The 112,041-nt window shown below is 58.1% G+C and carries 113 protein-coding genes and 3 pseudogenes (2 of these 116 only partly in view); 59 read left to right on the top strand and 57 right to left on the bottom strand.

Annotation, left to right across the window (positions count from 1 at the left end; translation table 11 throughout):
* On the bottom strand, positions 1-955 hold the beginning of the coding sequence (locus ACIGEK_RS01935) for an ATP-binding cassette domain-containing protein (RefSeq protein WP_397491700.1). 956 nt of this gene lie to the left of the window's left edge; only the first 955 of its 1,911 coding nucleotides appear in the window; the start codon lies at positions 953-955; its stop codon lies off the left edge, out of view.
* 50 nt (positions 956-1,005) lie between these two features.
* Here ACIGEK_RS01935 and ACIGEK_RS01940 point away from each other — a divergent pair, with 50 nt between their 5' ends.
* On the top strand, positions 1,006-1,470 hold the full coding sequence (locus tag ACIGEK_RS01940; protein ID WP_397491701.1) for a TIGR02444 family protein: 465 nt from the start codon (positions 1,006-1,008) through the stop codon (positions 1,468-1,470).
* Here the strand turns inward: ACIGEK_RS01940 and ACIGEK_RS01945 are convergent.
* Positions 1,467-2,405, bottom strand: a complete 939-nt coding sequence (locus tag ACIGEK_RS01945; RefSeq protein ID WP_397491702.1) for an AlgP family protein — start codon at positions 2,403-2,405, stop codon at positions 1,467-1,469. The two genes, ACIGEK_RS01940 and ACIGEK_RS01945, sit on opposite strands and share 4 nt — an antisense overlap.
* A gap of 113 nt (positions 2,406-2,518) precedes the next feature.
* Here ACIGEK_RS01945 and ACIGEK_RS01950 point away from each other — a divergent pair, with 113 nt between their 5' ends.
* The gene (locus ACIGEK_RS01950; RefSeq protein ID WP_397491703.1) at positions 2,519-3,163 is read left to right on the top strand and encodes an FKBP-type peptidyl-prolyl cis-trans isomerase; all 645 of its coding nucleotides are present in this window, start codon (positions 2,519-2,521) and stop codon (positions 3,161-3,163) included.
* Between the two features lie 12 nt (positions 3,164-3,175).
* Here ACIGEK_RS01950 and rsd read toward each other — a convergent pair whose 3' ends face one another.
* The 8 genes and pseudogenes from rsd to ACIGEK_RS01990 form a co-directional block, all read right to left on the bottom strand.
* Positions 3,176-3,649, bottom strand: coding sequence for a sigma D regulator (gene rsd / locus ACIGEK_RS01955; protein ID WP_397491704.1), 474 nt, complete (start codon positions 3,647-3,649; stop codon positions 3,176-3,178).
* Positions 3,650-3,845: 196 nt separating this feature from the next.
* Positions 3,846-4,388, bottom strand: a complete 543-nt coding sequence (locus tag ACIGEK_RS01960) for a DUF3833 domain-containing protein (protein ID WP_397491705.1) — start codon at positions 4,386-4,388, stop codon at positions 3,846-3,848.
* A gap of 23 nt (positions 4,389-4,411) precedes the next feature.
* Positions 4,412-5,662, bottom strand: coding sequence for a heme biosynthesis HemY N-terminal domain-containing protein (locus ACIGEK_RS01965; protein WP_397491706.1), 1,251 nt, complete (start codon positions 5,660-5,662; stop codon positions 4,412-4,414).
* The gene (locus ACIGEK_RS01970; protein WP_397493064.1) at positions 5,659-6,864 is read right to left on the bottom strand and encodes a uroporphyrinogen-III C-methyltransferase; all 1,206 of its coding nucleotides are present in this window, start codon (positions 6,862-6,864) and stop codon (positions 5,659-5,661) included. Before ACIGEK_RS01970 ends, ACIGEK_RS01965 begins: the two co-directional genes overlap by 4 nt.
* A gap of 33 nt (positions 6,865-6,897) precedes the next feature.
* Positions 6,898-7,650 (bottom strand): annotated as a pseudogene (locus ACIGEK_RS01975) (uroporphyrinogen-III synthase); the annotation flags it as partial.
* On the bottom strand, positions 7,650-8,588 hold the full coding sequence (hemC, locus tag ACIGEK_RS01980; RefSeq protein WP_397491707.1) for a hydroxymethylbilane synthase: 939 nt from the start codon (positions 8,586-8,588) through the stop codon (positions 7,650-7,652). The gene hemC and the pseudogene ACIGEK_RS01975, both read right to left, overlap by 1 nt.
* A gap of 90 nt (positions 8,589-8,678) precedes the next feature.
* The gene (locus tag ACIGEK_RS01985) at positions 8,679-9,425 is read right to left on the bottom strand and encodes a LytTR family DNA-binding domain-containing protein (RefSeq protein ID WP_339411541.1); all 747 of its coding nucleotides are present in this window, start codon (positions 9,423-9,425) and stop codon (positions 8,679-8,681) included.
* On the bottom strand, positions 9,422-10,504 hold the full coding sequence (locus ACIGEK_RS01990; RefSeq protein ID WP_397491708.1) for a sensor histidine kinase: 1,083 nt from the start codon (positions 10,502-10,504) through the stop codon (positions 9,422-9,424). The genes ACIGEK_RS01985 and ACIGEK_RS01990 overlap by 4 nt, the downstream gene beginning before the upstream one ends.
* A 253-nt stretch (positions 10,505-10,757) precedes the next feature.
* Between ACIGEK_RS01990 and argH the strand changes: the two genes are divergently transcribed.
* From argH to ACIGEK_RS02020, 6 genes are all read left to right on the top strand, one after another.
* The gene (gene argH / locus ACIGEK_RS01995) at positions 10,758-12,152 is read left to right on the top strand and encodes an argininosuccinate lyase (protein ID WP_397491709.1); all 1,395 of its coding nucleotides are present in this window, start codon (positions 10,758-10,760) and stop codon (positions 12,150-12,152) included.
* A 31-nt stretch (positions 12,153-12,183) separates the two neighbouring features.
* Positions 12,184-12,426 (top strand): hypothetical protein, encoded by a 243-nt coding sequence (locus ACIGEK_RS02000; RefSeq protein ID WP_397491710.1) that lies wholly within the window; start codon positions 12,184-12,186, stop codon positions 12,424-12,426.
* A gap of 6 nt (positions 12,427-12,432) precedes the next feature.
* Positions 12,433-12,912 (top strand): GNAT family N-acetyltransferase, encoded by a 480-nt coding sequence (locus ACIGEK_RS02005; protein ID WP_397491711.1) that lies wholly within the window; start codon positions 12,433-12,435, stop codon positions 12,910-12,912.
* An 81-nt stretch (positions 12,913-12,993) separates the two neighbouring features.
* Positions 12,994-13,263 (top strand): hypothetical protein, encoded by a 270-nt coding sequence (locus tag ACIGEK_RS02010; protein WP_339525256.1) that lies wholly within the window; start codon positions 12,994-12,996, stop codon positions 13,261-13,263.
* A gap of 177 nt (positions 13,264-13,440) precedes the next feature.
* Positions 13,441-13,686 (top strand): TIGR02647 family protein, encoded by a 246-nt coding sequence (locus ACIGEK_RS02015; RefSeq protein ID WP_090254617.1) that lies wholly within the window; start codon positions 13,441-13,443, stop codon positions 13,684-13,686.
* Positions 13,687-13,864: 178 nt separating this feature from the next.
* Positions 13,865-16,720, top strand: a complete 2,856-nt coding sequence (locus ACIGEK_RS02020) for a class I adenylate cyclase (protein WP_397491712.1) — start codon at positions 13,865-13,867, stop codon at positions 16,718-16,720.
* Between the two features lie 11 nt (positions 16,721-16,731).
* Here ACIGEK_RS02020 and ACIGEK_RS02025 read toward each other — a convergent pair whose 3' ends face one another.
* The 5 genes from ACIGEK_RS02025 to ACIGEK_RS02045 form a co-directional block, all read right to left on the bottom strand.
* Positions 16,732-17,532 carry a lipase family protein gene (locus ACIGEK_RS02025; RefSeq protein ID WP_397491713.1) on the bottom strand — a complete coding sequence of 267 codons (801 nt, stop codon included), beginning with the start codon at positions 17,530-17,532 and terminating at the stop codon, positions 16,732-16,734.
* Between the two features lie 57 nt (positions 17,533-17,589).
* Positions 17,590-18,003 (bottom strand): nucleoside diphosphate kinase regulator, encoded by a 414-nt coding sequence (gene rnk / locus ACIGEK_RS02030; protein WP_397491714.1) that lies wholly within the window; start codon positions 18,001-18,003, stop codon positions 17,590-17,592.
* Positions 18,004-18,121: 118 nt separating this feature from the next.
* Positions 18,122-18,328: a DUF1289 domain-containing protein gene (locus tag ACIGEK_RS02035; RefSeq protein ID WP_397491715.1), complete on the bottom strand. Its 207-nt coding sequence runs from the start codon at positions 18,326-18,328 to the stop codon at positions 18,122-18,124.
* Positions 18,309-18,641: an iron donor protein CyaY gene (gene cyaY / locus ACIGEK_RS02040; RefSeq protein WP_325503899.1), complete on the bottom strand. Its 333-nt coding sequence runs from the start codon at positions 18,639-18,641 to the stop codon at positions 18,309-18,311. The genes ACIGEK_RS02035 and cyaY overlap by 20 nt, the downstream gene beginning before the upstream one ends.
* 52 nt (positions 18,642-18,693) lie before the next feature.
* On the bottom strand, positions 18,694-19,734 hold the full coding sequence (locus ACIGEK_RS02045; RefSeq protein ID WP_397491716.1) for an AraC family transcriptional regulator: 1,041 nt from the start codon (positions 19,732-19,734) through the stop codon (positions 18,694-18,696).
* 147 nt (positions 19,735-19,881) lie between these two features.
* Between ACIGEK_RS02045 and ACIGEK_RS02050 the strand changes: the two genes are divergently transcribed.
* The 6 genes from ACIGEK_RS02050 to ACIGEK_RS02075 are packed head-to-tail and all read left to right on the top strand — an operon-like array spanning position 19,882 to position 24,450.
* The gene (locus tag ACIGEK_RS02050) at positions 19,882-20,034 is read left to right on the top strand and encodes a lipoprotein (protein ID WP_397491717.1); all 153 of its coding nucleotides are present in this window, start codon (positions 19,882-19,884) and stop codon (positions 20,032-20,034) included.
* 9 nt (positions 20,035-20,043) lie between these two features.
* A complete protein-coding gene (lysA, locus tag ACIGEK_RS02055; protein ID WP_397491718.1) occupies positions 20,044-21,291 on the top strand; it encodes a diaminopimelate decarboxylase in 1,248 nt (415 codons plus the stop codon).
* 5 nt (positions 21,292-21,296) lie between these two features.
* Entirely contained in the window at positions 21,297-22,127 is an 831-nt protein-coding gene (gene dapF / locus ACIGEK_RS02060; protein ID WP_397491719.1) for a diaminopimelate epimerase, read from the top strand.
* Positions 22,124-22,822, top strand: coding sequence for a DUF484 family protein (locus ACIGEK_RS02065; protein WP_397491720.1), 699 nt, complete (start codon positions 22,124-22,126; stop codon positions 22,820-22,822). The genes dapF and ACIGEK_RS02065 overlap by 4 nt, the downstream gene beginning before the upstream one ends.
* A 39-nt stretch (positions 22,823-22,861) precedes the next feature.
* A complete protein-coding gene (gene xerC, locus ACIGEK_RS02070; protein WP_397491721.1) occupies positions 22,862-23,758 on the top strand; it encodes a tyrosine recombinase XerC in 897 nt (298 codons plus the stop codon).
* The gene (locus tag ACIGEK_RS02075) at positions 23,755-24,450 is read left to right on the top strand and encodes an HAD family hydrolase (protein ID WP_397491722.1); all 696 of its coding nucleotides are present in this window, start codon (positions 23,755-23,757) and stop codon (positions 24,448-24,450) included. The genes xerC and ACIGEK_RS02075 overlap by 4 nt, the downstream gene beginning before the upstream one ends.
* Positions 24,451-24,600: 150 nt before the next feature.
* Here the strand turns inward: ACIGEK_RS02075 and sutA are convergent, their stop codons facing one another.
* The 4 genes from sutA to glnK form a co-directional block, all read right to left on the bottom strand.
* Positions 24,601-24,930, bottom strand: coding sequence for a transcriptional regulator SutA (gene sutA / locus ACIGEK_RS02080; protein WP_397491723.1), 330 nt, complete (start codon positions 24,928-24,930; stop codon positions 24,601-24,603).
* Between the two features lie 258 nt (positions 24,931-25,188).
* On the bottom strand, positions 25,189-26,439 hold the full coding sequence (locus ACIGEK_RS02085; protein WP_397491724.1) for an ammonium transporter: 1,251 nt from the start codon (positions 26,437-26,439) through the stop codon (positions 25,189-25,191).
* 79 nt (positions 26,440-26,518) lie between these two features.
* Complete coding sequence (locus tag ACIGEK_RS02090) at positions 26,519-27,832, bottom strand: ammonium transporter (protein WP_397491725.1); 1,314 nt, start codon at positions 27,830-27,832, stop codon at positions 26,519-26,521.
* 36 nt (positions 27,833-27,868) lie between these two features.
* Positions 27,869-28,207 (bottom strand): P-II family nitrogen regulator, encoded by a 339-nt coding sequence (gene glnK / locus ACIGEK_RS02095; RefSeq protein WP_021700071.1) that lies wholly within the window; start codon positions 28,205-28,207, stop codon positions 27,869-27,871.
* 427 nt (positions 28,208-28,634) lie between these two features.
* Between glnK and ACIGEK_RS02100 the strand changes: the two genes are divergently transcribed.
* The 5 genes and pseudogenes from ACIGEK_RS02100 to ACIGEK_RS02120 all read left to right on the top strand — a co-directional run bounded on the left by ACIGEK_RS02100 (position 28,635) and on the right by ACIGEK_RS02120 (position 34,319).
* A complete protein-coding gene (locus ACIGEK_RS02100; protein WP_397491726.1) occupies positions 28,635-28,904 on the top strand; it encodes an accessory factor UbiK family protein in 270 nt (89 codons plus the stop codon).
* Positions 28,905-28,943: 39 nt separating this feature from the next.
* Positions 28,944-29,906 (top strand): annotated as a pseudogene (locus tag ACIGEK_RS02105) (YifB family Mg chelatase-like AAA ATPase); the annotation flags it as partial.
* Positions 29,907-29,950: 44 nt separating this feature from the next.
* Positions 29,951-31,705 (top strand): recombinase family protein, encoded by a 1,755-nt coding sequence (locus tag ACIGEK_RS02110; protein WP_397491727.1) that lies wholly within the window; start codon positions 29,951-29,953, stop codon positions 31,703-31,705.
* A gap of 372 nt (positions 31,706-32,077) precedes the next feature.
* Positions 32,078-32,443 carry a plasmid mobilization protein gene (locus ACIGEK_RS02115; RefSeq protein WP_397491728.1) on the top strand — a complete coding sequence of 122 codons (366 nt, stop codon included), beginning with the start codon at positions 32,078-32,080 and terminating at the stop codon, positions 32,441-32,443.
* A gap of 7 nt (positions 32,444-32,450) precedes the next feature.
* Positions 32,451-34,319 carry a relaxase/mobilization nuclease domain-containing protein gene (locus ACIGEK_RS02120; protein ID WP_397491729.1) on the top strand — a complete coding sequence of 623 codons (1,869 nt, stop codon included), beginning with the start codon at positions 32,451-32,453 and terminating at the stop codon, positions 34,317-34,319.
* 35 nt (positions 34,320-34,354) lie between these two features.
* Here the strand turns inward: ACIGEK_RS02120 and ACIGEK_RS02125 are convergent, their stop codons facing one another.
* From ACIGEK_RS02125 to ACIGEK_RS02135, 3 genes are all read right to left on the bottom strand, one after another.
* Entirely contained in the window at positions 34,355-35,230 is an 876-nt protein-coding gene (locus ACIGEK_RS02125; RefSeq protein ID WP_397491730.1) for a replication initiation protein, read from the bottom strand.
* Positions 35,231-36,426: 1,196 nt separating this feature from the next.
* Positions 36,427-36,873, bottom strand: coding sequence for a hypothetical protein (locus ACIGEK_RS02130; protein ID WP_397491731.1), 447 nt, complete (start codon positions 36,871-36,873; stop codon positions 36,427-36,429).
* 297 nt (positions 36,874-37,170) lie between these two features.
* Entirely contained in the window at positions 37,171-37,653 is a 483-nt protein-coding gene (locus tag ACIGEK_RS02135; protein WP_397491732.1) for a hypothetical protein, read from the bottom strand.
* An 84-nt stretch (positions 37,654-37,737) separates the two neighbouring features.
* Between ACIGEK_RS02135 and ACIGEK_RS02140 the strand changes: the two are divergent.
* Positions 37,738-38,289: pseudogene (locus tag ACIGEK_RS02140) on the top strand (ATP-binding protein); the annotation flags it as partial.
* Between the two features lie 54 nt (positions 38,290-38,343).
* Here ACIGEK_RS02140 and ACIGEK_RS02145 read toward each other — a convergent pair.
* Together ACIGEK_RS02145 and ACIGEK_RS02150 are read right to left on the bottom strand one after the other, a co-directional pair.
* The gene (locus tag ACIGEK_RS02145; protein WP_397491733.1) at positions 38,344-39,132 is read right to left on the bottom strand and encodes a gamma-glutamyl-gamma-aminobutyrate hydrolase family protein; all 789 of its coding nucleotides are present in this window, start codon (positions 39,130-39,132) and stop codon (positions 38,344-38,346) included.
* 340 nt (positions 39,133-39,472) lie between these two features.
* The gene (locus tag ACIGEK_RS02150; RefSeq protein ID WP_397491734.1) at positions 39,473-40,402 is read right to left on the bottom strand and encodes a LysR substrate-binding domain-containing protein; all 930 of its coding nucleotides are present in this window, start codon (positions 40,400-40,402) and stop codon (positions 39,473-39,475) included.
* 138 nt (positions 40,403-40,540) lie between these two features.
* Between ACIGEK_RS02150 and ACIGEK_RS02155 the strand changes: the two genes are divergently transcribed.
* Positions 40,541-41,938: a NorM family multidrug efflux MATE transporter gene (locus ACIGEK_RS02155; RefSeq protein ID WP_397491735.1), complete on the top strand. Its 1,398-nt coding sequence runs from the start codon at positions 40,541-40,543 to the stop codon at positions 41,936-41,938.
* Here ACIGEK_RS02155 and ACIGEK_RS02160 read toward each other — a convergent pair.
* The 5 genes from ACIGEK_RS02160 to ACIGEK_RS02180 all read right to left on the bottom strand — a co-directional run bounded on the left by ACIGEK_RS02160 (position 41,919) and on the right by ACIGEK_RS02180 (position 46,638).
* Positions 41,919-42,839 (bottom strand): SdiA-regulated domain-containing protein, encoded by a 921-nt coding sequence (locus tag ACIGEK_RS02160; RefSeq protein WP_397491736.1) that lies wholly within the window; start codon positions 42,837-42,839, stop codon positions 41,919-41,921. The genes ACIGEK_RS02155 and ACIGEK_RS02160 overlap by 20 nt on opposite strands.
* 89 nt (positions 42,840-42,928) lie before the next feature.
* Positions 42,929-43,276, bottom strand: coding sequence for a YgiW/YdeI family stress tolerance OB fold protein (locus ACIGEK_RS02165; protein WP_397491737.1), 348 nt, complete (start codon positions 43,274-43,276; stop codon positions 42,929-42,931).
* Positions 43,277-43,359: 83 nt separating this feature from the next.
* A complete protein-coding gene (locus ACIGEK_RS02170; RefSeq protein ID WP_397491738.1) occupies positions 43,360-44,295 on the bottom strand; it encodes an SdiA-regulated domain-containing protein in 936 nt (311 codons plus the stop codon).
* 123 nt (positions 44,296-44,418) lie between these two features.
* Positions 44,419-45,084, bottom strand: coding sequence for a fumarylacetoacetate hydrolase family protein (locus ACIGEK_RS02175; protein ID WP_397491739.1), 666 nt, complete (start codon positions 45,082-45,084; stop codon positions 44,419-44,421).
* A 159-nt stretch (positions 45,085-45,243) separates the two neighbouring features.
* A complete protein-coding gene (locus ACIGEK_RS02180; RefSeq protein WP_397491740.1) occupies positions 45,244-46,638 on the bottom strand; it encodes an FAD-binding oxidoreductase in 1,395 nt (464 codons plus the stop codon).
* Between the two features lie 185 nt (positions 46,639-46,823).
* Here ACIGEK_RS02180 and serA point away from each other — a divergent pair, with 185 nt between their 5' ends.
* Positions 46,824-48,053 carry a phosphoglycerate dehydrogenase gene (serA, locus tag ACIGEK_RS02185; protein WP_397491741.1) on the top strand — a complete coding sequence of 410 codons (1,230 nt, stop codon included), beginning with the start codon at positions 46,824-46,826 and terminating at the stop codon, positions 48,051-48,053.
* Between the two features lie 62 nt (positions 48,054-48,115).
* Here serA and ACIGEK_RS02190 read toward each other — a convergent pair whose 3' ends face one another.
* Complete coding sequence (locus ACIGEK_RS02190; RefSeq protein WP_397491742.1) at positions 48,116-48,550, bottom strand: DUF4399 domain-containing protein; 435 nt, start codon at positions 48,548-48,550, stop codon at positions 48,116-48,118.
* Positions 48,551-48,586: 36 nt separating this feature from the next.
* Positions 48,587-49,102: a DUF523 domain-containing protein gene (locus ACIGEK_RS02195; RefSeq protein ID WP_397491743.1), complete on the bottom strand. Its 516-nt coding sequence runs from the start codon at positions 49,100-49,102 to the stop codon at positions 48,587-48,589.
* 222 nt (positions 49,103-49,324) lie between these two features.
* On the opposite strand from ACIGEK_RS02195, the gene ACIGEK_RS02200 reads away from it, so the two are divergent.
* Positions 49,325-49,882 (top strand): DUF6160 family protein, encoded by a 558-nt coding sequence (locus ACIGEK_RS02200; protein ID WP_397491744.1) that lies wholly within the window; start codon positions 49,325-49,327, stop codon positions 49,880-49,882.
* An 83-nt stretch (positions 49,883-49,965) separates the two neighbouring features.
* On the opposite strand, the gene ACIGEK_RS02205 is transcribed toward ACIGEK_RS02200, so the two are convergent.
* Positions 49,966-50,598 (bottom strand): 2OG-Fe(II) oxygenase, encoded by a 633-nt coding sequence (locus ACIGEK_RS02205; protein ID WP_397491745.1) that lies wholly within the window; start codon positions 50,596-50,598, stop codon positions 49,966-49,968.
* Between the two features lie 121 nt (positions 50,599-50,719).
* Between ACIGEK_RS02205 and ACIGEK_RS02210 the strand changes: the two genes are divergently transcribed.
* On the top strand, positions 50,720-51,487 hold the full coding sequence (locus ACIGEK_RS02210) for a hypothetical protein (RefSeq protein WP_397491746.1): 768 nt from the start codon (positions 50,720-50,722) through the stop codon (positions 51,485-51,487).
* Here ACIGEK_RS02210 and ACIGEK_RS02215 read toward each other — a convergent pair whose 3' ends face one another.
* Entirely contained in the window at positions 51,488-52,420 is a 933-nt protein-coding gene (locus ACIGEK_RS02215; RefSeq protein ID WP_397491747.1) for an alpha/beta hydrolase, read from the bottom strand. It lies immediately after the preceding gene.
* Positions 52,421-52,505: 85 nt separating this feature from the next.
* Between ACIGEK_RS02215 and ACIGEK_RS02220 the strand changes: the two genes are divergently transcribed.
* The 3 genes from ACIGEK_RS02220 (at position 52,506) to ACIGEK_RS02230 (ending at position 54,832) form a co-directional block, all read left to right on the top strand.
* Positions 52,506-53,114 (top strand): DUF6436 domain-containing protein, encoded by a 609-nt coding sequence (locus ACIGEK_RS02220; RefSeq protein WP_397491748.1) that lies wholly within the window; start codon positions 52,506-52,508, stop codon positions 53,112-53,114.
* Positions 53,115-53,333: 219 nt separating this feature from the next.
* Positions 53,334-54,104: a hypothetical protein gene (locus ACIGEK_RS02225; protein ID WP_397491749.1), complete on the top strand. Its 771-nt coding sequence runs from the start codon at positions 53,334-53,336 to the stop codon at positions 54,102-54,104.
* A 17-nt stretch (positions 54,105-54,121) separates the two neighbouring features.
* Complete coding sequence (locus ACIGEK_RS02230) at positions 54,122-54,832, top strand: methyl-accepting chemotaxis protein (protein ID WP_397493065.1); 711 nt, start codon at positions 54,122-54,124, stop codon at positions 54,830-54,832.
* Here the strand turns inward: ACIGEK_RS02230 and ACIGEK_RS02235 are convergent.
* Positions 54,822-55,850, bottom strand: coding sequence for an AraC family transcriptional regulator (locus ACIGEK_RS02235; RefSeq protein WP_397491750.1), 1,029 nt, complete (start codon positions 55,848-55,850; stop codon positions 54,822-54,824). The genes ACIGEK_RS02230 and ACIGEK_RS02235 overlap by 11 nt on opposite strands.
* Positions 55,851-55,965: 115 nt before the next feature.
* Between ACIGEK_RS02235 and ACIGEK_RS02240 the strand changes: the two genes are divergently transcribed.
* From ACIGEK_RS02240 to ACIGEK_RS02315, 16 genes are all read left to right on the top strand, one after another.
* Positions 55,966-58,341: a penicillin acylase family protein gene (locus tag ACIGEK_RS02240; protein WP_397491751.1), complete on the top strand. Its 2,376-nt coding sequence runs from the start codon at positions 55,966-55,968 to the stop codon at positions 58,339-58,341.
* A gap of 15 nt (positions 58,342-58,356) precedes the next feature.
* Positions 58,357-59,850, top strand: a complete 1,494-nt coding sequence (locus ACIGEK_RS02245; RefSeq protein WP_397491752.1) for a M20 family peptidase — start codon at positions 58,357-58,359, stop codon at positions 59,848-59,850.
* Between the two features lie 109 nt (positions 59,851-59,959).
* A complete protein-coding gene (locus ACIGEK_RS02250) occupies positions 59,960-60,310 on the top strand; it encodes a hypothetical protein (RefSeq protein WP_397491753.1) in 351 nt (116 codons plus the stop codon).
* A 122-nt stretch (positions 60,311-60,432) separates the two neighbouring features.
* Positions 60,433-60,960: a hypothetical protein gene (locus ACIGEK_RS02255; protein WP_397491754.1), complete on the top strand. Its 528-nt coding sequence runs from the start codon at positions 60,433-60,435 to the stop codon at positions 60,958-60,960.
* 98 nt (positions 60,961-61,058) lie between these two features.
* The gene (rpsU, locus tag ACIGEK_RS02260; protein WP_397491755.1) at positions 61,059-61,337 is read left to right on the top strand and encodes a 30S ribosomal protein S21; all 279 of its coding nucleotides are present in this window, start codon (positions 61,059-61,061) and stop codon (positions 61,335-61,337) included.
* Between the two features lie 94 nt (positions 61,338-61,431).
* Entirely contained in the window at positions 61,432-61,941 is a 510-nt protein-coding gene (locus ACIGEK_RS02265) for a hypothetical protein (protein WP_397491756.1), read from the top strand.
* Between the two features lie 92 nt (positions 61,942-62,033).
* Entirely contained in the window at positions 62,034-62,738 is a 705-nt protein-coding gene (locus ACIGEK_RS02270) for an HNH endonuclease (protein ID WP_397491757.1), read from the top strand.
* 85 nt (positions 62,739-62,823) lie between these two features.
* A complete protein-coding gene (locus ACIGEK_RS02275) occupies positions 62,824-63,480 on the top strand; it encodes a hypothetical protein (RefSeq protein ID WP_397491758.1) in 657 nt (218 codons plus the stop codon).
* 89 nt (positions 63,481-63,569) lie between these two features.
* On the top strand, positions 63,570-64,214 hold the full coding sequence (locus ACIGEK_RS02280; protein WP_397491759.1) for a DUF2971 domain-containing protein: 645 nt from the start codon (positions 63,570-63,572) through the stop codon (positions 64,212-64,214).
* Positions 64,215-64,299: 85 nt separating this feature from the next.
* Entirely contained in the window at positions 64,300-64,773 is a 474-nt protein-coding gene (locus ACIGEK_RS02285; RefSeq protein ID WP_397491760.1) for a hypothetical protein, read from the top strand.
* A gap of 81 nt (positions 64,774-64,854) precedes the next feature.
* Positions 64,855-65,325 carry an HAD family hydrolase gene (locus tag ACIGEK_RS02290; RefSeq protein ID WP_397491761.1) on the top strand — a complete coding sequence of 157 codons (471 nt, stop codon included), beginning with the start codon at positions 64,855-64,857 and terminating at the stop codon, positions 65,323-65,325.
* 138 nt (positions 65,326-65,463) lie between these two features.
* The gene (locus ACIGEK_RS02295; RefSeq protein WP_397491762.1) at positions 65,464-66,048 is read left to right on the top strand and encodes a DUF6151 family protein; all 585 of its coding nucleotides are present in this window, start codon (positions 65,464-65,466) and stop codon (positions 66,046-66,048) included.
* Between the two features lie 93 nt (positions 66,049-66,141).
* Positions 66,142-66,549, top strand: coding sequence for a DUF4345 domain-containing protein (locus tag ACIGEK_RS02300; RefSeq protein WP_397491763.1), 408 nt, complete (start codon positions 66,142-66,144; stop codon positions 66,547-66,549).
* Between the two features lie 98 nt (positions 66,550-66,647).
* The gene (locus ACIGEK_RS02305) at positions 66,648-66,956 is read left to right on the top strand and encodes a chorismate mutase (RefSeq protein ID WP_397491764.1); all 309 of its coding nucleotides are present in this window, start codon (positions 66,648-66,650) and stop codon (positions 66,954-66,956) included.
* Positions 66,957-67,139: 183 nt separating this feature from the next.
* A complete protein-coding gene (locus ACIGEK_RS02310) occupies positions 67,140-67,904 on the top strand; it encodes an SDR family oxidoreductase (protein WP_397491765.1) in 765 nt (254 codons plus the stop codon).
* 11 nt (positions 67,905-67,915) lie between these two features.
* Complete coding sequence (locus ACIGEK_RS02315) at positions 67,916-68,758, top strand: methylated-DNA--[protein]-cysteine S-methyltransferase (RefSeq protein ID WP_397491766.1); 843 nt, start codon at positions 67,916-67,918, stop codon at positions 68,756-68,758.
* 156 nt (positions 68,759-68,914) lie between these two features.
* Here ACIGEK_RS02315 and ACIGEK_RS02320 read toward each other — a convergent pair whose 3' ends face one another.
* A complete protein-coding gene (locus ACIGEK_RS02320) occupies positions 68,915-69,850 on the bottom strand; it encodes a hypothetical protein (protein ID WP_397491767.1) in 936 nt (311 codons plus the stop codon).
* A gap of 448 nt (positions 69,851-70,298) precedes the next feature.
* Between ACIGEK_RS02320 and ACIGEK_RS02325 the strand changes: the two genes are divergently transcribed.
* Both ACIGEK_RS02325 and ACIGEK_RS02330 read left to right on the top strand, forming a co-directional pair.
* Positions 70,299-72,500: an OsmC domain/YcaO domain-containing protein gene (locus tag ACIGEK_RS02325; RefSeq protein ID WP_397491768.1), complete on the top strand. Its 2,202-nt coding sequence runs from the start codon at positions 70,299-70,301 to the stop codon at positions 72,498-72,500.
* Between the two features lie 25 nt (positions 72,501-72,525).
* A complete protein-coding gene (locus ACIGEK_RS02330) occupies positions 72,526-72,777 on the top strand; it encodes a TIGR03643 family protein (RefSeq protein WP_397491769.1) in 252 nt (83 codons plus the stop codon).
* A gap of 16 nt (positions 72,778-72,793) precedes the next feature.
* Here the strand turns inward: ACIGEK_RS02330 and ACIGEK_RS02335 are convergent, their stop codons facing one another.
* From ACIGEK_RS02335 to ACIGEK_RS02375, 9 genes are all read right to left on the bottom strand, one after another.
* Positions 72,794-73,732, bottom strand: a complete 939-nt coding sequence (locus ACIGEK_RS02335; protein WP_397491770.1) for a sensor domain-containing diguanylate cyclase — start codon at positions 73,730-73,732, stop codon at positions 72,794-72,796.
* 172 nt (positions 73,733-73,904) lie between these two features.
* Complete coding sequence (locus ACIGEK_RS02340) at positions 73,905-74,798, bottom strand: ABC transporter permease subunit (protein WP_397491771.1); 894 nt, start codon at positions 74,796-74,798, stop codon at positions 73,905-73,907.
* Positions 74,795-75,676: an ABC transporter permease subunit gene (locus ACIGEK_RS02345; RefSeq protein WP_397493066.1), complete on the bottom strand. Its 882-nt coding sequence runs from the start codon at positions 75,674-75,676 to the stop codon at positions 74,795-74,797. The genes ACIGEK_RS02340 and ACIGEK_RS02345 overlap by 4 nt, the downstream gene beginning before the upstream one ends.
* 26 nt (positions 75,677-75,702) lie before the next feature.
* Positions 75,703-76,845, bottom strand: coding sequence for a polyamine ABC transporter ATP-binding protein (gene potA / locus ACIGEK_RS02350; protein WP_397491772.1), 1,143 nt, complete (start codon positions 76,843-76,845; stop codon positions 75,703-75,705).
* Between the two features lie 113 nt (positions 76,846-76,958).
* Positions 76,959-78,050, bottom strand: a complete 1,092-nt coding sequence (locus ACIGEK_RS02355; protein ID WP_397491773.1) for a polyamine ABC transporter substrate-binding protein — start codon at positions 78,048-78,050, stop codon at positions 76,959-76,961.
* Positions 78,051-78,118: 68 nt separating this feature from the next.
* Complete coding sequence (locus ACIGEK_RS02360) at positions 78,119-79,216, bottom strand: extracellular solute-binding protein (protein ID WP_397491774.1); 1,098 nt, start codon at positions 79,214-79,216, stop codon at positions 78,119-78,121.
* Positions 79,217-79,374: 158 nt separating this feature from the next.
* Positions 79,375-80,748, bottom strand: a complete 1,374-nt coding sequence (locus ACIGEK_RS02365; protein ID WP_397491775.1) for an aspartate aminotransferase family protein — start codon at positions 80,746-80,748, stop codon at positions 79,375-79,377.
* 92 nt (positions 80,749-80,840) lie between these two features.
* A complete protein-coding gene (locus ACIGEK_RS02370) occupies positions 80,841-82,199 on the bottom strand; it encodes a glutamine synthetase family protein (RefSeq protein ID WP_397491776.1) in 1,359 nt (452 codons plus the stop codon).
* A 43-nt stretch (positions 82,200-82,242) separates the two neighbouring features.
* On the bottom strand, positions 82,243-82,995 hold the full coding sequence (locus ACIGEK_RS02375; protein WP_397491777.1) for a gamma-glutamyl-gamma-aminobutyrate hydrolase family protein: 753 nt from the start codon (positions 82,993-82,995) through the stop codon (positions 82,243-82,245).
* Positions 82,996-83,271: 276 nt separating this feature from the next.
* Between ACIGEK_RS02375 and ACIGEK_RS02380 the strand changes: the two genes are divergently transcribed.
* Both ACIGEK_RS02380 and ACIGEK_RS02385 read left to right on the top strand, forming a co-directional pair.
* Positions 83,272-84,648, top strand: coding sequence for a glutamine synthetase family protein (locus ACIGEK_RS02380; RefSeq protein WP_397491778.1), 1,377 nt, complete (start codon positions 83,272-83,274; stop codon positions 84,646-84,648).
* A 146-nt stretch (positions 84,649-84,794) separates the two neighbouring features.
* Positions 84,795-85,853 carry an extracellular solute-binding protein gene (locus ACIGEK_RS02385; protein ID WP_397491779.1) on the top strand — a complete coding sequence of 353 codons (1,059 nt, stop codon included), beginning with the start codon at positions 84,795-84,797 and terminating at the stop codon, positions 85,851-85,853.
* Between the two features lie 74 nt (positions 85,854-85,927).
* On the opposite strand, the gene ACIGEK_RS02390 is transcribed toward ACIGEK_RS02385, so the two are convergent.
* Positions 85,928-87,292: an inorganic triphosphatase gene (locus ACIGEK_RS02390; protein ID WP_397491780.1), complete on the bottom strand. Its 1,365-nt coding sequence runs from the start codon at positions 87,290-87,292 to the stop codon at positions 85,928-85,930.
* Positions 87,293-87,404: 112 nt separating this feature from the next.
* On the opposite strand from ACIGEK_RS02390, the gene ACIGEK_RS02395 reads away from it, so the two are divergent.
* From ACIGEK_RS02395 to argA, 4 genes are all read left to right on the top strand, one after another.
* A complete protein-coding gene (locus ACIGEK_RS02395; protein ID WP_397491781.1) occupies positions 87,405-88,082 on the top strand; it encodes a TIGR00153 family protein in 678 nt (225 codons plus the stop codon).
* A gap of 39 nt (positions 88,083-88,121) precedes the next feature.
* Positions 88,122-89,384 (top strand): inorganic phosphate transporter, encoded by a 1,263-nt coding sequence (locus tag ACIGEK_RS02400; RefSeq protein WP_397491782.1) that lies wholly within the window; start codon positions 88,122-88,124, stop codon positions 89,382-89,384.
* 67 nt (positions 89,385-89,451) lie between these two features.
* Positions 89,452-90,642 (top strand): acetylornithine deacetylase, encoded by a 1,191-nt coding sequence (gene argE, locus ACIGEK_RS02405; RefSeq protein ID WP_397491783.1) that lies wholly within the window; start codon positions 89,452-89,454, stop codon positions 90,640-90,642.
* Positions 90,643-90,745: 103 nt separating this feature from the next.
* Positions 90,746-92,044, top strand: coding sequence for an amino-acid N-acetyltransferase (argA, locus tag ACIGEK_RS02410; protein ID WP_397491784.1), 1,299 nt, complete (start codon positions 90,746-90,748; stop codon positions 92,042-92,044).
* A 203-nt stretch (positions 92,045-92,247) separates the two neighbouring features.
* Here the strand turns inward: argA and ACIGEK_RS02415 are convergent, their stop codons facing one another.
* The 3 genes from ACIGEK_RS02415 to trpB all read right to left on the bottom strand — a co-directional run bounded on the left by ACIGEK_RS02415 (position 92,248) and on the right by trpB (position 95,004).
* Positions 92,248-92,880, bottom strand: coding sequence for a TetR/AcrR family transcriptional regulator (locus ACIGEK_RS02415; protein WP_397491785.1), 633 nt, complete (start codon positions 92,878-92,880; stop codon positions 92,248-92,250).
* Between the two features lie 100 nt (positions 92,881-92,980).
* Positions 92,981-93,790 (bottom strand): tryptophan synthase subunit alpha, encoded by an 810-nt coding sequence (gene trpA, locus ACIGEK_RS02420; protein WP_397491786.1) that lies wholly within the window; start codon positions 93,788-93,790, stop codon positions 92,981-92,983.
* Positions 93,790-95,004, bottom strand: a complete 1,215-nt coding sequence (gene trpB, locus ACIGEK_RS02425) for a tryptophan synthase subunit beta (protein ID WP_397491787.1) — start codon at positions 95,002-95,004, stop codon at positions 93,790-93,792. Before trpB ends, trpA begins: the two co-directional genes overlap by 1 nt.
* Before the next feature lie 135 nt (positions 95,005-95,139).
* Here trpB and ACIGEK_RS02430 point away from each other — a divergent pair, with 135 nt between their 5' ends.
* The 4 genes from ACIGEK_RS02430 to ACIGEK_RS02445 all read left to right on the top strand — a co-directional run bounded on the left by ACIGEK_RS02430 (position 95,140) and on the right by ACIGEK_RS02445 (position 97,956).
* Positions 95,140-96,033: a LysR family transcriptional regulator gene (locus tag ACIGEK_RS02430; RefSeq protein ID WP_397491788.1), complete on the top strand. Its 894-nt coding sequence runs from the start codon at positions 95,140-95,142 to the stop codon at positions 96,031-96,033.
* 66 nt (positions 96,034-96,099) lie between these two features.
* Positions 96,100-96,315, top strand: coding sequence for a dodecin (locus tag ACIGEK_RS02435; protein WP_397491789.1), 216 nt, complete (start codon positions 96,100-96,102; stop codon positions 96,313-96,315).
* Between the two features lie 149 nt (positions 96,316-96,464).
* Positions 96,465-97,460, top strand: a complete 996-nt coding sequence (locus ACIGEK_RS02440) for an LLM class flavin-dependent oxidoreductase (RefSeq protein ID WP_397491790.1) — start codon at positions 96,465-96,467, stop codon at positions 97,458-97,460.
* 70 nt (positions 97,461-97,530) lie between these two features.
* Complete coding sequence (locus ACIGEK_RS02445; RefSeq protein WP_397491791.1) at positions 97,531-97,956, top strand: OsmC family protein; 426 nt, start codon at positions 97,531-97,533, stop codon at positions 97,954-97,956.
* Between the two features lie 18 nt (positions 97,957-97,974).
* On the opposite strand, the gene ACIGEK_RS02450 is transcribed toward ACIGEK_RS02445, so the two are convergent.
* Entirely contained in the window at positions 97,975-98,394 is a 420-nt protein-coding gene (locus tag ACIGEK_RS02450) for a hypothetical protein (protein WP_397491792.1), read from the bottom strand.
* A 108-nt stretch (positions 98,395-98,502) separates the two neighbouring features.
* Here ACIGEK_RS02450 and ACIGEK_RS02455 point away from each other — a divergent pair, with 108 nt between their 5' ends.
* On the top strand, positions 98,503-99,555 hold the full coding sequence (locus ACIGEK_RS02455) for an aminopeptidase (protein WP_397491793.1): 1,053 nt from the start codon (positions 98,503-98,505) through the stop codon (positions 99,553-99,555).
* Between the two features lie 64 nt (positions 99,556-99,619).
* Positions 99,620-99,850: a DUF1161 domain-containing protein gene (locus ACIGEK_RS02460; RefSeq protein WP_397491794.1), complete on the top strand. Its 231-nt coding sequence runs from the start codon at positions 99,620-99,622 to the stop codon at positions 99,848-99,850.
* 41 nt (positions 99,851-99,891) lie between these two features.
* On the opposite strand, the gene ACIGEK_RS02465 is transcribed toward ACIGEK_RS02460, so the two are convergent.
* Positions 99,892-100,554: an HAD family hydrolase gene (locus ACIGEK_RS02465; protein ID WP_397491795.1), complete on the bottom strand. Its 663-nt coding sequence runs from the start codon at positions 100,552-100,554 to the stop codon at positions 99,892-99,894.
* A complete protein-coding gene (locus ACIGEK_RS02470) occupies positions 100,554-101,096 on the bottom strand; it encodes a gamma carbonic anhydrase family protein (RefSeq protein ID WP_397491796.1) in 543 nt (180 codons plus the stop codon). Before ACIGEK_RS02470 ends, ACIGEK_RS02465 begins: the two co-directional genes overlap by 1 nt.
* A gap of 172 nt (positions 101,097-101,268) precedes the next feature.
* On the opposite strand from ACIGEK_RS02470, the gene prlC reads away from it, so the two are divergent.
* Together prlC and ACIGEK_RS02480 are read left to right on the top strand one after the other, a co-directional pair.
* The gene (gene prlC, locus ACIGEK_RS02475; protein ID WP_397491797.1) at positions 101,269-103,317 is read left to right on the top strand and encodes an oligopeptidase A; all 2,049 of its coding nucleotides are present in this window, start codon (positions 101,269-101,271) and stop codon (positions 103,315-103,317) included.
* On the top strand, positions 103,314-103,601 hold the full coding sequence (locus tag ACIGEK_RS02480) for a YheV family putative zinc ribbon protein (RefSeq protein WP_397491798.1): 288 nt from the start codon (positions 103,314-103,316) through the stop codon (positions 103,599-103,601). Before prlC ends, ACIGEK_RS02480 begins: the two co-directional genes overlap by 4 nt.
* Positions 103,602-103,668: 67 nt before the next feature.
* On the opposite strand, the gene ACIGEK_RS02485 is transcribed toward ACIGEK_RS02480, so the two are convergent.
* The 6 genes from ACIGEK_RS02485 to recB form a co-directional block, all read right to left on the bottom strand.
* On the bottom strand, positions 103,669-104,439 hold the full coding sequence (locus ACIGEK_RS02485) for a substrate-binding periplasmic protein (RefSeq protein ID WP_397491799.1): 771 nt from the start codon (positions 104,437-104,439) through the stop codon (positions 103,669-103,671).
* Positions 104,440-104,648: 209 nt separating this feature from the next.
* Positions 104,649-105,263: a peptide chain release factor H gene (gene prfH / locus ACIGEK_RS02490; protein ID WP_397491800.1), complete on the bottom strand. Its 615-nt coding sequence runs from the start codon at positions 105,261-105,263 to the stop codon at positions 104,649-104,651.
* Positions 105,263-106,399, bottom strand: a complete 1,137-nt coding sequence (locus ACIGEK_RS02495; protein ID WP_397491801.1) for an RNA ligase RtcB family protein — start codon at positions 106,397-106,399, stop codon at positions 105,263-105,265. Before ACIGEK_RS02495 ends, prfH begins: the two co-directional genes overlap by 1 nt.
* A 209-nt stretch (positions 106,400-106,608) precedes the next feature.
* Entirely contained in the window at positions 106,609-107,793 is a 1,185-nt protein-coding gene (locus tag ACIGEK_RS02500) for a hypothetical protein (protein WP_397491802.1), read from the bottom strand.
* 13 nt (positions 107,794-107,806) lie between these two features.
* The gene (recD, locus tag ACIGEK_RS02505; protein WP_397493067.1) at positions 107,807-109,627 is read right to left on the bottom strand and encodes an exodeoxyribonuclease V subunit alpha; all 1,821 of its coding nucleotides are present in this window, start codon (positions 109,625-109,627) and stop codon (positions 107,807-107,809) included.
* On the bottom strand, positions 109,627-112,041 hold the 3' portion of the coding sequence (gene recB, locus ACIGEK_RS02510; RefSeq protein ID WP_397491803.1) for an exodeoxyribonuclease V subunit beta. 1,131 nt of this gene lie beyond the right edge of the window; 2,415 of the gene's 3,546 nt are visible here — the last part of the coding sequence; its start codon lies off the right edge, out of view; the stop codon is at positions 109,627-109,629. The genes recD and recB overlap by 1 nt, the downstream gene beginning before the upstream one ends.

Genomic DNA, 112,041 nt, shown 5'->3' on the forward strand with positions numbered 1-112,041 from the left:
GGCCTTCGCTCAGATCCAGCAGCGGGCTGGAAATCTTGTCGGCTTCGCGGAAGCTGAAGTCGAAGGGCGAGTCGACATGGGCGGCGGATAATTCCTCCATGCGCTCCAGCGCCTTGATCCGGCTCTGCGCCTGACGGGCTTTAGTGGCCTGTGCCTTGAAGCGCGCAATGTATTTTTCCATGTGCGCACGCTGCACTTGCTGCTTCTCGTACGCTTGTTGCTGCTGCGCCAGACGCTCGGCACGGGTGCGCTCGAAGGCCGAATAGCCGCCGCGATACAGGGTCAGCTTCTGCTGATCGAGGTGAGCCACATGGTCCACTACGGCATCCAGGAAATCGCGGTCATGGGAGATCAGCAGCAAGGTACCGGGGTAACTTTTCAGCCAGCCTTCCAGCCAGAGGATCGCGTCTAGGTCGAGGTGGTTGGTCGGTTCATCGAGCAGCAGCAGGTCGGACGGGCACATCAGTGCCTGCGCCAGGTTCAGGCGCATGCGCCAGCCACCGGAGAAGTCGCCCACCCGGCGATCCATCTGCGCACTGTCAAAACCCAGGCCGGCGAGCAGCTTGCGCGCCCGCGCATCGGCACTGTAACCGTCGAGGGTATCGAACTCGGTGTGCAAACGCGCCACGGCGGCGCCATCATGCGCCGCTTCGGCCACGGCCAGTTCGGCCTGCACCCGACGCAGCTTTACATCGCCATCGAGCACGTAATCCACCGCCTGGCGCTCGACCGCGTCGATCTCCTGGCGCATGTGCGCCACGCGCCAATCGGCGGGAATCAGGCAGTCGCCCGCGTCCGCACTCAGCTCACCGCGAAACAAGGCGAACAGGCTGGATTTGCCGGCACCGTTGGCGCCGATCAGGCCGGCTTTGTGGCCGGGGTGCAGGGTCATCTCGGCGTCTTCTAGCAGACGCTGAGGGCCACGCTGTAAAGTCAGGTTCAGGAGTCGGATCATAATGGCGGCGGAGTCTACCAGAGTCCCTTTAGAGAAACCCGGAAAGCACCATGCCTACTGACCTGTGGCGATTCGCCGAAGCACTGTATCAACGACCTGGTGTCGAGGCCGCCTGCCTGCTGCTGCAAACGCAGGGTGCGGATGTGTGCCTGCTGCTGTGCGCCGTTTGGCTGGAACGCCGGCAGGTTGCCTGCTGCGATGAGCGCGCCGAAGCGTTGCGCGCGCTCGCGCAACCCTGGCAACAACAAGTGGTGATGCCGCTGCGCCAATTGCGGCAGAACTGGCGTGAGCTGGCGCAGAGCGATAACGCCCTGGCAGCGTTGCGTGAACAGGTCAAGAAACTCGAACTGGCCGCTGAACGCGAACAGCTGGAACGCCTGGCGACGTCTACTCAAGACTGGTCGAACAGCGCGGCGAAAGCGCCACCGAACTGGCTGGAACGCCTAGCGCCCCAGCCCGGCAACCGCGATGCGCTGCAAACGCTGCGCATCGCGGCGGCACACCTCAGCGCTTAAACAGCGCTTGGCGGGGTACTGCCATTGCTGCCGGCAGGCGCAGCAGGCGCTTCCGCAACCGCAGCCTTGGCAACCACTGGCTTGGCCGCAGCCGGTTTAGCAGCGGGTTTGGCGGCAGCTTTCTTCACAACCGGCTTAGCTGCAGGTTTTGCAGCTGGCTTGGCCGCAGGTTTGCTGGCGGGTTTAGCCGCAGGCGCTTTCTTCACTGCAGGGTTAGCCGCTGCCTTGACAGGCTGTGCCACCGGCTTGCTCGCTGCAGGCTTGGCCGCGCTGGCCGCGGCTGGTTTCTTCGCCGCAGGTTTGGCGGGTGCCTTGGCTGCAGGTTTTGCTGCGACGGGAGCTTTGCTTGCGGCCTTGGCCGGGGCTTTGGCAGCCGGTTTGGCGGGGGCTTTAGCCGGAGCCTTGGCGGCTGGCGCAGCAGCTTTAGTGGTAGGTTTTGCCGCTGGCTTACTGGCAGCAGGCTTGGCCGGAGCTTTAGTCGCTGCAGGCTTGGCAGCAGGTTTAACTGCAGCAGCCTTAACCGAACGGCTATCCAACGCTTTGCTTACGGCTTCTTTAACCTTGCCCACGCCCTGGGCCAGTTTCAGGCTTTCCTGCGCGTCACGCTTGAGGCTGGCGATATAGGTGCGGGTTTCGCTCTGGCGGTCTTTCAGGGTATCGAGCAGCTGCTCCAGTTCGGCCACAGCTTCTTTAGCTTTGGCCTGGGCCTTGGCTTTGCCGGCTACTGCTGCATCCTGCATTTTGCTACGGGCTTTATGCAGTTTTTCCTGGGCTTTGCCGCGTTGCTTTTCCAGCTTGGCGAGCAGCTTCTCGGCATCAACCAAAGCGCGCGTGCAGGCATCTTCAAGATGCTCAAGCAGGCTGCTGGAAAGTTGCTGCAACAGGTGCAGCGGGGTACTCACTGATTTCTTCTTTGCATTCTTTGTAGCCGACATGACGCGCCTCCTGGCGGATGAAGATGGCGTCATACTAGTCCTCCTTTTGCCCGCCTTGCCACCTCGCCGCGCCTGGCTGGCATAATCGGCGCACCTTCGGCCGGAGAACACCCATGCCACGTTTCGCCTTGCTACTGCTTTGCCTGCTCGCGCCTTTGTCTCAAGCAGACGAGCACACCCATGACCTGGCCTACAGCCTGGGGGTAAAACTCGGTGAGCGGTTGCGCGACGAGGTGCCGGATCTGGAACTGCAAGCCCTACTCGACGGCCTGCGCCAGGCCTACCGCAACGAACCACTGGCACTCGATGCTAAGCGCATCGAAAGTCTGCTGGCCGAACATGAGGCGCATCTGGCCAACGCGCCGGAGCGCATCGAAAAAGCCAAAAAAGCAGAGCAGCGTTTTCTCGCCACGGAGAAAGCAAAAGCTGGCGTGCGTGTATTACAGGATGGCGTGCTGATGCAGGAACTGCGTGCCGGCAGCGGCCGCAAGCCTGGCCCGAAGGATCGCATTCAAGTGCGCTATATAGGCTTTCTGGCAGATGGCAGTCAGTTCGATGAAAGTCAGACCGCGCAGTGGTTTCGTCTAGACAGTGTGATTGCCGGATGGCGTAACGCCCTGCAGCAAATGCCGGTGGGCGCGCAGTGGCGCCTGGTGATTCCGTCAGCTCAAGCGTATGGCGAAGAAGGTGCGGGGGATTTGATTCCCCCCTACTCGCCCTTGGTATTCGAGCTGGAGTTGCTCGACACCAAGGAGTAGTGAGTCAGCGCATCAAAGGGCTGGCGCGGCCTGTTGCTGATGGGCGTTGTGCAGGACTTCGATCAGGCAGTCCTCCAGTTCGAAACGCTCGTGCAGCAATTGGCCCAGACGGCTCAGCTCATCGAGCAGTGATGCCGAATCGTGGCAGTCGCCTTTATCGCAGCGGTCATTGAAGGCCAGCGCCACCTCGGTGATCACTTCAATACGCGGGTAGATTTGCTTGGCCAGATCAAGGCCACGCTGATCACCAAATGCCTTGGCTTCATTGGTCAACTGTTCGTAGACCTCGAAATGGCCAGCGGAGACGTAATCGACAAGAATTTCGCAGAAGCGTTGTAAGCCTTCGGCATTAGCAGTCGGCGCTTGCGGCGAGCTGTTGATGGCGGCATAGGCATCCACCAGCTCCTTGCGCTCTTGCAGCCAGCGGTCGATCAGCAGGTGAACCCCACCCCAACGTTCCTGGGCGTTCTGACAACTCTCGAGCATGATGACCTCTACTTCCCTATTGCTATTAGTGTTGTTCGCCTGCATCGAGACAGTTTTTTGTCAGTCCGTGCAAGTTCTGGGAAGACAGCCGTGAAACGGCAACTTTCCGGCGGTATCTGTGAGCCAGATTATTCCCGCAGGCCTAGGCCTTCAAGGTAGCGCTGGAGAAAATTTCATACAAGCGTTTAACCGGCGGCTACTCGACGCTCTCAGGCTCAGCGGGCTTGTAAAAGCTCAGGGTGACCTGGCCAAGATCAATGCCCCACTTCGACATACGCGCTCGGTTGAGCATCACCTGGCCGTCCATCAGGAACATCCAGTCATCAAAATCAACCACATAGGTTGAGTCATCGACCTTCAACCGCAACTTGTAGCGCCAGCGCAAGGTATTGCCGGCAACCTGGCCAACAGCCTCACCAACGACATCATCAGCAGTACCGCGCCAACTGCCATCAGCCTGCTTTTTCAGGGTCCATACGCGGCGCTCAGTTGAGCCATCGCTGTAGGTAAACCGTTCGTCGAGCACGCCCACATCGCCGTCCCAGGTGCCGGTCATGGCCACATGGAAGCGCTTGATCACCTCACCGGAACGGTTCTGGAACATGCCCCAGGCCTGCAAGTCGCCGTTGAAGTAATCACTCAACTCCAAGCACGGCTGTTCGCTGGCGTAATCATTCACCTGCGGGCCAGCGCACCCTACCAGTAACGCCAGCAGACAACAGATCAACAGCGTTCGCATAGGCACCTCGATAAGCGGTTAAATCAGATCGCTGCAGGCAGAACCGGCGAACACAAACGCGCATCGAGTAGACGCAGGCCTTCCTGATACAAGCCGTTGCTACGTTCCAGCTCACCCAGTTGCGCCAGTAAGCGCGCTAGCTCGGCGCAGGTTTCCGGGTGACGCTCAAAGGCCAGGCTGCTCTCCAGGTAATCCTTGGCCTTGCCCCACAACTGACCGTGTAGGCACAGCCGCCCGAGCGTCAGCAACAGACCGGCATCCTGTGGATGCTGCTTCAACCAGCCCTCGGCGACCTGCAACTGCTTACCCGGATCACGCCCACGCAACAAGCCGTAGAGGCGCACCAAAGCGGTGTCGTAATGTTGCTTCAAGAAATGGCGCAGCAGTTCTTCCGCCTCCGCTTCGGCACCCAACTGGCGCAGTTGCTCGGCATACACCGCCAGCAACTCGGGTTCCTGATGCTGCGCCGTCGACATGGCCTGCCAGGCGTGCTGCAACGCCAACAGCGCCGCCTGGGTGTCGCCGTCAGCCGGCTGCCCAGCCTGTAACAAGCGTCCACGCCAGGCCTGACGCTCAAGTTCGCTTAGCTCGGCATTACCCAGGGCTTTCTCCTTACGCAGGTCAGACAGCAACCCGAGCAGGCCCGACCAATCGCCCGACTGCAGATAGAGCTGCTGCAGCTGACGTAACACCAGGTGATGGTGTGGATGACGCGAACGCATGGCTTGCAGGGTATCCAGCGCCGCATCAGCCTGTCCGCGCGCCAGTTGCAGCTCGGCATGTTGCAGGGCAATTGCCAGTTCCGCCTGCGGCTGGCGATTGAGCGCCTGTTCCAACAGATCGTCACTGTCGCTGTGATGACCCAGTTGATGCGCAGCGCGCGCGGCACCCAGGTAATAACTCAACGGCTGCGGTGAGCTGCTGGCCGCCTGCTTGAGATGACGCAGGGCACGCGCCCAGCGGCCTTCTGCCAGATCGAGAAAACCTTGCTCGGACGCCAGCCGCATGCGGCGACGGCTGTGCAGGCGTGACCAGGGATTGAGCAGGCCGCCCGATGTGACCAACAGCCGGACGCTCAAACGCACCAGATAAACCAGCAGCCAGAGCACCAGCACCAAAGCGACAAAGGCCCACAGGCTGGATTCATAACGAAAGCCCTGGAAAGCAATCAGTACATAGCCCTTGTGCTCGGCCAGCGGCAAACCGAACAGCACTAGGCTGGCGATGCCGGCAGCCAACGCCAGGATCAACAGCAACCAGTAGATGCGCTTCATTGCAGCGCCTCCCGCAGTTGCGCCTCGACATCATCAGCAGTCGCAGCAGCCGGTTCAGCCTCGATCGTCTGCTGGCTGCGCGCCGCCTGCTTGGCCTGGATATAGGCCTGCACGGCATTCAGCGTTGGGCTGAGGTCTGGCGGCGTCACCGCAATCGGGCGTCCGGCCAGTTCATCAATACGTGCACGCAGGGCGCGGCTGTTGGGGTTGTCCACATCAAAGTGGCCATCCAGCACTTCACGCGCCTGTTGCAAGGCTTGGCGATAGACTTCGCTCTGACCATGCAACGCGCCCCACTGCGCCTGCTCCAGCGCCAGGCTGAGGGCCAGTCGTACTTGAGTCAGGCTCTGGCCGGCGAGCACGGGGCGAATGTTGCGGTCGGCGTTGAAATCGATACGGAAGTATTCCGACAAGGTCTGCAGGGCACGCTGCCACCATTGCGGCTCCATAACGTCCTCGGCAGCCAGCTCGCTGAGTACGCCACCTTCGTTGTTGAAGCTCGGAGCCAGGGCATTGAGTTGCGCCACCTGCTCACGCAGGGCGCCGAGCTGCAGAAACAGCCCGGTACGGTCCGGGTTGGCGGTCGAACGCAGCGCTTGCAGGCTCTTGGCCAATTGCTCGCGAGCGGCGAAGGCGGCGGGATCATCCTGCTCATAGAGGATTTCATCGGCGGCCTGCACCAACGCGGTAGCGCTGTTGATGTCCTGCAACGCGGATAGGCGCAGGCTGGCCAGACGCAACAGGTGCTCGGCCTCGGCCAGGCGCCAATCCTGGCGACTGGCACCCAGCACGGTTTCCAGGCGCTGGTTGAGCAGTTGCTGATCGCCCTGTAGCTGAGTCAGCAGCCGGCGGCGGGTTTCCAGCTCCTCGACACTCGGCAGCTGATCGAGGCGCACCTCTAACTTCTTACTCGTCTGCGCCAGGCTTTGCGCTTCACTGCGCGCCTCCTGCAACTGGCCTTGCTGTTGTTGCTCGCGAGCGTCCAGTGCTTGCAACTGCCAAAGCCCCCAACCACCAGCACCAGCGCCAGCAGCTGCGACCAACAAGGCCAGCAGCGCCAGACCGTTACCACGCGAAGCCGGTTTGCTCGCGGTAGATGGCGGAACGGGCAACGCAGCGGCTGCGTCCAGCGACGTCTGCTCGGGCTGTTTCACGTCATGATCTTTCGGGCCTTGCTCTTTCGGAGTAGTTGCTTCGCTCACGTATCCATCCTTTGCGTCAGAGATCGGGGCAGGTTGCGTCTGCAACGCTGCCAGCAACGCCGTAGCACTCGCGCCACGACAGTCCACAACAAATTGCGCACCGGCCGCACGGGCCATTTCGGCAACGCGCGGGCTGGGTACAAATAAGGGTAGTCGAGCCAGTTCGCCCCAGGCCTCAGCGGCCAGCTCGCGCAAATGCACAAAGCCCTGCCCACTGCTGACCACCATAGCGTTCAGGCGTTCAGCCTGAACCCGCTCAACCAGTACACCCGGCGGGTAATCCGGTAGCACCCGGCGATACAGTGGCAGATAGTCCACCTGCACGCCTTGGCCGCGCAAGCGCTCGGCCAGTAACTCTCGGCCACCCTCACCACGCAGGATCAATACCTGCGGGTTGCTAGCGGCCGTCAGCGCCTGCTGTAACTGCGGCAGGGCCAGCAGCGCCTCGCTGTCATCGGCCTGTTCGGGGTAATACGCCTGCAGGCCATGTTCACGGAGAATCTGCGCCGTGGCCGCACCAACGCTGAACCAGGGTTGTTCGGCAGGCGCTGACGCCTGATAGCGATCCAGCAGATCAAGGCCCAGTCGCGCCGCCGGCTTGCTCACCACGATCACCGCGCAGTAGCGCGACAAATCAGCAAACGTGGCGCGCTGCTCGGCGCTTTCGCTCAGCGCCTCGATGGCCAACAACGGCAAGCTGCTGCTGTAGATACCCTGCTCGGCCAAGGTTGCCGCCAGCGCGACCGACTCCTGAGCCGGTCGTGTCAGTAGCAAACGCCATCCCATCACTCGGCAGCGGCCTCGCCATAAACGGCTTGCAGAATGGCTGCAGCGCCTTGGGCCAGCAGCGCTTCGGCCACCTGTACGCCCAGTTGCTCAGCCTGCGCTAACGGCGCACGGTTTTCCGCCCGCAGCAGCAAACCGCCATCCGGCTGACCGACCAGACCGCGCAACCATATCTGCTCGCCCTCCAGCACCGCGTAACAGGCGATTGGCACTTGGCAGCCGCCATTCAGGTGTTTGTTCAACGCGCGCTCGGCGGTTACCCGTAATGCGGTGTCACGATGATGCAGGGGCGCCAGCAGGGCATGGATCTCGCTGTCGGCAGTACGGCATTCGATGCCTACCGCGCCCTGACCGCCCGCTGGCAGGCTGTCTTCAGCGCTGATCGAGGAGCGAATACGCTCTGCAAAACCGAGGCGAATCAGCCCCGCAGCGGCGAGAATAATCGCGTCGTACTCGCCGGCATCCAGCTTGGCCAGACGTGTGTTGACGTTGCCACGCAGGAACTGGATTTTCAGATCTGGACGGCGCGCCAGCAGCTGGGCCTGACGGCGCAGACTGGAAGTGCCGACCACGCTACCGGCGGGCAATGCATCGAGGCTGGCATAGGTGTTGGAAACGAAGGCATCGCGCGGATCTTCACGCTCACAGATGCAGTACAGGCCCAGGCCTTCGGGGAAGTCCATCGGCACATCCTTCATCGAATGCACGGCGATGTCGGCCTGATTTTCCAGCATCGCGGTTTCTAGCTCTTTAACAAACAGGCCCTTGCCGCCGATTTTCGCCAGCGGCGCATCGAGCAGCTTGTCGCCACGGCTGACCATGGGCACCAGGCTGACCTTGAGGCCAGGGTGCGCCTGCTCCAAACGGGCTTTGACGTGTTCGGCCTGCCACAGGGCCAGGGCACTTTTACGGGTGGCGATGCGGATTTCGCGAGACATGGGCAATTCCAGAAAACGAACTGCCGGGGATAATAACAGGCTGGCCCGCATCAGGCCTGCGACCCGGAGTCATCCGGGCTGGCCGATACGTCAGAGGTTATGCATCAGCTTGCGCACCCCGGCTACATGCCGGCGGCTGACAATCAGCGCTTCCTCGTTCATGCCCTTGAGGAATAGCTGAAAATGCCCAAGAGGTGTGCGCTGCAGGCGCTCGATACGCTCACGGGCCACCAGAGCATTGCGGTGGATACGTACAAAGCGATCACCGAACTCGTCTTCCAATGCTTTCAGCGGCTCATCCAACAGCACTTCGCCGCCTGCATGACGCAGGGTTACGTATTTGTGGTCGGCGATAAAGTAGATCACCTGATCCAGCGGAATCAGCTCGATACCTTTGCGAGTGCGCGCACTGATATGGCTGCGCGGGCCGCCACCGCTATCTACGGCGGGGCGAGTCAGGGCGGCGAGTTGCACGCGGTTGGGCCGCTCGGCTTTCTTCAGCGCTTCGCTGAGGCTTTCCGCACGAACCGGCTTGACCAGATAGCCGACCGCACTGACCTGGAAGGCTTCCAGAGCAAATTCATCATGGGCGGTACAGAAAATCACTGCCGGCGGCGCTTCGCGCTCACACAGCTTGGCCGCTACCTGCAGCCCATCCAGGCCGGGCATACGGATATCCAGCAAGACCACATCCGGCTTCAGGCTGTCGATCAGGCTCAGGGCCTCCTCGCCGTTACTGGCTGCTGGTTCAAGCACGCGATAGCCATCGAGTTCGCCCACCATGCGGCTCAGGCGCTCACGGGCCAGGGGTTCATCATCGACAATCAGGACATTCATAATGCACGGGCTTCCTGCTTGGGTCTCGCACAAGGATAGCGTAGACAAGTGAAGTGGCGTCCGTCACGGCGCTCTACGCTGAGACTGGCCCGCGGCCCGAAAAGTGCCACCAGCCGTGCATCGATGTTGGTCAGCGCCTGATGCGTGCCGCGCGATGGCGGCTCCTCGCCTAGTTGTTCGTATGGATTGCTCACGCACAGCTGGAATACCCCCTCGTGATAACTCGCTTCGACCCGCACCAAACCGCCCTCGATACGCGGCGCAATGCCGTAGATCAAGGCGTTTTCCAGTAAGGGCTGCAGCGTTAACTGTGGAATCGGCAAATCGTCCGGCACATCGACAATCTCCCACTGCAACTGTAGACGCTCGCCGAGCCGATAGCGCTCAATCGACAAATATCGTTGTGCCAGCTCCAGCTCCTCACGCCAGGGCACCAGGCTGCCGGGCTTGGCCAGGCTGGCGCGGAACAGATCGGAGAGATCCAGAACCGCCTGTTCGGCCTTGTACGGGTCGACCACTACTAGGCTGGCAATGCTATTCAGGCTATTGAACAGAAAGTGCGGGCGGATACGCGCCTGCAGCGATTCGATCCGGGCGCGCAGCTCGGCCTGCTCCTGCTTGCGCCATTGGCTTTGCAGGTAGAAGTAGCGCAGCAACAGCGCTGACATGATCAAACTAATCAGACCATGACGCAGGTACAGATTGACCTCACCTGCACGCGGCAGCGGCCCGCCCAGCTCGTAATAGTCCGCAACCGAAGTACAGATCAGGCTCAGGGTAACCACAATCGCGCAGCACAAGGCGCCGGCCGTGGCCGCGGGCATACGCGCCATCAGTGGGCGCAGGCGGCACAGCACGGCGGCTGACAGCAGCACGATCCACTGCACGAACAGTGACGTCAGCGCCAGCCGCACCCAGTCAAAGCCCGGCAGCATGGGTTCCGACAACACCAGCACCAGCACCAGCAACTCGGCCAGCAGCACCATGCTCAGCAGCGCTTCTGGCTGGCAAAGCTCGGGCACGAAGAAGTCATCGACCAGTGGTGGTTGTTTTTCCGATAAAGCGCTTTTTATTTTCATCGCAGCAGTTTCCGCGTGACCCGCTCCAGCAGCAAGATAGACAGCTGCGACCGGGCAAAATAAAGCACCGAAATGCGCCCGCCACGCTGAAACTGTGAACGGCGCAACATTGCTTTACTGGAGCCTAGCTGGAGCCACCGACAACGCGACGCGGCGAATTTATCGGCCAGCCTGTTATTATCGGCGCACTTTTCCGTCTTGCCGGCCGCCATGCGCGGTCAGCCCGTTTTAGCGCACCAGCCGAGCGAAGCCCATGAGCACTGAAAAAACAAACCAATCCTGGGGCGGCCGCTTCAGCGAGCCAGTCGATGCCTTTGTTGCCCGCTTTACCGCCTCCGTCGAGTTCGACAAGCGTCTTTACCGCCACGACATCATGGGCTCCATCGCCCACGCCACCATGCTGGCCAAGGTCGGCGTTCTGACAGACGCTGAGCGCGATAGCATCATTGCCGGCCTGACGCAGATTCAGGGTGAGATCGAAGCTGGCCAGTTCGACTGGCGCGTCGACCTGGAAGATGTGCACATGAACATCGAAGCACGCCTGACCGACCGCATCGGCGTGACCGGCAAGAAGCTGCACACCGGCCGAAGCCGCAACGACCAGGTGGCAACTGATATTCGCCTGTGGCTGCGCGACGAAATCGACCTGATCCTCGGCGAAATCACCCGCCTGCAGCAGGGTCTGCTGGAACAGGCCGAGCGTGAGGCGGAAACCATCATGCCCGGTTTCACCCATCTGCAAACTGCGCAGCCAGTAACCTTCGGCCACCACCTGCTGGCCTGGTTTGAAATGCTCTCGCGTGACTACGAGCGCCTGGTCGACTGCCGCAAGCGCACCAACCGCATGCCCCTCGGCTCGGCCGCGCTGGCCGGTACCACCTACCCAATTCAACGCGAAGTTACCGCGCAGCTGCTGGGCTTCGACGCAGTCGGCGGCAACTCGCTGGATGGCGTATCGGATCGCGACTTCGCTATCGAATTCTGCGCTGCAGCCTCGATTGCCATGATGCACCTGTCGCGCTTCTCCGAAGAGCTGGTGCTGTGGACCAGCGCGCAGTTCCAGTTCATCGACCTGCCGGACCGTTTCTGCACCGGCAGCTCGATCATGCCGCAGAAGAAAAACCCCGACGTTCCTGAGTTGGTACGCGGCAAGACCGGTCGTGTTTTTGGCGCACTGATGGGCCTGCTGACCCTGATGAAAGGCCAACCGCTGGCCTACAACAAGGACAACCAGGAAGACAAAGAGCCGCTGTTCGACGCCGCCGACACCCTGCGCGACAGCCTGCGCGCCTTTGCCGACATGATCCCGGCGATCAAGCCCAAGCACGCCATCATGCGTGAAGCGGCGCTGCGCGGTTTCTCCACCGCCACCGACCTCGCCGACTACCTCGTGCGCCGCGGCCTGCCATTCCGTGACTGCCACGAGATCGTCGGCCACGCAGTGAAATACGGCGTGGACACTGGTAAGGACCTGGCCGAGATGAGCCTGGAAGAATTGCGCCAGTTCAGCGAGCAGATTGAGCAGGACGTATTCGCCGTACTGACCCTGGAAGGCTCGGTCAACGCCCGCGACCATATTGGCGGCACTGCACCGAATCAGGTCCGCGCTGCTGTCGTGCGTGGCCGCGAGCTGCTGGCGACGCGCTGACCGTCGACTGCCAAAGGGAAAGGGACGTCCCATGTTCGAACTGTTGCTGCGCGGCCTGTTTGTCCTGGTAGAGGTCGTACTGGAGCTGGTTTTCGGCTACCTCTTTTACGCCAGCGGCTGGCTGGTGTTGCGTCTGCTGACGCTGGGCAGTTATCCGCGCCTGCCACTAAACGTGTCTGACCCGATGGACTCGCGCAGCAGCTGGATCACCGCCTTCGGCGCTCTCTGTGTAGTCGGCATGCCGCTGACTGTTCTGCTTTTTCTCTACGGCTAAGTACCCATGCCCCTGAATATCCGCCCCGCAACAGCCGAAGACGCCGCCCTGATCCTGCGCTTTATCACCGACCTGGCGATCTACGAGAAAGCCGAGCATGAGGTGAAGACAGACGCAGCGGGGATCGAGGCGAGCCTATTCGGCCCCGACAGCAGCACCCACGCACTGATCTGCGAGCACGAAGGCCAGCCGATCGGCTATGCCGTGTACTTTTTCAATTACTCGACCTGGTTGGGCAAACACGGGCTGTACCTTGAAGACCTCTACGTCAGCCCGGAAAAGCGCGGCGTGGGTGCGGGCAAAGCCCTGCTGCGTCACCTCGCGCAGTTGGCCGTGGCCAAGGGCTGTGGCCGTTTCGAGTGGGCCGTGCTGGACTGGAACCAGCCAGCCATTGATTTCTACCAATCGTTCGGCGCACGCCCGCAGGACGAATGGACCACCTACCGCCTTACCGGCCAAGCCTTGCTGGATTTTGCCCAAGGCTAACAACCCGCTTACGATCTTCTGCGCGGCGGGCCTGCGGCGTTCAAAACAGACTCTGAGACCAGCAACCTTTTGGAGCAGCATATGAGCGAACAAGACGACGAAGATTTCGCCCAGGACACCCTGGTTCAGGCCATCGAAAACCAGCTGGAAGCCGGCGAGCCGGCCTTTGTCCAGGCGGTGCTGAACAAGCTGAGCCTGGTCGGTTATGAGCGCGAAGAGATTATCGAACTGATGGCCCTGGTGCTGGCCGATGAAATCGACGTCATGCTTCGCGACGACCGCCCCTTCGATCTCGCCCGCTACGAGCAGGGCCTGCGCGCCTTACCCGAGCTGCCCGAACAGGCACCGTAAACCACCCGGAAAAATTTAACCCACAACGCGCCAACTTCTGGCAGCATCAGGTCACAGCAGACTGCCGGGGGCTTCACTACACTGCCTTCGCAGGCTGCCTGTTGTTTCAGCCGATTTATCGCAGCGGGTGCTGCCGCCGCCGGCCGCAGCTCACTAAAACAAGAAGCTGGAGTACTTATGGCCTTTACCCCTGAACTGATTGCCGAACTGGAAATCCTCGCGTTGTTCAACCTGGGCACCACTCAGGAAGGAATCAAGGTTCACCACACTGCCACCCCCTCGGCGATTGCCGCCGCCCAACGCCTGCATGACAAAGGCCTGATCAATCAACCCGATGGCGGCTACCTGACCAGCCTGGGCCTCGACGCCGCCGAACACGCGCAAGTCCTGCTGACCATTCTCAATGTGACCGAAGCGGCCTAAACAGCGACCACGGACATCGCCAGTTAGAGCGACAGTCAAAACTGCTTATGAGCCAACCCAGCCTGCGTTGCAGCGGCGTCCTCAAGCTGCCCGTGACGCAGGCGATAACCCAGTATTCACAGCCGTCCGCCAGCCACCTGGCAAGGCATGATCACGCACCGCCCTGCAGAGCCTGAGCATGAGTCGTACCGAGGAAATTCGCCCGGACATTGAAGACGGTATCGACCGCAAGGTACTGACGCAGCTGCGTGCGCGCTTCCTCAAACTCAACCATGGCCGCCTGCAACGCGCCATGCAGGCGCTGTCGACGCGCCAGCAACTGGTACTCAAGCTGTTGCCGCTGCTGTTCCACGTCAATCATCCGCTGTTGCCGGGCTACGTTTCCGGGCAGACTCCGGCCGGCCTCAGCGGATTCGAGCCGGATGACGAGCTACTTTCTGAAGTGCAGCGCCTGACCCGCTCGTTCGTCTACAAGCCTTATCGCGGCAAACCAGCGCTGCCGATCCACGGCCTGTTTCTGATGGGTAGCCTGGGCACTGTGGCCCAGGCCGAACAGAGCGACATGGACTTCTGGGTCTGTCACGCCAGCGACCTCAGCCAGCAACAGCTGCATGAACTGAACAAAAAATGTGCACTGCTGGAAAGCTGGGCGGCCACCTTCGGCGCCGAAGCGCATTTCTTTCTCATCGATCCGGCACGCTTCACTCAGGGCGAGCGCGAAGCGCAGCTGACCTCGGATGACTGCGGCACCACGCAACACTACCTGCTGCTCGACGAGTTCTACCGCACCGCCATCTGGCTCGGCGGGCGCACGCCGCTGTGGTGGCTGGTGCCGGTGTATGAGGAGCAGCGCTACCAGCACTACACCAGCACCTTGCTGGCCAAGCGCTTTATTCGCGCCGAGGATGTGCTCGACCTCGGCCACCTAGCGCGCATTCCGCCAGAAGAGTTTATCGGTGCCGGCATGTGGCAGCTGTTCAAGGGCATCGAGTCACCGTACAAATCGGTGCTCAAGCTGCTGCTGACCGAGGTTTACGCCAGCGAACACCCTAATGTCGAATGCCTGTCGCTGCGTTTCAAACAGGCGGTGTTCGCCAATCGCCTCGACGTCGATGAGCTCGACCCCTATATCGTGGTCTACCGCCGTCTGGAGGAATACCTCAAGGCCCGTGGCGAGCATGAACGCCTGGAGCTGATCCGCCGCTGCCTGTACCTCAAGGTCGACAAAAAGCTCAGCCGCCCACCGCGCAACAACCGCAAGAGCTGGCAACGTCTGCTGCTGGAACGCCTGACCCGCGACTGGAATTGGGACAGCCGTCAGCTGGCGACGCTCGACAGCCGTAGCCAGTGGAAGGTGCGCCAGGTCAGCGCCGAGCGGCGCATGCTGGTTAACGAGCTGACCTACAGCTACCGCTTTCTCTCCGAGTTCGCCCGCAGCGAACACGCCGGCAGCTCGCTCAACAGCCGCGATCTGGGCATCCTCGGCCGCCGCCTCTACGCCGCCTTCGAGCGCAAGGCCGGCAAGATCGAATTTATCAACCCGGGCATCGCCCCGGACCTCGCCGAAGACACCCTTACCCTGGCGCAGAGCCCCAGCCCGGATGAGCCCAATGAAACGCTGTGGGCGCTCTACAGCGGCAGCGTCAACGCCCAGGACCTGGAAGACTTCTCACCGCTCAAGCGCTCACGAGAGCTGGTCGAACTGCTCGCCTGGTGCCAGCGCAATGGCGTGATCGACAACAGCACGCGGCTGTCACTGCACCCAGGCACCAGCGACCTGACCGAGTACGAGCTGTCCAACCTGCTCAGCAGCCTGCAGCAGGTGGTGCCGCTGCCCCTGCCTGCCGTTGACGAAGCCGCCCTGCTTAGCGCCAGCGTGCCCGGTGAAGTGCTGCTGTTGGTCAACGTCGGCATCGACCCGCTCAAGCAGTTCAGCCAGATGAACATGCACATGACCACCGAGCGCACCGATGCGCTCGGCTATTCCGGGGTGCGCGAGAACCTGATCCTGACCATCGATCAGGTCACCCTGAACAGCTGGAACGAGCTGCTGGTGACGCGCTATGACGGCCTGCATGCGCTGCTCGACTGCCTGCGTGACTTCCTCAACAGCCTGCCCAGCAAAGGCAAGAAACCCAACCTGCGGGTGCGCTGCTTCTGCCGCAACCGTGCTACGGCGATTGCCGAGCGGGTCGAAGAACTGTTCCGCGAAACCCTCGGCAGCTTCAGCAGCGAACAGGCCAATCGCTACCTGCTGCAGATCAAACAGCACTACCACCTGCTCGAACTGAAGCCCGGCCACGTCAGCCATACCAGCCTGAAAGATCTGCCCACGCTGATCGAGCATCTGGGCGAGGAGCTGCCCGGCTACAGCGAGCTGCATCTGGACCGTAGCGCCCTGGAAGGTGAAGACCTGGCGTTGATCCTGCCCGTGGGGCGACCGCAGTGCATCCAGGTGTTCTACCGACTGAACGAAGCCAGCGCCACGGCCGAACTGAACGTGCTAGACGAGCACAACGCGCTGTGGCGCCAGCAGATGCCGTTCCGTGATGAACAGAGCCTGCTGACGCCGCTGCAACGCTTTCTGCAATCAGTGCTGTATCGGCGCAACGCCCTGCTGCCGCTGGACAATTTGCCGGCGCATCAGCCGCTTGAGATTCTCTATTACCAAGTGCTGCCCGATGCACCTTTGCGCGCCCAGCGTTTGGAACGCCGACCGCCGCCGCTATCACCGATCAGCCACCCGTTTTATGACGTGCAGGCCATTGTCGAACCGGCGGATGGCAAGCGCTCGCACGTCACCCTGTACTGCAACCACCGCGAATTTTCCGAGCTGGAATATGCTGGCGACCTGTTCGCCGCGGTCGCCCAGCATATCCTCGCGCAACGCCGCGATGGCGCGCGCTACCCCTGCTATATCACCGACCTCGACCTGTCCGCGGTACTCGGCGAAGGGCATATGCAGAGCGTGCACTACCTGCGCTACAAAAGTCGTCTGGAGGCAGCGCTTAATCAGGCCCTACAAAAGGCCTAACGCACGACAGCTCAGCCGCGCATCGGCGCCTGCGGGTTTTTCAAGGCGTACAGGTAGCAGCCTGCCAGGCTGTGATTGTCGGCCACCGAGGCGTAACTGGCACTGAAGGTCACCGCCAGTCCCAGGTGCTGATACAACCATTTGTCGGTAACCCCCGGCGGAACCTGTGGGACGAGGTCACTGTCATTTACCACGCGGAATGTCGGCACCTGCAACCCGTTGTAATACGCGGCAAAGTCCGGGGCGGCCAGGCGCGGGCTGGCAAAGCTGTAGTGCTGCAGGGGCAAGTCCGGCCAACGCTCGCGCAAGTCCAACACTGCCAGGCTGGAGAGCGCACCACCCAGACTATGTGCGCACACCCACAGCGACCCGCTAGGCCGCTGAGTATCTACAGCCTGTAAAGCCTGATCGCGCAGTGATGTATAGAGCTTGAGAAAACCGTCATGCACATTGCCCAGGCTGGTTTGCCAGGGGTATGCGCGCTGACCGGCATCCAGATCATCCAGCCAGTCCTGTGCCGTGTCAGTGCCACGGAACACCAGATAGACCTCGCCCTGCGGGTCACGTGCGGCAAAGCCAAAGGGCTCCGACTCGTTGAGAAAGTGCAGCTCGCTGAGCACGCTCCAGATCGGCGCGGAAAAACCCCAGCCGGACAGCGTAGGCGGCTGCCAGGTGAAATCCTGGGGCCGCCGCGGGCGCTGCTGGGTTTGCCACTGGCTGTATTGGTCGTAGGCGGCACTGACCAACTGCGCGCATTGCAGCGCCCTGGACAGGTTAAAACCTTGGGGAAAGTACAGGGGTAGACTGAACATACGGCCTCCATGCCGAAATTGGCTTAGCTCTACTCTAGAAGGCTTTGCCCAACTTGCTCACTCGGCGCGGCTGTATTCGCCTGCCGCTTCCGGCTGATATTCCACCGCCAGCAGTGTCAGTTTGAGCACTTTGCCGCCGGGTGCGGCCCAGTCGATATGCTGGCCAACCGACAGTCCCAGCAGGGCCGTGCCGACCGGCGCCAGCACCGACACACAGCCTTCACCGCCAGCGTCCTGCGGGTAAACCAGGGTCAGGTGGTAATCCTTGCCGCTGCTTTCCTCACGGCAATGCACCCGCGAATTCATGGTCACTACCCCGGCCGGCACCTCGTCATGGCCAACTACGTCGGCACGATCCAGTTCGGCCTGCAAGGCGATGGCACTGGGACCGAAGTCATCCAGGCTGTCGAGCAGATGCTCCAGGCGCTGCAGGTCAAGACGGGTGATGGTGAGCGAAGGTGTGCTGGTCATGGTGCGGGTATGTCCCCTTTACGGATCGTGAAAAAAGCAAAACCCCATCACGAAGATGGGGTTCTGCAAGGCTTGGGCTGACCGTACCACAGCTAGTCAAATAAACAAGACCGCCCGGTCAAGGTATGCCTTGACGCTGTTGCAAGCGGGCTTCGGCAGCCGCGCAGATCGCGCGCTTACGCGCCATGTCGGCGCTGCCCCAGTCGAGAATTTCCTGCAGAACTCGGCCGCAGCCCAGGCAGATATCCTGATCATCCAGACAACACTGGCGACGACAGGGCGAGACGACCTCCTGCCCTGCGCCTTCAGAGTTCTTCGAACTCAAGATCGGCACCGGATTGTTCGAGGGTAATACGCACCAACATTTCGCCCAGCTGTTCGTCGCTGCTGTCGCAAATCCAACGCTCGCTGGCCTGGTCGTAATCGAAGTGGAAGCCACCGGAGCGCGCCGCCAACCAGAGCTGGCGCAGCGGTTCCTGACGGCTGAAGATCAGCTGAGTACCGTTTTCAAAGCGCACGGTCAGCACCCCGGCGGAGTTTTCCAGGTCGAGGTCCAGGTCACTGTCATCGAAAATATCTTCCACCGCCTGCTGGGTGGCATCGACCAGATCGTGAAAGCGGGCTTCGGTCAAACTCATTACGGCTTACCTCAAAAAATTCAGCGACTGCAAAAGTCTTGGGCTGCGGTGATTAATGTTCTTTCAAACAACGGCGATATTCGCCTGGGCTCTGCCCGGTCCAGCGGCGAAACGCGCGGGCCAACGAACCAGGCTCGCTAAAGCCAACTAGGAAGGCGATTTCCGCCAGTTCCAGGGCTGGGTCGCGCAGGTAATGCAACACCAACTGCTGGCGGGTTTCATCCACCAACTGGTTGAAGGATAACCCGGCTTCGCGCAAACGCCGCTGCAGGGTACGCGGACTGAGCGCCAAACGCGCGGCGATTTGCTGCAGATCGGCACCCACTTCCGGCAGCTGACGGGACAATTCCAGCCGCGCACGATCCAACACTCTATGGCCCTGCTGGATCTCACCAAGCAGGCGATCAGCATAGGCATCGAGCATCAGGCGCACCTGCGCATCGGCCTGCCCTAGCGGCGTGGCGAGCAGACGCTTAGGAAATATCAGAGCGTTATCGGCCTGATCAAACAGCACTGGGCAGCGGAAGATTCGCTGGTATTCGGCAGTATCCGCCGGCGCCGAATGCTGGAAGCGCACCTCGGTCGGTGGAATATCCAGGCCGCTGATCCAGTGACCGAAAGTCACCCAACCGGCCAAGGTTTCTTCACTGAGCTGGCGTTTCTGCTGCGGCAACAACGGCTGCCAGCTGTGCGCCACATGTGGCTCCAGCCCTGCGCGCGGCGGCTCATCGGCCAGATCAACCTGGCCCAGGTTGCCCACCAGCGCGGCGTAACGCGCCTGGCGATGCAAAGCATCGGCAAGGGTCGCGCAGCTCATGATCAGATAACCCAACACGCCGTAATAACCGGGGCGCACCGCCTCACCTAGGTGCAGGCCCAGCTGCTCATCGCCAGTCAACCGCACGCCATGGCCGAGCAGCTCCAGATAGGTACTAGCCGCGATGCGCTGATCACGCTGGGCAAGAATCTGCGGGCTCAATTGCACCCGTTCAAGCAGCTCTGCACTATCAAGCCCCTGACGCGTCAGGTAGTCGAGCAAACCTTGCAGGTAAGCGACTGAAACCGAACTGCTCATAGCTACGGGATTGTCCATCCAGGCTCCTGATCGCTGGCGGCGGGCGTGAATATGGCGCCAAAGATACAGGCAAAGCCGCGCCAGGCGGGAACCCCAGCACATAGGCAAGCTGCCGGGGGGCCGGTATACTCCGCCGCATCTATGCTTTATTACAGGGATTTCACCATGAAGCGGCTATTTACTGCCCTTTTCACCGTGGTTGCTATCAGCACATTGCTCGCTGGCTGCGGCCAGAAAGGCCCGCTGTTCCTGCCTGAAGAAGCCGCGTCCGCGCCCGCACAGGCCGAGCCCGCAGCTGAACCTGCACAGACCGAATAAGGACAGCGCATGAACGCCTTCAACTACCGCGACGGCACGCTGTTCGCGGAAGGGGTGGCGTTGTCCGCCATCGCCCAACGCTTCGGCACGCCGACTTATGTCTATTCGCGCGCGCACATCGAAGCGCAGTACAACGCCTATGCCGATGCCTTGCAGGGCATGGCGCACTTGGTCTGTTTTGCCGTTAAGGCCAACTCCAACCTCGGCGTTTTGAATGTCCTGGCCCGCCTCGGCGCCGGTTTTGACATCGTCTCCCGTGGCGAGCTGGAGCGTGTATTGAGCGCGGGTGGCACGCCTGACAAGATCGTCTTCTCCGGTGTCGGCAAAAGCCGTGACGACATGCGCCGCGCCCTTGAAGTTGGCGTGCATTGCTTCAACGTCGAGTCCACTGACGAGCTGGAACGCCTGCAACTTGTCGCTGCTGAGCTGGGCAAGACTGCGGCGATCTCGCTGCGGGTCAACCCGGACGTCGATGCCGGCACCCACCCGTACATTTCCACCGGCCTGAAAGAAAACAAGTTCGGCATCGACATCGAGCAGGCCCCAGCTGTTTATGCCCGCGCCGCTGCACTGCCGAACCTGCAGGTAGTGGGCGTTGATTGCCATATCGGCTCACAGCTGACCACTTTGCCGCCATTTCTCGATGCCCTCGACCGCCTGCTCGCGCTGATCGATCAGCTCGCCGCAGATGGCATCCGCATCAAGCACCTGGATCTGGGTGGTGGCCTTGGCGTGCAGTACCGCGACGAGCAGCCGCCATTGGCCGGCGATTACATCAAAGCCGTGCGTGAGCGCATTACCGGCCGTGATCTGGCCCTGGTGTTCGAGCCGGGCCGTTCGATTGTCGCCAACGCGGGCGTGCTGCTGACCCAGGTCGAGTACCTCAAGCACACCGAACACAAGGACTTTGCCATCGTCGATGCGGCAATGAACGACCTGATCCGTCCGGCCCTATACCAGGCCTGGATGGAGGTGGTTGCCGTGCAGCCGCGCGATGGCGCGACGCGCAACTACGACATCGTCGGGCCGATCTGCGAGACCGGCGACTTCCTCGCCAAGGATCGCGACCTGGCGCTGGCAGAAGGCGATCTGCTGGCCGTGCGCTCGGCCGGCGCTTACGGTTTTGTCATGAGCTCCAACTACAACACCCGCGGTCGCGCCGCCGAGGTGATGGTGGATGGTGAGCAGGCCTTCGAAGTGCGTCGCCGTGAGACCCTGGCCGAACTCTTTGCGGGCGAAAGCCGCCTGCCGGAGTAAGTCTGATGCTATTGCGCTTTACCAAGATGCACGGCCTCGGCAATGACTTTATGGTCCTCGACCTAGTCAGCCAGCACGCGCATATCCAGCCAAAGAACGCCAAGCAGTGGGGCGACCGCCACACCGGCGTGGGCTTCGATCAGCTGCTGCTGGTCGAGCCACCGAGCAACCCGGACGTGGATTTCCGCTACCGCATCTTCAATGCCGACGGCTCGGAAGTGGAACAGTGCGGCAACGGTGCACGCTGTTTCGCTCGCTTTGTGCTGGACAAGCGCCTGACGGTGAAGAAGCAGATGCGCGTGGAAACCAAGGGCGGCATCATCGAGCTGGACGTGCGCAACGACGGGCAGATCAGCGTCAACATGGGTGCTCCGCGCCTGGTGCCGGCGGATATCCCGTTCCAGGCTGAACAGCAGGCACTGAGCTACAGCGTCGCCGTCGACGGCCAGACTGTTGAGCTGGCCGCCGTGTCCATGGGTAACCCGCATGCCGTGCTGCGCGTCGACAGCGTCGACAGCGCGCCGGTGCACAGCCTGGGGCCGAAGCTTGAACACCACCCGCGCTTCCCGCAGCGGGTCAATGTCGGCTTTCTGCAAGTGGTCGACCGCAAGCACGCCAAGCTGCGTGTATGGGAACGCGGCGCCGGGGAAACCCAGGCCTGCGGCACCGGCGCCTGCGCAGCAGTAGTCGCGGCGATCAGCCAGGGTTGGATGGACTCACCGGTGCAGATCGAATTGCCCGGCGGCAAACTGATCATCGAGTGGGCAGGCCCTGGCCAGCCCGTTATGATGAGCGGACCCGCAGTACGCGTGTACGAAGGACAGGTTCGTTTATGACCGACAAGCAGGATTCACCCAAGCCACTGGATTCGGAAACAGTTGCCGCTTATCTGCGCCTGCATCCGGAGTTCTTTATCGACCACGACGAGTTGATCCCCGAGCTGCGCATTCCGCACCAGCGCGGCGATACCGTATCGCTGGTCGAGCGTCAGGTGAAACTGCTGCGCGAACGCAACATCGAGATGCGCCATCGCCTCTCGCAACTGATGGACGTAGCCCGCGATAACGACCGTCTGTTCGACAAGACCCGCCGCTTGGTGCTCGACCTACTCGATGCCAGCAGCCTGGAAGAAGTGGTCAGCTGCGTCGAAGACAGCCTGCGCCGCGAATTTCAGGTGCCCTTCGTCAGCCTGATTCTGTTTAGCGAGGCGCCATTGCCGGTCGGCCGCTCGGTCAGCAGTGCCGAAGCACATCAAGCCATCGGCGGTCTGCTGGCCGGCGGCAAAACCATCTGCGGCGTACTGCGTGAGCATGAGCTGAACTTCCTGTTCGGCAGCGAAGACGGCGCACAAGTCGGCTCGGCAGCAGTGGTGAGCATTTCCTATCAAGGTCTGCATGGCGTGCTGGCGATTGGCAGTGCCGACCCGCAGAACTACAAAAGCTCGCTGGGCACGCTGTTCCTCGGTTATATCGCCGAAGTGCTGGCGCGCGTCGTACCGGGCTTTGCTACTCCATTGCGCTCGGTGCGCTAACCACTGCATATCGCACCGACCGCACCGCAGGGAGCTTCCATGCAAGACCTCCTGGACGCCTACCTCGAACACCTGCGCAGCGAGCGCCAGCTTTCCCCCCATACCCTGATCGGCTACCGCCACGACCTGAGCAAACTGCTGGCATTCTGCACGCAGGAGCAGGTCGACAGTTGGGCTGCACTCGACAGCGCACGCCTTCGGCGAATGGTTGGCCGTCTGAACATGCAGGACCAATCCAGCCGCAGCATTGCGCGCCTGCTCTCGGCCACTCGCGGCCTGTACCGCTATCTGATTCGTGAAGGCTACTGCCAGAGCGATCCGGCCAGCGGCCTGATGCCGCCTAAGGGCGAACGCCGCCTGCCAAAAACCCTGGATGCCGACCGCACTGCGCAGCTGCTCGACGGCGCGCTGGAAGACGACTTTATCGCCCGCCGTGATCAGGCCATGCTTGAGCTGTTTTATTCATCAGGCTTGCGCCTGTCGGAGCTGGTTGGCCTCAATCTGGATGGTCTCGACCTGCCCGCCGGGTTGGTGCGCGTTATCGGCAAGGGCAACAAGACCCGCGAGCTGCCGCTCGGGCGTATGGCGCGCGAGGCCATGCAGCAATGGTTGCCGCTACGCGCGCTGGCCAACCCGGCCGATGGCGCGGTATTTATCAGCCAGCAGGGCCGGCGTATCGGCCCGCGCGCGGTGCAGCTGCGCGTACGCCAGGCCGGCGTGCGTGAGCTAGGCCAGCACCTGCACCCGCATATGCTGCGCCATAGCTTCGCCAGCCATATGCTCGAGTCGTCGCAGGACTTGCGTGCCGTGCAGGAGCTGCTCGGCCACGCCGACATCGCCACCACCCAGGTCTACACCCATCTGGATTTCCAGCACCTGGCCACGGTCTATGACCAGGCTCACCCACGAGCCAAACGCAAAGGCAGCACAGAATGAGCATTCAGCTGATTACCTTCGACCTCGACGACACCCTGTGGGATGTCACCCCGGTGATGCAGGACGCGGAAGCTGCGCTGCGCAACTGGCTGGCGATGCATGCGCCGCGCCTGGGTGCGGTGCCGGTGGAGCATCTGTGGTCGATTCGCGCTACCTTGCTGCAGGCCGAGCCGATGCTCAAGCATCGGCTTAGCGAACTGCGCCGACGCATTCTGCTGCATGCCCTGACAGACGCCGGCTACCCGCACAGCGATGCGCAGGCACTGGCCGAAGCCGGCTTTCAGGTGTTTCTTGCCGCGCGCCATCAGGTCGAACTGTTTGCCGAGGTGCATCCAACGCTTGAAGCCTTGGCCAATCGCTTCCAGCTGGGGGTCATCACCAACGGCAATGCCGACGTACGCCGCCTGGGTCTGGCCGACTACTTCCAGTTTGCTCTGTGCGCCGAGGAACTGGGCGTCGGCAAACCCGACCCGAAACCCTTTACCGAAGCCCTGAAGCGCGCGGGCATTGCCGCCGAGCACGCCGTGCATATCGGCGACCACCCCAGCGACGACATCGCCGGGGCGCAGGCTGCCGGCCTGCGGGCGATCTGGTTCAACCCCCAGGGCAAGACATGGGAAGCCGACAACGCCCCGGACGGACAAATTCGCAGCCTGGCCGAGCTACCGGCGCTGCTGCATAGCTGGACGTAGGCTGAAGACGCGCGGCTCTGGCCGGCTATGCGCGGCGAATGGATAAAGCGCCATCTATCCTCCAAAGTCATCTGCTGCCCTAACAAGGCATCACGCACAAAAAAGCCCACACGCTTATGGCATGTGGGCTTTTTGGTTCACAACAAACGCTTAGATAGGGCGGCTGCCGTACTTGCTGTCTGGCTTCTTGGGCGGGTCGGAGACCACGTTAGGCTCAACTTCCTGCACCTTGCCACCACGGGAGAGGAACTCTTCCATGGCGCGGGCCAGAGCGTCGCGCTCTTTCTGCTTGGCTTCGACGCTCGGCAGTTCTTCTACGTCGACGGCAGCTTTGGCTTTCTTGCTTTTGCTGGCCGGTACAACTTCGTCGTCACCGTCGCCATCATCATTGCTGTCGCCATCATCAGCGGCAGCCAGTTCCTCGCCTTCGTCTTCGTCAGCGCCTTCTAATTCGTCGTGTTCCAGATCTTCGTCGCTCATGTTCCAACCTCATGACTTGCGAAAAGCAGAGTAGTTATAGCCCAGCTGCGTCAGCTTTCTAACGTCGCTGATAAAAATTCCAGTGGCCTTGCCTTGGGCTGAGCGCTGCGCATCGGCGAACTGCGCTCAACGGCGCGCATTCTAGGGTCTGTTGCCGCTCCATCACAACTGCGCAGATGCTGAAAAACCACAACCTTTAATTGGCATTCAGAAAAAACAAAGGGCGCCATTAGGCGCCCTTGTTCGAAGCAGTGGGAATTAACGCTTGGTGAATTCCGGATAGGCTTCCATACCGCACTCAGCGATGTCCACGCCTTCGTATTCTTCTTCCTCACTGACACGCAGCCCCATCACCAGCTTGATGATGGACCAAACGATCAGGCTGGCAATGAATACCCAGGCAAAGATCGAACCGATACCCAACAGCTGAGCACCCAGGGTGGCATCGCTATTGGTCAGGCAGACCGCCAACAGACCCCAGATACCAACCACACCGTGAACAGAGATGGCGCCGACTGGATCGTCGAGTTTCAGCTTGTCCAGACCAAGGATCGAGAACACCACCAGCACGCCACCCACACCACCGATCAGGGTTGCTTGCAGGGCAGTTGGGGTCAGCGGTTCGGCAGTGATTGCCACCAGGCCAGCCAGGGCACCGTTGAGGGCCATGGTCAGGTCGGCCTTGCCGAACAGGATGCGTGCCACGATCAGCGCAGCGATCAAGCCACCGGCAGCAGCCATGTTGGTGTTAACAAACACGTTGGCCACGGCGTTGGCGTCTTCGATGGTGCTCATCTTCAGCTGCGAGCCACCGTTGAAGCCGAACCAGCCCATCCACAGGATGAAGGTACCCAGCGCTGCCATTGGCAGGTTGGCACCCGGAATGGCGTTGACCTGGCCATTCGGGCCGTACTTGCCTTTACGTGCGCCGAGCAGCAGTACGCCAGCCAGAGCAGCAGTTGCGCCAGCCATGTGCACTACACCGGAACCGGCGAAGTCGAGGAAGCCGGCTTCGTTGAGGAAGCCCGAACCCCATTTCCAGAAGCCCTGCACCGGATAGATGAAGCCGGTCATGACTACAGCGAATGCCAGGAAGGCAAACAGCTTCATGCGCTCAGCCACAGCACCGGAAACGATCGACATGCAGGTCGCAGCGAACACCACCTGGAAGAAGAAGTCCGAACGCGCCGAGTAATAAGGAGCATCGTCGCCGCCGGCCAGAACCGACTCAACGCTGTTCTCGTCACCGAGCAGGAAGCCGAAGCTTGGCAGGATGCCGCCTTCCGGACTGGAGTACATGATGTGGTAGCCGATCACCAGGTACATGATGCTTGCCACTGCGTACAGGGCGATGTTCTTGGTGAGGATTTCAGTGGTGTTCTTGGCTCGCACCAGACCGGATTCGAGCATGGCAAAACCCGCTGCCATCCACATTACCAGGGCGCCGCAAACCAAAAAGTAGAAGGTATCAAAACCGTACTGCAGTGCAGTCAATGCTGTGTTGTCCATGGTTCACCTCTTGCCGTTGCGCTTTTTAGCGCTATTCGGTTAAGACGTCCGGGGTTGGCTCCGGACGCGCTCCGTGTGCTTACAGGTTGTAGCCGCGCTCGTTATGCAGGGCGAGATCGAGACCGATGGTCTCTTCCTCTTCGCTGACACGCAGGCCCATTACTAGGTCGATCACTTTCAGAATCACGAAGGTCACCACCGCGGTGTACACCACTGTGAAGGCCACCCCCTCGAACTGGATCCACAACTGCGCCGGAATATCTTCCACCGTACCGAAGCCACCCAGCGCCGGCGCGGCAAACGCCCCGGTGAGAATGGCGCCGACAATGCCGCCCACGGCGTGTACGCCGAACACGTCGAGGGAATCGTCATAACCCAGCTTGCGTTTCAGGCTGGTGGCGCAGAAGAAGCAGATCACCCCACTTGCCAGACCAATCGCCAGAGCGCCCATCGGGCCAGCCGTACCGGACGCCGGAGTGATCGCCACCAGACCCGCCACAGCACCCGAGGCAATGCCCAGAACGCTTGGTTTGCGGTGAGTGATCCACTCGGCGAACATCCAACTCAGCGCCGCCGTGGCAGTGGCAATCTGGGTGACCAGCATGGCCATACCGGCGCTGCCGTTAGCGGCCAGCGCAGAGCCTGCGTTGAAGCCGAACCAGCCTACCCAGAGCATGCTTGCACCGATCAGGGTGTAACCGAGGTTGTGCGGCGGCATCGCAGTAGTAGGAAAGCCCTTACGCTTGCCCAGCACCAGACAGGCCACCAGACCGGCGATACCAGCGTTGATGTGCACCACGGTGCCGCCCGCGAAGTCGAGCACGCCCCAGTCCCACATCAGAGCACCATCGCCGCTCCAGACCATGTGCGCGATAGGCGCATAGACCAGGGTGAACCACACCGCCATGAAGATCAGCATGGCCGAGAACTTCATGCGCTCGGCAAAGGCACCGACAATCAGCGCGGGCGTGATGATGGCAAAGGTCATCTGGAAGGTGATGAAGACACTCTCCGGAATCCCAGCCACCAGGCTGTCTAGAGTCAAACCCGAAAGGAAGGCTTTGGAGAAACCACCGACGAAGGAGTTGAGGTTGAGTACCCCCTGCTCCATGCCAGTCGTGTCAAAGGCCATGCTATAGCCATAGACAACCCAAAGAATGCTGATCAACCCGGTAATCGCAAAACACTGCATCAGCAATGACAGCACGTTCTTCGAACGCACCATGCCAGCGTAGAAAAGCGCCAGACCGGGAATGGTCATAAACAGCACCAGTACAGTGGCGACTAACATCCAAGCGGTGTCGCCGCTGTTCAGGCTTGCCTCTTCGGCCATGGCATAGCCAGGAACGAGAGACAAAAGGGCTCCTAGCCCTGCGATTTTTCGCAGAGTCATGGTTTAACTCCTGGGGCGTGGGGTTCGTTCGGAGGCTTAAACTGCGTCGGTGCCGGTTTCGCCGGTACGGATGCGGATTGCCTGTTCCAGGTTTACAACGAAAATCTTGCCGTCACCGATCTTGCCGGTGTTAGCAGCCTTGGTGATGGCCTCGATCACGCGATCGAGTTGATCGTCAGCGATGGCCACGTCGATTTTCACTTTTGGCAAGAAATCGACCACGTATTCAGCGCCGCGGTACAGCTCGGTGTGGCCCTTCTGGCGACCAAAGCCTTTGACTTCAGTGACAGTGATGCCCTGCACGCCGATCTCCGACAGTGACTCACGGACGTCGTCCAGCTTGAACGGCTTGATGATGGCAGTGACTAGCTTCATGTAACTTTCTCCCGTGTAAGGTGGACTTGCCCCAGGAATTACGAACCCGGCTCAAGTCTAAGCGCAGTGCCTGGCTTTTGTAATGCATCGTGACCCTGTCTCAGCAGCACCGATGCTCACCAACCGCTCCCAACGAAGCACTTCCCCGCTTCGCCTGACGCACCGGAACTGCATCGGTGCATGCGTCGCAAGAGACAAAGCAGAAAGCTTGCCAGATCAGGAAAAACCGATTTATTTCATGCATTTACCCGGCAAACGGGCGTTTTAGCCTGGTAATAGCCAACAGCCAGCGCACAACAACGGTGCAACAGCGCGCCAGGCAGCGCGCGAAAACTGTGCAGACCGCGCCAGTCATGCGCCGGCCACACCCGGCAAGCCGGGCAAAGCTGCGTGCTACACTGCCGCCATCTGCAAACGGAACCTCACCATGCTGCCACCTAAAGCCCTGCTAGACGCCCTGACCACCCACGCCTCGCGCCTGCTCAACGGTGACGCACCCTTGCCGCGCGGTGAATTCGAAGCCCAGTTCAAGGTGCTACTGCAAAGCGCCTTCAGCAAACTCGACTTGGTCAGCCGCGACGAATTCGACAGCCAGATGGTCGTACTTGCTCGCACCCGTGCGCGCCTGGAAGCGCTCGAAGCCAAGGTCGCCGAGATGGAAGCACGCAGCGCAGACGCCCCAGCTACCAGCGAGTAACGCCCACCGCGGATGCATCAGCCGATCAAGGAGTGATCGATGTCCCTGGCCATAGTCCACAGCCGCGCCCAGGTGGGTGTTGAAGCCCCCGCCGTCACCGTCGAAGCCCACCTGGCCAACGGCTTACCCTCGCTGGCGCTGGTCGGTTTGCCAGAAACTGCGGTCAAGGAAAGCAAAGACCGCGTACGCAGCGCCATCCTCAACTGCGCCTTCGATTTTCCACCCAGGCGCATCACCCTCAATCTGGCACCTGCAGATTTACCCAAGGACGGCGGACGTTTCGACCTGGCCATTGCCCTCGGCATTCTCGCCGCCAGCGGCCAAGTGCCGGCCGGCGCACTGGAACACCTCGAGTGCCTGGGTGAGCTGGCGCTGTCCGGGACGATTCGTCCGGTACAGGGCGTATTGCCGGCAGCGCTGGCCGCCCGCGCCGCAGGACGCACCTTAGTGGTGCCCAAGGCCAATGCCGAGGAAGCCAGCCTAGCCTCCGGGCTGACAGTGATTGCCGTCGAGCACCTGCTGGAAGTCGCCGCCCACCTCAATGGTCAGACACCGATTGCGCCCTATCAGGCTCAGGGCTTGCTGCGCCACGTGCTGCCCTATCCGGATCTGGCCGAAGTGCAGGGGCAGATTGCCGCCAAGCGCGCGCTGCTGGTGGCGGCGGCCGGTTCGCACAATCTGCTGTTTACCGGCCCGCCCGGAACCGGCAAAACCCTGCTGGCCAGCCGCCTGCCGGGCTTGCTGCCACCACTGGATGAACAGGAAGCGCTGGAAGTAGCGGCGATTCATTCTGTCGCCAGCCACACACCGCTAAGCGCCTGGCCGCAACGACCTTTTAGAACGCCTCATCACAGCGCATCGGGCCCGGCGCTGGTCGGCGGTGGCAGTCGCCCGCAGCCTGGCGAAATAACCTTGGCTCACCACGGCGTGTTGTTCCTTGATGAGCTCCCCGAGTTTGATCGCAAAGTCCTGGAAGTCTTGCGTGAGCCCCTTGAGACCGGCGGGTGGTATTCTCACATTTTTCCAATCGACATAGGAAGCCCGGAATGCCTACTGCCTACGCTTATATCCGCTACTCGTCGAAGGCCCAAGGTGAAGCCGGTAGGGACTCCGTAGACCGTCAAATGGCTTCAATCCAAGCCATTACAATTCAGCAAGGTATTGAGTTACCGCCCGAGAATATCTACTCGGATACAGGCATATCTGCACACGATGGAAGCAACAAACGAAAAGGAAAACTAAAAGAACTCATTGATATGATTAGCGATATGCATATCAAAGAAGGCGATTATATATTCGTTGAAAGTATCGACCGACTTAGTCGACAAAGACTTCTCCAAGCAAAAGAATTAGTCAATGGCATACTTGAAAAAGGGGTTATTTTAATAACCACCATTGATGGTCAACGATATGAAAAACCAAACGAAACAAACCGAATTGATGACTTACAACAAGACATTCTTTTAAGTGTCATCGCAAAGCGAGCATACGAAGAAAGTAAGACAAAATCAGTTCGTAGAAAATCTGCATGGAATAGAGCCAAGAAGTTAGCCGAAGAAGAAAAGGTTATTTTTAACGCTCATAATCCACCATATGGCATTCGATATAATGCAGAGCTTAATTGCTTTGAAATCGAGGAAGAAGAAGCTCAGGAAATAAGGGATTTCTTTGAAAGCTTGAAATATGTTGGCGTGTCATTGTCAATTAAAAAGCTCAACACTTATACAAAACGAAAATGGTCAAGCAGAAACATAAAGCACCTGATGGACACAAAATATGTTTTAGGTGCGTATATGGCTCAAAGAAGAGACGAAAACAAAAAGAAAGTATTTGAGCGATACATTGAGAACTATTATCCGCAAATCGTTTCATATGAACTATTTAATGAAGCAATAGCGGCAATGAAAAACAGAGCACAAAGAAAAAACTATGGCAACCAAAGTGTTGGAAGCCTGAACATTTTTCGTCACAGCATCAAGTGTGATTGCTGTGAAGCATCAATGCTTTTTGAAAAACAAACGAACCCCAAGGGCGTCGTTTATCCGTATTTTCAATGCTACACACGCAAAGAATTAAAAAATGGATGTGACCAGCCACGTTTTCGGTTTGACTTAGCGTTCGGGTTATTTCTTGAACTTATATATCAATCAACAACAGATGAAGACTTCGACGTTCACCCGTGGCAAAGAGAAGACCCAAATCCTGAGCGTCAAGTGAAATGGATAACTCGTGAAAGCGGGATGAAGTATAGCCTTCCAACACAGGAAGGTGCTGATGAGGAAGAACGGAGCGAAAATTTCAGAGAGCTACTAATAAAACTACTTTCTAGCAGAGAAAACCAAACCAAAGACAACAAAAGAATTGTAGAGTTAAACAATTCTTTGCTTGAACAAAAAAGTTACAGGGATAACCTAATGAAATCTTTTGCCGGTTTCACCAGTGGAGTCATCCCGAAAGAATTCTTAGAGGTAGTTAGCAAAACCGAAGCAAATATCAACGTTATTGAACAAACGCTTGCAGAACTTCAAACACAAATAAACATCAAGAAAACCACTATAAACATTTACTCGGAAAACGAAATAATTGATTTATATAAAACCGAAGATGGCCGCTTAAAAATAAATCAATTTTTTGTTGCTAACGACATCACTTTCAAATTCAACTTCGACAAAGCCACAAGAACTTTGTTTGCTAAGATTTTCCAGAATGGTTTTGAAATTGACCGCATTGCGAAACAGTTTAGCCTACATAATCCACTGAAAGAGTTTGGCATCAATAATCTCAACGAATACTTTAATTGACGCCATCATAATCAAAGTAGGCTGCCTAATCAGGTGGCCTTTTTTATTCCTATACCTTTCCTATACCAGTCCTAGGCAGTCTCCTAGTTAGCTTCCTAGGCACGACATCAAGAACTATTATTCCTATACACTATTGAAATCTTTTAAACTTGAGTTAGCATAATAATATGAAGTCAAGAAAAAAGAAGGCGAGCAATGGGAATGTATAGGAAAAAACTTCGTTTTTATCCTACCGTTCAAAAGTCTTCGACATTTTTCACTTACTTCCCTACTCGATTTTCTGCACTTCGTTTGAAAATATAAAAGCAAAATCAGGTAGCTGCAATGCCTTCGGTCATTCCAGAAAAACACAAACCAACCACGAGGATAACTATGAGTAAGAAAAAAAGAAATGGTGAGCAATTCAATATTAGGATTTCAGCAGAAGCAAAAGAACAGATTGTAGAAAATGCGAAACGTCTAGATATTAGCCAAGCAAAGTATATTGAACAGCTAGCATTAAACGGCTGCAAGATTATAGAAATTAGGAATGATGAGTTTGTTCGATACATGGAACAGCAAGAAGCAAATTTGAGAATGCTTGGCAATAATTTAAATCAAATAGCTGCCGCAATAAACTCTGGAAAAGCCAATATGGCAAATGAGAATATATCGGTTTTCGAGAAAGCTAAAAAAGCATTTGATAAATATTATTTGGTGATTGAACAGAATACGCAAAAAATCGAACTAACAAAATAAGGACAATATGATAAGGAAGAAACTCAGCACGCAGAAAAGTAAAGGAGAGACACAGAACACACTCGGGTATGGTTTAAAAAAATCTATTCTCATAGATAGCAACAGACTTCAAACCGGAACGACGCAAGAGTTCATTGAGTTCTTAGCGAAGAAAATTGACAAATCTTGTAAAGGAAAACAGAAAAATACCAGCTTTCACGAAATGGTATCTTTTGACCCATCCGATAAAATCACACCCGAACAAGCCCTTGCCATAGCAAAAGAACTTTATTCAGATACTCACGGCTTAAACCGTGAGCACGCTTTTGCTGTTCATGCAGATACTAAACAAATCCACGTTCACTTTATTTGGGCACCCAGAGACTTCGATAATAAAATATATAATCAGGTTGATGATTATCTCTTCATAGAACAGAAGCTAACCGAACTCGAAAAGAAACACGGACTATTTCGAGTCACTAACAGAAAATCTTTGAACCCTGATTTAGAGACAAAAGCACCAGAGAGCTACAAGGAAAAGGCTCTTGAAATTAGAGGTATAAAATCCCACAAGAAAGTATTCAAAGAAGAAATTGAAACTGCTATTAAAGACGCACTCACAACAACTGCTTTCCTTGCCAACCTTCACAAGCAAGGCTTTGACATTATCCCAAATGGACAAAACGCCTATTCATTAGAGAAAGAAGGCCAAGTATTCAAGGCCAGTGAGTTAGGTATTCAACACTCGAAACTAAAAAACAAGCTTCAAGAGCAGCATCAATTCAGTGAGTTGATGGAGCATTATTCAAAGAAAGCTCCTAGATACAATGAGGAATTAAACCTTTCTACAAATGAAGATGTTGAGTTTCTTAAAAAGAATAAATACAAAACCGTCCTTGAAAAGAAATTTACACATCAAGAATCCGGCAACAATGTGGAGCACTTCTTTAAAAACTCTACCAGCCAGAAGGCTTTTGAATACCATAAAGACCCTTCAAAAGTTACATTTCAAGACTTATCAAGGGACAGTATAAAAGCTGGGCTTCAACGCCTAACAACTGACATGAAGAAGCCGGGGCCGTTATATGTTCATGGCCCAGACTACGCAAAAAAGAAAATGTGGATGGAGTTTAAAATGATGAACCTTGAAGACAAAGGCTTCACATTGTCAGGATATAAACCGACTCAACAAGACTTGAAAGAGCTTGAACAAAGAAAATCCGACTATGAATTACAAGCTCAAAAATGGAAGGCCAAGAAAGCCGTAGAAGAGCCTAAATCAGTTGAGCCTGTCATTGCTCCACCCGTCATACCTACACCTGTTCAAACCACACCAGAGAAGCCAGCAGAGCCTACAAAGCAGGTTGAACAAGAACAGGTTGCACCTACCAATGATGATTTGATTGATGACTTGATGAAAGCGTTTGAGCCATCCAACCCTATACCTGTCGCAGAAGCTCCTACGAAAGCCATAGAGACACCTAAACCAGATGAGCCTATCGCGAGTGACCTTTACACACCGATTGCCCCAGAGCCGCTTCCAGAGCCTGAAAATCACAAGATTGATGGCGACTATTCCACTTATGACACCAACGAACTATGTGATGAGATGGCAGATATAGTGAGCCGCATCGCAAGAAAACACTTTATTGGTAACAGCAGTAATGACATTGCAGGTCATAGAAAATGGGATGCAACACACCGCGACTATGTTCATTTAAAACCTGCCGTTGAACGAGCACAATACCATTTAAGGCAAGAACTATATAAGGTTCACGACGAGATAAAAGAGAGAAGTCCAAAGCTAGCCAACGACCTTGATAGCGAGTTTAAAAAATCAATGAAATACAACACAAGATTTAAGCCAGAGATACAAATCCACCCGGATAAAAAATAAAGCCCTATGGGCTTTTTTTGTATTACATAACTCAATTAAAAAGGAAGTTCTTCATCGCATAACGATAAGTCATCAGTGATGTTTATTTCTTTTTCTTTTGGCTCAGGCAGTGGCTTCTCTCTTCTTTTCTTAAATTCGACCTTATAGCCAGTTAGCTCTCTGCCTTCTTTTATTGGTTCCACAGCTTTCAAAAAATTAATGCTAATTAGTTCGTCGTGTGCCTTATTTATTCGTTCTATTACCTTACTTCTGTTGTGTGTTTCGACATTTAATCTCTTCATCAAATCAATAACGTTGAAATTCACTGTATCACTATATCTATTTGTCAAATAAAACATGTAGAGTGCTTTTGCATAATCCCCATTAATTTCTTTAAACTCATCAAACTTAAAATTGAATATCAAGTCGGTATCGTGTTTGTAGAAATTCTCAAACTCTCTATTAAATGTAATTACTGTATTTTCTCTATCATTTGCGTCTTCTATAACGTTATTCAATAAGTGGCATTTGTAAGTGGTTGAGCCATGTCTAAACTCAAGATAGAACTTCATCATGTTCTTCAAGGTTTTTCTTAATTTTTCTATGTAGACCTTTTTATTGCTTGGGTGAATTTTATGAAACCTCATGAACTTCTTCATATTTATAGTAAATGTTAGCTTGTCCGATTTCAATTTCATTTGCAGAATGTAATAGAAAACATCAAAATCAAAATCAACAGATAATGGAATAAAATCCATTTCAATATCTTCAAACGCGTAAAGTCTTTCAATTTTTAGTATTGTTCTTGGATTTTTTGAGTTCTTTACAGACTGAAATATAGGGAGGTGGAGGATTGACTTTGCAAAAGTCATATACCCATCTTGTGCAAAAATCTTTTTGTTGGTTTCAAACTGGTTAAATATTAGCTCCATTGGTGCTCCTTTTATTGTTTATATGAGAACATTAGAGCATGGATTTTTGATAAGTCAACAGAACTACGGGGGGTTTATTACTATAATGTTACATATGACGAGGGGTGTATTACTATAATGTTACATAGAACGAGGGGTGCGTCTGCATAGAACGAGGGGTATATCCACATAGAACGAGGGGTGTATCTGCATAGAACGGGGGGTATATGGGGTTAGGTTTTGGCTTAACGTCAATGAAAAACAGACCTCTTAAATACCTTTAAATACTACTAATTACTTTAAAATACCTTTATTGATTTCAAATCTCATTTTTTGAGTTCAGCAGAGCACGCCCCATCCGGGGCTAAAACCATCTGGGAAAGGCGAACGAAGTTCGCAGATTTGAGAAGCGAAGCGAAACAAATCATAAAACGCAGTTTTTCAGTGGTTTGCTGCCGGATGTCTAACACTTTGAAGATTGAAATCAAAATCAAAGTCCCTTGCCCTATCGGGTTGAACTGGGAATAAAGTCAAAAGCATCTGGTAGCTTCGCTTTAAGAAAAGCAGAGAAATGCTCTTAAAATACAAACTCACGTAAAAGACGTTTTTAGAGAGGGTAATCGTTTTCCGCTGCCCTAATATCAATCAACTGAAATAATGAGTTTTATGGTCGTTTTTATAAATTGTGTTTTATTTTCAAATCGAGTGGCAGGGTTTGAAAATTTTCATTCTTAGAGGTGGCCCACCCCCCACGTTTTTAGGTGAAATTAAACTGGGAGCGATTTTTAAGTATATCGATGATTTTTAATCTGGTGGTTAGTTGCAAAACTCAATTAAGAAAAAGTCAAACAAGGTTGACCCGTAAATCCGAATAAGGTCGGACTATAAATATATTTTCGATTTGCTATTGACAGATTTTTTTGCCGCATATAAGCCATTATTTGATGGTTAGAAAAATCAAATTATCAATAATTTGACATAAAGTTGTGAAAGAATTTTTAGATTTTTTTTGAAAAAAGTATTTTAATGCTCGCAGTGCGAAGATGAGATTTGTGGTTGTAAAACACTTGTTTTTGATTTAGCAAAAACTTCACTTTGAAAATCTATATGTGCTCAATTGTTATACTTGAACAAGTTCAAGCACAAAAATCGACCTTGCCGCCTGACTTGTGAACTATGCGAGACTTTCATAAACTCGCATAGCTCTTCGGTCTAAATTAGTAAGAGTTACAAATAGTTTGCGTCCCGATTTTATTGCAGTAAGTGGTTTTATTTTGTTGTTGCTGATTTTGCAGGTTCTGCCATGCTTGTGCTTCCTGTGCAGCCTGCTGATTTTGGGCGTCAACCTGATTTTTCGTCTGCACAATGTTCATCGCTAACATATTACAGTCGCCTTGCGATGGATTGACCGAATTACCTATCTGTTGTGCTCGGCTCATAAAGTAGTTCTGGTCAAATTGCCAAGTATTCAAATTTGCCATTGAATATTGTTGACCGCGAGCCCCAACGTCTGGCGGCATATAACCACTGTTGACACATTTCATGATACTAATCAACTGGGTAGCGAATGCAGTGTATTGATTATCTGCAAGCGGTGGTTTTTGAGTAGCACACCCGCTTAATAACAAGCCGGCAAGTACCGGCATTAACTTTAATGCTTTCATCTCTCACTCCCTGTTAGTTTTCTGCTCGGAGGGCGAACAAAAATACGCCATAAGGCCAGATATTAAAATAATTGGCCCCATTACGTAAGTCACCTGAACACCAATATAAGAAACTGTGCACCATATTAAAATATAAAGTGCCAATGCCCCTAAGCATACTGCTAATGATTTTTCATATATCCATTTTCTCATAAGCAGAACCTCCCTTCTTTGATGCCAAAACGATAGAATTTTTACATTAACGCAGGATAGAGGGGCCATAGCCAGCATCCCCAATATCTCTCAAAATGACCTTGCTTACCTATGCTTATGATTTGAACCGCTTTCAGCAATTAACATTCCAATGATACGAGCACCCCAAGTAATAACCAAAAGACCAACGACTATAAAGAACAAAGTCCACATGCCTTTGAAAGCACTGGCTAACAATGCAAATGGCACTACTGCTCCCCCAAGTAATACCATGCCAAGAATCGCCCAGAATCCACCCCATAGGAACCATGTAGTCAAAAGGCTAATGAGAAAGCTCAGGAGACCGAACACATATGAAAATATGTATATCGTTGTCCCAGTAAAAATTCTAAGACTTTTAAATATTGAAAGCGGCAAAAGGACAAACAAAATCAAGCCTATGCATATCCATCCTATTGATATTAACGGCGGGATTATTTGTTCGTAAGCTCTGGTTATACCTGCAAAAAATAAGAACGGTAAAGCCAGCAGTCCTAGAAAAACGGCGATCCCGAACGCAATGCTCCCAGCCTTTGATAGAAATCCCATACAACCTCCTGTTGGCAAAGTGCCATTCTCAGTCCAATCAGGAGCAAAAATCCATTGCTAAAAATTGTGTGGAATAACCCCCTACCATTCGAAAGCGGGCAGATCGTGATTGCCCGGGCCCGCGACAAGGTGCGCTTTCCCGCACGCTTTCAACTGGTGGCGGCAATGAATCCCTGCCCCTGCGGACACCTGGGCGACCCGTCCGGGCGCTGCCGCTGTTCCACCGAGCAGATCCAGCGCTACCGCGGTAAACTCTCCGGCCCGCTGCTCGACCGTATCGACTTGCACCTCAGTGTGCCGCGGGAAACCACCCGGCTTGACGCCAACGCCGAACCCGGCCCAAACAGCACTGAATTGGCCGCCCAAGTCGTACAGGCGCGCCAGCAGCAACTGGCTCGCCAGGGCTGCGCCAATGCCCATCTGGATCTTAACGGCGTGCAACAGCATTGCAGCCTGCAAGGCGAAGACCGCCAATGGCTGGAAAATGCCTGCGAACGCCTTGGCCTGAGCCTGCGTGCGGCGCACCGGGTATTAAAGGTGGCGCGCACCCTGGCCGATTTAGACAGCGCCGCACATATCAGCCGCAGCCATCTGGGTGAAGCCTTGCAGTACCGCCCCAGCATGAGCGGCGCCTGAATAACGCCCATAAAGAAGCCCCGCATGCGGGGCTTCTTTTATAGCCTAGGGCGCTTACTGATCGCGCTGCGCTGCACGTTCACGGCATGCATCGCCAAATGCCTTGAAGATTTTCACCGAGTGCGGGTTCTGCGCTGCCTGCCACTCTGGGTGCCATTGCACCGCCAAGGTGAACTGCTCGGCACCTGGCAGGTGAATCGCTTCGATCAAACCGTCTTCAGCATGAGCCAGGGCTTCGACACCCTCGCCCAGTTGATCAACTGCCTGACCGTGCAGCGAGTTGACCGGAAACTCGGCCTCGCCCATCAGCTCGGCAAACCAGCTGCCGGGCAGCGCACGCACGCTGTGGCTGTCGGCATATTGCACATCAACCGGCGCACTGCTGTCTTCACGGTGGTCATTCATGCCCGGGACTTCGTAAACCTTCTGGTGAATATTGCCGCCCAGGGCCACGTTGATTTCCTGCATGCCACGGCAGATCGCGAACAGCGGCAGACCACGGGCCAGTGCAGCGCGAATAAGCGGGATATCGAACAAATCACGGTCTTGATCCTGCCCCTTGCTCGGAGTCAGGTTTTCCTGGCCGTAGAGGGCCGGGTCGATGTTGCTGCCAGCACCCGTCAGGTACACGCCGTCGACCATCGACAGGTATTGATCAATATCGTCGGGGCCGCAGCAGCTAGGCGCCAGCAGTGGCACACAGCCAGACAATTCGACCAGAGGAGAAATGTATTTGTGGGTCATGACTTGATAGGCATGCCCTTTGCGCTCTTGAGCGCCCATGGACATCAGGACAACCGGTTTACGCGCGCCGGAGCGCTGTTTCGTATTGTTGTTGGACATACATCACCTTGGGGCAGCCCGGATTGGCTACCGTTGTTGTGCAGAAGGGCTGACGGCTGTCGCGCGCCTTCTGTTTTACGACTGATTGCGCCTGTCTAGATGCCCGCCGCAGCGGCATCAGATGCGCCAGAAACGCTCATCTGGCAGTCACAACCCGGAAGCCAGTCTGCCAAAGCCGTAAAATATGTCAAACAAATACGCTCACATTGTTAAGAAATCAGACCGCAAGCAGCAGGCGACTCAGGCCAACCAACGAAGTAAGTAATTGTTTTAACAGCATTAATCTGAGAAAGCCGGCAAACGATAGTCCAATATTTTTTACGCCTTATGCACGGCAGTGCTAGCGCGCCCGATTGCCTACCCGCTCGACCACAGGCAGCTGCATCGCTGCCACATCCGCCACCAGATAATCGCGCAAGCGGCGAAAACGCTCCTGGCCTCGACGCGCCTTGGGCCAGACCAGGTAGTAACTGCAACCACTGGGCACCGCGCAGGGCCAGGGCAGACCGAGCCGGCCTTGGGCGACATCCTCGGCAACCATCACCAGATCACCAATCGACACGCCATAGCCGCGCGCCGCCGCCACCATGCCCAGCTCCAGGGTATCGAACACTTGGCCGCCCTTGAGCGGCACCTGATCCGCCAGGCCCATAGCCTGCAGCCACTGCCGCCAGTCGCGGCGGTCTGGCGTGGGATGTAGCAGTTCGGCGGACTGCAGACGCGGCAGGTCCCAGGGTTGTTCGCCCAAGGCTTCAGGGGCGCAGACCGGAATCAGCCACTCGGCGAACAGCTCGGTGCTCTCCCATTCCTCCGGGAAGTCGCCCTGGCTGAGCAGCACCGCGCAGTCGAACGGCTCATGCAGAAAGTCCACCTTGTCCACATCCATCCAGGCGCTGGTCAGCTGCACTTCGCTGGCACTGCTCAGGCGATAGCGCGACAGGCGCGCCAGCAACCAGCGCATGGTTAGGGTCGACGGGGCCTTCAGGCGCAGCACCGTGTCGTCGACGCGCAGGGTATTGCAGGCGCGCTCCAGCGCCTCAAAACCATCGCGCAGCCCCGGCAGCAGCATGCGCGCGGTTTCGGTGAGCTGCAGGCTGCGGCCCCGGCGCTCGAACAGACGGCAAGCGAAGTGTTCTTCCAGGGTGCGCACATGCCGGCTGACCGCACTCTGGGTGATTGCGAGCTCTTCGCCGGCGCGGGTAAAGGAGCTGTGCCGCGCCGCCGCCTCGAAGGCACGCAGGGCATAAAGCGGCGGCAAACGCTGGCTCACTGCTGCAATCCATGAGTAATAGTCATGACTATCATCGCTTTTATCCTTTTGCGCTACTGCGGCTGGCTCATGAGAATAGGCGCATTCTCTGCCTGCACGGATCACCCGAGCAAGCCTTCTAACTGAGTAGAACTCATCATGCTGCATCCGCTTCGTGGCGAACTGCGCGCCATTCTGAAACTTGCCGGACCGCTGATTGCTGCACAACTGGCGCATGTGCTGATGGTGTTTACCGACACGGTAATGATGGGCCTGCTCGGCCCCGCAACTCTGGCGGCCGGAGGGCTGGGGGCGGCCAGTTATTCCTTTATCTCAATCTTCTGTGTCGGGGTGATTGCCTCGGTCGGCAACCTGGTGGCGATCCGTCATGGCGCGCAAGATGCCGCAGGGGTTACCCGACTGACGCAGAACGGCCTTTGGCTCGGCTGGGGCTTAGCGCTACTGGCCGGCCTGGCGCTGTGGAACCTGGGCCCGGCGCTGCTGTATTTCGGCCAGAAGCCGGAGAACGTCAGCGGCGGTATGCAGTTTCTCTCAACCCTGGTATTTGCCCTGCCCGGATACATGAGTTTTATGGCGCTGCGCGGTTTTACCAGCGCCATCGGCCGGCCAGGCCCGGTGATGGCTATCAGCATTGGCGGGGCACTGGCCAACTTCATCCTCAACTATGCCTTGATCAAGGGCTGGTTCGGCTTGCCGTCACTGGGCCTGGCCGGGATCGGCCTGGTGACTGCCGTGGTGATGAATATCATGGCACTGCTGCTGGCCTGGCATGTTCTGCACCACAGCGCCTACAGCCCTTATCCGTTGTGGCGCGGGCTGCTGAGGCCGGTGTGGGCCGAGCTGAAAGAACTGCTGCGCCTGGGCCTGCCGATTGGCGGCACCTATGCAGTGGAGTCCGGGCTGTTTGCCTTTGCCGCACTGTGCATGGGCGCGCTGGGCAGCACGCAGCTGGCGGCGCACCAGATCGCGATCATGTCGGTGTACGTGGCGTTTATGGTGCCGGTGGGGATTTCCTACGCAGTGACCTTCCGTATCGGCCAGCACTTTGGTGCCGGCCGCCTAATGCAAGCGCGCCAAGCCGGACGCCTGGGCCTGGGGCTGGGCGCGCTGTGCATGCTCGGGTTTGCCTGCCTGTTCTGGCTGGCGCCGCACTGGGTGGTTGGGCTGTTTCTCGACCACAGCGACAGCGCCTATACCGAGGTGGTGAGCCTGGCCGTGGCACTGCTGGCGATTGCTGCCTGGTTCGAGTTTTTCGATGGCATCCAGACCATCGCCATGGGTGCGATTCGCGGCCTCAAGGACGCCAAGACCACCTTCTGGGTCGGCCTGTGCTGCTACTGGGTGGTGGGCGCACCACTGGCCTGGGTGCTGGCATTCCCCCTGGGCTGGGGCGCCGAGGGTGTGTGGTGGGGGCTGGCCGGCGGCCTCGCCTGTGCAGCCATCGGCCTGACCCTGGGGTTTGAGTGGAAAACCGCGCGCCTGCTGCAGCCGACGATCGCTGCGTTCACGTCACGGCCTAGCCGCCTGGTTTCTTGAAGCGATAGAACAGATTGGGCTCGCTAACCAGATAGAGCACACCCTGGTTATCCATGGCGATGCCCTCGCCCTGGGGCACGCTGCGGGTCAGGCCATTGCGCCCACCCAGCAGTGACAGGCTGCTGATCGGCTTGCCCTCGACGTTCAACTCCAGCACCAGCCGCGACTCATCGGACAGCGCCAACAGATGCCCCGTACGTTCATCGAATTGCAGACTGGACAGATCACGCACAAACAAGCCGGCGTCGCGCTGCTGGTCATCCACCACGTGCACGGCGAAAGGGCGCTGCGGGTCACGTTGAGGGAAGCCGTGGATCTCGTAGATGCGCACCGGGTCGCGCTCCTTGGCGACAAACAGGCGCTGCCCAACCGAGTCGTAAGCCAACCCCTCAAAGCCTTTGTTGCCATTCAGGCCGATGCCTAACGACAGTTGCTGCGCCTGATCGGCATGTAACGCTGTGGTGCTGCCATCCACCCGCACCTTGATCAGGCGCTGCTGACGCTCATCGGTGATCACATACAGGCCCTGACTGATGTACTCGACCGCCTCGGCATCACCAAAACCATGCAGGTCGATACGCCGCAGCAACTCGCCATCCAGTGACAGCTCGATCAGCTGCGCCTTCTGATTGGTTACGGTAAACAGGCTGTTGCGGTCCGGGTCGTAAGTCAGCGCCGAAACATCATCACTGAGCCCTTCAATTACCTTGGCTTCGATATCCACCTGGTAATCCGATAACAGCATGGACGCCTGCTGACCTTTGCCCGGTTGTTGCCACTGCTGCACATTGAACCAGGCCCGCTCAAACAGACGGTACTCCTGCGCGAACAGCCCAAGCAGCAGTAACGCGAGTCCAACAAGGCTCAAAAACAGGCGCTTCAGGGTGAAGTGGTCTCGCATGGCAACTTACTCGCAAACAGTAACGGACGACGCAACGACCTCTGCCCGAAGCAAAGCTTCGGGCAGAGGTGGACACAGGTTGGGGCGGTTTACTTGACCAGTTCGAGGTACTCGACATCGATTTCGCGGCTGGTCAGGTCGCGGTCGACTTCACCGCTGATTTTGACCACAGCTGTTTCAGAAATGGCTTGGGCAGGCCAGTGTTCATCGTCGATCTCGACATTGATGGTGCCGCTGGCGTCCTTGAACTCATAGAGCTCATCCTGCAGACGCTTGACGATCTGCCCTTGCAACACCGCCGGGGTGTCATCGGCGGCATCCAGTGCAGCGGCCACCGTGGTGACCTGAGTCGCTGCGCCGGGGCCGGTGTAACCCGTGGCCATCGCGGCAGTGGAGAACAGTGGAGCCAGTAGCAGAGCCAAGGTGAAGCGTTTCATGGGATAACCTTCTAGTCAGTTGGTGATGGGGCCAGACTAGAGGGCGTAGCTGAAACCAGGCTTAATCCGCGCTTAAGCCAAGCTTAATCCGCATCAGCGGGCTGTTCAGCCACCGGTTCCTTGCGCAGGACGTAAAACAGGTTGGGCTCGCTGACGATATAGATATTGCCCGCGGCATCCATGGTGACCCCTTCAGCCTGAGCAATGCCACGAGTCAGGCCATTCATACCACCAGACAGGCTAATAAAGCTGACTGGCTCGCCCTGCTCGTCGACCTCCAAGAGCAGCCGCGATTCATCCGAGAGCACCAGGGCATGCCCGGTGCGGGCGTCGTAGGTCAGTGAGGAAATATCACGCAGAAACAGATGCCCGGAAGCAACTGGCTGCAAGGCCCCAGCGGCGCCGTCCTCTCCGGGAAACGGCAGGCTGAACAGCCCAAGCGGGCCACGCTCCTTGCCCAGCAGTACACGCTCGTTACGCGAATCCCAGGCGATACCCTCGAACCCCTTGTTGCCGGCATCGGCAAAACCCAGATCGAAAGACGCGAGATCGGCAAATTCCAGGCTGCGTGTCAGAGCGCCGAGCTTGAAGGTGGTCAGGGTGCGCTTGCGCTCATCGATGATCGCCAGACGCCCGTTAGAGAGCATCTCTACCCCTTCCGGGTTGGCAAAGCCATGCAGGTCGATACGCCGCATCACCTGACCATCCAGAGTCAGCTCGATCAACTGTGGGTGCTTACCGGTTACGGTAAAGAGCGTGTCGCTCTCGGGGCTGTAGGTCAGCCCGGACACCTCATCACCTTCCAGCCCTTGCAGCGGCTTGCCTTGCAGCACCGCTCGGTAACCCGGCAGCCAGATGCTCTGCTGTTGTGCGGCAACGCCCACCTGTTGCTGCTGCACCCAGAAGGACAGACGGTCATCCCAGTGGCGATAACTCATCACCAGCAGACCAATCACGAGCAGGAACAGCAGCAAGATCAGCAAGCGCAGACGCACCAGCCGAGCAATCCAGATCGACATCGCACACAACTCATAAGAACGATGGCAATCAGACTAGAGAGCAACGCTTAAGTTTCTGTAAACCGCCAGGCCAGCGGGCACCTCCAGGTGTCCATTAACCAAGCCTGACGGATCGAAACGTGGTTAGAGCGCGCGACTCTCGAAGCGGCTGTGGCCAACCAACTCGAGCACCAGCTCATCGCCCTTGTGCAGCGGGCCGACGCCCACTGGCGTGCCGGTGAGGATCACATCACCCGGCTGCAGGCTGAAGTGGCCACAGATGTGCTGGATCATCGGCAGGATCGGATTAAGCATGTCGCGGCTGTTGCCGTCCTGACGCACTTCACCGTTGATCGCCAGGCGGATACCGATATCGCTGAGGTCTTCGACTGCATCACTAGGCACGAAGGGCGCCAGCACGCAGGCACCGTCGAAGGATTTGGCTGTTTCCCAAGGATAGCCCTTGGCCTTGAGCGTGGCCTGTAGGTCGCGCAGGGTCAGGTCTAACGCTGGGGCAAAGCCAGAAATGGCATCGCGCACTTCCTCGGCATTCGGCGTACGCGACAGCGGCTTGCCGATCAGCACGGCGATTTCCGCCTCGTAATGCACGTCACCCTTACCCTCGACCAGGGTAAAGCCGTCATCCAGCGGCACCACACAGCTACCCGCCTTAATAAACAGTAACGGCTCGGTCGGCACCGGGTTGTTCAGTTCTTTGGCATGCTCGGCGTAATTACGGCCGATGCACACCACCTTGCCCATGGGAAAGTGGATATGGGTGCCATCGACATACTGATGCTGGTAGCTCATAAGCAACTCCTGATGGGAATGCATGACGCCGCTCGTTGTGCGAGCAGACGGCGTAGAGCGGTGGCCCGCCCTACGATCTCAATTGTTGATCGCCCATGGTGGACGAACCTTCACGGGCTGTCGTTTCGACTAAAGGCGCAATCAACAGCCACCAAGCCGTTAGAGCGGGAAGATTTTACCGGGGTTCATAATCCCGTTCGGGTCAAACACCGCCTTGATCGCCTTCATATAGCCAATCTCGGCTTCCGAGCGGCTGTAGGTCAGGTAATCGCGCTTGGTCATGCCCACGCCATGCTCGGCGCTGATCGAACCGTTGTACTTCTGCACGGTCTCGAACACCCACTTGTTGACGGTGGCGCACTTGGCGAAGAACTCGTCCTTGGACAGGCTCGAAGGCTTCAAGATATTCAGGTGCAGGTTGCCGTCGCCAATGTGGCCGAACCAGACGATTTCAAAATCCGGGTAGTGTTCGCCGACGATGGCGTCGATGTCATGCAAGAAGGCCGGCACCTTGGAGACAGTGACCGAAATATCGTTCTTGTACGGCGTCCAGTGGCTGATGGTTTCCGAGATGTACTCGCGCAGCTTCCACAGGTTCTGCAGCTGCTGCTCGCTCTGGCTCATCACGCCGTCCAGCACCCAGCCCTGCTCGACGCAATGTTCGAAAGTGGCGAGGGCCGCTTCGGCGACTTCTTCGGTGGTGGCTTCAAATTCCAGCAGGGCGTAGAACGGGCAATCGGTTTCAAACGCCGCTGGCACGTCACCACGGGCCATGATCTTGGCCAGAGCCTTGTCGGAGAAGAACTCGAAGGCAGTCAGGTCCAGCTTGTTCTGGAAGGCGTGCAGCACCGGCATGATCGAGTCGAAATCTGGGGTGCCGAGCACCATGGCGGTGAGGTTCTTCGGCGCACGGTCCAGGCGCATGGTGGCCTCGACGACGAAGCCCAGGGTGCCTTCGGCGCCGATAAACAACTGGCGCATGTCATAGCCGGTGGCGTTCTTGATCAGGTCCTTGTTCAGTTCCAGCAGCTCGCCGGTACCGGTAACCACCTTCAACCCGGCGACCCAGTTACGGGTCATGCCGTAGCGAATGACTTTGATCCCACCGGCATTGGTGCCGATATTGCCGCCGATCTGGCTGGAACCGGCCGAAGCGAAGTCAACCGGGTAATACAGGCCCTTGTCCTCGGCGAACATCTGCAACTGCTTGGTCACCACGCCCGGCTGACACACCGCGGTGCGGTCGAATTCGTTGAAGTCGAGAATCTGGTTCATGTAGTCGAAGGCCACGACCACTTCACCATTGGCGGCCACGGCACCAGCGGACAGCCCGGTACGGCCACCGGACGGCACCAGCGCGACCTTGTGCTGATTGGCCCAACGGACGATGGCCTGCACCTGCTCAATGCTCTTGGGGAAGGCAATCGCCAGCGGCGCTGGGGCGAAGTGCTTGGTCCAGTCCTTGCCGTAGGTATTGAGGGAATCGGCATCGGTGAGCACCTTGCCGGGCTCAACCAGGGTCTTCAGCTCTTCGATCAGCGCAGGGTTGGTCATCTACGGAACTCTCAAACGATTCATGGTCACCCTGAGCACGCTTCATCTGCCAGGGTAGGTGTTTCGCGGGGCTCGTATGCTAGCATACGCCCCCCGTGAATCGTGCCCCCGAGCCGATCTGCGGGCTGCGGCCGGCGGCGTTCGGCCTCTTCCCTGACACTATTTGTGGGACAACAGGTACTCCGATGAGCAAGACCTCTCTCGACAAGAGCAAGATCAAGTTCCTTCTTCTTGAAGGCGTCCACCAGAATGCAGTGGACACCCTGAAGGCCGCTGGTTACACCAACATCGAGTACCTCAAGGGCGCACTCTCCGACGACGAGCTGAAAGAAAAGATCGCCGACGCGCACTTTATTGGTATCCGTTCGCGCACCCAGCTGACTGCCGAGGTCTTTGACTGCGCCAAGCGCCTGGTCGCCGTCGGTTGCTTCTGCATCGGCACCAACCAGGTTGACCTCGACGCCGCCCGCGAGCGCGGTATCGCTGTGTTCAACGCACCGTACTCGAACACCCGCTCGGTGGCCGAACTGGTGCTGGCCCAGGCCATCCTGCTGCTGCGCGGCATTCCCGAGAAGAACGCCTCCTGCCACCGGGGTGGCTGGATCAAATCGGCGGCCAACTCCTTCGAAATCCGCGGCAAGAAGCTGGGTATCGTCGGCTACGGTTCGATCGGCACCCAACTCTCGGTACTCGCCGAAGCCATGGGCATGCAGGTGTTCTTCTACGACACCGTGACCAAGCTGCCGCTGGGCAACGCCACCCAAGTCGCCAAACTGCATGACCTGCTGGGCATGTGTGACATCGTGTCGCTGCACGTGCCTGAGCTGCCATCCACCCAGTGGATGATCGGCGAGAAGGAAATCCGCGCCATCAAGAAGGGCGGCATCCTGATCAACGCCGCGCGCGGCACCGTGGTCGAGCTGGATCACCTGGCCGCTGCAATCAAGGACGAGCACCTGATCGGCGCCGCCATCGACGTGTTCCCGGTCGAGCCGAAGTCCAACGATGAAGAGTTCGAAAGCCCGCTGCGTGGCCTGGATCGCGTGATCCTGACCCCGCATATCGGTGGTTCGACTGCCGAAGCGCAGGCCAACATCGGCCTGGAAGTGGCTGAAAAGCTGGTCAAGTACAGCGACAACGGCACCTCGGTTTCCTCGGTCAACTTCCCCGAAGTGGCCCTGCCGGCTCACCCAGGCAAGCATCGCCTGCTGCACATCCACGAGAACGTGCCCGGCGTGATGAGCGAGATCAACAGCGTGTTTGCAGAGAACGGCATCAACATCTCCGGCCAGTTCCTGCAGACCAACGACAAGGTGGGTTACGTAGTCATCGACGTTGACGCCGACTACTCCGACCTGGCGCTGGAAAAGCTGCAACACGTGCGCGGCACCATCCGTAGCCGCGTATTGTTCTAAGCGCTGCTGCGATACGAAAAAGGGAGGCTTCGGCCTCCCTTTTTCATGCCTACGGTAACGTCCTACTTCACCGTTACGTTGATCGTCTTGGAGATCACCGGTGGATCCAACGGTATGTGGTTCTTGTCACCCACCAGCAGCTGCAAGGTGTGCTTGCCTGGCGGTAGGGTCAGTTCGGTCTCGGTCTGACCCTTGCCGAAATGACGCACGTTGTCGGTCATCGGCAACGGCTGGTCCATGGCCGGCGCCTGCTTGAGATCAATCAGCAAATGGTGATGACCGGTCTGCGGCACATCAACACCGGCAGGTGCCACGCCCATGCCCTTGAGGCCGAACTTGACGGTGAATGTCTGCCCTAGCGTGGCGCCGTCAGCTGGTTCGATGAAATACACCGCCGCATCCGCCGGTGCACTGCTGCGCGGCATCTCTGCCCAGGCTGGCGACACGGCGCTGAGCAAGGTTGCGCAGAGACCGAGTCCAATCACTAAACTTTTCATAGTCACTCCTTCAGGTAAACGTCCCTGAAGTCGACCCTAGGCCGTATTGATCGTTCCACTTGCGCCGCGCTCCAACTCCGCCAGCGCAACCTCAGCGGCGGGGAACTCCTCTTCACTGAACACCTGCACGCCCATGCGGCGCAAAGCGGCGGCTGTCACACCTTCACCCGCAACCTTGGTGCCGCTGAAACTGCCGTCGTAATTTTCCCGATTGCCGCACGAAGGGCTGCGTGCCTTGAGCAGCGCAAGTCGAATGCCATGCTGCGCTACCAGGGCCAGCGCCTGTTCGGCACCTGAAACAAAGGCAGCTGTCACGTCTTCCCCGTCCACAGTCATGACTGCAAGCAGCCCGTCGAGCACCTTAGCCCCCTGGCCCCCACGAATTTCTGCCGGCGCACGCGGCGTTGGCAGGCCGCCGGCGACTTCCGGGCACAGCGGCACAATTCGCCCCTCGTGCTGCCAGCGTTCAAGCACCGTGAACGGGCCATGGGCGCCGCCGTCATAGCGCACGCGCTGACCCAACAGACAACGGCTCACCAGAATCTTCTGCATTGCTCACTCTCATTCAGTCACCCGCCGTAACACCGCCAGGTTACTGCGCTTACTGGCCGCCGATCAAAGGGACGGGTTACCGCGCGGATTGCCAAGCGCTTCACGCAGACCACGGCATCCGCGCACAACGTCGGCCTATCCTTCGGCGGGAAGCGCCCCGGCCCGATGGCGCGCAGGCCAGGCCAGGCACAGACTCTCGGCACTCTAGTCGAGGACGCACACATGCATCGCTCCCTTCGCCCCCTTGCTCTATCACTCGCTGCCAGTCTTGCGGCCTACGCCCTGCCGAGCCAGGCCGCCCTGCTGCCGATGGATAACCAGAGCCTGAGCGAAATCAGCGGCCAGGCCGGCATCAGCATCCGCGCCGATGTGCTGGCAACTATCAATCAGGTGCGCTGGACGGACGATGGCGGCCACGCCTCGCTGCGCAATGTGAAAATCGACAACGGCTGCGTCACCCCGGCCAGCTGTCCGAATGGCTCCGGCGGCAGTTTTGCCTTCGGCGCCGCACAACTGGGGCTGACCCTGCCGATATTTGGCGTCAACCTGCCCACCCTGAAGATCGATATCGTCACCAACGCCAGCGGCAAACAGCAGTTGCAGCTGACCCTACCCGACCTCACCACCATCAATGATCAACTGGTGGCCAGCGGTATCCCGGCGCAACGCATTCGTGTGCGCGTAGCCGCTGATATGTACGTCGGTGAAAGCCGTCTGGGCAGCATCGAAATGCGCGACATTACCGATCTGCGTGGGACTTTTAAGGTTTGGGGCCACTAAGAGCCTGCTCACCAACTGCTGCGCGTCGGCCCTGCTCCGTAAAAACAGGCTCGATAGACCGTGAACAGGCTCTAACGCTAGGGCTACAGCGGCCCGTCGCCGCGCCTACGAAACCAGCCGGTCAACGACAGCCGATCACGAGTCGCCGGCAATACTTCATGGGGCATATCGGCTGAGAGAAACACCAGCAGGCTGCCCGCCTGGGGCAGCACATCGCGTATCTCGCCATTCGGCAGATACAGACGCAACGCCCCGCCCTCCTCAACCTGCCAATCCTGATTGAGATAGAGCACCGCCGAGACCGTGCGGCGATCATTGTCGCGAAAGCGATCCAGGTGCTTGAGATAAAAAGCCCCCGGCGGATACAGGGCAAAGTGGCTTTCGAAGTCCTCCAGCCCCAGGTACAGCCCCTGATTAAGTGCCTGGCGTAGCCCTTCCATGATCGCCATGTACTGATCGCTGGCCTCGTCTTGGCCAGCTTCAAGCCATTGAATGCGGTCGCCGCGCACCCCTTCGCTGACCACCACCAGGGTGCCGCGACCAACACTGGCAGGCACCAGCGCACCGGCGGCAGCGCGTCGATGGCACTCTTCGGCCAGATCGAGGGTCAGAGTAGAGGGTGTAAAGAGGGGGTGCAGTGACCAGCCGTGTTCGGCCAGGTCGTCGATGATGCGCGCCAGGCACGCACTCAGGTTATCGCCAGACAGGGTTGTCAATTATTGCCCCAAGGAATGAGTACCTGCATGCAGCAGGGCGACGATTCTAGCAGGCCGCGACTGCACCTCGACAAGCGCCCACTGCCCATCGAAAATAGCCGCCTTCCTGAATGGAGTTCCTATGCGCGTCACCTCACTGTTGTTGACCCTGCTGCTCAGCCTGCCGGCCCTGGCGGACGATTACCTGCAGCTGTATCAGGCTGCCGGCTGGTCGCAACAGCGCATGCACTTCAGCGACGCATTGCAGGCCGCCCAGGAACGCTACCGCAACAGCCTGCCGCCAGCGGTGCACCAGGCGCTGGTGAACAACAGCAACCAGCGTTTTGCCGCCGCAGCCGTGGATCAACGCGCCCAGCAGGGCCTGCGCAACAACCTCGGCGAACCGGGCAGCGCCTTGCAGTTCTTCCAATCGCCACTGGGGCGCAAGGTTGTCGACGCGGAACTGCTCGCTACCCGCAGCGACCAACTGGCGCGCTATGCCAACGGCCTGCCGCGCAGTGAAGCCAGCGCCACCCGGCGCCTGCTGATTCGCCACCTGGCCCAGGCCCTGCCGGCCAAGGAAGCCGGTGCGGAAGTCAGCCTGGCCCTGGCTGGCGTAGCCGCCGACAGCCTGAGCCAGATGCTCCCCGGCCTGCTCGGTGGTGACAGCGCCCAGGCCCTGCTCAATGGGCAGCGCCAGCGCCTGATGGAACAGATCGGTGCGGATCTGGATAACACCCTGCTCCACGTTTACCGCGAGCTGAGTGATCCGGAACTGGAAGAATTTGTCAGCTTTGCTCAGTCAGAAAGCGGCAAGAGCTACTACCAGGCCGCTTTGGCCGCGATCCGCAGCGGCCTGGCGGTTGGCCAGAGCAGCACTAGCCTGGCCCCAGCGCCGCGCGGTATTTGATTAGCTCAAGCGCTGGCTCAGAAACTCGAAATAGCGCTGACGCAACTCGACAGACTCGTTGGCCAGGTGATGCCGCGCCTCGGCCAGGCGCAAAATCTGCGGTGCGGCGAACTTATCCTGCAGCACCTTAAGGTTATGCCGCCAGGCCACGGTCAGATCCGCCTCACCTTGGATGATCAACGGGCTGCGTGTACTGCGCGGTGCCGCCTCGATACGCGGCACCCATTGGCTGAGCGCGCCGACCCAGGCAGTCGGCAGGTTGCGCGGCTGCAGTGGGTCCTGGTGATGGACAAAGTCGATAAACGCCGCGTCGCTTGAGTTGACGCTGAAACGCCGGGGAATCTCGCTGACAAAGCGCTTCATGATCCGGTAACTGAACTGCGACCAGCCCCAGGCACGCGGGCGCACCAGCGGCGCCAGCAGAATGGTCTCGCCGATTTCAGCGCCCGGTGCGCCATTCAGCAGGTAGTCGATCAGGATTGCCCCACCGGTGCTCTGCCCACACAGGTGCCAGGGCTGCGGCAGTTCAAGCGCGGCGGCTTCAGCCAGCACCGCCTGCAGCACTGCCTGATACTCGGCAAAATCCCCAATGCTGGCGCGCGCGCCGCTGGACAAGCCATGCCCCGGCAGGTCGAAACTCAGCACAGCAAAGCCCATGCCCAGCGCCCACTCGATCACATGGCGATACAGGCCAACGTGGTCGTAGTAACCATGCAACAGCACCAGGGTGGCGCGCGGCTGCTCTGGCCACCAGACCTGTACGGCGACCTGGTAGCCGGCCGCCTGAATCGTGCCCATACGGCTGTGCGCCGCCCACGTGTCGCTAAACCCGTAGAACTGCCGATAAGCCTGCTCAGCCGGTGACAGGGCAACGGCTGCGGCCAAGGGTCGCAGACTGGCAATCAGACTTTCCGGCTGAAACGGCGCTGGCATAGGGCTTCCATCGATTAAACGGGTTAGTCACAGGCCATCCAGGCCCATGCAATCAGGTTGCGGATATTCAGCTGTCGCGCCAGTCATGGCAAGCTGCGCGCCTGTTTGCCGAAGGCTGCCCATGACTCGACCCACGCGCAAGACCCTACTCGCCAGCCTGCTGATTCTGCTCTGGGCCGCCGCCATGCTCGCCGCCTACTGGTGGTATGAAGCACGCTACCTGCGCAGTTTCAGCGAGCAGACCGCGCTGTTCTACGGCGAACAACTGCGCCTGCCTGACGAGCTGGCCGGCCCCGGACCGATCCGTCTGGTGCACTTCTGGGACCCAGCCTGCCCGTGCAATGTCGGTAATCAGCAACACCTGGCCGAACTGATCGAGCGCTTTGCCCCCCAGGACGTGAGCTTTTATGCCGTGCAAAAGCCCGGCAGTACAGGACAGCTGCCCAGCACTCTGAGCGCCCTGCAGCCGCTGACCGAACTGGCGGGCAGCACGCAGATCCCCGCCAGCCCGGCCGTGGCGATCTGGGACCGCAATGGCCAGCTGGCCTACTTTGGCCCCTACAGCGAAGGCGCCACCTGCACCTCCAGCAACAGTTTTATCGAGCCCATTCTCGACGCCCTGGTACAGGGCCGCCCGGTCAACGCCAGCAACACCCTGGCGGTGGGTTGCTTCTGCGATTGGCAGAGCAACTAGTCCGTACCTAACGCCCCCTGCATAACCCGCAGCCTCAGCCTGATGCCGTCACTTTAGCTAAGGCTTGCTGGCGCCTCGGTAAAACTTGTACTTAATTCAGCAAAAACTGTACAAGGCAACTAAAATGTATAACTTTCAAGCTGACGCATTGCCCTGCGCTACCAAGGATGACTGCCATACTTCATCAGGATCGCCACATTACTCTCCGAGTCTTTCGCCATGTCTAGCCGTCCTTCCCCTCTTGAGCTGCATTACCGCAAAGCAGACCGGATCATGCTGGGCGTGCTCTGGCTGATGTTTCTCTATTCACTTGGCCTGGCAGCCTGGCACGGCACCTGGGGGCAGGCGCTCCTGGTGGGTGGCGGTACAGTGGCAGTAATGAGCTTGTTGCAGCAGATGATTCCCGGCCGGCGCTTACTGCGTTGTGCGATAGGCGCTGCATTCATGGTGATGTCAGCGCTGCATATCAACCAAGCTGGCGGCATGCTGGAGATGCACTTCGGTATTTTCGTGCTGTTGGCGTTTTTGGTGTATTACCGCGATTGGTTGCCGATTGTGGTCGCCGCCACGGTAATTGCCGTGCACCACTTGAGCTTCTTTGCCCTGCAATCGCAAGGTGCCAGCGTGATGGTGGTGGCGAATGGGAGCTGGCCGATCATCTTCCTACATGCGTTTTACGTCGTGCTGGAAAGCGCGATTCTGATTTACCTGGCTCTGCAAACGCACGCCGAGGCGGTCGAAGGTGCAGCGCTGATGCAAACCGCCGAGAAACTCACCGAGCATGATGATGCCATCGACTTGAGCTACCGCAGCGACGCAGCGGGCAAAGTCAGCAAGCGCTTCAATCACTTCCTCGACACCCTGGACGAGCTGGTCAGCGAAGTGATCAAGGACACCCAGGGCCTGCAAAAATGGGCGATAACCTGGCACAAGCCACCGGTCATCTGCGCAGCGGTGCCGACCGCCAGCAGGGCGAAATCGTTTACATGAGCTCGGCCATGCAACAGATGAGCAGCGCCATCGATGAAGTCGCCGGCCACGCGGATGGCGCTGCCAGTGCTGCGCAAACCGCCAACCATCAAGCCGCCGAAGGCAGCCGCTCGGTCAACCATGTGCGCAGCGAGATCGGCAAACTGGCCGCGCAGATCGATGTCACCGAAAGCGAAGTGCAGGCCCTGGCAAATCAGTCTGAACAGATCGGCAAGGTACTGGAGGTGATCCGTTCGATTGCCGAACAAACCAACCTGCTGGCGCTCAATGCCGCCATTGAAGCGGCCCGCGCGGGTGATCAGGGCCGTGGCTTTGCTGTGGTCGCTGATGAAGTGCGTAACCTGGCGCAGAAAACCGCCCTGTCTACCGCCGAGATTCAGCAGATCATCAGCCGTCTGCAACAGGGCAGTCGCCAGGCGGCCTCGGCCATGCAGCAAAGCCGCAACAGCGTGCGCAGTTGCGTGCAAGACAGCCAGGCTACTGCCGAGTTACTCGGGGCCGTAGCGCAGGACATCAGCGCTATTACCCAAATGAATGAGTTGATTGCCGCCGCCACCCACCAGCAGGCGGCGGTCAGCGCGGAGGTCAGCCAGCACCTCACCAGCGTGCAACAGGTGGCAGAGCAGAACCTCACTGACGCTCAGGAACTCAGCCGTGATGGTCAACAACTCAGCCAGCTAGCCGAACGGTTGAGCCGTCTGAGCCGGCGCTTCCGCGTCAGCAGTTAGTGCGGTAACCCAGCGGCGTCGAGCCTTGCCAGCGTTTGAAGGCGCGGTAGAACGGCGACAGCTCGGCAAAGCCGCAGGCACGGGCTACTTCACGGATGGCCAGGCCGCTGTCGAGCAGAACCTGGGCACGCAGACGGCGGACTTCATCGTGCAGCTGACGGAAGCTCTGCTGCTGTTCGGCCAACGCTCGCTGCAGCCCACCAACGCTGTAACCGAGTGCAGTGGCGCAGCTGGGCAAGTCGCACAGCTGCGCACCGAGGTTGACCTCCAACCAGTAGCGCACGCGGTTGAGCAGCTGGTTTTCCTCAAGCTCCGCCAACTCCAATTCCGCCTGCGCCCAGAGCACCGCAAACAGCCGCGGATTGGCGCTGCGTGATGGCCGGGTCAGCCAGGCGCGAGGGAAGATCAGCGCATCATGCGCCTGAGCAAAACACGGCAGCAGGCCAAACAGCCGAAGATGCTCACTCAGCCGGCGCGGTGCAGGGTGACGAAAATCCACGCCGTCGAGCATAAAGCCACCGTCGCTGACGCTGGCCAGCATCTTCTGCAGCAGCAGCGCCAGGCACTCCATCTGCTGCCGCAACGAACCTACGCCACGGTAATTAAGGTCGAAGATCAGCCGCGCCTGCTCGCCTTCCAGCTCCAGGCGTGCAGCAAAACCGCCGGAGAGAATGTGCTGAAAGCGCACAAAGCTTTCCAGCGCCTGGCCTAGATCGCGGCTAGCCAGTAGCAGGTAACCAACCACATCCATCGGCCGTGGCTGCATGGTTTCGCCCAAGTGCAGACCGATATCGGCATCACCGCTGATAGCTTCCAGCGCTTGCCAAAAGCGCGGCGCATTGTCGTGGTCTTCACGGGCATTGAGTAGCGGCGGCGCTAGCACGGTGCCCTGGTAGGCCTGGCGATAGGTGTCGGTCGGGTCCAGCCCCCTCTCAGCCAGCGCCTCGTACAGCAGGCGACGCAGGGTCGAGGAATGGGTCAGCGCACTGGCGATACTGTTGTGCGGGTCGTGATTCATACAGCCCTCTTTGATTGACCAAAGACTTTCATTCTTGCTGTATTTGGTCAATGCCGCCGCGACAATCCGCCCGCACAATGGCGGCGCTGATAAAACCTATAACAAGGAAAACCCCATGAATCGCACCCTGACTGCCCTGGCCCTGATTGTTGCCGCCACCGCCGCTGGCGCTTACTGGTATATCGACAGCAAGCAACCGCAACGCGCCGGCGAGCTGCAACTGAGCAACCTACAGGCCGCAGTCACGGTGGACTACGACGAACGCGGTGTGCCGCATATCCAGGCGCAGAACGAGGCCGATATGTACCGCGCGCTGGGTTATGTGCACGCTCAGGATCGCCTGTTCCAGATGGAAATCCTCCGCCGCCTGGCCCGAGGTGAGCTGGCGGAGATTCTCGGCAGCAAGCTGGTCGACACCGACCGCCTGTTCCGCACACTGGGCATCCGCGAGCACGCCGACCGCTACGCGGCGAAGATGGACATGAACGCCCCGGCGAGCCAGGCGCTGCAAGCCTACCTGGACGGCATCAACCAGTACCAAGCCAACCACTCTGCACCGATCGAATTTGATGTACTGGGTATAGAGAAACGCCCCTTCACCACGGCTGACACCCTGAGCGTCGCCGGCTATATGGCTTATAGCTTTGCGGCGGCCTTCCGTACAGAGCCGGTGCTGACGCATATCCGTGATCAGCTGGGCGCCGATTACCTCAAGGTCTTCGACCTCGACTGGCACCCGCAGGGCGTGGTCGGCCAGCAGCTTGCCGCCAGCGACTGGCAGGATCTCAATGCCATCGCCGAGTTGAGCCACGCCGCGCTACTGGATGCCGGCCTGCCACAGTTCGAAGGCAGCAACGCCTGGGCTATCTCCGGCAGCCGCACCGCCAGCGGCAAACCGCTGCTGGCCGGCGACCCGCATATCCGCTTCGCCGTGCCGTCGGTGTGGTACGAGGCCAATCTGAGTTATCCCGGTTTCAGCCTGTACGGTCACCACCAGGCGCTGAACCCGGTCGCGTCGCTGGGGCATAACAAGGCGTTCGCCTGGAGCCTGACCATGTTCCAGAACGACGACCTCGACCTGATCGCCGAAAAAACCAATCCGGATAATCCCAACCAGGTCTGGTATCGCGGCCAATGGGTCGAGCTGCAAAGCCGCGAAGAGCAGATCACGGTCAAGGACGCAGCGCCGGTCAACCTGACCATCCGCCGCTCGCCCCACGGCCCGATCATCAACAGCGCTCTGGGTGAGACTGTCGGCAGCACACCGATTGCCATGTGGTGGGCCTTCCTGGAGACCGAGAACCCGATTCTCGACGGCTTCTATCAACTCAACCGCGCCAGCACCTTGGATAAAGCACGCAGCGCGGTGGAAAACATCGAAGCACCTGGGCTGAACGTGGTGTGGGCCAATGCCACGGGCGATATCGGCTGGTGGGCGGCGGCGAAACTGCCGCGCCGTCCCGCCGGGGTCAACCCGAGCTTTATCCTCGACGGCAGCAACGGCGAGGCGGAGAAAGACGGCTACTTCCCGTTCAGCGCCAACCCGCAGGAAGAAAACCCCGCGCGCGGCTATATCGTCTCGGCCAACTACCAACCCGTATCGCCGACCGGCATGGAGATTCCCGGCTACTACAACCTGGCAGATCGCGGCCAACGCCTCGACGAACGCCTGCGCGACAACAGCGTGAAGTGGGACCTGCAGAACAGCCAGGCGCTGCAACTGGAACCCGGCACCGGCTACCCGCAGCGCCTGCTTGCCCCGTTGGCCGCTGATCTACGTGCCGCCGCCAATGGCAACGAAGAGCAGGCGCTAGTCGAACAACTGCTGAGCTGGGATGGCCAACACCAGGTCGATACCACCGCCGCCACGCTGTTCAACCAGCTGGTTTACCAACTGACGCGTGAAGCCATGGCCGATGAGCTGAGCGAGGCCTTCTTTAGCAATCTGCTGCAAACCCGCGTACTCGACAGTGCCCTGCCGCGCCTGGCCGCCGATGCCAGTTCGCCGTGGTGGGATAAGCGCGGCAGCGACGCCGTGGAAAGCCGCGCCGATACCGTCAAAGTCGCTTGGCAAGCCAGCCTCGCCCACCTGCGCAGCACCCTGGGCAGTGACAGCGCAACATGGGCCTGGGGCAGCGTGCACACCCTCACCCACAGCCATCCGCTGGGCCAGCAGAAACCGCTGGATAAACTGTTCAACGTCGGCCCATTTGCCGCGCCGGGCGGCCACGAAACGCCCAACAACCTGGCGCAACCGGTGGGTCCTGCGCCCTGGTCGGTGGTCTACGGCCCCTCGACCCGCCGCCTGATCGATATGGCCGACGCCAGCACAGCACTGGGCATTAACCCGGTTGGGCAGAGCGGTGTGCTGTTCGATGAGCACTACAAAGACCAGGCCGAAGCCTACATACGCGGTGAGTATGTGCCGATGCACCTGGACGCCGAGGCGATCAAGGCCAACAGCCGCAGCCAGCTGATTCTGCGTCCTTAAGACAAGGAGAAGGCGATGAAACGTCTGTTACTGCTTTTGCTGATCATCCTGCTCGGCCTGATTGCCATCGTCGTCGGCCGCACCCTGATGCTGCCAGCCGCCGCTTACAACAGCGCGCCGGTCAGCATGCCTGATGGACTGGATGGCCAGCGCGCCGCGGAAAACCTGGCAGCAGCCATTCGCCTGCCGACCCTGTCGCATCAGGTCGGCGCACCGGCCAGCCAACAGGCCGCCAGCGATGCTGCGTTTGCCGGCCTGCGCGAGTGGCTGGCGCAACGCTATCCGCGTCTGACTGCAACCACCGAACCGTTGGCAACCGGTAGCCCGAGCATCCTGCTGCGCTGGCCAGGCAAGAACGCACAACTGCCTGCCGCCCTGCTGATGGCGCACCAGGACGTGGTGCCCGTGGCGCCGGGCACCGAGCAGCTGTGGACTCATCCGCCGTTCTCCGGAGCGATCGCCGATGGCTTTGTCTGGGGGCGCGGCGCCATCGACAGCAAAGGCTCGATGGTGGCGATTCTCGAAGCGGTAGAAACCCTGATCAGCCAGGGCTTTCAGCCGCAACGCGATGTGCTGCTCGCCTTCGGCCACGATGAAGAAATCGGCGGCCACCAGGGCAATCGACGCATCGCCGCACAGTTACAGGAACAGGGCAAACGCCTGGCCTGGGTCAGCGACGAAGGCGGCTTTGTGGTGCGCGGGCAGATCCCCGGCGTCAGCCAGGACGTGGCCGTGGTCGGCATCGCGGAAAAGGGCTACGTCAGCCTGACGCTGCAAGCCAACGCCCAGGGTGGCCACTCCTCGCAGCCGCCGGCCTTCAATGAAACCGCCATCGGCCGTTTGAGCCAAGCCCTGCAACGGGTGGGGGACGCACCCTTCCAGCGCGGCTTCGACGGCCCCACCGGCGACCTGCTGGCCAGCTTCACCCCGGCGCAATCGTTCGGCTACCGATTGATCTTCGCCAACCTCTGGTTGTTCGGCCCACTGGTAGAGCAACAACTGGCAGCCTCCCCGGCCGGTGCCGCGCAAATGCAGACCTCGCTATCACCGACCCTGCTGCGTGCCGGTATCAAGGAAAACGTCCTGCCACCCAGCGCCCGCGCCACCCTTAACCTGCGCATCCATCCACGCGACAGCATCGCCAGCGTGGCCGAACACGTGCGCAACGCGGTGGCGGATGAGCAGATCCAGGTCAAAGTCATGCCCGGCGGGCGCGAGCCTTCGGCGGTATCCGATGTCAGGGGCGAGGCCTATCAGCAGTTTGCCAAAGTGATCAGCGAGAGCTTCAGCAATACCCTGGTCAGCCCCAACCTCACCGTCGGCGGCACCGATTCGCGCTACTACGAGCCGCTGACCGACAACATCTTCCGCTTCAGCCCACTGCTGATGGAACGCGAAGACCTGCCACGCATGCACGGCACCAACGAGCGCGTGGGGATTGATACCTTGGCCAATGCCAGCGGCTTTTATTACCGCCTGCTGCAGAGCCTGAACACCCCAGCCAACTAGGCCGAAATCACGCGAGGGGCGCAACGCCCCTCGCCCGTGCCAAGGCTTGAGCCACCCGCCGGATACAGGCAGACTGCCAGCAGGACACTGCCACCCAGCGGGGCACGATATGGACGTTGTAAAAAGCCTCAAGCCGGGCAAAAACGGCACCAAACGCTATGTCGAACGCTACGGCGACGACCTGATCGCCGTGCGCTACCGCCACGACGCTGAAAAGCAGATCAGCTACACCACCGTCGAACTGATCGTCGAACGCAAACACAAACCACCGAAAACCCGCGCCCATAAGCCCGAACAGGCAACGGCCTTGGTTTTCGTGCGCATCCATTTTCACGAGAAGGACATCCAATCGGCGGTAAAGCAGGCGGGCGGCAAGTGGCAGCCTGAACAGAAGGCATGGTTGCTGAGCTACAAAGCGGCCGTGCAACTGGGGCTGCAAGAACGGATCATCAATAGCTGATGGTCACATATGGATACGAGATGGCCAGATTTGGATACTTATTGCCAGCAGTGGCAATGGTGTGCAGATTTGGATATGTCGTCTAATTATAGTTATGTGCATTTGAACCCTGAAGGCCACCAATGGAAACAAAAGACATATTAAGCCTCTTAATCTCCACAGTGGCTTTAGTAGTTTCAGGCTTCGCTCTTTACTTTTCTCACTGGCACAAACCAGCGAAAGCAATTCTCTGCCTAAACAGCCGGTTATTCGATTGCGTAAACGGACAAAAGAGAGAACTGCATTACACCATTAGCAACAACGGAAGCCAGGAACTCTACATAAAAGAAATTTGCATCCTCAGAGGAAAATCGATGCTAGGCAATTTGCGCAGCGATTCTTCATACCTCGAAATACCATCAGATGAAACAGCTTCATTTATACTCAAAGCGGGCGAAATCAAAGCATTTACTTTAAAGCATGAGTTGAATTATGCGTTACCTCCTGGCTATTTCGAAAAAAAGAACAAATACATATTGGTTTGCCTAGAGATAATTTCGTCAGCAGGCAAACGCTTTCAAATGGTGCATGACATATCGAACCTAGGACCATCTGGTCCGGATATAAAAGATCCAATATGGTCCGGCGTCCCTCTAGGGAAAAATATCTAACCAATGCACATAACAACTGGTTCAAACCGTTCGCTTCGCTCACTGGGACGGGCTAAAGCCCGCCCCTTAACCAAACGTTAGAAGCCAAAGAAGGACAGGTGTCAGTCCATAAAACGCCAACAATGCCAGTGACAGTAAAAGTACAGAATGACGAGTCAATTGATTTAGCGCTTAGAAAATTAAGCAAAAAAGTCAAAAGCGAAATGGATCGGCGCTGGTATAAGCGGCGTTTTGGTTACTATGAGAAGCCGTCCGTGCTTAAGCGGAAGAGCAAGAAAATGAAGAAGCTTACAATCCAGTCAGGTGGCACGTTATGGCTGAAAATTGGATTGAAAGAGCAGTTCTCAAAAAATGGTGGTTCGGCTGCCGGTCGTTAGTCGTGCAATTGGCTTCTAACAACTGGTTCAAACCGTTCGCTGCGCTCACTGGGACGGGCTAAAGCCCGCCCCTTAACCAAACGTTAGGGTTCTTATGCTAAATCCAGTTGCAGTTAATAACCTTGAAACGGAGTGCCGAGAACTATTTTCAAAACTTTCTTCGCTTCAAAGTGAAATTAAAGAAAAATTGTCAGCCTATTCTGATGGGAAAAACCTCAAAGGAAATGAAATTGTTGGCTGGCTAGGCGAAATCTATGGAAAGCTCCTATTTGATGGAAAGCTTGTAGATGACCAAAACGAACACGATTTTGTTTCATCTTCTGGTTCTCTCGTATCAGTTAAAACAAGAAAAGGCTGGGCTTCTGGGTGGAAAAAAACCAGCGCCATTCCAAAGATCGAAGGCGTCGAATGTCCCACACACTTGCTGTTCATCCATTTAAATGATGATTATTCGATTGATCGAATGTGGATATTTGATTGGCATAAAATCATTTCAGAAGAGCGCTTTAAAAAACACATAGTACGAGGTGAACAACGCTCATTTACTTTTACTATTAATGAAGCAAAAGATAAAGGCCATGTTATCTATGCTAAAAAACCCTAACAAGTGGTTCAAGTCGTTCGCTTCGCTCACTCGGGACCGGCTAAAGCCGGCCCCTTAACCAAACGTTATGTTTTACAAATCAGGACTGTGTTGTGACCTTTGAGAAATGGATGAAACTCCGGGGCTTATCGGAGTCCTCTATAAAGAAATACGAAGGTGCTGTCAGCGGCACAATGTCCGAGTGGGCCGTACAAGAGGGACTACTGGATGGACCACTGACTTCAATCCAGAGCTATAGTCAGTTCGAAAAAATAGCTATTGGCTTGCAAAACAATCCAACTTATCAGGAGCGGAATGATCGCGGCCACCACATGTATAGCAGCGCATTAAAAAAGTACACGGAATACTTACAGGAAGGATTTGATTCAGACATAGAATCTGATGTTGAGTCAATATTTCTGGAAAGTAATACTTCAAATACAGAAAAATTGCTGTTGCTAAAAACAAGAATTGGTCAGGGAAATTTCCGTCAAAAACTAATTTCACTTTGGGGCGGCTGCTCCATTACAGGCTATAAAGACCTTTCAATGCTTGTGGCCTCGCATATTAAACCATGGAGCGCATCATCGAACACCGAACGGCTTGATACTTACAACGGTCTGCTTTTGCTGCCTAATCTCGACAAAGCATTTGACTCAGGCTTTATATCTTTTAATGAAGCCGGAAAAATATTAATTTCACCACTGTTACAAGAACCAGGAATTTTAGGCATTAATTCCTCAATGGTGGTCGCTCTTAAGCCTGAACATCAGAAGTACATTAGTTTTCACCGCGATTCCGTGTTCCGTAAAACATAACAACTGGTTCAAATCGCTCGCTTCGCTCACTGGGACGGGCTAAAGCCCGCCCCTTAACCAAACGTTATATTTCAAGGAGGATTACTTGAGCGCCGCAGACCACCAAGATGAAAAAGACGGACTAGACGTCGTACTTAAAATTTCAGTAGCTGGAATTTTATTATCATTATTGATTGCAATTTTATTCTACAGGCACGCTTTCCCCGGCCCTCTATCTTTATCGTCAAATGATTGGTCAGCATTAGGTTCATTTTTTGGAGGTATATTTGGCCCTCTCGTTGCTTTTATTACGCTAATGGCGTTATTAAAAACAATTCGCATCCAGCGCAAGCTATTAGCAACCCAGCAAAATGAATTCAAAAAATTATTTAATTTGCAAAACGAAACATATGAAACCCAGTGCAAGCAACTTAAGCAGGCAGAAGAGCAAGCAAGCACAAGTTATATTTCCAACTATCAATCAACATCCCTCCGAATGCTAGAGCAGCAAATAAGCTTAAACCAAAGCATCATCGAGCGCTGCACGAAAAGCTCTTACGACCTCATTGATCGTTTAGCCTTGCAAAAGCCCGGGGCCACTCAAGGGCAAATAGACCAACTTTTAGTGCAAAAAGAGCAGTCAGAAAAAACAATAAACGAGCTATCACAACTTGCGATAAAGATTTCTCTACAAGAATACAAAAGCATAAACATATTAAAAAAAGATATTTCTGAGGGCTTACTTAAAGCTCTCGAGGCATGAAATATAACAAGTGGTTCAAATCGTTCGCTTCGCTCACTGGGACGGGCTAAAGCCCGCCCCTTAACCAAACGTTAGACACTTGGGTAAAAATGCGCGTCTACCACTTTCTAAAAGAAAAATATGCGATAGAGGCGCTAAAAAATCGTCATCTAAAAATCGCAAGACTAAATGCTTTGAATGATCCATATGAATATTTTCACATGGAGACCGATAATTATTTAGCACGAGTCACTCTAAAGGAGCGCAAGAATCGTGCAAACAGGGAGTACGGACTTCTATGCTTTAGTGCGAGCTATAGCAGCCCTGTCCAATGGGCACATTACGCTGAGTCACATGCGGGCATATGTCTAGGGTTTGAGGTTCCCGACTCATCTCTAATAAAAATCCAATATACAGAAAAGAGAACACCGGGAAGCGAATTCAAAGACTCGCTCGACATCAAGGGATTAGAATTTATTAAACATATGCTTTCAAAGAAACATGCTCACTGGAATTATGAAGAAGAACATAGAATGCTTGTCCGATTTCCCGGGAAAATAATGGACGACAGGCTTATGTTCGAGCCCTTCTCTGAAAAGCTACAGGTCTCAGAAGTTTTGCTAGGCGCCAGAAGCAAGCTCAGCAACAAAGAAATAAAATCTATACTTAGATCAAATAGACTCAATGTTCCCATATCAAGAGTTAATTTATCTGAGAAATCATATAGTATGAAAAAAGTCAGTGTCAGCGTCTAACAATGCGCTCAAATCGTTCGCTTCGCTCACTGGGACCGGCTAAAGCCGGCCCCTTAGCTTAATCGTTATGTGCCTTAGGGGCGTCATGAGTAAACTCTCAAAATTCCTTGCTGCGTCCTTAGCAATTTTCTCCACTTCAGTATCTGCCGATTTTTCCGGTATCTGGCGCATCGAATTTCCAAAAAATGGGACTATTACGAATGTCGCGGACAAATTCGATGTTTACCTAACCCAAGAAAAAAATACCATCTGCGGCTTCCACTATGGCACGGGCCGCGGCACGGCAAAAATAGACTGGGGATGGGCAGATGATGAAAAACCTACAGTCTATGGGCAGGCTATTAGCTCGAACACAGCTAAAGTAACCCTACATAGCAGCCATAGTGACAAGCCAATTGAGGCGTTACTAAGCATCAAAGAAGGCCAACTCATATGGTCATCAAATATCTCTGAAATCGAACTACCGCCAACAATTCCGAAATCAGCAACTCTTACTAAAATCACACCAAAAGGTCATGAATTTCGCGGCCTCAAAAGCTGCAGTGCAAAAGGCACATAACAATGCGCTCAAATCGTTCGCTTCGCTCACTGGGACTGGCTAAAGCCAGCCCCTTAGCTTAATCGTTAGGTTCATCAGAACATGATCGAAATCATCATTCCTGGCTTTAAAAATTTACAAATAGATCACGTAGTTTGCGATTACAACGGAACTCTTGCAGTAGATGGTGAACTATTGCCAGGTGTACGCGACTTGTTAGTTACACTTTCATCCAGTGTGGACATTCACGTTATTACCGCAGATACATTTGGCCTTGCAAAGGCACAGTTATCTGGTCTGCCGACGGCATTGAAAATTATTTCGCTAGATAATCAGTCTGAAGAAAAACTCGAATTCATATCTAAACTCGGGTCAGATACCGTATTCGCAGTTGGTAACGGCATGAACGACAGAAAAATGTTGGCGTCTGCTGCCGTTGGCATAGCATTAATTCAAAAAGAAGGTTCATCATCAGCAACAGTGACAAGTGCCGACATTGTATCCTCAAACATTATTGATGCTTTAAACCTGCTGCTTAATCCAAAACGTCTTATCGCTACACTTCGCTCATAACTCAAACGCGGGTTAGATAACCTTACTAGTGGTTTAAACCGCTCGCTGCGCTCACTGGGACGGGCTAAAGCCCGCCCCTTAAACAAACGTTACACAGCACAGCGCTTATCGTAACCTGGTCAAGGAATGGTGATATCTATGCATCCAATTCAATGTAAGTGTGGTGCCGTTAAAGGCAAACTCGAAAGCATTGGAACCAGCAATCGTCTCATATGCTATTGCACGGATTGCCGAGCGTTCGCACATTTTCTTGGTAAAGCTCCTTTTGTGCTAAACGAACAAGGCGGAACTGAGATCGTTCAAGTGGCTCAACAACACCTGCTTTTCTGCCAAGGGGAAAATCTCATATCGGCAGTACGCCTCAGCGAAAATGGCATGATCCGCTGGTATGCAACATGTTGCGGAACGCCTATTGGCAATACTATGGTCAGCCGAAAAGCTGCATTCATTGGCCTTATTCACAGCTGCCTTGACCGCCAGCAAATGGATAAAGACTTTGGATCAGACGTTGCAGTTTTAAATACTGACACCGCCTTAGGCCAAACGAAGCCAAAGCAACGTGGGCTTCTGGGAGTTTTAGTTCGCTTCATATGGATCGTGGTCACGAACCGCGTCACCGGACGGTACAGAAAATCTCCTTTTTTTAATTCTTCAGGTTTACCTCGAGTAACCCCAAAAATACTGAGGGCTGACGAATTGGATAAGTTGAAGAGTGCCGTATAACAACTGGTTAAAATCGTTCGCTTCACTCACTGGGACGGGCCAAAGCCCGCCCCTTAGCTTATCGTTAGGCTCCAAAGCAAGGAATTACGCAGCATGAAAGGAATTCAGAAATTTCTACTCGCTTCTGGAATATCAGTTATCGCTATAGGTCTTCTTTACGGAATCACCCCTAAAATAATTCTTGAGGGCATCATAGGTTTATCAGTACAAGATAATGAGTTGCATATTTTCCGTGCAATCATGGGCCTGTATTGTGGAGTTGGCGGTTTACTAATCGCAGGCTTTTTTCACAAAGAACACATACGCTCCGCACTTCTGCTTGAAACCGTTTTCCTTGGCGGCTTGGCAGGAGGCCGCGTAATCAGCTTCATAGTGGATGGCAATTTTCATTGGTTCGCAATGCTCGCAACAAGCGTTGAAATTCCGCTGTTCGTAATCTGCGCAGTATTACTTAAGAAACAATCAAATAAAGCACAACAACTCAGTGCAGCTGGAGCCTAACAAGTGGTTAAAACCGTTCGCCCTGCTCACCAGGACCGGCTAAAGCCGGCCCCTTAACCAAACGTTAGGGTCAGAGCAAAAATAGGAGTACGACGCACATGGACGTCAGGTGTAATTCACTAAACGAAGTCCGCGAAAACATCGATAACATAGATCGCAAAATCGTGATATTACTCGCAGCACGCGGTAATTTTGTCACCCAAGCAGCATCATTCAAAAAGACAACAAGTGAAGTAAAGGCACCCAACCGCGTAGAGCAAGTAATTTCAAAAGTCACAACACTTGCACAAGAGCAAGGAGCTAACCCTGCGGTAGTAGAAAGCGTCTATCGTGCCATGATCTCGGCTTTTATTAAGGCAGAGCTTAAAGAGCACTCGCGGCTTAACGAAAATCGTGGGAAACCCTAACAAGTGGTTCAAGTCGTTCGCTTCGCTCACTCAGGGCGGGCTAAAGCCGGCCCCTTAACCAAACGTTATAGCGCAATTGAAGTACAGCAAGATTCGGGTCGGCAGTAGTCGTTCGTCCTCCTAATATAGGCTCTGTTCGAGCATGTGCCTTTATACAGTGAGCAGAACTAGGAGGAATGATTGATGACTGTACTTGCTAACAAAGTTGCTATCGTTACTGGCGCCAGCACCGGTATTGGCTACGCAGCCGCGAAGCTTTTTGCGAGAGAAGGTGCTGCCGTCGTTGTGGCTGCAAGGCGACAACAGGAGCTTGATGACCTTGTGGACTTAATCAATACGGAAGGCGGGCAGGCAGTGGCACTAGCCGGTGATGTTGGCGAAGAAGCGTTTGCCAAAGCTTTGGTAGATAAAGCGGTATGTCACTTTGGCGGATTGGATATCGCTTTCAACAATGCGGCTATCCTAGGTGCGATGGGTCCTGTCCCGGAGATGTCGCAAACGGACTGGAATCAGGTTATTGCGACTAACTTAACCAGCGCATTCTTAGGCGCAAAGTACCAACTGCCCGCTATGGCTGCCCGAAAAGGAGGTTCGTTAATTTTCACCTCTACCTTCGTTGGTTACACCGCAGGTATGCCAGGCATGGCTGCCTACGCAGCCAGTAAGGCGGGTCTTATTGGGTTGACTCAAGTGCTGGCGTCAGAGCATGGGCCTCAGAATATCAGGGTCAATGCCCTTCTGCCCGGTGGTACTGATACCCCAGCGGGACGTGAATTTGCCAATACGCCAGAAGCATTGGCGTTTGTGCATAATCTGCATGCTCTCAAGCGTATGGCAACACCAGATGAAATTGCCCAGTCTGCATTGTACCTTGCCTCCGATGCGTCCAGCTTCACCACGGGGTCTGCGATGCTGGTAGATGGCGGTGTATCCATAAATCGTGTCTGAGAGGCTGCGCCATGTCAGACTATGACCGAATCGCAAGCGCTATGGCTTATTTGGTTGAACGGGCAATTGAGCAGCCCAGCCTTGAAGATATAGCCGCCCATGTGCACCTGAGCCCGTATCACTTTCAAAGGCTGTTTTGTCGCTGGGCAGGTACTACGCCGAAGCGCTTTTTACAGGTTCTGACATTGGAGCGGGGCAAAGGATTACTGGATAATTCTCACTCCTTGCTTGATGTCTCACATGAACTTGGGCTAAGCGGTAGTTCAAGGTTGCATGATCACTTTGTGCAACTGGAAGCAGTTACACCCGGCGAGTATAAAAGTCGTGGTAAGCAGGTTCATATCGAGTACGGTGTACACGCTACCCCGTTCGGACCTATGTTTGTTGCGATAACCCAGCGGGGTGTTTGCCGAGCAGAGTTCATGGACTTCAACAGCCTGGAAGAGTTGCTAAATAGCTTGCATAACGCTTGGCCGCTCAGTTCGATCAGGGAGAACCTCTCTTCTACGCGCCTAGCTATTGATGTATTTTTTAGCAATGATGCTGCGGCTAGGCATGGTCCGCTATCGCTCCATGTGGCAGGAACCAATTTTCAAATCGCTGTGTGGCGAGCTCTGTTGAAAATACCAACGGGCTCTGTGGCCAGCTATGCCGAAGTAGCCAAATCACTCGGCGCCCCTAGGTCTGCAAGGGCAGTTGGTAACGCCATTGGAGCAAATCCAGTTGCTTTATTGATCCCCTGCCACCGGGTTATACAGCAGAGTGGTGCACTAGGGGGGTACCGCTGGGGACCAACCAAGAAGCTTATGGTGCAAACCTGGGAAAAAATGCGTGATGAGCCGGTTGCCCTATAACAATGCCATGCAACCGACGTTCGTACCTCGCGCGGCTGATGGCGGGCGTTAGTTATGTGGAAATCCGTCCCTGGGAAATTGCTAGAAAGCCATAACGGGTCACTTCAAGGGAAATGACCTCTATGGGTAAAATCTTGATTGTGTAACCACATTGCGTTATTTCTTACGAAGCAGATACAAGCCATTGTTCCCATCAATATTATTCGGATCGCTAATGGCCAGAATGGCGACGTCCACTGCCTCACCTGAAGGCGGATAATACATATAGCTGTAAGACCAAAATTTACCGACTGCAAATATCGCTTGCTGGGTATTTAGTTTGAAGCGTAACACTTCATTTTTGTGCGTCAGTGAAAAATAGCCAATTCCTAATTTCTCTGTAGGCACTGCGGGCAGGTACTCAGTCAAACTAGACTGTGTACCTGTGCTAACGAATTTATCCAGACGGATAATGTTTTTACTATTCTTCCAGTCATAATCAAAGTCATATTGCGTTTCTCTATGAGCCGGCAAAGGAATTGCGCCAAATTCTTTATCCTCATGGGATGATGAGAACTTCTTCAGCATCTCCATCGTCGCCTGATCAAAATCAGCTTTTGTGTATTTATCTAGGTAATACCAAATACCTTCTGCATACACATAGAATTTTGGCACCCCACCGCTCTCGTCAGAAAATATATCTGCTTTTTTATATAGATTATCTAAATGTTCCGCCACCTCACGACTACTCATTGGCTTACCCGTATATAAGGCTTTTAAATCTACGGGCTGCGGCCTCTTCGGATCGAACTTCTCTTGATGTACTTCCCACTGAATAACATTTGATCTTGCGTATTGCTCAACACGGCCATCAAGCTTTATTTTATAGCCCTGCCCAGAACCTACAGCAATGAACTGTTTATTTTTTGCGTCCCACCTAATTCCATAACCGCCATCGCCAATATTTATTTTTATTAGGCGGTAATTTTCCGAGGCGACTGTCTCGGAAAGGTCTTTATATAAAGCAAGGTCTACACCTGCTAACGACCCCACACTGAAAGAAACGCCGAACAGTACGCTAAGAATTTTGCGTATAGAAAAATTTAAATCCATCACCGTAATTTCCCTCCAACACCCAAATTTTCAACACCATACAAGGACGGCATTTAATGATTATTTTTATTCAACATACCGCGCAACTCATACCGGACACTGATTAGCGTCATTCCGGCCTGGTGCTGCATGGCGCATATCATTGGATTATGTATAGCGTATAGCTACTGCGGTCGCTTCGTTCTTCAAGCACTGCCAGTCGAATATGGGTTGTAGGAAAATACATACTGAACACGTACCGCCGACGCGGGCAGAAAACCTATCCCGATAGGCGTAGTTATCAGCAGCACCTATTGATTATTGGCATATCTATAGGCCGCCCTACTCCCATAAACGCTGTGATCGGGTGCTGCTCACTCGTCAGGCCCAACCCGCACCGCGCAAGACTTCCCGCTGAAAACCCGGATAATGGCGGCCATTCGTTTAGCTCGTATTCTGGTAATCCCGCATGGAAATCAAGGTCAAGTTTCTCGACAACCTCCGACTTGAAGCCAAGTTCGATGACTTCACAGTGGTGGCTGACCAGCCCATCCGCTACAAGGGCGATGGCTCCGCGCCGGGGCCATTTGATTACTTTCTAGCCTCATCGGCGCTGTGCGCGGCTTACTTCGTGAAGCTGTACTGCGATACCCGCAATATCCCCACCGACAATATCCGCCTGTCGCAGAACAACATTGTTGACCCGGAAAACCGCTACCAGCAGATATTCAAGATTCAGGTCGAGTTGCCGGCGGATATCTCCGAGAAGGATCGCGTGGGCATTTTGCGCTCCATCGACCGTTGCACGGTGAAGAAGGTGGTGCAGGCCGGGCCGGAGTTCGTGATCGAGCAGGTGGAAAACCTCGATGCCGATGCCCAGGCGCTGCTGATACCCGCGCTGACGGCTGGCGAAGGCACGCGCATCCTCGGAAAGGATCTGCCGCTGGAAGAAACCATCGCCAATATGTCGGGGATTATGGCCAAGCTCGGCATGAAGATTGAGATCGCCTCGTGGCGCAATATCGTGCCCAACGTGTGGTCGCTGCATATCCGCGATGCGTATTCGCCGATGTGCTTTACCAACGGCAAGGGCGCGACCAAGGAAGGCGCGCTGGCGTCGGCGCTGGGCGAGTTTATCGAGCGGCTGAACTGCAACTTCTTCTACAACGATCAGTTCTGGGGCGAGGAGATCGCGAACGCGGCGTTCGTGCATTACCCGGACGAGCGCTGGTTCAAACCGGGCGCCAAAGATGCACTGCCGGCAGAAATTCTCGACGAATACTGCCTGGCGATTTACAACCCGGACGACGAACTGCGCGGCTCGCACCTGTATGACACCAACTCGGGCAACACGCTGCGTGGTATCTGCTCACTGCCATTCGTGCGCCAGTCCGATGGCGAGATGGTGTACTTCCCCTCCAACCTGATCGAGAACCTGTTCCTAAGTAACGGCATGAGCGCGGGTAACACCCTGGCCGAGGCGCAGGTGCAGTGCCTGTCGGAAATTTTCGAGCGCGCGGTCAAGCGCGAAATCCTCGAAGGTGAGCTGTGCCTGCCGGACGTGCCGCAGGACGTGCTGGCCAAGTACCCGGCCATCCTTGCTGGCATTCAGGGCTTGGAGGCACAGGGCTTTCCAGTGCTGGTGAAGGACGCCTCCCTGGGTGGCGAATACCCGGTGATGTGCGTGACCCTGATGAATCCGCGTACCGGCGGCGTGTTCGCTTCGTTCGGCGCGCACCCAAGCTTTGAGGTGGCGCTGGAGCGCAGCCTGACCGAGCTGCTGCAAGGCCGCAGCTTCGAGGGCCTTAATGATCTGCCGGCGCCGACCTTTGAAAGCCAGGCGCTGATGGAGCCGAACAACTTCGTCGAGCACTTTATCGACTCCAGCGGTGTGGTGTCGTGGCGCTTCTTTAGCGCCAAGGCCGACTATGAATTCGTCGAGTGGGACTTCTCCAGCCAGGGCGATCACGCTAATACCGAGGAGGCCGCGGCTCTGTTCGGCATTCTCGAGGCCATGGGTAAAGAGGCCTATATGGCGGTGTACGAGCACCTGGGTGCCACGGCCTGCCGAATCCTGGTGCCGGGCTATTCGGAGATCTATCCGGTCGAGGATCTGATCTGGGATAACACCAACAAGGCGCTGCTGTTCCGCGCGGATATCCTCAACCTGCACAGCCTGAATGATCGCGGCCTGAAATCCCTGCTGCGCAATCTGGAAAACAGCGATGTCGACGATTACACCGATATCACCACGCTGATCGGCGTCGAGTTCGACGACAACACGGTGTGGGGCCAGCTGACCATTCTGGAATTGAAGCTGCTGATCAACCTCACGCTGAAGAAGTACGACGACGCCAAGGAGCTTACCGAGGCCTTCCTGCAGTACAACGACAACACCGCCGAGCGCGGCCTGTTCTATCAGGCACTCAATGCCGCGCTGGAAGTACAGATGGACGACGACCTGGCGATGAGCGACTTCGAGCCTAACTTCCGTCGTATGTTCGGCAATGAGCGCATGGACGCGGTGCTGGGTTCGCTGGAGGGCAGTGTGCGCTTCTATGGCCTGACGCCGACCAATATGCAGCTGGAAGGGCTGGATCGGCATCTGCGCCTGGTGGAAAGCTACAAGAAGCTACATGCGGCGCGGGCCAGGGTGGCGAACATCGGTTAAGGCTTCGGCCAAGGCGAGGTACACGATGGAACTGACAGAGCACGAGTGGTCACGAATCATCGAAATGGCTTGGGAAGACCGCACGCCCTTTGAGGCGATAGACACCCAATTCGGCCTGAGCGAAACCCAGGTGATCGCATTGATGCGCCGCAGCCTAAAAGCCGGCAGTTTCAAACTCTGGCGCGCCCGAGTGAGCGGACGGCAGACCAAACACCTGCAGCTGCGCGACCCGAACGTAGGCCGCGCATATTGCCCGAGCCAATACAAACAGCGTTAAAGCGCAGCTACCCGCATTAAGGCGTCGTGGCCAACACTGCCTGGTTGCGGCCACTGTGCTTGGCTTTGTAGAGCAGGCGATCGACCTGTTCAAGAAATGCCTGGGGCTGATCGAACGGGCCTGGAATCAGGGTGCCAACGCCGAGGCTTAGGGTCAGCAGCGGGGCGGCCTGGGAATGGGCATGCTGGATTTGCTGCTCGTGGATCAGCTGGCGGCAGCGCTCCGCGACCTGGGCGGCGGCTTGGGCATCGGTTTCCGGCAACAGCAGAACAAATTCTTCGCCGCCATAGCGAGCCATCAAATCACGTGGGCGCACGACCGCGCCACTCAGGGCCAGGGCAACGTTTTTCAGGCAGTCGTCGCCCTGGATATGGCCGTAGTGGTCGTTGTATTCCTTGAAATAGTCGATATCCAGCAGGATCAGTGACAGCGGCTGACTGGTGCGCTGGGCGTTGCTCCATTCCACCTGCAGGCGGTTGTCGAACATGCGCCGGTTGGCCACGCCGGTGAGGCCGTCGAGGTAGGAGAGCTCTTCGAGCTGTTGCTGCAATTGCAGCAGTTGCTGCTCGGTCTGCTTGCGCTCGCTGATGTCGAACATAAAGCCAATCAGCGACTCGACCTCGCCGGCTTCGTTGCGCAGCACGTGCACCACATCGCGTATCCACACGTAGCCGCCATCGCGGGTCAGGGCACGGTAATCGGCCTCATGATCGGTGCCTGCCTGGGATTGCGACACGCAGAAAGCCACCACACTGTCGCGGTCTTCGGGGTGCATGCGCTCGGCCCAGTCGTTGGCACTGACCCAGCTCGCCCGTGGCCAGCCGAGCAGGGTTTCAATCTGCGGGCCGATGTAGGCGAAGGTCATGGTGGCCCAGTCGATCGTCCAAGGAATGGCTTTGGTCGATTCCAGCAGGGTCTTGTAAACCGCGCTGTCGTTAATTATCGAGTCAGGCATGGGCAGCAATCCGGGCGGGGTATGGCTGAGGTTGTAACCAAGACCAGCAACTGGCGCAACACTGGTGCGACTGAATGGCCAGTACTGTTGGCAAGCGATTAGAGCAAACGGGCTGCGCAGAATGCACAAGGGCCACGAATGTGGCCCTTGTGGGTGTTACGCCGTGGTGCGATCAGGCATGCACCTGGGATGGGTCACGACGGCTGTCCGGGCCGTTCATCAGCGCAGCACCCGTGGTTTCATCCATGGCCTGCTGCAGGGCCTTCTTACGCTTCTCTTCGGCACGGTGGGCAAAGAACCACACCAGGAAGGTGGCAAGCGACACTGCCAGCAGAATCAGACTGGCCACGGCGTTGATTTCCGGCTTCACGCCCAAACGTACGGCGGAGAAGACTTCCATCGGCAGGGTAGTCGAGCCAGGACCGGAGACGAAGCTGGCGAGTACCAGATCGTCTAGCGACAGGGCGAACGACATCATGCCGCCGGCCGCCAGTGATGGCGCAATCATCGGGATGGTGATCAGGAAGAACACTTTCCAAGGCTTGGCGCCCAGGTCCATGGCCGCCTCTTCGATGGACAGGTCCAGCTCACGCAAGCGCGACGACACCACCACTGCCACGTAGGCAGAACAGAAGGTGGTGTGGGCGATCCAGATGGTCAGCACACCGCGCTCGGCAGGCCAGCCAATTAGCTGGGCCATGGCCACGAACAGCAGCAATAGCGACAGACCGGTGATCACCTCGGGCATAACCAGCGGTGCGGTGACCAGACCGCCGAATAGCGTGCGCCCTTTGAAGCGGGTCACGCGGGTCAGCACAAAGGCGGCCATGGTGCCCAGCGCAACGGCGGCAATCGCGGTGTAGCAGGCGATTTCCAGCGAGCGCATTACCGAGTTCATCAGCTGGGTATTGTCGAGCAGGCCGACGTACCACTTCACCGACCAGCCGCCCCACACCGTTACCAGCCGCGAGGCGTTGAACGAGTAGATCACCAGAATCAGCATCGGCAAGTAGATGAACCCCAGACCGGCCCACAACATAAAGTTGGAGAAACTGAAACGCTTCATGGCCGGCCCTCCATCTCTTTAGCTTGGTTACGGTTAAACAGAATGATGGGGACGATCAGGATCGCCAGCATCACCACAGCCAGGGCGGACGCTACCGGCCAGTCGCGGTTGTTGAAGAACTCCTGCCACAGCACCTTGCCGATCATCAGGGTCTCCGGGCCGCCGAGCAGTTCAGGAATCACGAACTCACCGACCACCGGGATAAACACCAGCATGCAACCAGCGATGATGCCGTTTTTGGCCAGCGGCACGGTGATTTTCCAGAAGCTGTTGTAAGTGCTCGACCCCAGGTCAGCGGCTGCCTCCAGCAGGCTCTGGTCATGTTTCACCAGGTTGGCGAACAGCGGCAGGATCATGAATGGCAGGTACGAATAGACAATACCGATGTACACCGCCAGGTTGGTGTTGAGGATCTGCAGCGGCTCGTCGATTAGCCCCAGCCACATCAGGAAGGCATTGAGCAGGCCGTTGTTGCTGAGGATGCCCATCCAGGCATACACACGTATCAGGATCGCCGTCCAGGTCGGCATCATGATCAGCAGCAACAGGACCATCTGCTTGTCCTTGTCGGCACGGGCAATGGCATAGGCCATCGGGAAGCCGATTACCAGACAGAGCAGGGTGCTGACCGTGGCCATTTTCAAGGAGCCAAGGTAAGCCGCCAGGTACAGCGCATCCTCACTGAGGAAGATGTAGTTACCCAGGTTAAGTACCAGCGTGAACTTGTTTTCCACCCAGGTGTACACGTCGGTGTACGGCGGAATAGCCACGTCGGCTTCGGCGAAGCTGATTTTCATCACGATGATGAACGGCAGCAGGAAGAACATAAACAGCCAGAGGAACGGCACCCCGATTACCAGGTGCCGGCCCCTGGGCATACGGCGGCTGATGCTTCGGATAATGTTCATGAGCGTAATGCCACCCCGCTATCGTCCTCCCACCAGACGAATACTTCATCGTCCCAGGTAGGTCGGGCGCCACGCCGTTCAGCGTTGGCAACGAAGGACTGCACCACCTTGCCGCTCGGCAGCAACACGTGGAACACCGAATGGCCGCCGAGGTAGGCGATGTCGTGCACAGTGCCGCGCGACCAGTTGTATTCGCAGGAGGGCTGCTCGGTGGTGACCAGCAGTTTTTCCGGGCGGATGGCGTAGGTGATGCTCTTGTCCTGCACCGAGGTGCTGACGCCGTGGCCAACGTAGATATTGCGCTCCAGGTCCGGGCTGGCGATCAGCGCGTGGCCTTCCATGTCTTCGACCACCTGGCCGTCGAACAGGTTAACGTTGCCGATAAATTCGCAGACCAGGCGGCTGGTTGGCGTCTCATAGATGTCGACCGGGCTGCCGATCTGGGCAATCCAGCCCAGGTGCATGATGGCGATACGCTGGGCCATGGTCATGGCCTCTTCCTGGTCGTGGGTCACCATGACGCAGGTCACACCGACGCGCTCGATGATCTCGACAAGCTCAAGCTGCATCTGCGAACGCAGCTTCTTGTCCAAAGCACCCATGGGCTCGTCGAGCAGCAGCAGCTTCGGCCGTTTGGCCAGCGAGCGCGCCAGAGCAACACGCTGACGCTGACCACCGGAAAGCTGGTGTGGCTTGCGCTTGGCGTACTGGGTCATGTGCACCAGCTTGAGCATTTCTTCGACGCGGGCATCGATCTCAGCTTTAGACATTTTGTCTTGCTTGAGGCCGAAGGCGATGTTGTCCGCCACGCTCATGTGCGGGAACAAGGCGTAGGACTGGAACATCATGTTGATCGGCCGCTCGTACGGCGGCAGGTCAGTGATGTCCTCACCGTCGAGCAGAATGCGCCCTTCGGTAGGCCGCTCAAAGCCTGCAAGCATGCGCAGCAGAGTCGATTTACCCGAGCCGGAGCCACCGAGCAGGGCGAAGATTTCACCCTTGTTGATGGTCAGCGAAACGTCATCAACGGCGATGGTTTCGTCAAATTTCTTGGTGACACGCTCGATCTTGACCAGCACCTCTTTCGGTTGCTGATCGCCCTCGAGAACCTTTTTATAGGCACTGGAAGCAACTGCCATTACCAAAACTCCCGCAAGAATTGGGTCACTGACCCGAATAAAATCTGCCGCGCTTGGCGCAGCGGGCCGTACGGTCAGGCCAGGCCTGCCGTACGCTGTGTTTTAGCTTCCGCTTACTGACCCGACTTGATCTTCGACCAGGCGCGAGTCATGGAACGCTGGATCTTCGGTGGCAGCTCAGCAGAGATGTAGAGTTTGTCCAACACAGCCTGCGATGGATAAATCGAAGGATCGTTACGCACTTCCTGATCCATCAACTCGCCCGCCTTGAGGTTAGGGTTGGCGTAGCCGACGTAGTCGCTGACCGTGGCGATCACTGCTGGGTCGAGCAGGTAGTTGATAAAGGCGTGCGCTTCCTTGACGTTCTTCGCATCGGCTGGAATGGCCATCAGGTCGAACCACAGGTTGGCGCCTTCCTTGGGGATGCTGTAGGTAATTTCGATGCCTTTGCCTGCTTCCTCGGCGCGTGCGGCCGCCTGGAAGACGTCACCGGAATAGCCGAAGGCGATGCAGATGTTGCCATTGGCCAGGTCACCGATGTACTTCGAGGAATGGAAGTAGGTGACGTATGGACGGACTTCCATCAGCTTGGCCTCAGCCTTCTTGTAGTCCTCTGGATTGGTGCTGCGCGGATCAAGCCCCAAGTAGTTGAGCACCGCCGGGAACATCTCATCGGGAGAGTCCATGAAGGCTACGCCGCAGGCGTTGAGCTTCTTCAGGTTCTCCGGTTCGAAGAGCGTGGCCCAGGAGTCGATCTCGTCGATACCGAGCACTTCTTTGATCTTGGCTACGTTGTAGCCAATACCGTTGGTGCCCCACAGGTACGGCACCGAATACAGGTTACCGGGATCGTTGACGTCCAATTGCTTGAGCAGGGTTGGGTCAAGGTTTTCCCAGTTTGGCAGCAGACTGCGGTCGAGCTTCTGGAAGGCGCCCGCCTTGATCTGCTTACCAAGGAAATGGTTGGACGGCACCACGATGTCGTAGCCGGAGCGGCCCGCCAGCAGTTTGCCTTCCAGGGTTTCGTTGCTGTCGAAGACGTCGTACATGGCCTTGATGCCCGTGGCCTTCTCGAAGTCGACCAGGGTGGTTTCGCCGATGTAGTCAGACCAGTTATAGACATTGACCACTGGTTCAGCGGCTTGCACGGCGCTGATGCTGACGGCGGCGGCCAGCAGGCCGGCCAGAAGTGGAGTACGACGCATAGGAGATTCCTTATTGTTGTGGGTGAATGCGGCGGAGCAACCCGCCGCACACCGTTAGGGCTATGGCATTACTTACCCGATTTGATCTTGGTCCAGCTGCGTGTCATCGCGCGCTGCGCGTTAGCTGGCAGATCCGGGAAGGTGTAGATCTTGGCCATGGTGGCCGCGTCCGGGTAGATGCCCGGATCGTTACGCAGCACTTCGTCAACCAGCGGGGTGGCCGCGGCGTTGCCGTTAGGGAACTGCACGAAGTTGGTGATGTTGGCCATGACCTCTGGCTTCATCAGGTAGTTGAGGAACACGTGAGCGGCTTCAACGTTTTTCGCATCGGCTGGGATGGCCATCATGTCGAAGAAGCTACCAGCACCTTCTTTCGGGATGCTGTAGGAAATGTTCACGCCGTTCTTGGCGTCTTCAGCACGGGACTTGGACTGATACAGGTCGCCCGAGTAGCCGATGGCCACACAGATGTTGCCGTTAGCCAGGTCGCCGATGTACTTGGAGCTATGGAAGTAGGACGTCGAGGAACGGATCGAGAGGAACAGTTCTTCGGCCTTCTTCAGCTCACCAGCGTCGGTGCTGTCAGACTTGAAGCCCAGGTAGTTGAGTGCCGCCGGGAGGATTTCAGTCGGCGAATCCAGGAACGACACGCCGCAGTCTTTCAGCTTGGCGATGTTTTCCGGTTTGAACACCAGGTCCCAGGAGTTGACCGGTGCGTCCGTGCCGAGCGCAGCCTTGACCTTGTCGACGTTGTAACCAATACCGATAGTGCCCCACATGTAGGGAATCGAGTACTGGTTACCCGGATCGCTCGGATCGAGGGCCTTGAGCAGGTTCTTATCCAGGTTTTCCCAGTTTGGCAGCTTGGACTTGTCCAGCTTCTGGTAAACACCAGCCTTGATCTGCTTGGCCAGGAATGGGTTGGACGGCACGACGACGTCGTAACCGGAGCTGCCGGCCAGCAATTTGGCTTCCAGGGTTTCATTGCTATCAAAGACGTCGTAGACGACCTTGATGCCGGTTTCCTTCTGGAAGTTGTCGATGGTGTCTTCTGCGATGTAGTCGGACCAGTTGTAAACGTGAAGGACTTTGTCATCCGCGTGTGCGGTACTCACCACAGCCCCAGCAAGGGACAACGCGAGAAGGGTTTTGCCGAAAGTTTTCATGCGTACAGCTCCTGTTGTTGTAGTCATATCCGAAAGATGCGCAGCCATCTGCAACACCTTCCGGTGAGCCTGACCTACGCATTGGCGCAGTCTGGCAAGGTCACACCCCGGTTGACAACATTCAGACGTAAGCATCTGAAACCAAAGATTATTAAACCTTAAACCAGCACCTCTGCAGCGGTCAGGTCGAGGCATTTACGGGCCTTTTCCAGCAACTCGTCGATCTCAGCAAAGCTGATCACCAGCGGTGGCGAAATGATCATGGTGTCGCCTACGGCGCGCATGATCAGACCGTTATTAAAGCAGTGACTGCGGCAGATCATGCCAACGCCCACATCACCAGCGAAACGCTTGCGGCTGGCTTTGTCCTGCACCAGCTCAATGGCGCCCAACATGCCAACGCCGCGCACTTCACCTACCAACGGGTGATCGGCCAGCTCACGTAGACGCTTCTGCAAATACGGTGCCGTTTCTGCCTTAACCCGCTCAACAATCTTTTCTTCGCGCAGAATGCGCAGGTTTTCCAGGGCAACTGCAGCGGCCACCGGGTGCCCGGAATAGGTAAAGCCGTGGTTGAAGTCGCCACCCTGGTTAAGCACCTCGACGATATCGTCGCGCACGATCAGCCCGCCCATGGGGATGTAACCGCTGGTCAGGCCTTTGGCGATGGTCATCATGTGCGGCGTGTTACCGAAATAATCGCTGCCGAACCATTCGCCGGTGCGGCCAAACCCGCAGATCACTTCATCGGCAACAAACAGAATGTCGTACTTGGCGAGGATTTCGCGGATGCGCGGCCAATAGCTGTCTGGCGGGACGATCACACCGCCCGCGCCCTGGATCGGCTCGGCAATAAAGGCAGCGACGTTTTCTTCGCCAACTTCGAGGATCTTCTGCTCCAGCTGGCCAGCGGCCCAGATACCGAACTCCTCGGGGCTCATATCGCCGCCCTCGCCGAACCAGTAAGGCTGCGGGATGTGCACGATGCCTGGAATCGGCAGGTCGCCCTGCTCGTGCATGTACTTCATACCGCCCAGGCTGGCGCCGGCTACGGTGGAGCCGTGGTAGCCGTTAACCCGACTGATGATCACCTTCTTGTTTGGCTGCCCCTTGATTGCCCAGTAATGGCGCACCATCCGTAGCATGGTGTCGTTGCCTTCCGAGCCAGAACCGGTGAAGAACACGTGATTCATGCCCTGCGGAGCCAAGTCGGCAATCGCTTTGGCCAGCTCCAGCGCCGGCGGCGTGGCAGTCTGGAAGAACATGTTGTAGTAGGGCAACTCTTGCATCTGCTTCGCGGCGGCGTCTGCCAGTTCCTTGCGACCATATCCAATCGCCACACACCAGAGCCCGGCCATGGCGTCGAGGATCTTGTTGCCCTCGCTGTCCCACAGGTACACGCCGTCGGCCTTGGTGATGATGCGCGGCCCATTTTCCGCCAGCTGCTTGAAGTCGCTGAACGGCGCGAGATGGTGTTCGCGGCTCATGGCCTGCCATTCGCGGGTTTTCGGGTTGGTCACTTGACTGTTCATAACAACACCTTGCTTACGCAGGCTGCGCATTGCAGCCCGATAAAAATTCTTGGCAGCTGGCGCAGGGATCACCCGCGCCAACCACCGGACTGTTACACCGACAGCAGCAGGAACTCACGTTCCCAGGAACTGATGACGCGCTTGTAGTTCTCGTGCTCCGCGCGCTTCACCGCGACGTAGCCACGCATGAACTTCTCACCGAGGTATTTTTCGGCATCCTTACAGGCTTCCATCCGCTCCAACGCATGCTCAATGGTGATCGGCAGACGCAGATTGCGGCGCTCATAGGCGCGCCCTTTAACTGGCGCACTTGGCTTGATGTCGCCGACCATGCCCATGTAGCCGCACAGCAGGGAAGCGGCGAGGACCAGATACGGGTTGGCATCGGCACCGGCCAAGCGGTTCTCCACACGACGGTTCTGCGGCGTGGCTTCTGGTACGCGCAAACCGACGGTGCGGTTCTCTTCTCCCCACTCGACGTTTACCGGCGCCGAGGTGTCCGGCAGGAAGCGGCGGAACGAATTGACGTTCGGCGCGAACAGCGGCAACAACTCGGGGATGTACTTCTGCAAACCACCGATGTGCTGCATAAACAGCTCACTCATGCTGCCGTCGGGGTTGGAGAACAGATTCTTCCCGGTTTTGATGTCGACCACGCTCTGGTGGATGTGCATCGCACTGCCCGGCTGATCGGTGATCGGCTTGGCCATAAAGGTGGCGGCCACATCATGCTTGAGCGCCGCTTCACGCATGGTGCGCTTGAATACGGTGATCTGGTCGGCCAGGTGCAAGGCATCGCCATGCCGGAAGTTAATTTCCATCTGCGCGGGACCGTCTTCGTGGATCAGCGTGTCGAGGTCCAGGCCCTGGATTTCGCACCAATCGTAGACATCTTCGAACAGCGGATCGAATTCGTTGGCAGCGTCGATGGAGAACGACTGACGGCCCACTTCCGGACGACCGGAACGGCCCATCGGCGCGACCAGCGGGAAATCCGGGTCGCTGTTGCGTTTGGTCAGGTAGAACTCCATTTCCGGCGCGACGATTGGCTTCCAGCCCTTGTCAGCGTAGAGCTTGAGCACATTCTTGAGAATGTTGCGCGGCGACAGCTCAATCGGGTTGCCCTGCTTGTCGAAGGTGTCATGGATCACCATCGCAGTCGGCTCAATGGCCCAAGGCACGAGGAACACGGCGTTCTCGTCAGGGCGGCAGAACATGTCGATGTCCGCCTCGTCGAGCAGGTCGTAATAGATGTCGTCCTCGACGTAATCGCCGGTCACGGTCTGCAGCAGCACACTCTCGGGGAGACGCATGCCCTTCTCGTCGAGGAACTTGTTGGTCGGCGAAATCTTGCCACGGGCAATGCCGGTAAGATCGCTGATCAGGCATTCAACTTCGGTGATTTTGCGTTCTTTCAGCCAGCTCGAAAGCTGGTCTAATTTGGTGCTCATAGAGACCTCAGGGTTGGTTAGAGCCGACTTATATATAGTCGGCTCAGCGTTGCCCCGCCGTCTTCCTGCAAGCCTCACCAAAGGCCTGGAAGATGGCGAGATAATTCGGGTTGGATCGTACCTGCCATTCAGGGTGCCATTGCACCCCCAAGGCAAAGCTTTTGGCACCTTCGACGGAGAAGGCTTCGATCAACCCGTCAGGCGCCAGTGCTTCTACGTGAAGGCCCGGCGCCAGACGCTGAACGCCCTGGCCATGAATGGAATTGACTTGAATCTCGTCCGGCAAGCCGATGCTGGCGAGCAGCCCGCCAGGCTGCACATGCAGCGCGTGACGCAGGCCATATTGCTGTTCTGCGGGCAGATCACCGGGTTCACGGTGATCCATCAGCCCGTCGACCTCGTGTACGCGCTGGTGCAACGCGCCACCGAAGGCCACATTCATCTCCTGAAAGCCACGACAAATACCAAGCACCGGGATACCGGCGGCAATTGCTGCTTTAATCAGAGGAAGAGTCGTACTGTCACGCGCCGGATCATGGGCGGTGCCGGGTTCGCTGGCGTCACCAGCATAGTGGTGCGGTTCAACGTTGGATGGCGAGCCGGTAAACACCAGGCCATCGAGGTGCTGCAACAGGTAAGCCTGATCAAGCTGCTCACCCAGTGCGGGAATGATCACTGGCATACCGCCAACCACCTGAACGATGGCCTGCAAGTATTTATCGCCTGCTGTGTGGTAGATGTTGTGCCCGATCTGCTTGGTGCAGGCACTAACGCCGATAATCGGCTGGCGCGACATGAGACACCCGTTTTATTGCTGTTATGGGTTTCGACCGAGCTTAGCCTTGTTCATTTTTTTTCACAATAGTCATGTAAAAAATTGAACACACCCGACTGAGCACCCCGGCAGGCAAGGCTTCCAGCAGGGCTGCACTGCCCTGTAATGCCCTAAAACTGGCCATCAAGCCCCCTTTTGGGGCAAAATGCGCCTCTCTTGACAGCATCTGGTGTTTAAGATTGACTCACACCCGTGCAGTTGCATGATTGATATTTTTAACAAAAAAGGTGTTGCATCATGTCGGTACCCCCGCGTGCCGTTCAGCTTAATGAAGCGAACGCGTTCCTTAAGAAACATCCTGAGGTCCTGTTCGTCGACCTTCTGATCGCAGATATGAATGGTGTGGTGCGCGGCAAGCGTATCGAGCGCGCGAGCCTGCATAAGGTTTACGAGCGCGGCATTAATCTTCCGGCTTCTCTATTCGCCCTGGATATCAACGGCTCGACGGTGGAAAGCACCGGCCTGGGTCTGGATATCGGCGACGCCGACCGTGTCTGCTTTCCCATCCCCAACACCCTGTGCAATGAGCCATGGCAGAAGCGCCCAACCGCGCAACTGTTGATGACCATGCATGAAATGGAAGGCGAGCCGTTCTTTGCCGACCCACGGGAAGTGTTGCGTCAGGTGGTTACGAAGTTCGACGAACTGGGCCTTACCATTTGCGCAGCCTTCGAAATCGAGTTCTACCTGATCGACCAGGCCAACGTGAACGGTCGCCCACAGCCGCCGCTGTCGCCACTGTCAGGCAAGCGCCCTCAGTCGACCCAGGTGTACCTGATCGATGACCTCGACGAGTATGCAGAATGCCTGCAGGACATCCTCGAAGGCGCTAAGGAGCAGGGCATCCCTGCCGACGCCATCGTCAAGGAAAGCGCCCCGGCGCAGTTCGAAGTCAACCTGCACCACGTCGCTGACCCGATCAAGGCCTGTGACCATGCGTTGCTGCTCAAGCGTCTGATCAAGAACATCGCCTACGACCATGAGATGGACACCACCTTCATGGCCAAGCCCTACCCCAACCAGGCGGGTAACGGCTTGCACGTGCATATCTCGATTCTCGACAAGCAGGGCAACAACATCTTTGCCTGCGACGACCCGGTACAGAACGACGCCCTGCGCCACGCCATTGGCGGCGTGCTGGAAACCATGCCTGCCTCGATGGCCTTCCTCTGCCCGAACGTCAACTCCTACCGGCGTTTCGGCGCGCAGTACTATGTGCCGAACTCGCCGTGCTGGGGCATCGACAATCGCACCGTAGCGCTACGCGTACCCAATGACACAGCCGATGCCGTGCGCATTGAGCATCGCGTGGCCGGCGCCGACGCCAACCCTTACCTGCTGATGTCGGCCGTTCTGGCGGGCATACACCATGGCCTGACCAATAAGATCGAGCCAAACGCACCGGTAGAAGGCAACTCCTACGAGCAGAACGAGCAAAGCCTGCCGAACAACCTGCGTGATGCTTTGCGCGAGCTGGACGACAGTGAAGTACTGGCGCGCTATATCGACCCGAAATACATCGATATCTTTGTCGCCTGTAAGGAAAGCGAGTTGGCCGAGTTTGAAAACTCGATCTCCGACCTCGAATACAACTGGTACTTGCACACGGTTTGATGCAACACCCAACGCCGGCCTTTGAGCCGGCGTTTTTTATTCCGCGCACTGCGCAACCCTGCCCTTTATCACGCTTCAGCGCGATGACGGGCAGGCTGCGCCGCGAATTCCTGCTGACGCGACATCAACCTATTCAGGAGATCTCCATGCCTCGCCTGTTCGTTTCACTGCTACTAGCCCTGACGCCGCTGCTGGCCAGCGCCGAAGAGGTGATTCGCGTTTACAACTGGAACGACTACATCGCCCCACAGGTGCTCAAGGACTTCGAGGCGCAAACCGGCATCCGCGTCGACTACCACACCTACAGCACCGCCGAAGAATTGGAAGCTGTGCTGGCCAGCGGTGAAGCCATCGATGTCGCCGTGCCGTCGCATGACGCCCTGCCGGCAATGATCAAGAACGGCACCCTGCAACCGCTGGATTTCAGCCTGCTGCCCAACCGCAAGCACCTCGACAAGCAGCTGCTCAGCACCCTGGTCGCTCTCGACCCGGCTAACCGCCATGCCTTGCCGTATTTGTGGGGCGCAGTGGGCCTGGCGATCAACACGCCGCAAGCCGAAGCCGCCTTTGGTGGGCCGCTGCCCAATAGCTGGAGCCTGCTGTTTGATGCGGAGCAAAGCGCGCGCTTGGCCACTTGCGGCATCAGCGTGCTGGACGCTCCCGACGAGACCCTGACCCTGCTACTCAACTACCAGGGCCGCAGCCTGGCGCGCAGCGCGCCGAGCCGCATCGAACGCTCCAGCCAAGTGCTGGATGGCTTGCGACCGAATCTGCGCTATATCGACAGTGAGCGGTATATCGAAGACCTCAACCAGGGCAAGCTCTGCGTAGCAATGGCCTGGGTTGGCGATGCGCTGGCAGCTGCGGATGCGGGTCAACCTGTGCGCTTTTTAGTACCGAATGAAGGCTCGATCCTGTTTATCGACAACCTGGTGATTCCCAGCAGCGCCAAGCGCGTCGACCTGGCGCACCGCTTTATCGATTACCTGATGCAGCCCAAGGTTGCCGCACTGATCACCGCCGAAACCCTGTACCCCAGCGGCAACGCCGATTCCCGCGAGTTCCTCGACGAGGCCCTGCGCAATCAGCCAGACCTTTACCCGGATCGTGATACCAAACGCCGCCTGCACCCGCTGGAAACCCTGCCGGAAAAGCACAGCGCTACCCGCGATGCCGTATGGACGCGCTTTCGTGATGGCAGTTGAGTGATACCGCGGGTTAGCTAGGCAGGAGGGGCTTTAGCTCGCGGCTAAAGCCCCTCTGCACAATGCTGCAGGCCTTACTTGACCAGCTGACGCCAGGCCTTTAGCGAACCGATGGTCAGCAGCTGCGCCTTGCGCGCAGCCAGCACCTCTGGATCGATGGACTGGCTGGCCAATTCAACCAACTTGTTCAGCTCACCGTACAGGCGGTCGACCTCCGCCACCTCCAGCACCTCACGGGCCAGGTGCAGCCACACCAGCAAGCGCTCGATGCGCGGCAGCTGCTCAGCCAGGTCTTCCGGCTGCTGCTGATAACGGCGCAACTGCAGGGCCGCGCCCTCTTCAGCAATCAGCGTCGGCAACCAGTTGCCCAGCGGCGCAGCGCCCTGACGATTGCCCCGGCTGTTGCGTTCCACAGTCCAGCTGCGGGCCAACAGCCAGCGCGAAAGGTTCAGCGAGAACAGGCCCCAGCGATTGCCCTGCAGTTCAGCGGCGAACAGCGCCGGCGCGTTTTTGCGCAGGCTGTCATCGTCCTGGCCAGCCAGGACGCGCGGACGCCACTCCAACAGCAAGCCATCCAATAGCTCACGCAAGGCATGGCTGCTGGCACGCGGCGCGGCCTGGCCAAGACTGCTGAGCAGTGCGCGCAGGCCGATCAGTTGCTCCAACCAGTCGACCAGCAAACGCCAGTGACCATTGAAGCGGTACTGCTCGGCCAGACGCTGGCTGCTGCCCAGCAGATGCCAGGCCAATGCCGCAACGCTGTCATCCAGGCTGGTTTCCGCGCTCAGGCTCGGCGCCGGCAGGCTCAGGCTGTAGCTGCCCGCATCGAACAGGCGATAACCGCGCTCAGCCTTGCTGATATCGCAGGGCATCAGCGCCAGGTCAGCCGCCAGCTCGGCGGCCAATTCCAACAGCGCCTCAGGTTCACCCTGACGCAGCTCCAGCTCCAGCTCGCAGATTTCTTCTTCGCCTTCGCCGGCAATCACCTTGCCCAGGTCCAGAGCGGCCTCGATGACCACCTTGGCCTTGCCGCGACCCCAGGCGATTTCCGCCTTCTCACGGATAAAGTCGGTGGTGAAGATCGGCACCAGCTGCTTCTTGTCCAGCTCGGCCAGGGCCGCCGGCCAGCAGCTGTCATCGAGCTTTTTCAGGTCCAGCTTGGCCTTGGCCAGGTTCCAGTCCCACTCATTGCGCTCGGACAAACCGGCCACGCTCTGCCCGCGGGTTTTCAGGGTCTGAATAAACTGCTCGCCGTCACGGCGCACGCGCAGGGCCACCTTGGCGGCGGCCAGATCACGCTCGGGGGTATCGAAGTACTGATTGAACAGTTCGCGCTGCTCCCAACCACTCTTGTTGCGTTTCTTCAGCAACGGGTGATCACGCAGGGCGGCCAGAGTTGCACGGCTAACCCGCAGTTTGATTTCGGTTTCTTTGTTCATGATGATGGGGATCAACGCCTACTATGAAATTGTGACAGTCCGATTACCTGCGCTGGCGAGCCTGCGGACTGATCCGTATACTTGCCGCCTTCTTAACGCCGGGGTTCACCCTATGCCAGTCAATCCATTTGCCAGCCTGTTTGGCCGTTCACCGATTGGGCCGATGCAAAAACACTTTGCCAAAGCCCACGAGTGCGCAGCCAATCTGGTGCCCTTCTTCGAAGCCGTAATGGTTGAAGATTGGGCCAAGGTGGAACAGGTACAACAGGAAATGGCTAGCCTCGAACATGAGGCCGACAAGCTCAAGAAAAGCGTGCGTCTGCACCTGCCCAAGAGCCTATTCCTGCCCGTACCGCGCTCGGATCTGCTTGAGCTGCTGAGTGTACAGGACAAAGTCGCCAACCGCGCCAAGGACATCGCCGGCCTGATGCTCGGCCGCGAAATGGCCATTCCACAGGCGCTGCAGCCACTGATGCGTACGTTTGTACAACGTACCGTGGATGCCAGCGCCCAGGCGCTGAAAGCCATGAATGAGCTTGATGAGTTGCTGGAAACCGGCTTTGGTGGCCGTGAAGCAGCGCTGGTCGAGTCCATGGTCATGGAGCTGGAGCAAATCGAACGCGAGACTGACAAGATGCAAATCGACGTTCGTCGTGCGCTGTTCAAACTGGAGAAGGATCTTCCCGCTGTCGATGTGATGTTCCTCTACAAGATCATCGAATGGATCGGCGACGTAGCCGACCGTGCCGAACGTGTCGGCAACCGACTGGAACAACTGCTGGCGCGCTAAGCGCCAGTGTCCTTTCTGGAATCTACGGATTAATTATTTATGTCTCTGATTGCGGACTACGGCCTCGTATTGCTGCTGCTTGCCTGTCTCTTCGGCTTTTTCATGGCCTGGGGTGTGGGCGCCAATGACGTGGCCAACGCCATGGGTACCTCGGTGGGCTCACGCGCACTGACCATCAAACAGGCGATCCTGATCGCCATGGTGTTCGAATTTGCCGGCGCCTATCTGGCCGGCGGCCAAGTCACCGAAACCATCAAGAGTGGCATCGTCGATGCATCGATGATCACCCCGGATCTGATGGTCCTGGGCATGATGTCGGCATTGCTGGCGGCCGGTACCTGGCTGCTGATTGCCTCCACTCGCGGCTGGCCGGTGTCCACCACCCACTCCATCGTCGGTGCGGTGATCGGCTTTGCCGCCGTTGGTGTGTCCATGGACGCGGTCAACTGGGCCGGCGTTGGCCCCATCGTCGCCAGCTGGGTGGTGTCTCCGGTGCTGTCTGGCATCGTTGCCTTCGGCCTGTTTGTCAGCGTACAGAAGCTGATCATCGACACCGACAACCCGTTTCTCAATGCCAAGCGCTTTGTACCGCTGTATATGTTCGCCACCGGTTTCATGGTCAGCATCATGACCCTGACCAAAGGCCTCAAGCATATCGGCCTGAACCTCTCCAGCAACGAAGGCTTCCTCCTCTCGCTGGCCGTTGGCGGCCTGGTCATGCTGCTGGGCGTTGCGCTGCTGAGCCGGATCAAGATCGACGTCGAGGCCGACAAGGACTTCCACTACGCCAGCGTGGAGAAGGTCTTCGCTGTACTGATGATCTTCACCGCCTGCTCCATGGCCTTCGCCCACGGCTCCAACGATGTAGCCAACGCAGTCGGCCCACTGGCGGCGATTGTTGGGGTGATCCAGTCTGGCGGCGAAGCAGTCGGGGCTAAAGCCGCGCTGCCGGCCTGGGTGCTGCTGCTCGGCGCCATCGGCATCGTTATTGGCCTGGCCACTTACGGCTACAAGGTGATCGCCACCATCGGCAAGGAAATCACCGAGCTGACCCCAAGCCGCGGCTTCGCTGCCGAACTGGCCACCGCCACCACAGTGGTGGGTGCCTCGGCCATCGGCCTGCCGGTCTCCACCACCCACACCCTGGTCGGTGCGGTGCTCGGCGTCGGCCTGGCGCGCGGCATCGGCGCGCTGAACCTGGGCGTGATCGGCAAAATCTTTATGTCCTGGCTGATCACCCTGCCGGTGGGCGCTGCGCTGTCGATCGTGTTCTTCTATATCTTGCGCGGCATCTTCCTCTAAATGCCGTAGCGGTTTCATCTGCGCAGGCGATGCCCCTATCATGGGTCATCGCCTGCGGAGACCGCCCATGCCACTGCCTTCCTTCAAAGAGCAATTCGCTGCCCTGATCGCCGCGCCGTCAGTGAGCTGCACTCAGGCGCATTGGGATCAATCCAACCGCGCCGTGATCGAACTGCTGTCGAGCTGGCTCAGCGACCTCGGCTTTGCCTGCGACGTCCAGCAAGTGTCCCCCGGCAAGTTCAACCTGCTCGCCAGCTATGGCAGCGGCCCAGGCGGCCTGGTGCTGGCCGGGCACAGCGATACCGTACCCTTCGACGCCGCACTGTGGCAGACCGACCCGCTCAAGCTGACAGAAGTCGACGGCCGCTGGGTGGGCCTCGGCAGTTGCGACATGAAGGGCTTTTTCGCCCTGATCATCGAAGCCGTGCAACCGCTGCTGGAGCAACGCTTCCAGCAGCCGCTGCTGATTCTCGCCACCTGTGATGAAGAAAGCTCGATGTCTGGCGCCCGCGCCCTGGCCCAAGCCGGACGGCCGCTGGGCCGCGCAGCGGTGATAGGCGAGCCGACCGGCTTAAAGCCGATCCGCCTGCACAAGGGCATCATGATGGAGCGCATCGATATTCTCGGGCAGAGCGGCCACTCTTCCGACCCGAACCTCGGCCACAGCGCCCTGGAAGCCATGCAGGATGTAATGCTTGAGCTGCGCGGCCTACGTGCGCAATGGCAGCGTGAGTACAACAATCCGCAGTTCAGCGTGCCGCTACCAACCCTGAACTTTGGTTGCATCCACGGTGGCGACAACCCCAACCGCATTTGCGGTCAGTGCTCGCTGGAGTTCGACCTACGCCCACTGCCGGGCATGCAGCCGGAAGCACTGCGCGCGGCAATCCGCCATAAGCTGCAACCGCTGGCCGAGCAGCACCAGGTGAAGATCGACTTCGCCCCGCTGTTCCCCAGCGTGCAACCATTCGAGCAGAACGCCGACGCCGAACTCGTACGCGTCGCCGAGCGTCTGACCGGGCATACGGCCGCCGCGGTGGCATTTGCCACCGAAGCGCCTTATCTTCAGCAACTTGGCTGCGAAACCCTGGTACTCGGCCCCGGCGATATCGACTGCGCTCACCAGCCGGGCGAGTACCTGGAAATGTCACGTTTGCAGCCTACTGTGCGTCTGCTGCAACAACTGATTGAGCATTACTGCCTGCAACCGGCCCACCCGGGCCAAAGCACTGTGTCATCTGGAGGAGAGAACGCGTGAAGCTGCCCCAACTGCGACGATAAAACCGCTGCTCTCGGCTGCCGCCTGGCGCGCCTCTGCGCCTTACCCATGCGTTCCGTACTCGACACAGGTTCTTCAAGCAATGCACGACCACGTCAACTGGCTCCGCCACGCTTCGCCCTATATCAATGCCCACCGCGACTGCACCTTTGTGGTGATGTTGCCGGGTGAAGGCGTTGCACATCCGAATTTCGGCAATATCGTTCACGACCTGGTGCTGTTGCACAGCCTTGGCGTACGCCTGGTGCTGGTGCATGGCTCACGCCCGCAGATCGAAGCGCGCCTGGCCAACAACGGCCTGACTCCGCGTTTTCACCGTGACCTGCGGATCACCGACAGCCCAACCCTGGAATGCGTGATCGACGCCGTCGGCCAGCTGCGCATCGCCATCGAAGCGCGCCTGTCGATGGACATGGCGCGCTCGCCCATGCAGGGCTCACGCCTGCGCATCACCAGTGGCAACTTTGTCACTGCACGGCCGATTGGCGTGGTCGATGGCGTCGACTACCACCACACCGGCGAAGTGCGGCGCATCGACCGCAAGGGCATCAATCGCCAGCTGGATGAGCGCAGCATCGTGCTGCTGTCACCACTGGGTTATTCGCCCACTGGTGAAATTTTCAACCTGGCCTGCGAAGACGTCGCGACCCGCGCTGCCATCGACCTGGATGCCGACAAGCTGCTGCTGTTCGGCGCCGAATGCGGCCTGCTCGATGAAGCCGGCAAGCTGGTACGTGAACTGCGCCCACAGCAGGTGCCGGCGCATCTGCAGCGCCTGGGCAGCAGCTATCAGGGCGAACTGCTCGACGCCGCCGCCGAAGCCTGCAAGGCCGGGGTCCGCCGCAGCCATATCGTCAGCTATGCCGAAGACGGTGCGCTGCTCAGCGAGCTATTTACCCGCACGGGCAACGGCACGCTGGTGGCCCAGGAGCAGTTCGAATCACTGCGCGAGGCAACCATCGAGGATGTCGGCGGGCTGATGGAGCTGATCACCCCACTGGAAGACCAGGGCATTCTGGTGCGCCGCTCACGTGAGGTGCTGGAGCGCGAGATCGAGCAGTTCAGCATCGTCGAGCGCGAAGGGCTGATCATCGCCTGCGCCGCGCTGTACCAGATTGCCGACTCGGATTTCGGCGAGCTGGCGTGCCTCGCGGTCAATCCGGCTTATCGCCATGGCGGACGTGGCGACGAGCTGCTCGAGCGTATCGAAGATCGCGCACGAGCCCAGGGCCTGAAAACCTTGTTCGTACTCACCACCCGCACCGCCCACTGGTTCCGCGAGCGCGGTTTTATGCCCAGCAGCGTCGACCGCCTGCCCGCCGCGCGCGCCTCGCTCTACAACTACCAGCGCAACTCCCAGGTGTTTGAAAAGGCGCTGTAGGACTTGGCTCTTTTTTTAGGGTGGGTTAGCAGCACCTGGCGCGTGACTTACCGAAGACTGCGGTACGCGAGTGCGGCGTAACCCACCAAGCGGCATCAACCCATTTGGTGGGTTACGGCGCAGCCACATGCGCGCCAGCCCTTAGCCATGCAATAAGCGCCTAACCCACCCTACGAATCTTCGACAGAGATTGAAAAGGGCGCTTATAGCGCCCTTTTTGGTAGATGGGGTGGCAGATAGAGGCTGAGATAAGCATCGAACACCCGCATGCCTTCCTCAGCCATGCGCGGGGTGATTTCGCCGTGCAACTGCACCGAGCGTGCGTACACGCGGTCGCCCAGCTCCATGGCCAGGGCAAACACATCGACATCTTCGGGCAGTTGCGGCAGCGGGAAGTGGCGGTCGAACAGCTGCTGCATCAACTGGCCCAGCTCGATGTCGTGCTGACGATCCGCCTGGGTCACTTCCGCCAGGCCATGCTGCGCCAGAATCAGCTGCCGCGCAGCAGCATCGGCGGCGTAGATCGCCAGCATGCGCTGCTCGACAAGCCGTGATAGGTCACGCCAGTCACGCAGTTGCTCATGCGCAATCGGCTCCTGCAGGCAGGCGCGAAACGCCCCGTGAATATCTGCCGTCAGCCCTTCCAACAAGGCCGGGACGCTGGCGAAGAAGTGATACACCGACGACGGCGGAATCTGCGCGCGCTCGGCGACACTGTAGATCGACAAGCTGGCCACGCCCTGCTCGGCCAGCAACTCACGGGCAGCGGCCAGAATGCCGACGATACGGCTCTGACTACTGGCGCGGGGTTTGCGGGCGACAGGCGGACGTGACATGAGATGACTCTAGAGCAAGGGGTGCGCTATTGGACGCCAAGCAGCGACCTGCTCGCAAGTTTCTCAGGGCAGCGCAGTGCTGCCCTGAGAACCCAGCAGGTTAAACGCGAGCGCCGCGCACGCCTTCAGCAAGCGCCGCACACAGGCTCAGCACGCCATCCACCGCCTGCTCGTGACTGCTGGCATTGGCGATCTGGTCGATCAGTGCCGAGCCAACCACCACGCCTTCAGCCAGGCGAGCAATGGTTGCAGCGTGCTCCGGGGTACGGATACCGAAGCCGATGCACAGCGGCAGATCAGTGTGACGACGCAAACGAGTAACCGCCTGCTCGACGTGATCCAGGGTGGCCGAGCCGGCACCGGTCACACCGGCTACCGAGACGTAATAAACGAAGCCCGAGCTGCCGTTCAGCACCTTCGGCAGGCGTTTGTCGTCGGTGGTCGGAGTGGTCAGACGGATAAAGTCCAGGCCCGTCGCCTGGGCTGGATCACACAGGTCAACGTTATGCTCGGGCGGCAGGTCGACGACGATCAAACCATCTACACCGGCGTCTTTAGCTTCAGCGATAAAGCGCTCGACACCATACTTGTGAATCGGGTTGAAGTAGCCCATTAGCACCAACGGTGTAGCTTGTTCGCCCTCACGGAACTCGCGAACCATCTGCAGGGTTTTTGCCAGATCCTGACCGTTGTCCAGGGCGCGGATATTGGCCAATTGGATCGCCGGGCCATCGGCCATCGGGTCGGTGAAGGGCATGCCCAGCTCGATCACATCGGCACCGGCTTTGGGCAGGCCCTTGAGAATCGCCAGGGAGGCGTCGTAATTCGGGTCGCCAGCGGTGACGAAGGTCACCAGGGCGGCGCGGTTTTGTTGTTTCAGCTCGGCAAAGCGAGTTTGCAGGCGGCTCATCAGTGGTTCTCCTGCACAGTGTTTTCCATATGGTGCATAACGGTCTGCATGTCCTTGTCGCCACGACCGGACAGGTTGATCACCATCAGGTGCTCCTTGGGCAGGGCTGGCGCACGCTTAAAGGCTTCGGCCAGGGCATGGGCACTTTCCAGGGCCGGGATGATGCCTTCCTGACGGCAGCAGGTGTGGAACGCCGCCAGGGCTTCATCGTCTGTCACCGAGGTGTATTCGACGCGGCCAACATCATGCAACCAGGCGTGTTCTGGGCCGATGCCCGGATAGTCGAGGCCGGCGGAAATCGAGTGAGCGTCGATGATCTGGCCATCGTCGTTCTGCAGCAGGAAGGTGCGGTTACCGTGCAGCACGCCCGGCACGCCGCCATTCAGGCTGGCCGCATGCTTGCCGGTGGCAATGCCGTAGCCGGCGGCTTCAACGCCGACGATCTGTACGTCTTTATCGTCAAGGAATGGGTGGAACAGGCCGATGGCGTTGGAACCGCCGCCGATGCAGGCCACCAGGCTGTCGGGCAGACGGCCTTCCTGGTCGAGGATCTGTTCGCGCGTTTCTTTACCGATGACGGCTTGGAAGTCGCGGACCATCGCCGGGTACGGGTGCGGGCCAGCCACGGTGCCGATCATGTAGAAGGTGTTGTGGACGTTGGTCACCCAGTCACGCAGGGCTTCGTTCATCGCATCCTTGAGCGTGCCGGTCCCGGCGACCACCGGGATCACGGTGGCACCCAGCAGCTTCATGCGGAACACGTTGGCCTGCTGACGATCAATGTCAGTGGTGCCCATAAAGATCACGCATTCCATGCCGAAGCGCGCCGCTACGGTGGCAGTGGCCACGCCGTGCATGCCGGCGCCAGTCTCGGCGATGATGCGTTTTTTGCCCATGCGCTTGGCCAACAGGGCCTGGCCGATGCAGTTGTTGATCTTGTGCGCGCCAGTGTGGTTCAGCTCTTCACGCTTGAAGTAGATCTTCGCGCCGCCGCACATTTCGGTCAGGCGCTCGGCGAAGTACAGCGGGCTTGGGCGACCAACGAAATCACGCTGGAAGTAGGCCAGCTCCTTCTGGAACTCGGGGTCGAGCTTGGCCTTCTCGTATTCGGCGGCCAGGTCGTGAATCAGCGGCATCAGGGTTTCGGCAACATATTGGCCGCCGAACGAGCCGAACAGGCCATTGGCGTCAGGGCCAGCGCGGAAGGAAGTCATGGCGTTCTCCTTGGGAAAGCGGGGCTGTAGTTCGCGGGCATGCGCCACGCTGCTACGGCAATGGGCACAGGATAAAGCTGTGGCACGCGCGGCAAAAGCGATAAGATCGCCGCAACCTGTTAGGAAAACTCACACATGAGCCACAACCTTCCGCCGCTAAACGCCCTGCGCGCCTTCGAGGCCGCCGCACGTCTGAACAGCATCAGCCAAGCAGCAGATGAGCTGCATGTGACGCATGGTGCCGTCAGCCGACAGGTTCGCCTCCTCGAAGAGCACCTGGGTGTGGCCTTGTTCAGCAAGGAAGGTCGCGGCCTTAAACTCACAGATGCTGGGATTCGTTTGCGCGATGTCAGCGCAGAAATGTTCGGCCGCCTGCGCAGCACCTGCGCCGAACTGCAGCAGGGCCAGGCCGATGCGCCATTTGTCCTGGCCTGCCCGGGCAGCCTGCTGGCGCGCTGGTTTATCCCGCGCCTGGACCGGCTCAATCGCGAGCTGCCGGAACTGCGCCTGCAACTGTCCGCCAGCGAAGGTGAGCTGGACCCACGCCGCAGCGGTGTGGATGCCACTCTGTGGTTCGCTGAGCCGCCGTGGCCGGCGGATATGCAGGTGTTCGAGCTGGCGGCTGAGCGTATTGGCCCGGTGCTCAGCCCGCGCTACGCGCACTTCGCCGCGCTGCATCAGGCTCCCGCAGCGGCCCTGCTCGGCGAACCCTTGCTGCACACCAGTTCGCGCCCGCAAGCCTGGCCCAGCTGGGCCGCTAGCAATGCACTGGATGCCACGACACTGAAACTCGGCCAGGGCTTCGAACACCTCTACTACCTGTTGGAAGCCGCTGCCGCAGGCCTGGGTGTAGCCATCGCCCCGCAACAACTGGTGGCCGACGATCTAGCCGCCGGTCGCCTGGTTGCACCCTGGGGCTTTGTCGAAACCTCGGCACGCTTGGCCCTGTGGGTACCGGCGCGCCGCCTGGACAAGCGCGCCCAGCTATTGGCCGACTGGTTACGCAACGAACTGGAGCGCCGAGCTTAACCCTACAGATCGGGCAAACCGCAGGCGTTCAACTAGCGTTGAACTATCAGCCAAAGGAGAACGCTCATGTCCGATCACCATACATACAAGAAAATCGAAATCGTCGGCTCCTCGAAAACCAGCATCGAAAATGCCATCGAAAATGCCCTGGCCGAATGTGCCAAGTCGGTACGCAATATGGACTGGTTCGAGGTAGTGGAAACCCGCGGGCATATCGTTGATGGCAAGGTCGGCCATTATCAAGTCACCCTGAAAATCGGCTTCCGCCTTAGTAGTAGCTGATTGCGTACCACGGGCCGTCGCTTGCGCACGGCCCGGCTATCGCCGCCGCACCACCTGCCCTTGGAATCCGCAGAACAAACCCCACTATCTAACTCAGGTATTGGCGTATGACCGCGTCCGTGCAAATGGATAACCAATAGGCAGGCCCGATGAGCGCACTCGCACAGAGCAAATTTTCCACCCTCGATCTCGCCCCGATTCGTGACGACGGCAACGCCGCACAGGCCCTGCACAACTCGCTGGCACTGGCCCAGCATGTTGAACGCCTGGGATTCGAGCGCTTCTGGGTGGCCGAACACCACAATATGGATGGCATCGCCAGCTCAGCCACCTCCGTGCTGCTGGGTTACCTGGCGGCCGGTACCTCGCGCATTCGTCTGGGCTCCGGCGGGGTGATGCTGCCCAACCATGCGCCGCTGGTGATTGCCGAGCAGTTCGGCACCCTGGCAACCCTTTATCCGGGGCGAATCGAGCTAGGTCTGGGGCGCGCGCCGGGCGCCGATCACTTCACCGCCCAGGCATTACGCCGCGACCGGATTGGCAGCACCGATGACTTCCCCGCCGATGTTGAGGAGCTACAGCGCTACCTGGGCCCGCGCACGCCGGATCAACGGGTGATCGCCATGCCAGGCGCAGATACCAACGTGCCGATCTGGCTGCTCGGTTCCAGCCTGTTCAGCGCCCAGCTGGCGGGCGAAAAGGGCTTGCCCTATGCCTTCGCCTCGCACTTCGCGCCGCGCTATATGCATGAGGCGATTCGCGTCTATCGCAATCACTTCAAGCCGTCGGCCGTGCTCGATAACCCCTATGTAATGCTCGGCGTGCCGCTGATCGTCGCTGATAGCGATGAGCAGGCCGAATACCTCGCCACCTCGGCCTACCAGCGCATTCTCGCCCTGATTCGCGGGCAAAGCCTGGTGCAGAAGCCGCCAGTGAGCAGCATGCAGGGCCTGTGGCTGCCGCATGAGAAAGAGGCGGTGAGCAGCTTCCTCGGCCTGGCAATGATCGGCGGCCCGGAGAAAGTCCGTACGCGCCTGGAAGTGCTGCTGGAGCAAACCGGTGCCGATGAGCTGATATTCACCTGCGACCTGTATGACTTTGCTGACCGCATGCATGCGTTTGAGCTGGTCGCACAGTTGCGCTAACACTTATTTTTCGAACTTGTGCCGCCTAAGCCTGCTCTCAACCCTAGAACCCACGTACAGGAGTATTCGGATGAAAAAGACAGCATCAGCTCATTGGCAAGGTGGCATCAAGGATGGCAAAGGCACCCTCTCAACCCAGAGCGGCGCACTGACAAAGGCACCCTACGGCTTCAATACCCGCTTCGAAGATCAGCCGGGCACCAACCCGGAAGAACTGCTCGGCGCAGCTCACGCCGGATGCTTCTCCATGGCACTGTCCAAGGAACTTGGCGACGCCGGAATGACCGCCGAGAGCATCGAAACCCGCGCTGACGTTACCCTCGACAAGCAGGACGGCGGCTTTGCCATCACCGCCGTGCACCTGTCTTTGCGGGCAAAAATCCCCGGCGCAGACCGTGACGCGTTCGAAAAAGCCGTGGAAACCGCCAAGAACGGCTGCCCAGTTTCCAAGGTACTGAACGCTGAAATTACTCTGGAAGCAGTGCTCGACAACTAAGGCTGATCGCGGCGCGTTTTAGAACGTACCGCAGCGCAAAACCTTGCCGCGCGCCAACACGTTGCGCTGCTCATCATAGAGCCAGGCCTGCGCCTTCATCTGCATGGGTCTGGCCTCCAGCTGGTAGCGCTGGCCGGCCACAAAGTTGGCATGCCGCACGCGTATCTCGCAGGTCATCTGACGCGGCTCGTAGGCCCCATCCAGGCCACCGCCGCTGTTCACCTCGAACTGAAAGCGCGCCTGCAGTTCATGGGCACCGGCCGGCACCTGGAAGTAACGACCATCGTTGAGGCGCTGGCCATCGAGCTGATCCGCCATCAGCAGCGTACCGGCATTACTGCGCAGCTCAACCCAAGCCTGGCTCGGATCGGGTGATGGTAAGGGCGAGGCGCAGGCACTGAGCACCAGCACGCCGCCAAACAAAGCCAGACAACGCATAAACACCTCCATAAATCGCAATAGACCCTAGCCTACGCCGATAGCCCACTGGAGGCAGCAGCGCCAATGCGCTAGCGTGGCCGCCTGACTTCTCGTAGGTACTGAACCATGTTCGACGCTCTGCTCTGGCGCTGGGTTCCGCTGGTGGCCACGTTGCTGCTGAGCGGTTGCAGCACCCTGGATTACTACAGCCATCTGGCTGGCGGCCAGCTGCAACTGTTGCAGGCGCGCGAACCGATTGCCGAATTGCTGGAGAGCCCGTCGGTAGACACCGAACTCAAGCAGCGCCTAGCCCTGGCTCAGCGGGCGCGGGACTTTGCCAGCGCCCAGCTGAGCCTGCCAAACAACGACAGTTACCGCCTGTACGCTGATATTCAGCGACCCTTTGTGGTGTGGAACGTGTTCGCCACCCCGGAGTTTTCCCTGACGCCGCAGCTGCACTGCTTCCCAATCGCCGGCTGCGTGGCTTATCGCGGTTATTACAGTCAGAGCCGGGCGCGCGGCGCCGCAGCTTTACTCAAACAAGAGGGGCTGGACACCTACCTGGGCGGCGTCGAAGCCTATTCCACGCTCGGCTGGTTCGATGACCCGATTCTCAACACCATGCTGCGCTGGAGTGACGAGCGTCTGGTGGCGGTGATCTTCCACGAACTGGCGCACCAGCAGTTTTATGTAGCGGGCGACACGGCGTTCAATGAATCCTTCGCCAGCTTTGTTGAGCACGAAGGTCTGCGCCAGTGGCGCGCCAAGCAGGGTTTGCCGCCCAGCGACCCACAGGGCGAACAGCAGCGCGAGCAGTTTATTGCCCTAGTCCTGGCCAGCCGAGCGCGGCTGCAGCAGCTGTATGCCAGCGACCTGACGCCTGCGCAGATGCGCAGCGAAAAACAGGCCGAGTTCACCCGCCTGCGGGCCGACTACCATGCGCTAAGCAAGCGCGAGTGGGGCGGAAACGGGCGTTACGACGGCTGGATCAACGCGCCGATCAACAACGCCAAGCTGCTGCCGTTTGGCCTCTATGATCAATGGGTGCCGGCCTTTACCGTGCTGTTCGAGCAGGTTGACCGCGACTGGCCGCGTTTCTATCAGCGAGTCACCGCACTGGGCAAACTGCCCGAGGCGGAACGGCATCACGCACTCGCCGAGTTATCTCCCGGCGCTTAGAACTTACGTACCGAAAAGCCACTCCAACCCTTGTAGTTTCTGTTCACGCAAAAGGAGCGATGCAATGAACAAAGTCACCCTGGCCGTGCTGCTTGGCCTACTCAGTACCAGCGCATTGGCCGCGCCCAAGCCCTGCGAAGAGCTCCGCGCGGAAATTGAAGTGAAGATCCAGGCCGCCGGCGTTGCCAGCTACACACTGGAAATCGTGCCCAACGAAGACGCTCAAGACCCCAGCATGGTGGTCGGCAGCTGCGACGGCGGCACCAAGAAAATCATCTATCAGAAAAATGGCTAAGCGTAGGATGGGTTAGCCGCGCAGCGACGTAACCCATCGCCTTAGCCCATAAACGCCTGGTGCAGCTCGGCCAGGCTGTGGAAGTGGTAGGTCGGCGCCTCGGCCTGCAACTCAGCAAAACTGCCAAAACCATATCCCACCGCGGCCGCATCCAGGCCATTGCGCCTGGCGCCGATCAGGTCGTGCTTGCGGTCACCAATCATCAACGTGCGCTCCAGCGGTAACTGCTCCTGCTGCAGCAGATGGGCAATCAGCTCGACCTTGTCGGTGCGTGTGCCATCCAACTCGCTGCCGTAGATCACCTTGAAGTGCTTCGCGAAACCAAAGTGCTTAGCGATCTGCTCGGCAAACACCGTCGGCTTGCTGGTGGCGATATACAGCGTGCGCTGCTGGTTCTGCAGCAGTTGCAACAGCTCACCCACTCCGTCGAACAGCTGATTCTCATACAGACCCACCTCGCGGAAACGCTCGCGATAATGGTTCACCGCCTGCCAGGCCGTGGCCTCGTCAAACTGATACGTCTGCATAAAACACTGCAACAGCGGCGGGCCGATAAAGTGTTCCAGCGCCTGCAGGTCAGGCTCGTCGATGCCCAACTTGGCCAGCGCATGCTGTACCGATCGGGTAATCCCCTCACGCGGGTCGGTGAGGGTGCCATCGAGGTCAAACAGGATGTTCGAGTAACGCAAAAACGCTTGAGTCATCAGCTGCCGTAACCTTCCATCAGGTGCTGATCCTTCAGCCGTACGTAGTTGTCGGCGCTATAGCGGAAGTAGCCGCGCTCCTTCTCACTCAGCTCGCGAGCCTGTTTAGCCGGGCTGCCGACATACAGGTAACCGCTTTGCAGGTGGCTACCCGGCGGCACCAGGCTGCCGGCGCCGAGCATCACTTCGTCATCGACTACCACGCCATCCATGATGATGCTGCCCATGCCGATCAGCACCCGGCTGCCGATGTTGCAGCCGTGCAGGGTGACGTTATGACCGATGGTCACATCGTCGCCGATATTCAGCGGGTAGCCGCGCGGGTTGAAGGGCCCGGCATGGGTGATATGCAGCACGCTGCCGTCCTGAATGCTGCTGCGCTCGCCTATGCGGATGCTGTGCATGTCGCCACGGATTACCACCAGCGGCCAGACGGAGCTGTCCGCGCCAATTTCCACATCACCCAAAACCACCGCCGATGCATCGACAAACACCCGCTCGCCTAGCTGTGGAGTGAACTGTTGGTAAGTACGAATCGCCACGATAGAAACCTCTTAAGCTGCGTCTGACCTTGATTGTAATTAAGATGGCACCCATGTTCAGGGTATGCGTGCTGTTTTAGCCACAGCCACTGCCCATTCAAGCCTGCCCTGGGAGCCTTTTGCACCCGCCGGGGTCACAGCTGCAAACCCATTTCGTTACAGGTGACCTGTCGTGACTGCCAACAACCCACTGCTGCAAGCCTTCGATCTGCCGTCCTATGCTGCCATCCGTCCGGAGCATGTCGAGCCGGCAGTGGACAGCATTCTTGCCGAAAGCCGTGCGGCCATGAGCCGTCTGCTTGAACAACAGTCTGGCACACCAAGCTGGGATGGCCTGGTGCTCGTGCTGGATGAACTGGGCGCGCGCCTGGGCCAGGCCTGGAGCCCGGTCAGCCACCTGAATGCGGTGTGTAACAGCTCAGAGCTGCGCGCCGCCTACGAGGCCTGCCTGCCCAAGCTGTCCGAGTACTGGACCGAAATCGGCCAGAACCAGCCGCTATTCCAGGCTTATCAGGCGCTGGCCGAAAGCCCTGCAGCTGCTGGTTTCGACGTGGCGCAGAAGACTATTCTCGAGCACGCCCTGCGCGACTTCCGCCTATCCGGTATCGACCTGCCGGCAGAGCAGCAGAAGCGCTACGGCGAGATCCAGATGAAGCTCTCCGAGCTGGCTAGCAAGTTCTCCAACCAGCTGCTGGATGCCACCCAGGCCTGGACCAAGCACGTCACCGACGAAGCCGCCCTGGATGGCCTGACCGATTCGGCCAAGGCGCAGATGAAACAAGCTGCCGAGGCCAAGGGCCTGGACGGCTGGCTGATCAGCCTGGAATTCCCCAGCTACTTCGCGGTAATGACCTACGCCAACGACCGCGCCCTGCGCGAAGAGGTGTATGCCGCCTACTGCACCCGCGCCTCCGACCAGGGGCCGAATGCCGGCAAGCACGACAACGGCCCGGTGATGCTGGAAATCCTCGCCCTGCGTCAGGAACTGGCCAAGCTGCTGGGCTTCGCCAACTACGCCGAGCTGAGCCTGGCCAGCAAAATGACTGAAACCACCGAGCAGGTGCTGCACTTCCTGCGCGACCTCGGTACACGCGGCAAACCGTTTGCCGAGCAGGACCTGCGTGAACTGCAAGCCTTTGCTGCCGAACAGGGCTGCAACGACCTGCAAAGCTGGGACGTCGGTTACTACAGCGAGAAACTGCGCGAGCAGCGCTACAGCATTTCCCAGGAAATCCTCCGCGCCTACTTCCCCATCGACAAAGTGCTCAGCGGCTTGTTCGCCATCGTCGAAAAGCTTTACGGCATCCAGATCGAGGAATTGAGCGGCTTCGACACCTGGCACCCGGATGTACGCCTGTTCGAAATCAAGGAGAACGGCGCGCACGTCGGGCGCTTCTTCTTCGACCTCTACGCCCGCGCCAACAAACGCGGCGGCGCGTGGATGGACGGTGCCCGCGATAAACGCCGCGACGCGGCAGGCAAGCTGATCAGCCCGGTGGCCAACCTGGTGTGCAACTTCACTCCAGCGGTCGGCGGCAAACCAGCGCTGTTGACCCACGATGAAGTCACCACCCTGTTCCACGAATTCGGCCACGGCCTGCATCACCTGCTGACCCGCGTTGAGCATGCCGGCGCATCGGGCATCAATGGCGTGGCCTGGGATGCGGTCGAACTGCCGAGCCAATTTATGGAGAACTGGTGCTGGGAGCCGGAAGGCCTGGCATTGATCTCTGGTCACTATGAAAGCGGCGAACCGCTGCCACAGGACCTGCTGGACAAGATGCTGGCGGCGAAGAACTTCCAATCCGGCTTGATGATGGTGCGGCAGATCGAATTCAGCCTGTTCGACTTCGAGCTGCACGCTACCCACGGTGACGGCCGCAGCGTGCTGGATGTACTCGAGGGCATCCGCAACGAGGTCTCGGTGCTGCGTCCGCCGGCCTACAACCGCTTCCCCAACAGCTTCGCGCACATCTTCGCCGGTGGTTACGCGGCCGGTTACTACAGCTACAAGTGGGCCGAAGTGCTCAGTGCTGACGCCTTCTCCAAGTTCGAGGAGGAAGGCGTATTCAACAGCGCCACCGGCCGCGCCTTCCGTGAGGCCATCCTGGCCCGTGGCGGCTCGCAAGAGCCAATGGTGCTGTTCGTCGACTTCCGTGGTCGCCCGCCCTCCATCGACGCCCTGCTGCGTCACCTCGGCTTGAGCCAGGAGGCCGCATGACAGATGCACCTGTGAATGTCAGCGCAAAACGCTTTATCGCCGGCGCGGTCTGCCCGGCGTGCAGCGAAATGGACAAGATCCAGATGTGGAACGTCGACGGCGTGCCGAACCGCGAATGCGTGGCCTGCGGCTACGCCGACACCCTGGATGAGCGCGGCAACTCGGTACCGCGCGAACTGCCCACACGGGTCAATATCAGCGCACTGAAACCCAAGGTCGCCAACCCCAAGGTGCAAGTCGTGCAGTTTTTTCCTAATCCGAAGCTGAAGAAACCGGCTGAGTGACGGCATCGCCAGGGACGGCGAGCCAACCAAGGTCCATCAGAGGGCAGCGACAAGACGGTTCACCGAGCTACTGGCTGCTCTGCACCAGCGCCCGAGACTCTATATACCCCTCTATAACTTGCTGATAAGCCCCGCTGACCATAAGACGATCTAGGCCGGCATCGAACTGCGCGATGATCAGCGAGCCGCGAGGGTGATTGTGCGGCACGATCAGGTGCAGAGAACTAGTACTGATCATTTCGGCCGAGCGCTGTAGCTGGCCATTGTTGGCACCAATCAACTGCAATGCCGTATCACCGAGGCGTCGATCAGCGACAAAGAAATCATCACGGCCAATCAATACCAGCCTCGCACACTCCTTGATGCCTATCGGCGAGTGGCGTCGCACAACCCCCTGATCCAGAAATCCCTGGAGCAGAGCAGAGGGTTGCCAACCCAGCGGTATGCACACGCTCCGCCCCCGAATCTGCTCAGGATCCAAGGCCTCGATGGGATCATTACTACGACTGAAAATATGATGCTCAACCACCAGCAATGGTGCCGAGTAGATGTATTCTTTCTCTCGCTCAGGCGTGGGCACATAGGGAAATGTGGCGTCGTACTCGCCTCGTAAAGTTTTCAGATAGCCGCGATTCCAAGGCTGCCAGTCCAGTGTGCTGTCGATATCGCTCAGCGCCAGCACCGCTTGAACAACCTGGGTGAGCATGCCCCCAGCGGGTAGCATTTTCCCGGTAAACGGTGCGTAGTCGTCCCCCGTAACCAGCCGCAGTTCCTCGCTTACCGCGCTAGGACAACACAGCAGGCCCAGTAGCAGGCTGGCAAATAGTCGCGCACACATAAGTTCTTGACCTTAGCTCCAGATACGACGGCGCAGGTGATAACTCCAGAGAGTTAGCGCTTGAGTGTAGGCGACACACTTGTCCTGGCTAGCCCAGTTAGGCCAGAGCAGTGCCTGGACGCCAAGAGCTGATCTTGCACAGGTAGTGGCTGTACTGCCCAAACGAGCAGCACAGCAAATGCCGGGGCTTTAAGCGAGTAGCGTTCGCATCACTCGGACGTAAAACTCAAGCCACGGAAAATCCGTGCCGGGTTACCCCTATCCACCTGATGATGAAACAGGCGCCGTTCGGCCCTCAAGTCGCCATGTGCCTGCTCCGCACGCTGACTTAGCTTTTGAGCGATCAGCATCAACGCCAGACGCTTGTTGGCGTGTTGACTGCGTTCGGACTGCACCTTGACGCTGATGCCGCTGGCCACGTGAGTGGCGCGCACTGCCGAGTCCGTTGTGTTGACATGCTGGCCGCCGGGACCGGAGGAGCGCAGGGTTTCGAAACGGATCTGGCTTTCCAGGTGGGCCGGCGGCGCAGCGAACCGCGCGCCGCCAAAGAACCAGTTCTTGCGCCGATGCCCCGGCCGATAAGGGCTGACGCAGACCCATTGCAGCGAACCGCTCCAGGCATCCGCCAGTTGCCCGGCTGCCTCACCGCTCAGCGCCAGCAAGACCGAAAGCAAAGTTGCCGGACGTTCGCCGGCTTCCTCCTCCAGCACCCGCACCTCAACGCCCAGCTCCGTGGCTTCCGCCAGCAGACACTTGAGCGCTTTGGCCACCGCCAAGGCGCATTCTTGCGGCCCTTGGGCCGCCGACAATTGCAGAAGGATCATCAGCAGCAGCCTCCCTGCGTCTTGTAGGTCAGTACCGGTTTCAGGCGTGCCAGAACCCGCAGCAAACCGGCCTCGCGCAGCGCACCGACCACCGAGTCGATGGCCTTGTAGGCTTCTGGCGCTTCCTCGTAGATCAGCGCCCGGTCAGCACAAATCACCCGGCTGCCCAGCGCCGTGCGCTCCAGTTGCTTGGCGCTGTAACGCGTAGCAAGGCGCTCCTTGCAGTCACTGCGCATCCATTTACGCCCTGCGCCATGGGCCAGGGACAACAGGCTGCGCTCGTCGGCCAGCGGCTGCACCAGGTAGCTGTAGTCGCCCCGCGAGCTAGGAATCACCAACACACCCTGATCGGACGGCGTGGCGCCCTTGCGGTGCAGCCAGCCGTCCTGACCCGCAATATGTGCCGGCGATACCAGGTTGTGGTTGATATCCAGTAACTGTCCGCCCTCGGCGCGCAGCCGTTCGAGCATGCGCAGTGCGATCAGCTGCCGATTGGCCTCGGCGAAGCGCAAGGCGCCATCGTGGCGTCCCAGGTAATGGGCGCACGCCGCAGAGCCGGCCTCCAACCCTTGATGACCGAACAAGTCGACCTGCTCGCGCAGAATCGCCTCGCCAAGCCCACGCGAACCGCTGTGCACCAGTAACAACAGCTGCTTGCGGTCGATACCGAGGTTCGCCAGCGCTTCATCGTCGAAGCTCTGATCGAGTTGCTGCAGTTCGGCGAAGTGATTGCCGCCGCCAATGGTGCCGAGGGCACGCTCATGACCGCTCGGCGGCAGACCGAAAGCCGCGATGGCCTCCTGCCAATCATCGCCAAGGGAACCTTCTAGGCTACCGAGGCGCTTTTCCAGCTTGTCCAAATTCAGCTTGGCCACGCCAATATCGGTGCGCCATAGCGCCATGCCGCAGCCGATGTCGTTGCCGACCAAGGCCGGATACAAGCGGCCCACGGAAAAGAATGCCGCACCGACCGGATAACCGCGCCCCGGGTGCAGATCCGGCATCCCGGCGACCCGTTGCATGCCCGGCAGACGTGCGGTGGTTTCAAGTTGTTGGATCGCTTTTCCTTCGATCCAGGTGTCGTCCGCGGCGATCAAAACGATGCCGTCGGACAAATTGCGAATGCAAGTGCCCATAGTCCAATCCTGATGGGTTGAAACGAAAATAGTTGGATTGGCAGGTCGAAGCAGGGCGTTGCAGAAACCGCTGTGCAGCGGTGGGGGATGCGTTAAGCCAGGCGCGACCTGCAAAGGGTAATCAGTTGCTGCATGATGTGCCTCCTTTGCTGTCGGTTAAGAGAAGGCGCGCATCCTAGGCCGATGATGCGCGCAGTGCAATACCCGCCTTAGTCCGGCAATGCCAAGCGCAATCGACCGGGATACTTCTTGACCACCGCATAAGGCAGCACCGACCACTCAGTGCCCTCGCAGGCACGTGCAACACGCGGGAAGATCGAGTCGAACACAATACCGTCCTCATTGAGGTACCAACTGGGGAAATCCCACATATCCGGGTCGGCATAGGTGCATTCAAAGTCATCTGCAGGCTCTGGCAACATCTCCGGAGCGATCCGCCGCCACTGCTCGACCAACCAGGGTGCGAGGTACCGATTACGGTATTGGGAGAACACATCGAAACTCACCGAATCTTCATCCGGCTTGTGCTCTCGCGTTTCGTGATAGTGAAACGCGGGGCCGTCACCGACCCAGAGCAGGTCCTCCAGACCCAGCGGTTTTCCGCTACGTACATCCAGCGTAAGCGGCGCATCACCGAAATCCGGATGAGCGCCACCGCAGTCGTAGCTGGTAAAAATGCTCAGGCTTACAACATCCGTCGACAGCAGTCGCGGCTGCACGGTTTGTAGAAACTCCCCCCCTCTACCATGCACCCCCAGCTTGCAAGCGTGATAGTCGATCACTTCCTCGCGCAAGCGTGCGCGCAACTGCTGGTTGATCGAATCCAGCTGTGCCTGGGGATAACCTCTCAGCACTTCGAACATCGTCAACCCCGAAACGGGCTCCGTCCACCACTGCAACTCACGGCCCATAAACTCCTGGCGTTTGCCAGACGTTAGCGGCAACTCCTTGAGACGCAGGAACTCGTAGGGTGATGCGTCGTATAGGCGATACCAGAAGGGTTCGGCTCCCGCTGGCGGCTCCTCGATAGTCGGCTGAGTAAGCGTAACTGCCAGCCGTTTGCCCTGGGGCCCGACCCATTCGCCCTGCCACCCCTGCGGGCTGCGCTGCAAGCGCAGTTCGGGACGCCGAGCGTCGTCGTACTGGTCTCGGCCTTCGACCAGACTGAGCTGCTGGCCTTGCAGTCGGCCCTCCAGGGCCAAGTCGTGGTGATGCTTGCGATAAAAGTAGCGGCCAGTGACCTGCTCGGGATCGCTTAGATTAAGCTCCATGACTATCGCCATCTTGCCCAGCATCCCGCTGTAGACCTGCGGCCCTTCAGCAGCAAATAGCGCAGGTGGAACCATGCCCAGAAAGATCGCCACTAGTCGACACCAGAACATTCCGTTGCTCACCTAAAACTCCTAGTTAGAAAAGATCGAGCTGTTCCTGCGTCATCACAGAAGCAGCATTTTCAGACATTGGTATCTCCAACCGCTCAGCCAACCCCGCCGCACGCTCGGCACGGGTGACCACGGCTTCCCCTAGGCGCGCGGGCAGGGCCCAGATTTCCACCTTGTTCTTGGCCCGTGTGATGCCGGTGTAGAACAGGCTGCGACTGAGCAACGGGCTCGGTTGCTCGGGCAGCACCAGCAGCACTTGTGCAAACTCCGAGCCCTGGCTTTTGTGCACGGTCATGGCGAAGGCGCTGTCGTGGCTGGGCAGGCGCGCCGGGGCGAAGGGCCGGTAACCTTCCTCGCCCTCGAAGAACACCCGCAGGCCGTATTCGGTGTGCAGACAGATGCCGATATCGCCATTGAACAGGCCGAGGGCGTAGTCGTTCTGCCGCACCATCACCGGCCGGCCGACGTACCAGCGCTCGCGGCTGGCCACTTGGCTGCGCCGCTTGATCCGTGCTTCCAGTGCTTCGTTGATACCCGCCACGCCCCATGCGCCCTCGCGCTGGGCCGTCAGGGTGCGAAAGCTGTTGAAGGCGGCAAACGCCGCGGCGGCATCTGCGCTTTTCGCCGCAGCTATATAAGGGCCGTAACCCTGATCGAGACGGTCGAGCAAGTCCGCCGGCGCTGGCTCGGCGTTCCAGGCCAGGTCGCTGCGACCCTCCTTGAGCAAGTTGAGAGTGCCGCTGACATCGCCGCCGTTGATCCGCCGCGCCAGCTCACCGATGCCGCTGTCACCAGCAAAGCGGTGGCTATGGGTCAGCAGTACCACGGCGTCGCCCAGCTGCGAGGCCGGCTCGGACACTGGCACAGGTTGCCCGGTGATGCGTTGCAAGTCAGCTGCGGCCTGGGCATCGAAGCCGCGTCCCTCGCATAACTCAGCGAACACCGCGCCGGCTTCCACCGCACACAGCTGGTCTTTGTCACCCAACAGAATCAGCCGCGCCGTCGGCGGCAGTGCATCAAGCAGCTTGGCCATCAGCGCCAGATCGACCATCGAGGCTTCGTCCACCACCAGCACATCCAGCGCCAGCGGGTTGGCCGCGTTATTCCGCACCTGCGGGCTGTCGCCACGGCTGCCGAGCAAACGGTGCAGGGTGCGCGCTTCATCTGGCAGGGCAGCTTTGATCGCCTCGCTAACCGGCAGCTGGGCCTTGGCATTGCGAATGGCTTCGGCCATGCGCGCAGCAGCTTTACCCGTGGGCGCGGCCAGGCCGATGGCCAAATGTTCACAACCGGGCTGCTCCAGCAGCGCCGCGAGCAGGCGCACCACGGTGGTGGTTTTGCCAGTGCCGGGGCCGCCAGAGATCACCGCTAGCTTGCGCCGCACCGCTTGCGCGGCGGCCAAACGCTGCCAGTCGGGCTGTTGCTGATTGAAAGCAAATAAGCGGCCGAGACTTTCACTCAACTGGGCTTCGTCTACCTCAGGCAGATCGGCAGCGCGTTGCAGCAGTTGCGTGGCCAGATGCCGCTCATAGGCCTGATAGCGCGCCAGATACAGCCGACCGTGCTCAACAATCAGCGGGGTGAAATCGCCATCCGCGCCGACCAGCGGCGACGCGAGCAACTGCGCCTGCCAGTCCGCCAGTTTCGGTAGATTGAAGGCATGCTCAGGCCAAGGTCGCTGCCCGGCCAGTCGCGCCAGGGGCAGGCACACATCGCCCTTGTCCAACGCCATGCAAAGCAGCGCCGCCGAAGCCAACACCACCGGCGTAGCAGCCGGATCGAGACGCTGCAGGCTATCGACCAGCGCGCGCTCCAGCGGGCCTAGGGGTAAATCGTTTAACAACATCATTTACCCTCCGCGAACAACGTATCCAACGCATCCAGCAAGCCATCCGCCGGGCGCGAGAAGTACACCCCGGCGCTCGGCATGCCGCGCAGGAACAGGTAGTAGGCACCGCCAAGCTGCTCGTTGTGAAAGTCGTCCAGACGCTGACGCAGGAAGCGCCGCAGCGCCACCAGGTAGATCAGGTATTGCAGGTAGTAATGCTCGGCGGCCAGGGCTTGCAGCAGGCGTTCACCGTCGTAGTAGCTGGCATCCGGGCCGAGCCAGTTGGACTTGTAGTCGGCGATGTACCAGCGCCCGTCGTACTCGAAAGTTAGGTCGATAAAGCCTTTGAGAAAGCCCTTGAGGCTGTCGAATTCCAAACGCGCCGCCGCGTCGCGCATCGGCGTCGGCAGGCCGTGGGCGGGATCGCTGAGGATCGCCCGCAGGTGCTGCATATCCAGCCCGGCGACCGGGAAGGTAAAGCCCAGCTCGGGCAGGCGGCGCACAGGGTTTAGCCCGCTCAGGGTCAGGCCCTGGCCATCGAGATCGCAGTCGACCACCTGTTGCAGCTGCTCCAGCGCCACCGCGTTCCACTCATTGCTGATGCCGTGTCCGCTCAGGCCCGGCTCAATCAGCTCCGCCAGCGGGGCTTTACCGCGCGCCCAATCTTCCAGAATGGCGTGCAGGCAGGTACCAGCCCGGGCGCCACGGGGGAAGGCGAAAAAACCGCTGCCCGGCTCGCTGGCATCGGGCATCACCAAGCCGTCGCGGTCCGGCGCTTCCATGTGCATGCCGGCGGCCAGGCCGGAGAAGCTGCCGACCCGCCAGGCGCTGTACAGGCTGCGTTGCAGCGTCGCCAATTGCTGCGGGGCTGGCGCGCGCTGCTCGCCGGCGGCGCTGGCTTCGCTGTAACGCAGCGGCTGCAGGCTCATATAGCCGTTACTGCTACCAACCAGCTGCGCAACTTCCGCATGCAGCCCTTGCGGGCTAAGGCTTTGCAAGTGCCCAGCAAGCTCGGCCAGGGCATCCTCGCCCGGCAATTGCCGACCGTGCAGCAGCCAGGCCAGGGCGCTGCTGTGCAGGCCGCTGTCGCCGAGGGTGCCGTCCTTTTTCGGCTTGCAGTCCACCGGTCCCCAGTGCAGCCATAGCCGATCACGGGCGCGGGTCAGGGCCACATAGGTCAGGCGTAATTTCTCGGCGAAGCGTTCATGGCGGGCCCGCTCGCGGTGCACGTCGAGTTGTTCGCTGCCGAGGTCGAGCAGCGGCGTGCCGTCGTCGGCGTGGCAGCTGATGTCTTCATGCTGACGCAGTAACGCGCCGTCCCACAGGTAAGGGCAGAACACCAACGGATATTCCAAACCCTTGGAGGTGTGGATGGTGACGATCTGCACCCGCTCGGCATCGCTTTCCAGACGCAATAAAGCGTCCTCGCCATGGGCTTCGGCACTGCGCTGGGCGTTGAACCACGTCAGTAATTGCTCCAGCCCCGGGCGTTGCAGGCTTTCGGTTTGCAGCAACTCTGCCAGGTGCAGCAGGTTGGTCAAGCGTCGCTCACCATCGATCAGCGCCAGCAGCCGCTGGGCAATTTTTTGTTCATCCAGCCAGGCGCGGAAGGCGCGCATAAAGCCTTGCTGCTGCCACAGTTGGTGATAGCGCTCGGCCGCCTCGCGTTCGGCGTCCCAGGCCTGGGTATCCTCGGTGCAGGCAGCCAGATCAGCGGCGCTGCGACCGAGCAAGCGACTGGCCAGGGCATAGCGCAACGCACCTTCGCGGCCCGGTTCGGCGTAGGCGGCGAGCACAGCGCTGAGTTCATCCGCCTCCTCGCTGTGCCAGACGTTTTCTTTACCGCGCCGCACGCTGGGCACGCCACGGGCAGCCAGCTCTGCGGCCACTTCGCCGGCCTGGCGGTGGCTGGCGACCAGCACGGCAATATCGCCGCCCTTGATCGGCGTGCGCGTGCCGCCCTGGGCAAAGTACGCCTCGCCCTGACTGCTGGCGGCCAGCACGGCAGCGATGCGCCGCGCCGTATCGGTGGCGACCAGCGTGCCGGCCTGGCCCTTGCCCAGGTGCTCGTCATCCAGCCAGACCAACGCCAGCGGCGCGTCCTGCTCGCCCTCAACCGCCGGCAACACCAGTTGCGCTCGCGCCTTGTCGCTGGCCCCGACCTGCTGATAATCCAGGCCAGGCTCGGCGAACGGCATGGGCCGGTCGAACAGTTGATTGAGTGAGGCAATTAGCTCCGGCGTGGAGCGGTGGTTGGTGGTCAGGCTGTATTGCCGCGCCGCCTCGCTGCGCGCTTGCAGGTAGGTCGCCAGATCAGCACCGCGAAAAGCGTAAATCGCTTGCTTCGGGTCACCGACAAAACACAGGTCGCCGGCGTCCTGATAGATGCGATGAAACACTCGGTACTGCACCGGGTCGGTGTCCTGAAACTC

It is taken from the genome of Pseudomonas sp. NPDC079086, assembly GCF_044542155.1.
In the GTDB taxonomy this organism is placed as follows: domain Bacteria; phylum Pseudomonadota; class Gammaproteobacteria; order Pseudomonadales; family Pseudomonadaceae; genus Aquipseudomonas.

Bases quoted from the DNA above. Each gene is read 5' to 3' on its own strand.
- ACIGEK_RS02145 (WP_397491733.1), bottom strand. From the start codon at position 39,132: ATGTCCAACAACAATACGAAACAGCGCTCCGGCGCGCGTAAACCGGTT.
- ACIGEK_RS02380 (WP_397491778.1), top strand. From the start codon at position 83,272: ATGTCGGTACCCCCGCGTGCCGTTCAGCTTAATGAAGCGAACGCGTTC.
- ACIGEK_RS01950 (WP_397491703.1), top strand. From the start codon at position 2,519: ATGCCACGTTTCGCCTTGCTACTGCTTTGCCTGCTCGCGCCTTTGTCT.
- ACIGEK_RS02315 (WP_397491766.1), top strand. From the start codon at position 67,916: ATGTCAGACTATGACCGAATCGCAAGCGCTATGGCTTATTTGGTTGAA.
- prfH (WP_397491800.1), bottom strand. From the start codon at position 105,263: ATGATCCTTCTGCAATTGTCGGCGGCCCAAGGGCCGCAAGAATGCGCC.
- argE (WP_397491783.1), top strand. From the start codon at position 89,452: ATGCCACTGCCTTCCTTCAAAGAGCAATTCGCTGCCCTGATCGCCGCG.
- rsd (WP_397491704.1), bottom strand. From the start codon at position 3,649: ATGCTCGAGAGTTGTCAGAACGCCCAGGAACGTTGGGGTGGGGTTCAC.
- argH (WP_397491709.1), top strand. From the start codon at position 10,758: ATGAGCACTGAAAAAACAAACCAATCCTGGGGCGGCCGCTTCAGCGAG.
- ACIGEK_RS02290 (WP_397491761.1), top strand. From the start codon at position 64,855: ATGATCGAAATCATCATTCCTGGCTTTAAAAATTTACAAATAGATCAC.
- ACIGEK_RS02320 (WP_397491767.1), bottom strand. From the start codon at position 69,850: ATGGATTTAAATTTTTCTATACGCAAAATTCTTAGCGTACTGTTCGGC.
- serA (WP_397491741.1), top strand. From the start codon at position 46,824: ATGAGCAAGACCTCTCTCGACAAGAGCAAGATCAAGTTCCTTCTTCTT.
- ACIGEK_RS02005 (WP_397491711.1), top strand. From the start codon at position 12,433: ATGCCCCTGAATATCCGCCCCGCAACAGCCGAAGACGCCGCCCTGATC.
- ACIGEK_RS01990 (WP_397491708.1), bottom strand. From the start codon at position 10,504: ATGAAAATAAAAAGCGCTTTATCGGAAAAACAACCACCACTGGTCGAT.
- ACIGEK_RS02365 (WP_397491775.1), bottom strand. From the start codon at position 80,748: ATGAACAGTCAAGTGACCAACCCGAAAACCCGCGAATGGCAGGCCATG.
- argA (WP_397491784.1), top strand. From the start codon at position 90,746: ATGCACGACCACGTCAACTGGCTCCGCCACGCTTCGCCCTATATCAAT.
- ACIGEK_RS02225 (WP_397491749.1), top strand. From the start codon at position 53,334: ATGTCTAGCCGTCCTTCCCCTCTTGAGCTGCATTACCGCAAAGCAGAC.
- ACIGEK_RS02355 (WP_397491773.1), bottom strand. From the start codon at position 78,050: ATGCGTCGTACTCCACTTCTGGCCGGCCTGCTGGCCGCCGCCGTCAGC.
- ACIGEK_RS02115 (WP_397491728.1), top strand. From the start codon at position 32,078: ATGAGTAAGAAAAAAAGAAATGGTGAGCAATTCAATATTAGGATTTCA.
- ACIGEK_RS02280 (WP_397491759.1), top strand. From the start codon at position 63,570: ATGCGCGTCTACCACTTTCTAAAAGAAAAATATGCGATAGAGGCGCTA.
- ACIGEK_RS02160 (WP_397491736.1), bottom strand. From the start codon at position 42,839: ATGCGAGACCACTTCACCCTGAAGCGCCTGTTTTTGAGCCTTGTTGGA.
- ACIGEK_RS02255 (WP_397491754.1), top strand. From the start codon at position 60,433: ATGGAAACAAAAGACATATTAAGCCTCTTAATCTCCACAGTGGCTTTA.
- ACIGEK_RS02135 (WP_397491732.1), bottom strand. From the start codon at position 37,653: ATGGGATTTCTATCAAAGGCTGGGAGCATTGCGTTCGGGATCGCCGTT.
- lysA (WP_397491718.1), top strand. From the start codon at position 20,044: ATGAACGCCTTCAACTACCGCGACGGCACGCTGTTCGCGGAAGGGGTG.
- ACIGEK_RS02065 (WP_397491720.1), top strand. From the start codon at position 22,124: ATGACCGACAAGCAGGATTCACCCAAGCCACTGGATTCGGAAACAGTT.
- ACIGEK_RS02220 (WP_397491748.1), top strand. From the start codon at position 52,506: ATGGCAAGCTGCGCGCCTGTTTGCCGAAGGCTGCCCATGACTCGACCC.
- potA (WP_397491772.1), bottom strand. From the start codon at position 76,845: ATGGCAGTTGCTTCCAGTGCCTATAAAAAGGTTCTCGAGGGCGATCAG.
- ACIGEK_RS02045 (WP_397491716.1), bottom strand. From the start codon at position 19,734: ATGGACAATCCCGTAGCTATGAGCAGTTCGGTTTCAGTCGCTTACCTG.
- ACIGEK_RS02170 (WP_397491738.1), bottom strand. From the start codon at position 44,295: ATGTCGATCTGGATTGCTCGGCTGGTGCGTCTGCGCTTGCTGATCTTG.
- ACIGEK_RS02430 (WP_397491788.1), top strand. From the start codon at position 95,140: ATGAGCCACAACCTTCCGCCGCTAAACGCCCTGCGCGCCTTCGAGGCC.
- ACIGEK_RS02130 (WP_397491731.1), bottom strand. From the start codon at position 36,873: ATGAAAGCATTAAAGTTAATGCCGGTACTTGCCGGCTTGTTATTAAGC.
- ACIGEK_RS02360 (WP_397491774.1), bottom strand. From the start codon at position 79,216: ATGAAAACTTTCGGCAAAACCCTTCTCGCGTTGTCCCTTGCTGGGGCT.
- ACIGEK_RS02250 (WP_397491753.1), top strand. From the start codon at position 59,960: ATGGACGTTGTAAAAAGCCTCAAGCCGGGCAAAAACGGCACCAAACGC.
- hemC (WP_397491707.1), bottom strand. From the start codon at position 8,588: ATGTCTCGCGAAATCCGCATCGCCACCCGTAAAAGTGCCCTGGCCCTG.
- ACIGEK_RS02330 (WP_397491769.1), top strand. From the start codon at position 72,526: ATGGAACTGACAGAGCACGAGTGGTCACGAATCATCGAAATGGCTTGG.
- ACIGEK_RS01945 (WP_397491702.1), bottom strand. From the start codon at position 2,405: ATGTCGGCTACAAAGAATGCAAAGAAGAAATCAGTGAGTACCCCGCTG.
- ACIGEK_RS02495 (WP_397491801.1), bottom strand. From the start codon at position 106,399: ATGGGCACTTGCATTCGCAATTTGTCCGACGGCATCGTTTTGATCGCC.
- rnk (WP_397491714.1), bottom strand. From the start codon at position 18,003: ATGACCAGCACACCTTCGCTCACCATCACCCGTCTTGACCTGCAGCGC.
- ACIGEK_RS02395 (WP_397491781.1), top strand. From the start codon at position 87,405: ATGCCAGTCAATCCATTTGCCAGCCTGTTTGGCCGTTCACCGATTGGG.
- ACIGEK_RS02435 (WP_397491789.1), top strand. From the start codon at position 96,100: ATGTCCGATCACCATACATACAAGAAAATCGAAATCGTCGGCTCCTCG.
- dapF (WP_397491719.1), top strand. From the start codon at position 21,297: ATGCTATTGCGCTTTACCAAGATGCACGGCCTCGGCAATGACTTTATG.
- ACIGEK_RS02010 (WP_339525256.1), top strand. From the start codon at position 12,994: ATGAGCGAACAAGACGACGAAGATTTCGCCCAGGACACCCTGGTTCAG.
- ACIGEK_RS02450 (WP_397491792.1), bottom strand. From the start codon at position 98,394: ATGCGTTGTCTGGCTTTGTTTGGCGGCGTGCTGGTGCTCAGTGCCTGC.
- ACIGEK_RS02015 (WP_090254617.1), top strand. From the start codon at position 13,441: ATGGCCTTTACCCCTGAACTGATTGCCGAACTGGAAATCCTCGCGTTG.
- ACIGEK_RS02265 (WP_397491756.1), top strand. From the start codon at position 61,432: ATGCTAAATCCAGTTGCAGTTAATAACCTTGAAACGGAGTGCCGAGAA.
- ACIGEK_RS02180 (WP_397491740.1), bottom strand. From the start codon at position 46,638: ATGACCAACCCTGCGCTGATCGAAGAGCTGAAGACCCTGGTTGAGCCC.
- ACIGEK_RS02000 (WP_397491710.1), top strand. From the start codon at position 12,184: ATGTTCGAACTGTTGCTGCGCGGCCTGTTTGTCCTGGTAGAGGTCGTA.
- ACIGEK_RS02100 (WP_397491726.1), top strand. From the start codon at position 28,635: ATGCTGCCACCTAAAGCCCTGCTAGACGCCCTGACCACCCACGCCTCG.
- ACIGEK_RS02335 (WP_397491770.1), bottom strand. From the start codon at position 73,732: ATGCCTGACTCGATAATTAACGACAGCGCGGTTTACAAGACCCTGCTG.
- ACIGEK_RS02090 (WP_397491725.1), bottom strand. From the start codon at position 27,832: ATGACTCTGCGAAAAATCGCAGGGCTAGGAGCCCTTTTGTCTCTCGTT.
- ACIGEK_RS02200 (WP_397491744.1), top strand. From the start codon at position 49,325: ATGCATCGCTCCCTTCGCCCCCTTGCTCTATCACTCGCTGCCAGTCTT.
- ACIGEK_RS01960 (WP_397491705.1), bottom strand. From the start codon at position 4,388: ATGCGAACGCTGTTGATCTGTTGTCTGCTGGCGTTACTGGTAGGGTGC.
- ACIGEK_RS02485 (WP_397491799.1), bottom strand. From the start codon at position 104,439: ATGTGTGCGCGACTATTTGCCAGCCTGCTACTGGGCCTGCTGTGTTGT.
- ACIGEK_RS02210 (WP_397491746.1), top strand. From the start codon at position 50,720: ATGCGCGTCACCTCACTGTTGTTGACCCTGCTGCTCAGCCTGCCGGCC.
- xerC (WP_397491721.1), top strand. From the start codon at position 22,862: ATGCAAGACCTCCTGGACGCCTACCTCGAACACCTGCGCAGCGAGCGC.
- glnK (WP_021700071.1), bottom strand. From the start codon at position 28,207: ATGAAGCTAGTCACTGCCATCATCAAGCCGTTCAAGCTGGACGACGTC.
- ACIGEK_RS02050 (WP_397491717.1), top strand. From the start codon at position 19,882: ATGAAGCGGCTATTTACTGCCCTTTTCACCGTGGTTGCTATCAGCACA.
- ACIGEK_RS02075 (WP_397491722.1), top strand. From the start codon at position 23,755: ATGAGCATTCAGCTGATTACCTTCGACCTCGACGACACCCTGTGGGAT.
- ACIGEK_RS02460 (WP_397491794.1), top strand. From the start codon at position 99,620: ATGAACAAAGTCACCCTGGCCGTGCTGCTTGGCCTACTCAGTACCAGC.
- ACIGEK_RS02195 (WP_397491743.1), bottom strand. From the start codon at position 49,102: ATGCAGAAGATTCTGGTGAGCCGTTGTCTGTTGGGTCAGCGCGTGCGC.
- ACIGEK_RS02175 (WP_397491739.1), bottom strand. From the start codon at position 45,084: ATGAGCTACCAGCATCAGTATGTCGATGGCACCCATATCCACTTTCCC.
- ACIGEK_RS02445 (WP_397491791.1), top strand. From the start codon at position 97,531: ATGAAAAAGACAGCATCAGCTCATTGGCAAGGTGGCATCAAGGATGGC.
- ACIGEK_RS01985 (WP_339411541.1), bottom strand. From the start codon at position 9,425: ATGAATGTCCTGATTGTCGATGATGAACCCCTGGCCCGTGAGCGCCTG.
- ACIGEK_RS02215 (WP_397491747.1), bottom strand. From the start codon at position 52,420: ATGCCAGCGCCGTTTCAGCCGGAAAGTCTGATTGCCAGTCTGCGACCC.
- ACIGEK_RS02390 (WP_397491780.1), bottom strand. From the start codon at position 87,292: ATGAACAAAGAAACCGAAATCAAACTGCGGGTTAGCCGTGCAACTCTG.
- ACIGEK_RS02190 (WP_397491742.1), bottom strand. From the start codon at position 48,550: ATGAAAAGTTTAGTGATTGGACTCGGTCTCTGCGCAACCTTGCTCAGC.
- ACIGEK_RS02110 (WP_397491727.1), top strand. From the start codon at position 29,951: ATGCCTACTGCCTACGCTTATATCCGCTACTCGTCGAAGGCCCAAGGT.
- ACIGEK_RS02305 (WP_397491764.1), top strand. From the start codon at position 66,648: ATGGACGTCAGGTGTAATTCACTAAACGAAGTCCGCGAAAACATCGAT.
- ACIGEK_RS02120 (WP_397491729.1), top strand. From the start codon at position 32,451: ATGATAAGGAAGAAACTCAGCACGCAGAAAAGTAAAGGAGAGACACAG.
- ACIGEK_RS02165 (WP_397491737.1), bottom strand. From the start codon at position 43,276: ATGAAACGCTTCACCTTGGCTCTGCTACTGGCTCCACTGTTCTCCACT.
- recD (WP_397493067.1), bottom strand. From the start codon at position 109,627: ATGTTGTTAAACGATTTACCCCTAGGCCCGCTGGAGCGCGCGCTGGTC.
- ACIGEK_RS02375 (WP_397491777.1), bottom strand. From the start codon at position 82,995: ATGTCGCGCCAGCCGATTATCGGCGTTAGTGCCTGCACCAAGCAGATC.
- ACIGEK_RS02240 (WP_397491751.1), top strand. From the start codon at position 55,966: ATGAATCGCACCCTGACTGCCCTGGCCCTGATTGTTGCCGCCACCGCC.
- ACIGEK_RS02310 (WP_397491765.1), top strand. From the start codon at position 67,140: ATGACTGTACTTGCTAACAAAGTTGCTATCGTTACTGGCGCCAGCACC.
- ACIGEK_RS02155 (WP_397491735.1), top strand. From the start codon at position 40,541: ATGCTGCATCCGCTTCGTGGCGAACTGCGCGCCATTCTGAAACTTGCC.
- ACIGEK_RS02480 (WP_397491798.1), top strand. From the start codon at position 103,314: ATGACAGATGCACCTGTGAATGTCAGCGCAAAACGCTTTATCGCCGGC.
- ACIGEK_RS02400 (WP_397491782.1), top strand. From the start codon at position 88,122: ATGTCTCTGATTGCGGACTACGGCCTCGTATTGCTGCTGCTTGCCTGT.
- ACIGEK_RS02325 (WP_397491768.1), top strand. From the start codon at position 70,299: ATGGAAATCAAGGTCAAGTTTCTCGACAACCTCCGACTTGAAGCCAAG.
- ACIGEK_RS02385 (WP_397491779.1), top strand. From the start codon at position 84,795: ATGCCTCGCCTGTTCGTTTCACTGCTACTAGCCCTGACGCCGCTGCTG.
- ACIGEK_RS02455 (WP_397491793.1), top strand. From the start codon at position 98,503: ATGTTCGACGCTCTGCTCTGGCGCTGGGTTCCGCTGGTGGCCACGTTG.
- ACIGEK_RS02440 (WP_397491790.1), top strand. From the start codon at position 96,465: ATGAGCGCACTCGCACAGAGCAAATTTTCCACCCTCGATCTCGCCCCG.
- ACIGEK_RS02295 (WP_397491762.1), top strand. From the start codon at position 65,464: ATGCATCCAATTCAATGTAAGTGTGGTGCCGTTAAAGGCAAACTCGAA.
- ACIGEK_RS02370 (WP_397491776.1), bottom strand. From the start codon at position 82,199: ATGAGCACCAAATTAGACCAGCTTTCGAGCTGGCTGAAAGAACGCAAA.
- ACIGEK_RS01940 (WP_397491701.1), top strand. From the start codon at position 1,006: ATGCCTACTGACCTGTGGCGATTCGCCGAAGCACTGTATCAACGACCT.
- ACIGEK_RS02415 (WP_397491785.1), bottom strand. From the start codon at position 92,880: ATGTCACGTCCGCCTGTCGCCCGCAAACCCCGCGCCAGTAGTCAGAGC.
- ACIGEK_RS02345 (WP_397493066.1), bottom strand. From the start codon at position 75,676: ATGCCCAGGGGCCGGCACCTGGTAATCGGGGTGCCGTTCCTCTGGCTG.
- trpB (WP_397491787.1), bottom strand. From the start codon at position 95,004: ATGACTTCCTTCCGCGCTGGCCCTGACGCCAATGGCCTGTTCGGCTCG.
- ACIGEK_RS02340 (WP_397491771.1), bottom strand. From the start codon at position 74,798: ATGAAGCGTTTCAGTTTCTCCAACTTTATGTTGTGGGCCGGTCTGGGG.
- ACIGEK_RS02025 (WP_397491713.1), bottom strand. From the start codon at position 17,532: ATGTTCAGTCTACCCCTGTACTTTCCCCAAGGTTTTAACCTGTCCAGG.
- ACIGEK_RS01965 (WP_397491706.1), bottom strand. From the start codon at position 5,662: ATGAAGCGCATCTACTGGTTGCTGTTGATCCTGGCGTTGGCTGCCGGC.
- ACIGEK_RS02085 (WP_397491724.1), bottom strand. From the start codon at position 26,439: ATGGACAACACAGCATTGACTGCACTGCAGTACGGTTTTGATACCTTC.
- trpA (WP_397491786.1), bottom strand. From the start codon at position 93,790: ATGAGCCGCCTGCAAACTCGCTTTGCCGAGCTGAAACAACAAAACCGC.
- ACIGEK_RS02235 (WP_397491750.1), bottom strand. From the start codon at position 55,850: ATGAATCACGACCCGCACAACAGTATCGCCAGTGCGCTGACCCATTCC.
- ACIGEK_RS02465 (WP_397491795.1), bottom strand. From the start codon at position 100,554: ATGACTCAAGCGTTTTTGCGTTACTCGAACATCCTGTTTGACCTCGAT.
- ACIGEK_RS02125 (WP_397491730.1), bottom strand. From the start codon at position 35,230: ATGGAGCTAATATTTAACCAGTTTGAAACCAACAAAAAGATTTTTGCA.
- ACIGEK_RS02300 (WP_397491763.1), top strand. From the start codon at position 66,142: ATGAAAGGAATTCAGAAATTTCTACTCGCTTCTGGAATATCAGTTATC.
- sutA (WP_397491723.1), bottom strand. From the start codon at position 24,930: ATGAGCGACGAAGATCTGGAACACGACGAATTAGAAGGCGCTGACGAA.
- ACIGEK_RS02285 (WP_397491760.1), top strand. From the start codon at position 64,300: ATGAGTAAACTCTCAAAATTCCTTGCTGCGTCCTTAGCAATTTTCTCC.
- ACIGEK_RS02245 (WP_397491752.1), top strand. From the start codon at position 58,357: ATGAAACGTCTGTTACTGCTTTTGCTGATCATCCTGCTCGGCCTGATT.
- cyaY (WP_325503899.1), bottom strand. From the start codon at position 18,641: ATGAGTTTGACCGAAGCCCGCTTTCACGATCTGGTCGATGCCACCCAG.
- ACIGEK_RS02020 (WP_397491712.1), top strand. From the start codon at position 13,865: ATGAGTCGTACCGAGGAAATTCGCCCGGACATTGAAGACGGTATCGAC.
- ACIGEK_RS02230 (WP_397493065.1), top strand. From the start codon at position 54,122: ATGAGCAGCGCCATCGATGAAGTCGCCGGCCACGCGGATGGCGCTGCC.